This is a genomic window from Paenibacillus sp. F024, assembly GCF_057814255.1.
Genome location: NZ_JBVASZ010000006.1, coordinates 1 through 113860, shown reverse-complemented (window position 1 = coordinate 113860; position 113860 = coordinate 1). Strand labels below are relative to the sequence as shown.

127 protein-coding genes, 1 tRNA gene, 1 riboswitch and 1 other annotated feature (1 of these 130 cut by a window edge) are annotated in these 113860 nt (G+C 49.4%); of the genes, 11 read left to right on the top strand and 117 right to left on the bottom strand.

Features of this window, described 5'->3' with window-relative positions:
* From trpB to ACZYR9_RS08905, 21 genes are all read right to left on the bottom strand, one after another.
* Window positions 1-622, bottom strand: partial view of a tryptophan synthase subunit beta gene (gene trpB, locus ACZYR9_RS09005; RefSeq protein WP_488978139.1) — the 5' portion only. The gene continues 584 nt to the left of window position 1, outside the view; the window shows 622 of its 1206 coding nt (coding positions 1-622); the start codon lies at window positions 620-622; the stop codon falls past the left edge of the window.
* Window positions 615-1292: a phosphoribosylanthranilate isomerase gene (locus ACZYR9_RS09000; RefSeq protein ID WP_488978138.1), complete on the bottom strand. Its 678-nt coding sequence runs from the start codon at window positions 1290-1292 to the stop codon at window positions 615-617. The genes trpB and ACZYR9_RS09000 overlap by 8 nt, the downstream gene beginning before the upstream one ends.
* 8 nt (window positions 1293-1300) lie before the next feature.
* On the bottom strand, window positions 1301-2110 hold the full coding sequence (trpC, locus tag ACZYR9_RS08995; RefSeq protein ID WP_488978137.1) for an indole-3-glycerol phosphate synthase TrpC: 810 nt from the start codon (window positions 2108-2110) through the stop codon (window positions 1301-1303).
* The gene (trpD, locus tag ACZYR9_RS08990; RefSeq protein ID WP_488978136.1) at window positions 2100-3176 is read right to left on the bottom strand and encodes an anthranilate phosphoribosyltransferase; all 1077 of its coding nucleotides are present in this window, start codon (window positions 3174-3176) and stop codon (window positions 2100-2102) included. Before trpD ends, trpC begins: the two co-directional genes overlap by 11 nt.
* A gap of 5 nt (window positions 3177-3181) precedes the next feature.
* Window positions 3182-4723 carry an anthranilate synthase component I gene (gene trpE / locus ACZYR9_RS08985; RefSeq protein WP_488978135.1) on the bottom strand — a complete coding sequence of 514 codons (1542 nt, stop codon included), beginning with the start codon at window positions 4721-4723 and terminating at the stop codon, window positions 3182-3184.
* Window positions 4724-5036: 313 nt separating this feature from the next.
* Entirely contained in the window at window positions 5037-5414 is a 378-nt protein-coding gene (gene aroH / locus ACZYR9_RS08980; protein ID WP_488978134.1) for a chorismate mutase, read from the bottom strand.
* Window positions 5415-5417: 3 nt separating this feature from the next.
* On the bottom strand, window positions 5418-6515 hold the full coding sequence (gene aroB / locus ACZYR9_RS08975; protein ID WP_488978133.1) for a 3-dehydroquinate synthase: 1098 nt from the start codon (window positions 6513-6515) through the stop codon (window positions 5418-5420).
* Between the two features lie 15 nt (window positions 6516-6530).
* Window positions 6531-7694, bottom strand: coding sequence for a chorismate synthase (gene aroC, locus ACZYR9_RS08970; RefSeq protein WP_488978132.1), 1164 nt, complete (start codon window positions 7692-7694; stop codon window positions 6531-6533).
* A gap of 203 nt (window positions 7695-7897) precedes the next feature.
* On the bottom strand, window positions 7898-8062 hold the full coding sequence (locus ACZYR9_RS08965; protein ID WP_488978131.1) for a hypothetical protein: 165 nt from the start codon (window positions 8060-8062) through the stop codon (window positions 7898-7900).
* 92 nt (window positions 8063-8154) lie between these two features.
* A complete protein-coding gene (locus tag ACZYR9_RS08960; RefSeq protein ID WP_488978130.1) occupies window positions 8155-8934 on the bottom strand; it encodes a CheR family methyltransferase in 780 nt (259 codons plus the stop codon).
* 106 nt (window positions 8935-9040) lie between these two features.
* Window positions 9041-10015, bottom strand: coding sequence for a polyprenyl synthetase family protein (locus ACZYR9_RS08955; RefSeq protein WP_488978129.1), 975 nt, complete (start codon window positions 10013-10015; stop codon window positions 9041-9043).
* The gene (locus ACZYR9_RS08950) at window positions 10012-10875 is read right to left on the bottom strand and encodes a menaquinone biosynthesis protein (RefSeq protein WP_488978128.1); all 864 of its coding nucleotides are present in this window, start codon (window positions 10873-10875) and stop codon (window positions 10012-10014) included. The genes ACZYR9_RS08955 and ACZYR9_RS08950 overlap by 4 nt, the downstream gene beginning before the upstream one ends.
* The gene (locus ACZYR9_RS08945; RefSeq protein WP_488978127.1) at window positions 10872-11468 is read right to left on the bottom strand and encodes a UbiX family flavin prenyltransferase; all 597 of its coding nucleotides are present in this window, start codon (window positions 11466-11468) and stop codon (window positions 10872-10874) included. Before ACZYR9_RS08945 ends, ACZYR9_RS08950 begins: the two co-directional genes overlap by 4 nt.
* Entirely contained in the window at window positions 11465-12340 is an 876-nt protein-coding gene (locus tag ACZYR9_RS08940) for a UbiA-like polyprenyltransferase (protein WP_488978126.1), read from the bottom strand. The genes ACZYR9_RS08945 and ACZYR9_RS08940 overlap by 4 nt, the downstream gene beginning before the upstream one ends.
* A gap of 4 nt (window positions 12341-12344) precedes the next feature.
* Entirely contained in the window at window positions 12345-13079 is a 735-nt protein-coding gene (locus tag ACZYR9_RS08935; protein ID WP_488978125.1) for a demethylmenaquinone methyltransferase, read from the bottom strand.
* A 13-nt stretch (window positions 13080-13092) separates the two neighbouring features.
* Window positions 13093-13956, bottom strand: coding sequence for a heptaprenyl diphosphate synthase component 1 (locus ACZYR9_RS08930; protein ID WP_488978124.1), 864 nt, complete (start codon window positions 13954-13956; stop codon window positions 13093-13095).
* A gap of 88 nt (window positions 13957-14044) precedes the next feature.
* Window positions 14045-14566 (bottom strand): hypothetical protein, encoded by a 522-nt coding sequence (locus ACZYR9_RS08925; protein ID WP_488978123.1) that lies wholly within the window; start codon window positions 14564-14566, stop codon window positions 14045-14047.
* A gap of 107 nt (window positions 14567-14673) precedes the next feature.
* Window positions 14674-14895, bottom strand: a complete 222-nt coding sequence (gene mtrB / locus ACZYR9_RS08920) for a trp RNA-binding attenuation protein MtrB (protein ID WP_488978122.1) — start codon at window positions 14893-14895, stop codon at window positions 14674-14676.
* A 90-nt stretch (window positions 14896-14985) separates the two neighbouring features.
* Window positions 14986-15906: a phosphatase PAP2 family protein gene (locus tag ACZYR9_RS08915; RefSeq protein WP_488978121.1), complete on the bottom strand. Its 921-nt coding sequence runs from the start codon at window positions 15904-15906 to the stop codon at window positions 14986-14988.
* Between the two features lie 209 nt (window positions 15907-16115).
* Window positions 16116-16189: transfer RNA gene (locus ACZYR9_RS08910), tRNA-Pro, on the bottom strand.
* Window positions 16190-16534: 345 nt separating this feature from the next.
* Window positions 16535-17071: a stalk domain-containing protein gene (locus tag ACZYR9_RS08905; protein WP_488978120.1), complete on the bottom strand. Its 537-nt coding sequence runs from the start codon at window positions 17069-17071 to the stop codon at window positions 16535-16537.
* A gap of 410 nt (window positions 17072-17481) precedes the next feature.
* Between ACZYR9_RS08905 and ACZYR9_RS08900 the strand changes: the two genes are divergently transcribed.
* Window positions 17482-18042, top strand: coding sequence for a recombinase family protein (locus tag ACZYR9_RS08900; protein ID WP_488978119.1), 561 nt, complete (start codon window positions 17482-17484; stop codon window positions 18040-18042).
* Window positions 18043-18249: 207 nt separating this feature from the next.
* Here the strand turns inward: ACZYR9_RS08900 and ACZYR9_RS08895 are convergent, their stop codons facing one another.
* From ACZYR9_RS08895 to ACZYR9_RS08705, 39 genes are all read right to left on the bottom strand, one after another.
* Window positions 18250-18468 (bottom strand): hypothetical protein, encoded by a 219-nt coding sequence (locus ACZYR9_RS08895; RefSeq protein WP_488978118.1) that lies wholly within the window; start codon window positions 18466-18468, stop codon window positions 18250-18252.
* 275 nt (window positions 18469-18743) lie between these two features.
* Window positions 18744-19124 (bottom strand): hypothetical protein, encoded by a 381-nt coding sequence (locus ACZYR9_RS08890; protein ID WP_488978117.1) that lies wholly within the window; start codon window positions 19122-19124, stop codon window positions 18744-18746.
* A 364-nt stretch (window positions 19125-19488) separates the two neighbouring features.
* Window positions 19489-21012, bottom strand: a complete 1524-nt coding sequence (locus ACZYR9_RS08885) for an alpha-amylase family glycosyl hydrolase (RefSeq protein ID WP_488978116.1) — start codon at window positions 21010-21012, stop codon at window positions 19489-19491.
* A gap of 415 nt (window positions 21013-21427) precedes the next feature.
* Window positions 21428-22150 carry a gluconate 2-dehydrogenase subunit 3 family protein gene (locus ACZYR9_RS08880; RefSeq protein WP_488978115.1) on the bottom strand — a complete coding sequence of 241 codons (723 nt, stop codon included), beginning with the start codon at window positions 22148-22150 and terminating at the stop codon, window positions 21428-21430.
* Window positions 22151-22180: 30 nt separating this feature from the next.
* Complete coding sequence (locus ACZYR9_RS08875) at window positions 22181-23830, bottom strand: GMC family oxidoreductase (protein WP_488978114.1); 1650 nt, start codon at window positions 23828-23830, stop codon at window positions 22181-22183.
* Between the two features lie 113 nt (window positions 23831-23943).
* Window positions 23944-25809 carry a sigma-54-dependent Fis family transcriptional regulator gene (locus ACZYR9_RS08870; RefSeq protein ID WP_488978113.1) on the bottom strand — a complete coding sequence of 622 codons (1866 nt, stop codon included), beginning with the start codon at window positions 25807-25809 and terminating at the stop codon, window positions 23944-23946.
* 323 nt (window positions 25810-26132) lie between these two features.
* Window positions 26133-27113, bottom strand: coding sequence for an ABC transporter permease (locus tag ACZYR9_RS08865; protein WP_488978112.1), 981 nt, complete (start codon window positions 27111-27113; stop codon window positions 26133-26135).
* On the bottom strand, window positions 27094-28587 hold the full coding sequence (locus ACZYR9_RS08860) for a sugar ABC transporter ATP-binding protein (protein ID WP_488978111.1): 1494 nt from the start codon (window positions 28585-28587) through the stop codon (window positions 27094-27096). The genes ACZYR9_RS08865 and ACZYR9_RS08860 overlap by 20 nt, the downstream gene beginning before the upstream one ends.
* A gap of 68 nt (window positions 28588-28655) precedes the next feature.
* The gene (locus ACZYR9_RS08855; RefSeq protein ID WP_488978110.1) at window positions 28656-29873 is read right to left on the bottom strand and encodes a substrate-binding domain-containing protein; all 1218 of its coding nucleotides are present in this window, start codon (window positions 29871-29873) and stop codon (window positions 28656-28658) included.
* Between the two features lie 252 nt (window positions 29874-30125).
* Window positions 30126-31208, bottom strand: coding sequence for an LLM class flavin-dependent oxidoreductase (locus ACZYR9_RS08850; RefSeq protein ID WP_488978109.1), 1083 nt, complete (start codon window positions 31206-31208; stop codon window positions 30126-30128).
* Window positions 31209-31624: 416 nt separating this feature from the next.
* Entirely contained in the window at window positions 31625-32068 is a 444-nt protein-coding gene (locus ACZYR9_RS08845) for a DUF488 domain-containing protein (RefSeq protein ID WP_488978108.1), read from the bottom strand.
* 136 nt (window positions 32069-32204) lie between these two features.
* Window positions 32205-32981, bottom strand: coding sequence for an alpha/beta hydrolase (locus ACZYR9_RS08840; protein ID WP_488978107.1), 777 nt, complete (start codon window positions 32979-32981; stop codon window positions 32205-32207).
* Between the two features lie 107 nt (window positions 32982-33088).
* Window positions 33089-34042, bottom strand: a complete 954-nt coding sequence (locus ACZYR9_RS08835; protein ID WP_488978106.1) for a 3,4-dihydroxy-2-butanone-4-phosphate synthase — start codon at window positions 34040-34042, stop codon at window positions 33089-33091.
* Window positions 34043-34147: 105 nt separating this feature from the next.
* Window positions 34148-34624 (bottom strand): flavin reductase family protein, encoded by a 477-nt coding sequence (locus tag ACZYR9_RS08830; RefSeq protein ID WP_488978105.1) that lies wholly within the window; start codon window positions 34622-34624, stop codon window positions 34148-34150.
* Window positions 34625-34738: 114 nt separating this feature from the next.
* Window positions 34739-35809: an LLM class flavin-dependent oxidoreductase gene (locus ACZYR9_RS08825; protein ID WP_488978104.1), complete on the bottom strand. Its 1071-nt coding sequence runs from the start codon at window positions 35807-35809 to the stop codon at window positions 34739-34741.
* Between the two features lie 485 nt (window positions 35810-36294).
* Window positions 36295-36573, bottom strand: coding sequence for an HU family DNA-binding protein (locus ACZYR9_RS08820; RefSeq protein WP_488978103.1), 279 nt, complete (start codon window positions 36571-36573; stop codon window positions 36295-36297).
* A gap of 185 nt (window positions 36574-36758) precedes the next feature.
* Window positions 36759-38237: a stage IV sporulation protein A gene (gene spoIVA, locus ACZYR9_RS08815; protein WP_488978102.1), complete on the bottom strand. Its 1479-nt coding sequence runs from the start codon at window positions 38235-38237 to the stop codon at window positions 36759-36761.
* Window positions 38238-38496: 259 nt separating this feature from the next.
* Window positions 38497-39225, bottom strand: a complete 729-nt coding sequence (locus ACZYR9_RS08810; protein ID WP_488978101.1) for a DUF3939 domain-containing protein — start codon at window positions 39223-39225, stop codon at window positions 38497-38499.
* Window positions 39225-39575 carry a 2Fe-2S iron-sulfur cluster-binding protein gene (locus ACZYR9_RS08805; protein ID WP_488978100.1) on the bottom strand — a complete coding sequence of 117 codons (351 nt, stop codon included), beginning with the start codon at window positions 39573-39575 and terminating at the stop codon, window positions 39225-39227. The genes ACZYR9_RS08810 and ACZYR9_RS08805 overlap by 1 nt, the downstream gene beginning before the upstream one ends.
* A 30-nt stretch (window positions 39576-39605) precedes the next feature.
* Window positions 39606-40226, bottom strand: coding sequence for a nucleotidyltransferase domain-containing protein (locus ACZYR9_RS08800; RefSeq protein ID WP_488978099.1), 621 nt, complete (start codon window positions 40224-40226; stop codon window positions 39606-39608).
* A 16-nt stretch (window positions 40227-40242) separates the two neighbouring features.
* Window positions 40243-40422, bottom strand: a complete 180-nt coding sequence (locus tag ACZYR9_RS08795; protein ID WP_488978098.1) for a DUF2768 family protein — start codon at window positions 40420-40422, stop codon at window positions 40243-40245.
* A gap of 98 nt (window positions 40423-40520) precedes the next feature.
* Entirely contained in the window at window positions 40521-40844 is a 324-nt protein-coding gene (locus tag ACZYR9_RS08790; RefSeq protein WP_488978097.1) for a stage VI sporulation protein F, read from the bottom strand.
* Between the two features lie 68 nt (window positions 40845-40912).
* Complete coding sequence (locus tag ACZYR9_RS08785) at window positions 40913-41962, bottom strand: NAD(P)H-dependent glycerol-3-phosphate dehydrogenase (protein ID WP_488978096.1); 1050 nt, start codon at window positions 41960-41962, stop codon at window positions 40913-40915.
* A gap of 26 nt (window positions 41963-41988) precedes the next feature.
* A complete protein-coding gene (gene plsY, locus ACZYR9_RS08780; protein ID WP_488978217.1) occupies window positions 41989-42576 on the bottom strand; it encodes a glycerol-3-phosphate 1-O-acyltransferase PlsY in 588 nt (195 codons plus the stop codon).
* 23 nt (window positions 42577-42599) lie between these two features.
* The gene (der, locus tag ACZYR9_RS08775; protein WP_488978095.1) at window positions 42600-43922 is read right to left on the bottom strand and encodes a ribosome biogenesis GTPase Der; all 1323 of its coding nucleotides are present in this window, start codon (window positions 43920-43922) and stop codon (window positions 42600-42602) included.
* A gap of 223 nt (window positions 43923-44145) precedes the next feature.
* Window positions 44146-44337, bottom strand: coding sequence for a capping complex subunit for YIEGIA (locus ACZYR9_RS08770; RefSeq protein ID WP_488978094.1), 192 nt, complete (start codon window positions 44335-44337; stop codon window positions 44146-44148).
* Between the two features lie 36 nt (window positions 44338-44373).
* Complete coding sequence (locus tag ACZYR9_RS08765; protein WP_488978093.1) at window positions 44374-45258, bottom strand: YIEGIA family protein; 885 nt, start codon at window positions 45256-45258, stop codon at window positions 44374-44376.
* A 57-nt stretch (window positions 45259-45315) separates the two neighbouring features.
* A complete protein-coding gene (locus tag ACZYR9_RS08760) occupies window positions 45316-45942 on the bottom strand; it encodes a YphA family membrane protein (protein ID WP_488978092.1) in 627 nt (208 codons plus the stop codon).
* A 66-nt stretch (window positions 45943-46008) separates the two neighbouring features.
* Window positions 46009-47082, bottom strand: a complete 1074-nt coding sequence (gene fni / locus ACZYR9_RS08755; protein ID WP_488978091.1) for a type 2 isopentenyl-diphosphate Delta-isomerase — start codon at window positions 47080-47082, stop codon at window positions 46009-46011.
* 30 nt (window positions 47083-47112) lie between these two features.
* Window positions 47113-48315, bottom strand: a complete 1203-nt coding sequence (gene rpsA, locus ACZYR9_RS08750) for a 30S ribosomal protein S1 (protein WP_488978090.1) — start codon at window positions 48313-48315, stop codon at window positions 47113-47115.
* Between the two features lie 85 nt (window positions 48316-48400).
* Window positions 48401-48982: a lysophospholipid acyltransferase family protein gene (locus tag ACZYR9_RS08745; RefSeq protein WP_488978089.1), complete on the bottom strand. Its 582-nt coding sequence runs from the start codon at window positions 48980-48982 to the stop codon at window positions 48401-48403.
* 2 nt (window positions 48983-48984) lie between these two features.
* Complete coding sequence (gene cmk, locus ACZYR9_RS08740) at window positions 48985-49665, bottom strand: (d)CMP kinase (RefSeq protein WP_488978088.1); 681 nt, start codon at window positions 49663-49665, stop codon at window positions 48985-48987.
* A gap of 409 nt (window positions 49666-50074) precedes the next feature.
* A complete protein-coding gene (locus tag ACZYR9_RS08735; protein ID WP_488978087.1) occupies window positions 50075-50728 on the bottom strand; it encodes a flagellar brake protein in 654 nt (217 codons plus the stop codon).
* A 165-nt stretch (window positions 50729-50893) separates the two neighbouring features.
* A complete protein-coding gene (gene ypeB / locus ACZYR9_RS08730) occupies window positions 50894-52252 on the bottom strand; it encodes a germination protein YpeB (RefSeq protein WP_488978086.1) in 1359 nt (452 codons plus the stop codon).
* 109 nt (window positions 52253-52361) lie between these two features.
* Window positions 52362-52526, bottom strand: coding sequence for a hypothetical protein (locus ACZYR9_RS08725; protein WP_488978085.1), 165 nt, complete (start codon window positions 52524-52526; stop codon window positions 52362-52364).
* Between the two features lie 54 nt (window positions 52527-52580).
* Window positions 52581-53273 (bottom strand): glutamic-type intramembrane protease PrsW, encoded by a 693-nt coding sequence (gene prsW / locus ACZYR9_RS08720; RefSeq protein ID WP_488978084.1) that lies wholly within the window; start codon window positions 53271-53273, stop codon window positions 52581-52583.
* A 219-nt stretch (window positions 53274-53492) separates the two neighbouring features.
* Complete coding sequence (locus tag ACZYR9_RS08715) at window positions 53493-55001, bottom strand: DnaB-like helicase C-terminal domain-containing protein (RefSeq protein ID WP_488978083.1); 1509 nt, start codon at window positions 54999-55001, stop codon at window positions 53493-53495.
* Between the two features lie 90 nt (window positions 55002-55091).
* The gene (locus ACZYR9_RS08710) at window positions 55092-55691 is read right to left on the bottom strand and encodes a genetic competence negative regulator (RefSeq protein ID WP_488978082.1); all 600 of its coding nucleotides are present in this window, start codon (window positions 55689-55691) and stop codon (window positions 55092-55094) included.
* A gap of 231 nt (window positions 55692-55922) precedes the next feature.
* Window positions 55923-56291 (bottom strand): hypothetical protein, encoded by a 369-nt coding sequence (locus ACZYR9_RS08705; protein WP_488978081.1) that lies wholly within the window; start codon window positions 56289-56291, stop codon window positions 55923-55925.
* Between the two features lie 124 nt (window positions 56292-56415).
* Between ACZYR9_RS08705 and ACZYR9_RS08700 the strand changes: the two genes are divergently transcribed.
* Window positions 56416-57255 carry a polysaccharide deacetylase family protein gene (locus ACZYR9_RS08700; RefSeq protein ID WP_488978080.1) on the top strand — a complete coding sequence of 280 codons (840 nt, stop codon included), beginning with the start codon at window positions 56416-56418 and terminating at the stop codon, window positions 57253-57255.
* On the opposite strand, the gene ACZYR9_RS08695 is transcribed toward ACZYR9_RS08700, so the two are convergent.
* Together ACZYR9_RS08695 and ACZYR9_RS08690 are read right to left on the bottom strand one after the other, a co-directional pair.
* On the bottom strand, window positions 57245-57466 hold the full coding sequence (locus ACZYR9_RS08695) for a hypothetical protein (RefSeq protein WP_488978079.1): 222 nt from the start codon (window positions 57464-57466) through the stop codon (window positions 57245-57247). The genes ACZYR9_RS08700 and ACZYR9_RS08695 overlap by 11 nt on opposite strands.
* Complete coding sequence (locus ACZYR9_RS08690) at window positions 57463-58056, bottom strand: CPBP family intramembrane glutamic endopeptidase (RefSeq protein WP_488978216.1); 594 nt, start codon at window positions 58054-58056, stop codon at window positions 57463-57465. The genes ACZYR9_RS08695 and ACZYR9_RS08690 overlap by 4 nt, the downstream gene beginning before the upstream one ends.
* 67 nt (window positions 58057-58123) lie before the next feature.
* On the opposite strand from ACZYR9_RS08690, the gene ACZYR9_RS08685 reads away from it, so the two are divergent.
* Window positions 58124-59032 carry a hypothetical protein gene (locus ACZYR9_RS08685; RefSeq protein WP_488978078.1) on the top strand — a complete coding sequence of 303 codons (909 nt, stop codon included), beginning with the start codon at window positions 58124-58126 and terminating at the stop codon, window positions 59030-59032.
* Window positions 59033-59117: 85 nt separating this feature from the next.
* Here the strand turns inward: ACZYR9_RS08685 and ACZYR9_RS08680 are convergent, their stop codons facing one another.
* Window positions 59118-59447: a rhodanese-like domain-containing protein gene (locus ACZYR9_RS08680; RefSeq protein WP_488978077.1), complete on the bottom strand. Its 330-nt coding sequence runs from the start codon at window positions 59445-59447 to the stop codon at window positions 59118-59120.
* Window positions 59448-59632: 185 nt separating this feature from the next.
* Window positions 59633-59875: a binding site (T-box leader), on the top strand.
* A 76-nt stretch (window positions 59876-59951) separates the two neighbouring features.
* Between ACZYR9_RS08680 and serA the strand changes: the two genes are divergently transcribed.
* A complete protein-coding gene (serA, locus tag ACZYR9_RS08675; RefSeq protein WP_488978076.1) occupies window positions 59952-61535 on the top strand; it encodes a phosphoglycerate dehydrogenase in 1584 nt (527 codons plus the stop codon).
* 91 nt (window positions 61536-61626) lie between these two features.
* Here serA and ACZYR9_RS08670 read toward each other — a convergent pair whose 3' ends face one another.
* The 11 genes from ACZYR9_RS08670 to ACZYR9_RS08620 form a co-directional block, all read right to left on the bottom strand.
* Entirely contained in the window at window positions 61627-63474 is a 1848-nt protein-coding gene (locus tag ACZYR9_RS08670) for a sensor histidine kinase (protein ID WP_488978075.1), read from the bottom strand.
* 1 nt (window position 63475) lies between these two features.
* On the bottom strand, window positions 63476-64192 hold the full coding sequence (locus tag ACZYR9_RS08665; RefSeq protein WP_488978074.1) for a response regulator transcription factor: 717 nt from the start codon (window positions 64190-64192) through the stop codon (window positions 63476-63478).
* Window positions 64193-64234: 42 nt separating this feature from the next.
* Entirely contained in the window at window positions 64235-65482 is a 1248-nt protein-coding gene (gene ccsA / locus ACZYR9_RS08660; protein WP_488978073.1) for a cytochrome c biogenesis protein CcsA, read from the bottom strand.
* Window positions 65479-67155 (bottom strand): cytochrome c biogenesis protein ResB, encoded by a 1677-nt coding sequence (gene resB, locus ACZYR9_RS08655; RefSeq protein ID WP_488978072.1) that lies wholly within the window; start codon window positions 67153-67155, stop codon window positions 65479-65481. Before resB ends, ccsA begins: the two co-directional genes overlap by 4 nt.
* Before the next feature lie 36 nt (window positions 67156-67191).
* Window positions 67192-67710, bottom strand: a complete 519-nt coding sequence (locus tag ACZYR9_RS08650; RefSeq protein ID WP_488978071.1) for a redoxin domain-containing protein — start codon at window positions 67708-67710, stop codon at window positions 67192-67194.
* Window positions 67711-67778: 68 nt separating this feature from the next.
* Entirely contained in the window at window positions 67779-68540 is a 762-nt protein-coding gene (locus ACZYR9_RS08645; protein ID WP_488978070.1) for a pseudouridine synthase, read from the bottom strand.
* Window positions 68541-68559: 19 nt separating this feature from the next.
* Complete coding sequence (locus ACZYR9_RS08640; RefSeq protein WP_488978069.1) at window positions 68560-68901, bottom strand: hypothetical protein; 342 nt, start codon at window positions 68899-68901, stop codon at window positions 68560-68562.
* A gap of 79 nt (window positions 68902-68980) precedes the next feature.
* A complete protein-coding gene (locus ACZYR9_RS08635; protein ID WP_488978068.1) occupies window positions 68981-69514 on the bottom strand; it encodes a spore maturation protein in 534 nt (177 codons plus the stop codon).
* A 6-nt stretch (window positions 69515-69520) separates the two neighbouring features.
* Window positions 69521-70120, bottom strand: coding sequence for a nucleoside recognition domain-containing protein (locus ACZYR9_RS08630; RefSeq protein ID WP_488978067.1), 600 nt, complete (start codon window positions 70118-70120; stop codon window positions 69521-69523).
* 23 nt (window positions 70121-70143) lie between these two features.
* Entirely contained in the window at window positions 70144-71316 is a 1173-nt protein-coding gene (locus ACZYR9_RS08625; RefSeq protein WP_488978066.1) for a D-alanyl-D-alanine carboxypeptidase family protein, read from the bottom strand.
* 202 nt (window positions 71317-71518) lie between these two features.
* Window positions 71519-71815 (bottom strand): DUF6509 family protein, encoded by a 297-nt coding sequence (locus tag ACZYR9_RS08620; protein ID WP_488978065.1) that lies wholly within the window; start codon window positions 71813-71815, stop codon window positions 71519-71521.
* Window positions 71816-71980: 165 nt separating this feature from the next.
* Between ACZYR9_RS08620 and ACZYR9_RS08615 the strand changes: the two genes are divergently transcribed.
* On the top strand, window positions 71981-72154 hold the full coding sequence (locus ACZYR9_RS08615; protein ID WP_488978064.1) for a hypothetical protein: 174 nt from the start codon (window positions 71981-71983) through the stop codon (window positions 72152-72154).
* A 53-nt stretch (window positions 72155-72207) separates the two neighbouring features.
* Here the strand turns inward: ACZYR9_RS08615 and ACZYR9_RS08610 are convergent, their stop codons facing one another.
* From ACZYR9_RS08610 to ACZYR9_RS08540, 15 genes are all read right to left on the bottom strand, one after another.
* The gene (locus tag ACZYR9_RS08610; protein ID WP_488978063.1) at window positions 72208-73140 is read right to left on the bottom strand and encodes a manganese-dependent inorganic pyrophosphatase; all 933 of its coding nucleotides are present in this window, start codon (window positions 73138-73140) and stop codon (window positions 72208-72210) included.
* A gap of 167 nt (window positions 73141-73307) precedes the next feature.
* The gene (locus tag ACZYR9_RS08605) at window positions 73308-73760 is read right to left on the bottom strand and encodes a DUF441 domain-containing protein (RefSeq protein ID WP_488978062.1); all 453 of its coding nucleotides are present in this window, start codon (window positions 73758-73760) and stop codon (window positions 73308-73310) included.
* A 143-nt stretch (window positions 73761-73903) separates the two neighbouring features.
* Window positions 73904-74383: a GerW family sporulation protein gene (gene ytfJ, locus ACZYR9_RS08600; protein WP_488978061.1), complete on the bottom strand. Its 480-nt coding sequence runs from the start codon at window positions 74381-74383 to the stop codon at window positions 73904-73906.
* A gap of 75 nt (window positions 74384-74458) precedes the next feature.
* Entirely contained in the window at window positions 74459-75151 is a 693-nt protein-coding gene (locus tag ACZYR9_RS08595) for a DUF2953 domain-containing protein (RefSeq protein ID WP_488978060.1), read from the bottom strand.
* Between the two features lie 132 nt (window positions 75152-75283).
* Window positions 75284-75898 (bottom strand): SMC-Scp complex subunit ScpB, encoded by a 615-nt coding sequence (scpB, locus tag ACZYR9_RS08590; protein WP_488978059.1) that lies wholly within the window; start codon window positions 75896-75898, stop codon window positions 75284-75286.
* A complete protein-coding gene (locus ACZYR9_RS08585) occupies window positions 75867-76652 on the bottom strand; it encodes a segregation and condensation protein A (RefSeq protein WP_488978058.1) in 786 nt (261 codons plus the stop codon). The genes scpB and ACZYR9_RS08585 overlap by 32 nt, the downstream gene beginning before the upstream one ends.
* Before the next feature lie 37 nt (window positions 76653-76689).
* A complete protein-coding gene (gene ribH / locus ACZYR9_RS08580) occupies window positions 76690-77160 on the bottom strand; it encodes a 6,7-dimethyl-8-ribityllumazine synthase (RefSeq protein ID WP_488978057.1) in 471 nt (156 codons plus the stop codon).
* 29 nt (window positions 77161-77189) lie between these two features.
* Window positions 77190-78410, bottom strand: a complete 1221-nt coding sequence (locus tag ACZYR9_RS08575) for a bifunctional 3,4-dihydroxy-2-butanone-4-phosphate synthase/GTP cyclohydrolase II (protein ID WP_488978056.1) — start codon at window positions 78408-78410, stop codon at window positions 77190-77192.
* A gap of 44 nt (window positions 78411-78454) precedes the next feature.
* Entirely contained in the window at window positions 78455-79117 is a 663-nt protein-coding gene (gene ribE / locus ACZYR9_RS08570) for a riboflavin synthase (RefSeq protein WP_488978055.1), read from the bottom strand.
* 3 nt (window positions 79118-79120) lie between these two features.
* Complete coding sequence (ribD, locus tag ACZYR9_RS08565; RefSeq protein WP_488978054.1) at window positions 79121-80269, bottom strand: bifunctional diaminohydroxyphosphoribosylaminopyrimidine deaminase/5-amino-6-(5-phosphoribosylamino)uracil reductase RibD; 1149 nt, start codon at window positions 80267-80269, stop codon at window positions 79121-79123.
* A 269-nt stretch (window positions 80270-80538) separates the two neighbouring features.
* Window positions 80539-80718: riboswitch (FMN riboswitch) on the bottom strand.
* 66 nt (window positions 80719-80784) lie between these two features.
* A complete protein-coding gene (locus ACZYR9_RS08560; RefSeq protein WP_488978053.1) occupies window positions 80785-81216 on the bottom strand; it encodes a peptidylprolyl isomerase in 432 nt (143 codons plus the stop codon).
* A gap of 176 nt (window positions 81217-81392) precedes the next feature.
* Window positions 81393-82724, bottom strand: a complete 1332-nt coding sequence (gene lysA / locus ACZYR9_RS08555) for a diaminopimelate decarboxylase (RefSeq protein ID WP_488978052.1) — start codon at window positions 82722-82724, stop codon at window positions 81393-81395.
* A gap of 125 nt (window positions 82725-82849) precedes the next feature.
* Complete coding sequence (locus ACZYR9_RS08550; protein WP_488978051.1) at window positions 82850-84610, bottom strand: spore germination protein; 1761 nt, start codon at window positions 84608-84610, stop codon at window positions 82850-82852.
* Window positions 84611-84640: 30 nt separating this feature from the next.
* Window positions 84641-85069 (bottom strand): stage V sporulation protein AB, encoded by a 429-nt coding sequence (locus ACZYR9_RS08545; RefSeq protein ID WP_488978050.1) that lies wholly within the window; start codon window positions 85067-85069, stop codon window positions 84641-84643.
* Entirely contained in the window at window positions 85050-85706 is a 657-nt protein-coding gene (locus ACZYR9_RS08540; protein ID WP_488978049.1) for a stage V sporulation protein AA, read from the bottom strand. Before ACZYR9_RS08540 ends, ACZYR9_RS08545 begins: the two co-directional genes overlap by 20 nt.
* Window positions 85707-85895: 189 nt before the next feature.
* On the opposite strand from ACZYR9_RS08540, the gene ACZYR9_RS08535 reads away from it, so the two are divergent.
* Window positions 85896-86105: a DUF378 domain-containing protein gene (locus tag ACZYR9_RS08535; RefSeq protein ID WP_488978048.1), complete on the top strand. Its 210-nt coding sequence runs from the start codon at window positions 85896-85898 to the stop codon at window positions 86103-86105.
* Window positions 86106-86156: 51 nt separating this feature from the next.
* Here ACZYR9_RS08535 and sigF read toward each other — a convergent pair whose 3' ends face one another.
* The 8 genes from sigF to ACZYR9_RS08495 all read right to left on the bottom strand — a co-directional run bounded on the left by sigF (window position 86157) and on the right by ACZYR9_RS08495 (window position 92134).
* Entirely contained in the window at window positions 86157-86912 is a 756-nt protein-coding gene (gene sigF / locus ACZYR9_RS08530; protein ID WP_488978047.1) for an RNA polymerase sporulation sigma factor SigF, read from the bottom strand.
* A gap of 12 nt (window positions 86913-86924) precedes the next feature.
* A complete protein-coding gene (gene spoIIAB / locus ACZYR9_RS08525; RefSeq protein WP_488978046.1) occupies window positions 86925-87371 on the bottom strand; it encodes an anti-sigma F factor in 447 nt (148 codons plus the stop codon).
* Window positions 87368-87721: an anti-sigma F factor antagonist gene (gene spoIIAA, locus ACZYR9_RS08520; RefSeq protein WP_488978045.1), complete on the bottom strand. Its 354-nt coding sequence runs from the start codon at window positions 87719-87721 to the stop codon at window positions 87368-87370. Before spoIIAA ends, spoIIAB begins: the two co-directional genes overlap by 4 nt.
* Before the next feature lie 200 nt (window positions 87722-87921).
* Window positions 87922-89100, bottom strand: a complete 1179-nt coding sequence (locus ACZYR9_RS08515) for a D-alanyl-D-alanine carboxypeptidase family protein (protein ID WP_488978044.1) — start codon at window positions 89098-89100, stop codon at window positions 87922-87924.
* A gap of 238 nt (window positions 89101-89338) precedes the next feature.
* Window positions 89339-89827, bottom strand: a complete 489-nt coding sequence (locus ACZYR9_RS08510; RefSeq protein ID WP_488978043.1) for a YhcN/YlaJ family sporulation lipoprotein — start codon at window positions 89825-89827, stop codon at window positions 89339-89341.
* A 209-nt stretch (window positions 89828-90036) separates the two neighbouring features.
* On the bottom strand, window positions 90037-90237 hold the full coding sequence (locus ACZYR9_RS08505) for a hypothetical protein (protein WP_488978042.1): 201 nt from the start codon (window positions 90235-90237) through the stop codon (window positions 90037-90039).
* An 81-nt stretch (window positions 90238-90318) separates the two neighbouring features.
* Window positions 90319-91650, bottom strand: coding sequence for a pyrimidine-nucleoside phosphorylase (locus ACZYR9_RS08500; RefSeq protein WP_488978041.1), 1332 nt, complete (start codon window positions 91648-91650; stop codon window positions 90319-90321).
* Window positions 91651-91756: 106 nt separating this feature from the next.
* Window positions 91757-92134 carry a cupredoxin domain-containing protein gene (locus tag ACZYR9_RS08495; protein ID WP_488978040.1) on the bottom strand — a complete coding sequence of 126 codons (378 nt, stop codon included), beginning with the start codon at window positions 92132-92134 and terminating at the stop codon, window positions 91757-91759.
* Window positions 92135-92386: 252 nt separating this feature from the next.
* Here ACZYR9_RS08495 and ACZYR9_RS08490 point away from each other — a divergent pair, with 252 nt between their 5' ends.
* On the top strand, window positions 92387-92533 hold the full coding sequence (locus ACZYR9_RS08490) for a hypothetical protein (RefSeq protein WP_488978039.1): 147 nt from the start codon (window positions 92387-92389) through the stop codon (window positions 92531-92533).
* A gap of 637 nt (window positions 92534-93170) precedes the next feature.
* Here ACZYR9_RS08490 and ACZYR9_RS08485 read toward each other — a convergent pair.
* The 10 genes from ACZYR9_RS08485 to ACZYR9_RS08440 form a co-directional block, all read right to left on the bottom strand.
* Complete coding sequence (locus ACZYR9_RS08485) at window positions 93171-94022, bottom strand: purine-nucleoside phosphorylase (protein ID WP_488978038.1); 852 nt, start codon at window positions 94020-94022, stop codon at window positions 93171-93173.
* Between the two features lie 42 nt (window positions 94023-94064).
* A complete protein-coding gene (locus ACZYR9_RS08480; RefSeq protein WP_488978037.1) occupies window positions 94065-94892 on the bottom strand; it encodes a purine-nucleoside phosphorylase in 828 nt (275 codons plus the stop codon).
* Window positions 94893-94913: 21 nt separating this feature from the next.
* The gene (deoB, locus tag ACZYR9_RS08475) at window positions 94914-96089 is read right to left on the bottom strand and encodes a phosphopentomutase (RefSeq protein WP_488978036.1); all 1176 of its coding nucleotides are present in this window, start codon (window positions 96087-96089) and stop codon (window positions 94914-94916) included.
* 129 nt (window positions 96090-96218) lie between these two features.
* Window positions 96219-97115: a site-specific tyrosine recombinase XerD gene (gene xerD, locus ACZYR9_RS08470; protein WP_488978035.1), complete on the bottom strand. Its 897-nt coding sequence runs from the start codon at window positions 97113-97115 to the stop codon at window positions 96219-96221.
* A gap of 86 nt (window positions 97116-97201) precedes the next feature.
* Window positions 97202-97444: a DUF4227 family protein gene (locus ACZYR9_RS08465; RefSeq protein WP_488978034.1), complete on the bottom strand. Its 243-nt coding sequence runs from the start codon at window positions 97442-97444 to the stop codon at window positions 97202-97204.
* A gap of 73 nt (window positions 97445-97517) precedes the next feature.
* Window positions 97518-98642, bottom strand: a complete 1125-nt coding sequence (ald, locus tag ACZYR9_RS08460) for an alanine dehydrogenase (RefSeq protein WP_488978033.1) — start codon at window positions 98640-98642, stop codon at window positions 97518-97520.
* Between the two features lie 121 nt (window positions 98643-98763).
* Complete coding sequence (fur, locus tag ACZYR9_RS08455) at window positions 98764-99213, bottom strand: ferric iron uptake transcriptional regulator (protein WP_054817769.1); 450 nt, start codon at window positions 99211-99213, stop codon at window positions 98764-98766.
* Between the two features lie 241 nt (window positions 99214-99454).
* Window positions 99455-100102 carry a stage II sporulation protein M gene (gene spoIIM, locus ACZYR9_RS08450; protein ID WP_488978032.1) on the bottom strand — a complete coding sequence of 216 codons (648 nt, stop codon included), beginning with the start codon at window positions 100100-100102 and terminating at the stop codon, window positions 99455-99457.
* 61 nt (window positions 100103-100163) lie between these two features.
* Window positions 100164-101345: an endonuclease Q family protein gene (locus tag ACZYR9_RS08445; protein ID WP_488978031.1), complete on the bottom strand. Its 1182-nt coding sequence runs from the start codon at window positions 101343-101345 to the stop codon at window positions 100164-100166.
* Window position 101346: 1 nt separating this feature from the next.
* Window positions 101347-101910: an NUDIX hydrolase gene (locus tag ACZYR9_RS08440; protein ID WP_488978030.1), complete on the bottom strand. Its 564-nt coding sequence runs from the start codon at window positions 101908-101910 to the stop codon at window positions 101347-101349.
* A gap of 138 nt (window positions 101911-102048) precedes the next feature.
* On the opposite strand from ACZYR9_RS08440, the gene mciZ reads away from it, so the two are divergent.
* Window positions 102049-102306, top strand: a complete 258-nt coding sequence (mciZ, locus tag ACZYR9_RS08435; RefSeq protein ID WP_488978029.1) for a Z-ring formation inhibitor MciZ — start codon at window positions 102049-102051, stop codon at window positions 102304-102306.
* Here the strand turns inward: mciZ and ACZYR9_RS08430 are convergent.
* Window positions 102200-103342 carry a DUF3866 family protein gene (locus ACZYR9_RS08430; RefSeq protein ID WP_488978028.1) on the bottom strand — a complete coding sequence of 381 codons (1143 nt, stop codon included), beginning with the start codon at window positions 103340-103342 and terminating at the stop codon, window positions 102200-102202. The two genes, mciZ and ACZYR9_RS08430, sit on opposite strands and share 107 nt — an antisense overlap.
* Window positions 103343-103434: 92 nt before the next feature.
* Complete coding sequence (locus ACZYR9_RS08425) at window positions 103435-104574, bottom strand: M20/M25/M40 family metallo-hydrolase (protein ID WP_488978027.1); 1140 nt, start codon at window positions 104572-104574, stop codon at window positions 103435-103437.
* A 70-nt stretch (window positions 104575-104644) separates the two neighbouring features.
* Between ACZYR9_RS08425 and prli42 the strand changes: the two genes are divergently transcribed.
* The gene (gene prli42 / locus ACZYR9_RS08420; protein ID WP_149917076.1) at window positions 104645-104740 is read left to right on the top strand and encodes a stressosome-associated protein Prli42; all 96 of its coding nucleotides are present in this window, start codon (window positions 104645-104647) and stop codon (window positions 104738-104740) included.
* A 12-nt stretch (window positions 104741-104752) separates the two neighbouring features.
* Here prli42 and ACZYR9_RS08415 read toward each other — a convergent pair whose 3' ends face one another.
* From ACZYR9_RS08415 to lpdA, 4 genes are all read right to left on the bottom strand, one after another.
* The gene (locus ACZYR9_RS08415; protein ID WP_488978026.1) at window positions 104753-106108 is read right to left on the bottom strand and encodes a dihydrolipoamide acetyltransferase family protein; all 1356 of its coding nucleotides are present in this window, start codon (window positions 106106-106108) and stop codon (window positions 104753-104755) included.
* 75 nt (window positions 106109-106183) lie between these two features.
* Window positions 106184-107164: an alpha-ketoacid dehydrogenase subunit beta gene (locus ACZYR9_RS08410; protein WP_488978025.1), complete on the bottom strand. Its 981-nt coding sequence runs from the start codon at window positions 107162-107164 to the stop codon at window positions 106184-106186.
* Between the two features lie 3 nt (window positions 107165-107167).
* A complete protein-coding gene (locus ACZYR9_RS08405; RefSeq protein ID WP_488978024.1) occupies window positions 107168-108178 on the bottom strand; it encodes a thiamine pyrophosphate-dependent dehydrogenase E1 component subunit alpha in 1011 nt (336 codons plus the stop codon).
* 117 nt (window positions 108179-108295) lie between these two features.
* Window positions 108296-109717 (bottom strand): dihydrolipoyl dehydrogenase, encoded by a 1422-nt coding sequence (lpdA, locus tag ACZYR9_RS08400; RefSeq protein WP_488978023.1) that lies wholly within the window; start codon window positions 109715-109717, stop codon window positions 108296-108298.
* A 151-nt stretch (window positions 109718-109868) separates the two neighbouring features.
* Here lpdA and ACZYR9_RS08395 point away from each other — a divergent pair, with 151 nt between their 5' ends.
* Window positions 109869-110138, top strand: coding sequence for a DUF2627 domain-containing protein (locus tag ACZYR9_RS08395; protein ID WP_488978022.1), 270 nt, complete (start codon window positions 109869-109871; stop codon window positions 110136-110138).
* Between the two features lie 30 nt (window positions 110139-110168).
* On the opposite strand, the gene ACZYR9_RS08390 is transcribed toward ACZYR9_RS08395, so the two are convergent.
* The 4 genes from ACZYR9_RS08390 to ACZYR9_RS08375 are packed head-to-tail and all read right to left on the bottom strand — an operon-like array spanning window position 110169 to window position 113221.
* Window positions 110169-111032 carry a hypothetical protein gene (locus tag ACZYR9_RS08390; RefSeq protein WP_488978021.1) on the bottom strand — a complete coding sequence of 288 codons (864 nt, stop codon included), beginning with the start codon at window positions 111030-111032 and terminating at the stop codon, window positions 110169-110171.
* Window positions 111026-111730 carry a glycosyltransferase family 2 protein gene (locus ACZYR9_RS08385; protein ID WP_488978020.1) on the bottom strand — a complete coding sequence of 235 codons (705 nt, stop codon included), beginning with the start codon at window positions 111728-111730 and terminating at the stop codon, window positions 111026-111028. Before ACZYR9_RS08385 ends, ACZYR9_RS08390 begins: the two co-directional genes overlap by 7 nt.
* A gap of 23 nt (window positions 111731-111753) precedes the next feature.
* Entirely contained in the window at window positions 111754-112824 is a 1071-nt protein-coding gene (steA, locus tag ACZYR9_RS08380) for a putative cytokinetic ring protein SteA (RefSeq protein WP_488978019.1), read from the bottom strand.
* 40 nt (window positions 112825-112864) lie between these two features.
* The gene (locus ACZYR9_RS08375) at window positions 112865-113221 is read right to left on the bottom strand and encodes a carboxymuconolactone decarboxylase family protein (protein ID WP_488978018.1); all 357 of its coding nucleotides are present in this window, start codon (window positions 113219-113221) and stop codon (window positions 112865-112867) included.
* 294 nt (window positions 113222-113515) lie between these two features.
* Here ACZYR9_RS08375 and ACZYR9_RS08370 point away from each other — a divergent pair, with 294 nt between their 5' ends.
* Window positions 113516-113701, top strand: a complete 186-nt coding sequence (locus tag ACZYR9_RS08370; RefSeq protein WP_488978017.1) for a DUF2524 domain-containing protein — start codon at window positions 113516-113518, stop codon at window positions 113699-113701.
* Window positions 113702-113860 lie beyond the last annotated feature (159 nt).

Sequence of the window (113860 nt, the reverse complement as noted above, 5' to 3'; positions counted from 1 at the left end):
GGAAATCGCGGACCATCATCGGGTAAGGATGCGGCCCCGTTGCTGAACCAAGAATATAGAACGTATCGTCAACATGACTGACCCAATAGCGAAGCGTCTCATTGCACGCATCCTTCAAGGTTCTCGTACCCGACGTGACCGGAACGACTTCCGTTCCGAGCAGGTTCATCCGGAACACATTCAGCTGTTGGCGCTTCATGTCTTCTTCACCCATAAACACCTTACATTCGAATCCCATCAGGGCAGCGACCGTAGCTGTCGCGACGCCGTGCTGGCCTGCCCCGGTTTCGGCGATAATTTTGGTTTTGCCCATCCACTTGGCCAAAAGTCCCTGACCGAGAGCATTATTGATTTTGTGCGCACCGGTATGGTTTAAATCCTCCCGCTTCAGGTAAATCTTCGCACCACCCAAATACTCGGTCAAGCGCCCGGCATAATAAAGCGATGTGGGCCGTCCGGAATAGCGGTGCAGCCAATAATTCAGCTCTTCCTGGAATTTCCCGTCTTTGGCATACTTCTTAAAGGCTTCCTCCAGCTCGATCAATGCGTTCATCAGCGTTTCCGGCACATAACGCCCGCCGAATTTGCCGAATCGGCCATACTCATCCGGTCCGTTAAACAATTGATTTCACCCTTTCGACAAAAGTCGTAATTTTTCCGATATCTTTTACTCCGTCGGTTTCCACGCCGCTGGACACATCCACGCCGTCGGGAGCATAATCATCGATCAGCCCCTGTACATTGTCAGGCTGTAGACCTCCGGCTACCAGAAGAGGAATACCGGCTTCACGGCACCACTGCTGATAAGAAGGAATCGTTTCCCAAGCAAAGGTCTTGCCTGAACCTCCTCCATAAACCGGGTCGAATGTATCCAGAAGCATTCCGTCCACAAAACCACGGTAAGGCTCCAAGCTGCTGCGGACAGACTCCATTGCATTTTCCGATGTGACGGGCGCCGATATCGTAATCACTTTAAATACCTTGACGCCCGGAAATGCTTTTTTCACGGACAGGCAAAACTCCGGACTTTCCTGGCCATGAAGCTGAACAACGTCAAGCGCCGCTTCGCTAAGCACGGCTCCCAGCTCCTCCATGCTCGGGTTTACAAAAACTCCCGCGGTTTGCGGCCGGCGCTCCGCCTTTTGTATTCTGCGGAGCATCGCTGCGGCTTGGCCAGGAGTGACCTGACGTTTGCTTCTTGCGAATACAAAGCCGATATAATCAACGGGCAGATTGGCAACCTGCTCTGCCATTTCCTCCGTTTGCAATCCGCAAATTTTAACGCTGACCATTGGATATCTCACTCCTTGACCGCTTCTGTGCCTGCATAAGCTCCCATCAATTCGTGAACCGCCGCAGAAACATCCGGCTGACGCATAAAATGCTCGCCAACCAGCACGGCCCGCGATCCGACCGAAAGCAGCCAATCGATTTCCTCAGGCTTGGATATACCGCTCTCGCTGACGACAGTAACTCCTTTAGGTATATGCTTGACCAGCTCCTCCGTCGTTGCCAGATCGGTGACGAAGGTTTTGAGGTTGCGGTTGTTGATCCCGACCATCGTCGGATTCAGCTCCAGCACGCGTTCCAGCTCTTCTTGGTCATGAACCTCGATCAGAACATCCATTCCGATATCTTTGGCGATCTGATGGTATTCTTTCATCTGCTTCGTCGTGAGTATAGCGGCGATCAGCAGAATCGCATCGGCGCCAATGCATCGCGCTTCATAGATTTGATGTGGATCGATGGTAAAATCTTTACGCAATAACGGCACTCGTACCGCTTCACGCACCATGCTTAGATATTCGTTAGCGCCCTGAAAGTATTGAACGTCGGTTAAGACCGAGATACAGTCCGTCCCGGCCTGCTCATACGCCTTGGCCAGACGGACAGGCTCGAAGTCATCGCGAATCAAGCCTTTGGACGGGGAGGCTTTCTTTACCTCCGCAATCAGTCCCATGGAGCGCTTGCGGCCGGAGCCCAGCGCGCGCTCAAAGCCGAGACAATCGGGAAGCTCGGAAATCCGCTTCTCCATTGCCGCTATGGTGATGCTTTCTTTCAGCAGCTCAACTTCCTGTTTTTTGGTATTGACAATTCGATCAAGAAACATGGCTCACTTCTCCCGTACATTGAACTAATTGCTCCAGCTTTTCCTTGGCTTTGCCGGAGTCGATGACTTGAGCCGCCAGCTTTACGCCTTCCTTCAGCGTTTCACTGAAGCCAGTCACATAGAAGCATGCGCCGGCGTTGGCCAGCACAACATCTCTACACGCGCCCTGCGCGCCGGCAAAGATACTGCGGACGATCTCCGCATTCACCGCGGCGTCTCCGCCAACGACTTCGTTAAGGCTGTAAACCTTCAGCCCCAGTTCTTCCGGGGTAATCTCAAAAGTACGGATGTCGCCGTCCTTCAGTTCCGTGATCTGGGTCGCATCCGAAATGCTGATCTCATCCAGCCCGTCCAAGCTGGCCACCACTAAGGAACGCTTCACGCCCAAAGCCAGCATGACATGAGCGATGGTTTCCGTCTTGCCACGATCGAACACACCCAGCACCTGCCGGTCCGCGCCCGCTGGATTAGTGAGCGGTCCAAGCAGATTGAACACCGTACGGAAGCCGAGCTCTCTTCTGGATGCAGCCACGTGCTTCATCGATTGATGATACAGCTGCGCAAACATGAAGCAAATGCCGACCTCATCCAGACAACGGGCCGCTTGCTTCTCGTTTAATTGGATATTGACCCCGAGCGCTTCAAGCACGTCGGCACTGCCGCTTTTGCTCGACATGGCCCGGTTTCCGTGCTTTGCTACCCGAATGCCGCCCGCCGCGGCTACAATCGCCGCTGTCGTAGAGATGTTGAAGGTGTCGGCGCCGTCTCCTCCTGTCCCGCAAGTATCCAACAGATTGTCCTGCCTGGTTTGTACCCGGTTGGCCTTGGCACGCATGGTCTCGGCGAATCCTGTGATTTCCTCAATCGTTTCGCCCTTCATGCGAAGCCCGGTAAGCATCGCTCCAATCTGCGTCGGCGTGGCTCCTCCTTCCATGATGTGAGACATCACATTACGCGCCTCCGACCGTGTCAAATTCGACAGTCCGACAATCTTGTGAATCGCTTGCTGCACAGTCAATTGCTGTTGTTCCAATGTATTCGCCTCCCCATGATTCGTAATCCCCATTTGGCTTATTGATAATAATCGTGGTTGATCGGCACAGATTCGCTCGGTTTGGCTGTGAATGCCGCCTCGGCCATTCGGATCGACTTCAGCATCCCTTTGGCTTTATTCACCGTTTCCTCATACTCATTCACCGGAATGGAGTCCCACACGATGCCTGCTCCCGCCTGCACGTAAGCTTTTCCGTTTTTAAAGATGATCGTCCGAATCGTAATGCATGTGTCAAGATTTCCGGAAAAGCCAAGGTATCCGATCGCTCCCGCATAAGCGCCGCGCGCTTCGTTCTCGAGCTCGGCAATGATCTCCATGGCTCTGAGCTTTGGCGCTCCCGATACGGTGCCCGCCGGCAGGCAGGAAATGAAGGCATCGTAGAAATCCTTGTCCGCCGCCAGTTGGCCGGAAACATTAGAAACAATGTGCATGACGTGAGAGTAGCGTTCAATTTGCATGAACGTATCGCATTTGACTGTCCCGAATTCCGATACGCGGCCGATATCGTTGCGCCCCAAATCCACAAGCATCAAATGCTCCGCCCGCTCCTTCTCATCGGCCAGCAGCTCCTTCTCCAGCAGAAGATCCTCTTCCGGCGTCCGGCCGCGGGGACGGGTCCCGGCAATAGGACGTGTCTCCACCTTCTCATCCTCCACGCGAACAAGAAGCTCCGGAGAAGTGCCGACGATGACTTCGTCGTCCATTTTGAGACAATACATATACGGTGACGGATTCATCGTCCGCAGAATGCGGTAAACATGAAGCGGCGATACGTCCGTTTCAATCTCGAACCGCTGGGAAAGCACCACTTGAAAAATATCTCCGGCGCGAATGTACTCCTTCGCTTGGTTCACATTCGAAATAAACTGCTCTTTGGTCAAATTGGACTTCACCTCGCCCAATTCGACGTCCTCCGGTATCGGACGATGCGTCATGGACATGGCCGGCAGAGGACGCTTCAAGCGCTCGATGGTAGCGTCAATTTTGGCGCAGGTCTTCTCGTATGCCTGAACAATGTCACGATCTGTGCCATGCTGGGGAACATGGACATTGGCAATGATTTTAAGCTGCTGTTTAAAATGATCGAAGACGATGACTTGATCGCAGAACATGAACTGGATGTCGTTCATCTGCAAATCGTCTTTGCGATGCTTCGGCAGCTTTTCGTAGTATTGCAAAAGGTCATATCCGAAAAATCCGACGGCTCCTCCCGTGAAGCGCGGCAGATCCGGCAGCGACGGGCTCTTGTAATCTCGGAGATAGGCCTTTAATACATCCACCGGCTTCTCCGTTGACGTCTTCACACCCTCAGGCCCATCGATCTCTGTCACACCGTGCTTGGCCCGGATCATCATGAAAGGGTCCGTGCCGATGAAGGAGTACCGCGCCCATTTCACGCCGCCCTCGACGCTCTCCAGCAAAAACGCCCGATTCTCCTCGTAAAAATGCTGAAACACGCGAATCGGGGTCTCCGTGTCCGCAATCAGATTGCGCACTACGGGAATCAGGTTATAATCCTTCGCGAGCCGAATGACTTCCTTCACTTCCGGTGTGTACATGTTCATCTCTCCTCTTCTCATCCTTGAACCTGCTACGGATCTAAAAAACAAAAAAAGCCTCTACGTCAAGTAGAGGCGGTCATTCAGCGGATGATCGGTTAAGTCCAAAGAATACAGCTTCAAGGCAGCACGAAAAAAGCATATGAACAAATAATGCCCAAATCGAAACCGTACCGCTAAAGCGCTAATGCTTTCTTTGAACGAAAAACGCTCACTCATCTCATCTCAACTGAACTCAGCTAAACTCTACTCTGCTCTGCTCTCATACGAACACTTTCAACTTCCTATTCTAATACCAACTATACTACCTCTGTTATGATTTTGTCAATTTGGACAGATCCGGACGCAGCCTCATCGCTTCCTTCTGAAATACATGCTTGATTTCCGCTTGGCTTTTTTCCGTATTGACAGTCACCATCAACCTGACACATTTGGGAAGGCTGCCTTCAACCGGAATTTCCAGCGAGCACATCAGCGGAACCAGCTCCCAGCCTTCCATCTGCCGGATCGCCTTTGCAGGGAAGGTCGCCGTCAAATCTTGTGTTACCGTCACGAACACATGCGCGATCTCTTCCGGGATGATTCCGTTCTCTGCTATAATCTCGTTCAGAAGCTCCGTCGTAGCCGATAAAATATCATTTTCTTCATTATTTTCTACTGTAGTTGCGCCGCGTATTCCCCGTACAAACATAAGTCAGTCCTCCCGTTTCAACTGATCCACGATGTCTCTGACCCATTCCGCGGATACATTTTTATTGATCTCCACCTTACCGATTTCGGTAGGGACAATGAAGACCATCTTGCCTTCCTTGAACTTCTTATCATGCATCATGGCTTTCATAATTTCATCGGTGTCCAAATGCGCAGGGACGGCCACCGGCAAACCGAATTTCTTGAAGATCCGCTTTGTCGTCGTGTATACCTGCTCCGGGTTACCCAAACGAACGGAAAGTTTAGCGGCGCCCACCATTCCGATGGAGATCGCTTCCCCATGCAGCAGCTCGTTATAGCCCGCAACCGCCTCCAAAGCGTGTCCGATCGTATGTCCCAGATTGAGGATGGCTCTCAAATCATTCTCGCGTTCATCCTGAGACACGACGGAGGCCTTTACGCTGCAGCCCTTGTACAAACCGTATTGCAGCGCCTCCGGATCCAAGCCGATCAGCCGATCCGCGTTATCCTCACACCATGCCGTAAACTCCGCATCCCAAATCAGACCGTGCTTGATCATTTCGGACAAGCCCGCCCGCACGTCCCGGTCCGGCAGCGTTCGGAGTGTAGCCGTATCGTACAGCACCATCTCCGGTTGATGGAATGCTCCGATAATATTCTTCGCCAATGGGTGATTGACCGCCACTTTCCCCCCTACGCTGCTGTCATGCGCCAGAATCGTCGTTGGAATCTGGACGAAACGAATGCCGCGCATATAGCTGGCCGCGACAAAGCCGGCCAAATCGCCTACAACGCCGCCGCCCAGTGCAATGACCGTTGAATTGCGATCGAGTCCCGCTTCGAGGCAAGAGGTGATCACATCCTCCAAAACCGACAGCGACTTGGACTTCTCTCCGGAAGCCACGGTATGTGAAGCTGTTGTGTACCCGGCCTGTTCCAGCTTCAACGTGACGGGCTCCAGGTATTGCTTGGCCACATGCTCATCCGTTACAATCAGCAGCGGTGAGCGTTTGCCGATTCCATGCTTATCGAAATAGGAGGCAATATCCTCCAAAATCCCATCGCCGATATAAATCGGATAGGATCGTGTTCCCAAATCAACCGTAAGCTCTCTTATCATATCCGGTTCTCCCGATTAATAGCTTTTCGTTTGTTCCAAATAGCTTTCATAATTCCGGCGGATTTCTTCGATGGAATCCCCGCCGAATTTCTCCATGAACGCGCTGGCGACCTCCCAAGCGATCACGTTCTCCATAATAACGCTCGCCGCAGGCACGGCACACGTATCGGAGCGCTCTACCTGAGCGGTAAATGCTTCCTTCGTGTCGATATCAACGCTTTGCAGAGCCTTGTACAGCGTCGAGATCGGTTTCATCACCCCGCGCACTACAATCGGTTCGCCTGTCGTCATCCCGCCTTCAAAACCGCCGGCGCGGTTGCTGGCCCGATAGAAGCCGCGTTCTTCATTGTGCATGATCTCATCATGAACCAAAGAGCCTCTGCGCTTGGCCGCTTCAAAGCCGATCCCGAATTCCACGCCTTTGAACGCTTGAATCGACAATACGGCCTGCGCAATCCTGCCGTCCAGCTTGCGGTCCCACTGCACATGGCTGCCAAGACCGACCGGAACGCCTTCAATAATGCATTCCACAATGCCGCCGAGTGTATCGCCGTCCTCTTTAGCCGCATCGATCGCCGCAATCATCCGCGCTTCCGCATCTTTATCCGTCACCCGAACCTGGGATTCCTCGGTGATCCGGATCAGATCGTCAATCGGCATCTCTTCGCGCTGCACCTCGACATCGCCGATACGAATCACTTGACCGGCCACTTTGATGCCGAATTCCTTCAGCAGCTCTCTTGCCATGCCGCCGACGGCCACACGCATCGTCGTCTCTCTGGCGCTGGAGCGCTCCAAAATATTGCGAAGATCGCGCTGATTATATTTCAACCCGCCATTCAGGTCGGCATGTCCGGGGCGCGGACGATTGACCCTGCGCTTGGTTTCATCCGTACCTTCGATCGGCTCGATGTTCATGATCGATGTCCAGTGCTTCCAATCGTTGTTCTCTACGACAAGCGCGATCGGTGCTCCTGTTGTTTTGCCATGACGAACGCCCCCGACGATCGATGCGGTATCCTTCTCAATCTGCATTCTCCGCCCGCGGCCATAGCCTTTTTGCCGGCGAGCTAGCTCATGGTTAACCGCCTCGAAATCAACAGCCAGATTGCTTGGAAACCCTTCGATAATCGCCGTCAGCTGCGGTCCGTGCGTTTCTCCTGCTGTTAAATATCTCACTTATTAATCCCCTTTCATCCTATCCCATGAAAGCCAATCCATAGCGTACTTAGACGCTTTAGCGCTTTTATGTACTCCATTCCTGTGCTAATTATAGTATAGGAGTCTTCCTTTGACAAGAAAATGAGCTTACAAAAAAAGAAACGCTGCCCTTGGCCTCATGCCGTCAGACAGCGGATCTTTCTTGATTGTGCGCTTATACCCTAGCCGTTTGCGGGTTGTCTCTTGCGTACAGAAGAGCTGCCTGTATGCTCGGGTTCACCGACCAGCCCCAGAATTTGAACCGAATCAATTCCCAGGATTTGAGCACACTCCTGCATCGTAATAAATCCACGACGGTACGCGCTAATGACCTTTCGTTTATCCATGTCAGTCCTCCAGCACGCTTTACCAGCATTCACAGCTTTTAAAAGCATTTTATGCATAGTATGGCACGACATGGAAACGATTATTCATACAATTAAACCGTCTTCCGGTAAAAAAACGTATCGGCAGATTCCAGGCCATACTGACCCGGACTGAAAATTTGCTCGGTACTGCCTACAAACAGAAGTCCGCCGGGCTTCAAAGCATTCGCAAACTTCTGATAAAGCATATGCTTGGCTTCTTCCGTAAAATAAATCATCACATTACGGCAAACGATCAAGTCAAACTGTGTATCGAACGTATCGATGAGCAGATTTTGCTTTTGAAAACGGATCGCCTTTTTCAACGATTCTTCAATATGATAAGTCATTTGTTCCTGGCGATAATATTTACGCAAATATTTGTCCGGAACATCCTTCACCGAACGGTCGGAGTACACCGCCTTTTTCGCCTTTTCCAGCGCTCCTTCATCAATGTCCGTAGCCAGCACCAGGCTGTCAGGCAGCGCACCCAGCTCCGATAGGATCATGGCCAGCGTATATGGCTCTTCACCTGTGGAACAAGCGGCGCTCCAGCATTTAAGCTTTTTGGATTTGCGAAGCATCTCCGGCAGGAAGCGCTGTTCGAGCACCTCCCAGCGGTTGGCATTGCGCCAAAACTCGGATACATTAATCGTCATTCTATCCAAAAATTCACAGAATAAGGCCTTGTCCTTGCTCATTGCATCAAAGAACGACGCAAACGTGGAATATCCTTTCTTCATCCGGAGTGTGGTAAGACGCCGCTTCATCTGGGCTTCCTTGTACTGCGCCAGGTCTATGGACGTATAGTCCTTCACCTTCTTGATAAACAGCAAAAAATCTTTATCCTCCATGACGTCATCCCGTCCCGTCAAATCCACTTTTGAATTACTTTGTTATCACTGATCATTCTACTGCTCTGCTCTATTGCTCTAACCTTTTTCCCTATCCCATGATTCTCTAATAAGAACGATTTCCTACAAAATGCGCAATGCTGATCAGGTCTTTTTTGGCCTGCAGATCGGGGAGCCCCTCCAACGACCGGATGGCCTTGTCTATGTAATGGGAAGCCATCGCCTCCGCACAGGCAATCCCATCACTGCCCCGGATCATCTTCAGAAAACCGGAAACGTCCGTTTGCCCGTCGCAGTCTTCAATTCTCTTCAATTCACGAAGCAGCGCCGGACGAAGCTCAGAATTTTGCAAAGCGAAGATGACCGGAATCGTAATATTGCCCTGCCTGATATCGCTTCCGGGAGGCTTGCCGATTTCCTTCTCGGTACCGCAAATATCTAGTAAATCGTCGCGCACCTGGAAAGCCATGCCTACATAATAACCAAAATTGAACAGCTGCTTAGCCGTTTTCTCCGGAGCCTGCGCGGCGATGGCTCCCAATTGGCAGCTGATCGCCAAGAGAAGTGCGGTTTTTCGTTTGATCCGCAGCAAATAATCTCTGACGGTTTGTTCCGTATGAAAGAATAACCGGATTTGCTCCATTTCGCCGATACTCATTTCCACCAGAGCCTTAGACATGATCTGATGAATGGACGGTTCGGAAAGCTGAGTCACAATGGTCAGCGCCTTGGCGAAAATGTAATCCCCCGTATACATCGCGATTCGATTATCCCATTTGGAACGCACCGTTAATTGACCCCTTCGCGTGTCGGCATCGTCAATCACGTCATCATGCACAAGCGATGCCATATGAATCAGCTCCAGCGGCACCGCCACATGCTTGACCCGCTCCAAATCATAATTTCCGAACTTGGCCCCCAGCAGGACAAATACCGGACGAATCCGCTTCCCCCCTGCTTTAAGCAGATGCAAGGCCGCCTCGCGAAGCATCGGATGCTCTACGTCAATGCTTCGCTCCAGCTCCTTCTCGATATAGCTGATATCTTTTTTAAATTTTGCATAGATATCCAAAAGTCTCATTCCGTCACCCGTGCTACAGAAGTATCATTCCAAATGTTCAGCGACACCTCCCGATCCAAAAAACCGAGCTCTGCCGCGTATTGATAATATAATTTCAGTCCCTCCTGCTGCTTGGGACCAAACTCATAGCTAAGCGTGGAAAAATAACGCTGCCAATAAGCTTCCGTACCCCCGATTAAGGCCTGCGCGTCCTGTACAAGCCTAGTCATATCGGCCAGCGATTTGCGTTTGCTTTCCATAAAGGCGTCAAAAATGCGCTGTATCTGCCCAGGGTGCTGCTCTACCGTCTGTTTACGAATCGTACATACGGCAAAAGACATCCACTGCCCGGTCAGCCTGGTCCACTCCTCCCCCAGATCGGTAACAAGATAACCGCGGTCCTCCCAGCTGGCGCGAATCGCGTGATCTCCGATCAGCAGCGCAGCATCGGCTGTTCTCATCATCGGCTCCAGTTCAGGAGCTGCATAAATGTAATTCGGTTCAAGCCCATAAAATTTCATCAGAATGATCTTAAGCAGGTTCACCGACGTCGCCGAAGTCGTAGGAAGCGCAATGGTCGCTTTGCCCAGCTCCTCCAGAGGCTTGCGGTGAAACAGCAGGATGGAATTCACATGACGATATGCGCTGACGGACATATGGGGAAACAGCATGTAGTCCTCAAAATTTTGACCGTAAGCAAATGAAGATATTGGACCGATGTCGATTTCCCCTTTTGCCATCGCACGATTCAATTGCGTCGGAACCTGCTGAATAACCTCCAGCTCACTGCCGAAAGAGGAGAACGGAAAATAATAAAAGAGCGGCCATACATTGGTAAAGTCAATGCGTCCGATTCGGATTGCCCGATGTTTCTCTGTCATGACTGCATACCCCATCTTTTATACATTTGATGTTCGATTTCCATCGTATCCAATATTTTGCCTATAACAAAATCAATTAAGTCATCCACCGTTTGCGGACCTTGATAGAATGCCGGCATCGCAGGGATCATCCTCACGCCGAGCCGGGAAAGCTTCAGCATGTTTTCCAAGTGGATCGCATGCAAGGGAGTCTCCCGCGGCACCATAATCAGCTTGCGGCCTTCCTTCAGCATCACATCGGCCGTTCTTTCCAACAGGTTGTCCGATGCGCCATTGGCGATGCCGGAGAGCGTCCCCATGGAACAGGGAACAATAACCATCCCTTTGGTCAAGAACGATCCGCTCGCTGTCTTGGCGCCGATATCCTGGTTAGGCGCGTATTCATACAAGCCGGCGAGTCCGCCCAAATGCTGCTCCAGGCTTTCTCGTCTGCGGCCCGCATCCCAACCCAGCTCCTCTTTTAACACCCGCCAGCCGGCATCGGTAATCACGATATGCAAATGCTCGCCTTGTGACAGCAGAAAACGGCATAGCCGGACGCCGTATACCGCACCGCTGGCGCCCGTAATGCCGATTACCCATGGTTTACTCATCCCGAATGCACCACCAAATCGATCAGCGTAAATACAAAAAGAACAATGCTTAAAGTGCTGTTCATCGTAAAGAACGCCGTGTTCAGCCTTGTCATATCCTTAGGATTGACGATCAGATGCTCGTACATCAACAGGGCATAAGATATTAGTACCCCAACCAAATACACCCATGTTAATTCGGTTAAAAAAAACAGGCCGACGAAACCTGCCGCAGTGATGATATGAAACCAGCGTGCAATTTTCAGCGCTTTGGGTATTCCGAACCGGCTCGGAATAGAGTAAAGACCTTCCTCCCGGTCAAACTCTGCGTCTTGACAAGCATAAATGATATCGAATCCGGCCAGCCAAAATACAATCGCTACATAAAAAACCAAGGAGGTCAGCGTAATTTCACCGGTTATCGCCACCCATCCGCCCAAAGGAGCCAGCGCGACGGTCATGCCCAATACGAGATGGCACGCCCATGTAAACCGTTTTGTATAAGAATAAATGACAAGAAAGAATACAGCGATCGGCAGCAGCTTTAAAGCCAAAGGACTCAACTGCGAAGCCGCCCAAAACAATAAAATAAATGAAACGATAATGAATAAAATCGCTTCCTTTGAGGATATGAGCCCGGCCGGAATAGCTCTCATCGCCGTGCGCGGGTTTTTACCGTCAAATACTTTGTCGATTACCCGGTTAAGTCCCATGGCCGCGCTTCTTGCTCCTACCATGGCAAGAAGGATCCACCAGATCTGCCCCCATGTCGGAAGCTTATCCAGCATGACTACAGAACCGAGCAGCGCCCCCATGAAAGCAAATGGAAGCGCGAAAAGCGTATGCTCGATTTTTATCATTTCCATAAATATTTTGGTCTTTCTCAAAAGCATATGGTTATTCTCCCCCAGATCCGATCGCCGCTTGCGGCTTTTTTCCGATATGAAGGGCCGCAATGCCCCCGGTGAGAGGATATACCTCAACATCCGTTAATCCCGTTTGCCGGAAGATGTCTGCAAGCTGCTTATGGTCAGGAAAGTGAACCAGGGACTCCGGCAGCCATTTATACTGCTCATAACGCTTTACAATTAATTTACCGAGCAGCGGCAGGACCTTCTGAAAGTAAAAATAGTAGATCGATTTGAACGGCTGCCAAGTCGGTTTGGAAAGCTCCAGCGAAACGACCAGGCCACCGGGCTTGATTACCCGCTGCATTTCTTCAATCACCTTGACCAGATCCGGCACATTTCTTAACGCAAAGCCGATCGTCGCGTAATCGAACGTATTGTCTGCAAACGGAAGCTCCATCGCATTGCCGCGAATAAGCCGGATCTGCTTGTCCATACCTAAGCGGCGTATTTTTTCTCCACCCACATCGAGCATATTTTGGCTGAAATCGAGTCCGACCATCTCGCCCGTCCCGCTGGCTTCAGCCAAACTGATCGTCCAATCGCAGGTTCCGCAGCATAAATCAATCGCCGCACTCCCCGGCTTTACATTCATTTTTTTCATGGTGAAGCTTCTCCATGCTTTATGCCGGCGAAAGCTCAGTATGTCGTTCATCAAGTCATATTTGGGCGCGATGCTCTCAAATACGGAATGAACGAATTGTTCCTTTGATTTGCTTTGCATTTTGTTGGTCACCTCAAATTTCCTGCGTCGCCCGCGGACCTGTTAAGTAACTGCGAAAAGGCTCTCCAATAGAGAAGAGCTCCTTCCCAAGCTTCTCGGGCTCAATACTCTTGAGCTTTTCTTGCAATTCCAAGAAGCAGACATCAAGCATTTGGTATAGCTGGGAGGTTACTTTGTATTTTAGCCATATCGAGCGAAGCTTTGTTTGATCCGCTTCCTCATGCTCCAGCAGCTTCTTTTCTTCCTTCGTCCCCCATTGCAGCACATGCCAAAAGCCCCAGCTCTCCCTGTAATGCTGGGACGTTTGGGAACGGATAATTTCCTGCAGCAGCACTTCGCAGCGGGTAAATAATCGTAAAATCTCCGGCCAAATACTATTGAACCGCTCTTCAAGCAATGAAGAAAAGGATAAGAATAACTGCGACTTCACTTCAACCATTTGGCGAATGTATTCATCGGCGGTCAGCTTCAACTGCTTCTTCATTAAATACAAATTCAATTTTAACCGGTTTACTTCACAGATCCCCTTGGATAGCTTTCCGACCAAATCAATGTGCCCGGCGTGCGACAGCAAGTAATAAAACCGGCTGCTGAAATAATCGCCGGCAAGAACTTTAAGCTGTCTGGAACGGCTTTCCGCCTGCTCCTTCACCTGATTATTGATGCTGACCATATCATGTGTATCCATTCCGATTTGAACCAGTGAGGTAACAAGCGTATACAGTTCGCTTTGATTAGCCAACGCACTGTGTTTATCTAGAAAAGCATACAAAAGCTGGCTGCGAAAATCAGGGAATTGCGGCAGATCCGTATGCTTTTGAATCATGTCATGCTCCAAATATTTTGCAGCGATCTCCGGAATCCGATAAGAGTTCATATGTAAGCCTCCGAACGAACGAAAAATCTCAGTCTTTCTCCATCTAAATTAGTATAGCATAAAGTGATCATTTTCGCATGTTTCAAGCTCAGCTTTTTTCCATAAACCGATTTTCCCATTTTGGAGCATAGGTCACCTTATAATGCGCATCTAGATATTGCTGCAATTCATTCACGCTTTGCGGACGAAGCTTCGGTTCGTTCAATAGCCATTTTTCCCGTCTTGCATCTACAGCGACAAGCAGAGCGGAACTTCCGCTGCCTTCCTGTGAGCCGTCCAAAACCCGAATCAATACTTGATGAATATTGGTCGACGATCCGAACATGACCTTCGGGATTTCGTACAAATCTTCGAACATATCCGCTTTCTCAGTCGATTTGGCGGAAAGCAAGTCCATTGATACGATCGCATGGTTAAGTTCAACCCGCCGGATTCTTTGGTGCAGCTGCATTTTGGAAACCACATCTACAATGTTTGATTCAGAGACCGGTTGTGCTTGTACAGTACGGTACACGCTGACCGTTGAGTCCAGCCTGGATAAATAAGACAACCCGACGGCAACGGCAATCGATATCGCTGTCATGAGCAACAGACGAGGAATCCATTTCACGGTATGCTCTTCCTCCTTTAGACGGCAGCCTAAACCCCGTTCAAATACTTGTCTGTTATCATTGTACAACGAAAAAAAGCAGGCTATGCCTTCGCCTGCTCGAAAAATTATTCCTCCGTATCAATAATGCCGTACTTCGTCATTATCTTAGCCTTGCCGCGGATTTTGACCGCTGAAGTATGGTCTGTGAATTGGGCGATCATGACCTCGCCTTTATCCAGCTTCTCCGTATGATGAAACCGGGTATCCTGCCCTCTCGTAAGTCCAATGACCTGCACACCGTTATCCTTGGCTTGTACGATAAAATAATCATTCTGGTTGGTTTCCATCGGTCTTGTCCCCCCGTACTTATCTTAGATAACCTTTATCATGCAGAAAAAACTAGCCGCTGTCAACTTTAAGAAAAAAGCTGCCTTCATTCAGGCAGCCATCGTTTCCTTAGGATAGGTTTGTTTCTTTGCATAAAATCCTTTCAGACGGCTTGGAACCAGCTTGAACGCCAAGCGAATCAGCAGATCCGACAGCTTCACCACACCATATGCAAAGGCCATTCCTGCAATGACGTCAAGCACCCAGTGAATCTGCAGGTACATGGTAGAAAAAATGATCGCCGAGCAGTATGTAACCATCATATATTTGAATATGCGATCCTTCTCCCGAAGCGCCAGCAGAAGCATAGCGAACGAAATGGAGGTATGCATGCTTGGGAAACAGTTCATGACATTGACAAGCAGGTCATTTTGCGTTGCAAATTGACGGCCCAGCAGATCCGGCTGGCCTTTAACCCACCATACCTCCCGCAGCAAAATCAAGTTATAGAACGGCAGAATGAGGGGAAACTGCATTAAATGGCCGGAAAGTGCAAACGACAGCATTTTTTTTATACTTTTCGTCCAAAAGCTGCGAACAATGCAAATCCATAGAGAGAGGACAAATCCGTAATTATAAATCCACACCATCATTTGATCTGCAGCAGGGTGGTGGAAGTGCCTGGCCCAAGCGGCGTCGTTCAATGGAATGCTTTTCATGAAGTTATCCCAATTCCATGGATGACGGTTGTTCTCAAACATCCAGTTGGCGATCTTCCACCACAATCCGTTCCCCGATCCATAAAAATAATAGAAGATGCCAAGTAAAGGAATACCCAGAACAAAAAAACGCTTCCAATCGGTGTCGACTTGATCTTTTCGTACGCCCATTAAGCAAATGAGAAGAAGTACCCAGCAGCCTAAACTCCAATTACCGATGACCCCGATTCTCCACACCAAAAAAATCGAGACGAGAATGCCATACATGGTCCAATCTTGTGATTCCACCCAATGCTTCCACTTAGCTGACATATGACGGTCTTCCCCTCTTGCGTGTGCTATGAAATTGTTAGAATTTTAGTTGCAAATAAAGATGAAATCAGTATATCAGATCACTCGGGAGATTGTCTTCATGAATTTTCTACATTTACTCTCGAGTCACAGCTATTAGAAACGTCTATTTCCTGGAAAACAAAAAAATCGCCCCCCATTTCGTTTAGGAAGCGATCTTCTGGTCATAATCGGAGTAGCGGGATTCGAACCCACGGCCTCACCCACCCCAAGGGTGCGCGCTACCAGACTGCGCCATACCCCGATATCAACGCCAAATCATGCGTTCGCAAACGCTTGTCGGACGCGGTGTTCCGCAATTTCACGTTAACCCGCGCTTCATTCGGCGAGATTTATTATAGCACGCAGCCGCGCACACTTGCAATAATAATGCGCGCACACATGCGCATATAAAATTTCGCTTCTACTTATATACCGCTGTTATATCGTCACTCTTCGGTAATGGACGGGGAGAGCTATAAGACTTACGAATGGTATGCGGATCATAACGTTTTCTTTCAGGGGATAACGGAGCTCGGGTGTAAGGCGATGATATGTACGTATAAAAACGCCAGCCCACCCGTGAATTCGGCGCAAGCTGGCGTTCTTTTTAATACGAATAATCGACTTGGAATTTAATCGAAGTGTATCCGGTCAAATCGTCAAGCGTTATGAAAGTCACCGTTTTAGATTCGCCCGCCTTCGTATCAAGCAGCGTCCCGGTCGCTTTGCCTACGCGCTTGCCATCCGCCCCGTAAAACGTAGCCGTCAGAGACGCGGCTTTTATGTCCTTACCCACTCTGACCTCGGCCATTACGTCCCACCCGAATTGCCCGTTTTCCGCGGTTACATCCGTAATCACGAAGTCTCCGGCCGTGTACGTTCCTTCCGCGCTCGGGTCCTGCGCCTGTGCTCCGCCCGTTATCGAAATTGTCCGCGCATCGCCGTCCCACTTAACGTCGGCCCCGAGCGATTCCGATACGATGCGCAGCGGCACGTACGAGCTGCCGTCGATAATTTCGATTGGTGTTGCGACAGCCTTACCGTTAATGAACAGTTTGATATCGGACGCTGCGTTCACGCCGAACGCGAATGATGACGCGATAATGGCGACCAAACCCGTTGTAATTGCGATTTTCTTTTTCATATTACACGCTCCTTTAACGAATTGTTATCGATGTATAGATATTCGCCAAGGCGCAAGGTAAATACTACCAAATATTTGGTTTAAGTACATAATTTTTGAAAGTAAAATACACTGCGCCAATATTTCTGGCGACCGGAACGAGGCACTTATCTTTCGCTATCCCCCCGGGATCAAAATTTTGCCGGCTTATTGCGGGGCCCTGGCGAAAGCATTTGGAATCGGACACCCCCCGGGGGCCTTGCGCGGTCCGTTCCACAAACCATCGATTACGGTACGATGATGATAACATGTGACGTAGCAAGGTTTACCGCGGCTTTTTAGTGTCAAAAATCGTTCCAAAATCATAGTCGTATAAACGTACTTGATTATGGTACAATGACGATAACGAAACGTTAAAAGGAGCGGTAACGATGAGGATCGGATATGCGCGTGTGAGCACGGCAGACCAGTCGTTGGATATGCAGCTCGACGCACTGAAGGCGGACGGCTGTGAGCGGATCTTTACGGAGAAAGCTAGCGGAGCAAAGGACGATCGGGCGGAGCTGCAGCGCGCTATGGATACGCTAAGGCCTGGTGACGTGTTCATCGTTTATAAGCTCGATCGGCTGGCGAGATCCACGATAAAGCTGATATCAACGTTAGATGAGATTAAGCAACGGGGCGCCGAATTCGTCAGTCTTAACGACAGTATCGATACATCGACGGCAGCCGGTAAAACTTTCTTCGGCGTTATGGCGGTATTTGCGGAGTTTGAGCGGAATGTCATCGTAGAACGTACAAAAGCGGGCTTGGCCGCATCGAGAGCGAGAGGTCGTAACGGAGGCCGTCCGAAAACGGATAAGCGGAAAGTAGATAAGGCGTTGAAACTGTACGATTCCAAAACAATGTCAGTATCGGAGATTACGGAGGCAACCGGAGTAACGAAAGCAACGCTATATCGAGCGATAAAGGAACGGGAGGCGGCGAATTAGCCGTCTTTTTTCGTACCCCGTGAGTTTTCGGCGGCCTCGTCTCCCGAGCGTTCCAGCCGATGAAATCGGACATTTCGTTACCCTACGTTACCTTCCTCCGTTATTTCGATGATAAGAAAAAAAAACAAATAAAACATATGTGGTCACATTTTGAAACAAAAATAAGAGCCCAGGCGTAGTCGCCCGAGCTCCCTCCGCTCCTTCCCGTTACAAGAACGTATCCGTTCCGCAAACAGCGCCATATAGCGGTTGCTCATCGCCAGCTATACGGTATTGGTGCACATGATACGTAAACTTAACGTCGATTTCAAAATCGGCGAATAGTTTCTTAATCTGAGTTAATTGCGCAGCCTCGTCGAGATCATCGGTTTCAAGCGCACCCACACGTCGGCCAAGTTCCTGTAACTTTCCAACGATACCACTCATTAAACTCTCCCCACCCTTCTGCCGATTATTCTGCTTATTTCGGACGCAAAACGTTCAGCAGCGTCTCGGTCAACGTACTGAGCATTGATTACAACGAGCGGGCCGTTATTGCCCCCGCCACCGTAACCACCCGCAGCCGGATTATACCGTTTAGGTACGACGGCTTCTCCTTCGTGAATCATCGCTAATCCGTCTTTGGCGACATAGTTTGTACCAACATGCTTTGTCGTACCGTTTCATTGTCAACACGTCCCCTCGCCTGCTTTAATTTTATTTCACTTGAGGGGGTTTTTCGACTGCATTTTTATCGTAGCACTCCACATACGGGTATTCACGGTAACTGCAGAAAGGCCGACGGTTTTGTCCTTTTCCGCTTTATGGGCGTGTCCTTCCCATTTTCGTTTTGTACGCAGCATCCACGTTGTATAGTTCCGTAGCACTTCCGGAGTTACACTGTTGATTTCTCGCGGCGTGTCCGTCATTTCCAAGAACTCGCAGAAGAATCGATAATTCTCTTCGTATGATTCTAACGTTCTTGCCGAAACGCCCTCCGCAATTTTTGCGTTATAGAACGTCTCGTAAAGCTCGTCCATTGACGCATGTTTGGTACGTCCGCTGCGACTGTTTCTGTAACGTTTGCCTGTTCGCTTGTCCAAAAATAAACGCCTCCATCCGAAATATAGCCGAATGAAGGCGGGTTATTTGCGTATTTTATGAGGGCACACCTGTGTAAAATAGGCGCTCACCCTTGCGTGCGCAGAACGTGTCGTCGACGTGGTGAAAACGGCGTAATTACGGGATTCGCGAGTGAAAAAATAACGATACACCCCAAGGGTGCGCGCTACCAGACTGCGCCATACCCCGATATCAGCGCCCATAACCGAGGGGATAATTGTAAAATAAGCGGCATCGTCAAGCATTAGCTTAAAGACTTACTTTGCATCAGCATTGTCAATTATATAGCGCTCTCAATAAATTGTAAAGTGGTCGCAATCACTTCTTTCCTAATAACCGGAGCTCCTATTTCAGTATCACAGTGGTATATGGAGGCAGCGCGAGTTTATCTCCCTTGAAGGATATACCGTCTCTGGTGGTTGCCGCAATGTTATTGAATTCCTTTGCGGCCCGGCCTTCTTTGAGATCGATTACCTGTTCCTTTCCCGTAAGATTATGCAGTACCAGCATTTTGACCTTATCGGTGCAGCGCACAAATGCCAGAATGCCGCTTACATTAATACGGTAATCCTCAATAATTCCATCCCTCAACGCTGGCTCAACCTTACGCCACTGAATTAGCTTTTTGTAGAAATGAAGAAGTGAGTCTTTATCTTTGAGCTGCGCCTCTACAGATGGCGGCTGACTCTTATTGCAGCGTAAATCCTCCCAAGTGGTTTGGCCATTTCCCGTTATTCCTCCCTCGTTCCAAATCATCGGTTCTCGTATATATTCATCCGGCTTTACACCTCTCATGCCGATTTCTTCTCCGTAGTAGATGAACGGGTTGCCGGGCAGGGTAAGAAGAAGCGAAGCCGCCATCTTCGCGTGATTCATATTTCCTTTTAGCTCCGACATCACCCGATTCTGGTCGTGATTCGTTAGAAACGGTGCGTCAAGAAATTTGCCGTCGGAGCTCTTTGAGTACAAAGCATGAATCCTGCTTAAGTAAACCGCAATATTATCCGCCTTCTCCGTATCGGCGGCAGAAACCAGCTTCTTCGCCAATTCAAAATTAAACGCGGAGTCGAATTTATCCAAATAGGGAGCTATAACAACCGGATTATCCCAGACCTCTCCTACGATATACGCATCCTTATTGACTTCATTCATGCCTTCTCGAAATTCCTTCCACCAATCTTGGTTTTTCTTAATGATTTCCTGCGAGTATTGCGTTGATTTGAAATCACCATATATGTGCTTTGCAGCGTCAATCCGGAAACCGTCCATTCCCTTTTTGAGCCAAAACTGTCCGACATTAATGATTTCCTTACGTACATCAGGATGATCAAAATTTAGATCGGGCATCCCTTTCCAGAAGATTCCAAGATAATTCGCTCCATTCAACGGATGCCAGGGCTTTGACCCCGTCACCCCATCTCCAGGCAGCTTGGCAATTGACCCTTCTGCCCATATATACCAGTTCCGATAAGGGCTATTCGTTCCTTCAGCCGAAGAAATAAACCATGGATGCTTCCAACTCGTATGGTTCACAACCAGATCCATAATGACTTTAATGCGGCGTTTATGGGCCTCATCCAGCAGCTTCTTCAAATCATCCATCGTTCCATATTGCGGATTGACGTCATAATAATCGGTCACATCGTAACCGTGATAACTTGGAGACGGATGGATGGGCGTGAGCCAAATTCCGCCGACACCTAAATCCAATAAATAATCGAGCTTGGAAGTTACTCCGTTCAAATCGCCTATGCCGTCACCGTTGGAATCAGCAAAAGAACGGACAAAAATTTCGTAATACATCGTACTGCCCCGTTCCGCTTTTGAAAAATCAACTCCAAGCATAGTCAGCATATCCAATTCATTCAAACCTCCTATCCTCCGCACATTCCATCCGACCTTTACCGTTAATTTATTAATAAAACCCCCCTGTTTTTTATTTCAGTTCTGCGTGCTATGTTCGATCCTCTTTTGGCTAAATTATCGGTAATTTGTTGATTTGGATATATCCTTATGTTTTTAAATAGAAATGGAACATCATCCTTAATGAATAAGGATGATGTTCTTATTCGGTTTCCCAGTATGCAGGTGTGTTGTTTGGATATGGGGATAAGGTAGGTAGGGCATATCGTAAATGAGAAAGGATAAAGGGAGTATACTGCGGCCGTGTTAAAAAATCATAGCGCAAAGGTTTCTTTAGCCGGTCCGGGTGAGATGAACAGAGGCTAGGCATGCCAGGTATCGGTTTCACACGTGTATGGAACTACTCCTGTTCAAACGACCGCTACTCTGGACTGGATGTACCGTCTGGTATATTTTTAGAATACGGCCACTGCGTATCCATGTATAGGTAGGATTTCGTCGTGTACCGTCCATCCCGAGTCTCGGCAAGCGACTTGGGACCCGGGAAGCCGATGACTTTCCAACCGACATGATCTGCGTTGCCTCCATAAGCTGGATCGGAATAAAAGCCCATCCTGGTGTGAAAAATTAATGTACGGAAAAAATCATGTCCCTCATCCGAGACGGGCAGGTTCGATGAAGGGGCACCATCTGACGGGCCGGTGTCTTGCGTCTGCCCGCCGATAAGCACGCGCTGCGGCATAGGCTCTCCAGATAACGCGAGCAGCACCTCGTCTTGCTGTTCTTCCGTTAACGCTATAAACGCTTTGCCGAACTTCTCACGGCCAACCTCATCCAATTGATTGACTCCATCGGTGTACTTATTTCGCATCAGCTGAATCCGTTCGGTCCAGGCCTCTGAATCTTTACCCTCCATCTTTAGGAAACCACTACCGTCGGCACTCGCGTAAATATAGTCGATACCTGAAATGTAGCGGTCAATAAAACGCACCACCTTCGCCTCACGCGCGCCCGGATCTCTATCCGTAGGAATAATGCGTGCAGTAGCTGCCTCGATGGTAGCCCATTGATGCTCATCAAAGAACAAACGCCCGTCGCTGTCAGCAGAAACCGGTATGATTTTCCATTTGCTTTGGTCCGTCATAAGTTAAAACACATCCTTTCTTATCGTGCCTTAATGGCTGTTTCCACCCTTACTGTGCACCTCAGCGATATATTCCGAACATCGCCAAGCGTTAGCCATAATTGTAAGCGTAGGATTTACTCCTAAATTCGGTAAGAAGCTTCCGTCGAGTACGTACAGGTTATCGACGTCATGCGCTCGACACCATTTATTCAATACAGACTTCGCAGGATCATTACCCATCCGTGCCGTGCCTTGCTCGTGACAAGTGTTTCCGTTAACTCTTTCCATGTACACAGGGATGGTCTTGCTGGCACCGCCCGCCTGCAGAATCTCAATGCATTTATCGATTTGCCAATCCGCCTGGCGGAAATCATTAGGATGTGCGGTATGCGTCACCCGGGCAACGGGAAGCCCCCAAGCATCCTTGACCTCAGGATCCAAGTCGATTCTGTTCGTCTCCCGTGGCAAATCGTTTACGAGTACTCCGATCTTCATGCTGTGGTTAAAAAAGTCCCGGTCAGTATCCTTCGCGGCTAATCCCCAAGTCGGTCTTCCCGGGAAGTTCCAATTCACCGGATGTCCTATGCCTGAGGGAGAAATAATTGAACCTAAGATATGGCCCCGACTTTGATCCGTTTCATAAAACTCGAAGGAACAGCCATTGATGTAAGATCCTGCCCATCCTCTTATCGGATCGTGCACTTCTTTGTCAAACAGCCCAATGGCAAAGATGTATTCATGGAAGGTGACGTTTCGGCCTACTTGGCCGCTGCTATTTGCCAGCCCATCAGGGAATAAGTTCGATTTGGACATCAGCAGCAATCGTGCCGATTCAATACCTCCGCAGCAGGAGATGACAATGCTGGCTTCCTGCTCCACTTCGTCCCCGTTCTCGTCAATGTAGAGTACTCCCTTGGCGCGTCCGTCTTTGTGCAGCGTAATCTCACGGACGTACGATATGGTCCGAAGATCGTAGAGACCAGTCTGAATCGCTTCCGGTATAAATGTGGTCAAAACTGTTGATTTACTGGTCGTCGGATCGGCGAACTGCTGCACGAATCCGGAATGTACCGTAGGAGTTCTCCCCTTGTGAGGCTTGGTAATAAAAGCTTGGGGCATCGGGAAAGAATTGTAGCCTAACTTGGCCATAGCGTCGTGGAAAATTTTCCCGTAAGGGGAAAGCGGCATCGGCGGGCAAGGATAGTCACGGCTTCGCGGGGCCTCGTACTTATTCGCTCCACCGATTCCGGAGACGCCGAATTCCCATTCAATCTTGGTGTAATACGGTTCGAGTTCCTCGTAGGTGATAGGCCAATCGGCAAGGCTGGCCCCTTCAACGTCTCCATGAAGAGTATGCAGCATGAAATCTGATTTCGACGGACGAGGAAACCATCCGGCCATGTGTACGGTACCGCCGCCAACCAGGTTGGGTGTCGATGAAAACTGGCGAAGCTCAGCCTTCGTGTTCTCATCAGGCCGATAAGTCCTCGGCTTTAGCTTCTGGTCAGGCCACAGATAATTTCGGTTGATGAACTTCAATTCATCTCCTGAGAAATGCTCAGGCTTCAACCATGGACCACGCTCCAAACCTACGACCTTTAATCCGGCTTCGGCCAAGACCTTAGCGGCCGTCGCGCCGGATGCCCCGGCTCCTATAATACAAACATCGACTGGTTCAGGCTTATGGGCATAATTCATCTATATGACATCTCCCTTCATAATTAGCTGCCGGACGTTCAACCGGCTCTATCAGCCTTTACCGCTACAACCCGTATACGGTAGAACTGTGGGATCAGATAGTGAACACCAATTTAATGTTGATCAAGTTTAAACGTACGTAATCGGCGGTAAAACGTGCTTCTCGGCAGGTCCAATAGCTTCGCGGATTCGGATACGTTGCCTCCGGTCTGTTCCAACGCCCATATCATCTGATCTTTTTGAATACGCTTCTGATAGTTTAAAGTCACTGTTTCACTTGTCAACGGTTCTTCAAACGGCTGATTTTCCCTGCTCTCTATCGCATTGCCTAACAAAGAACGAATATCAAGGTCGCGAAGACTCACTCCCCTGGACAAGATGGACAGCCGCTCCAGAAAATTGACGAGTTCTCTGATGTTACCCGGCCAATGATATTGCATCAGTAGTTCTATCTGTTCGGCCGCTAACGGAATTAACCAATTGTTCTGCTGACAAACATATTTAATCAAATGAGGGATATCCTCCCTCCGGTCACGTAAAGGAGGTACCGTTATCGAATAAACAAATAGTCTAAAATACAGATCTTCTCGAAATATTTTCTTTCTAACTAATTCCCGGAGATCCTGGTGCGTCGCAGTAATCAATCTGAAATTTAACGGGATGACTTTATCACCGCCAACCGGCGTAACTTCCCTTTCCTGCAAAACACGTAATAGCGCAACCTGTAAGGCAGGTGAAATCTCTCCAATCTCATCCAGAAATAACGTTCCACCGTTGGCTTGCTCAAATTTCCCTTTGTGTCCCTTTCGGTTGGCCCCGGTAAACGCCCCTTCCACGTAACCGAAAAGCTCCGCTTCCATCAGCTGCGGCGCAATAGCGCCGCAGTTTACAGCAATGAACGGGGCATCCTTGCGTAGGCTGTTCTCGTGTATTGCACGAGCAATAATTTCCTTTCCTGTTCCCGTTTCACCATGCAGATATACTGTGGTATCTGTTGGCGCAACCAACTCGATTTCACGTAACGTACGCTGAAACGCTTTGCTTGTTCCGGACTCCCCCCGTAAGGTAAAGCCTGTTCTACGCTGGTTATAGGCCATGAACCTTTGATTACATAGCTCAAAATAGACGGAGTAACCAATCATTCTGCCATGGGTCGAGGAGTATATTGGAGTCCTGCACAGCTCCTTGTAGCCTTCCTGAAGAATATCGTCTACTTTTAGCTTGCTGTTAGGTAGAGATGAGAATGGATGAAGCATAGTGCTGGATAATACAATTTCTTGCTTATTCGTGCATACGGCGACTAACCCGCCGCTTAGAGTGCAGCTGATGGAATGTTGAAGCAGCTCGATATAATTGTTCTGTTCCAATATTCTCCACTGCTGTTCAATGCTATAAACCATCGATACTACGAGTCCAAAAGTATAGTGGTGAAATCGATGCGCGGGGCTTGTAACGTTCAGAATGCCGATTAATGTCCCCTCCCCATCATAAATGGGAGCAGCGGCACAGCCCCATTGGTGATAAGCACGCGCATAATGCTCCGAACCATTAACCAATAAAGCCTCTCCTGTACATAATGCGGTTGCAACGGCATTCGTGCCAACATCCTCCGTCCATCTCACTCCTCTAACGATGTTGGACTTTTTGGCCATTTGCAAGGTTTCCGGATCGCCTTCGATCTCAAGAACATATCCGCTGGAATCATTCAATAATACCATGGAGCCTGAGCCTTCCATGATGCTGCATAATTTATTTACATACGGCTTCGCAATGTCGATTAATGCCGCATTCTTTTCCTGCTGCTTGATCAGTAAATCCCCGGCAAGTATCGTCTTACACTCGGCTGTATACGGGTTAACACCTGCTTTTTGACAGCGAAACCACGATTCAGAGATGCGTTTGCTTATCCGAGACGTATCCATAACTCCTTCCCGGACAAAACGATCCCATAAACTTGTTGAGAGCTTTTCATTAATCATTGATACCATCCACCTATCTGGAATAGTAGACTTCCGGCAGAAGCCGTGATAAACATCGATTGCTTTGGGGAGCGCCCCTTGGGATTTACAGCAGTGATGGGCCCCGTACACATCACATTTGCATCCCCACCCCCCGAGGCAAATCAACTTGTGATTTTAGATACTTCCTACAATGCCTTGGCATACATAGTGTTTAGATCGATCGGGAAAAACCACAAATTATCCAGCTTTGCTAACATATCCAGTTGTATATGATGGAATCTGAAGATATCACCCCTTGTACCAGAGTATGGATTTTTTTAAAACCTCCTGTTAAGACCCGTTTAAGACGCTTTGGCTTTTTTCCCAAAAGCTACGGCCAAAATGATGATTGCACCACTAACGACCATTTGTTGGCTTACATCCAATCCCATTATAATAAGCCCGTTGTTGATCGTTCCAATGAGAAGCGAGCCTATGATCGTTCCGACGATCGAGCCCTTGCCCCCAAATAGACTGGTTCCCCCAAGAATGACTGCCGCAATAGCTAGCAGCTCATCACCCTGCCCAAAACTATAACGAGCGGTCTGCATGACTCCTGCATAAAGCATCCCTGAGATAGCTGCTGCAATACTGGTAAGCAGTAGAGCATAAAACTTGACTTTCCTCGTATTTACACCGGAATATTCAGCAGCGATCCGGTTACCGCCGGTTGCTAGAACTTGGCGTCCAAATGGCGTTTTCTTAAGGGTAAAGTGACCAAGAATTAAAATAATGACGGACCATATGAACAAAGAAGGAATTGGACCTATGTTCCCAGAACCGAACACATTATTAAACGTGTTATTGAGAATCGATATAGGATTCGTTTGCGTGATCCACATACCTACACCGCCCACCAATTGCATCATGCCGAGTGTAACCAGAAAGGAAGGTATGCCTACTTTTGTTGTCAGCACGCCGTTGATACATCCGATAATCAACCCTGCCAGCAGCCCGGCACTCACACCGCCTATAAATCCCATATTCGCCTGCATGGCCATAGCGGCCATTAAGGCCGAAAGAGCGGCTGTCGATCCCACGGACAAATCGATTTCACCTGACGCAATAACAAACGTCATTGCCGCAGCCATGATCGTGATCATCGTAGTCGACCGGACGATGTTAAATAAATTGGAGAAAGTCAAGAAACCTTGATCTCCAATGGTAATCCCAAAAAATATCAAAATCACCACAAAAGCAATGTAGACAACATAATTCCGCCAATCAAACGATGTACTAAAGCGGCGAATCAAAGGTAATGAATTAGTAGCCTTGGATAACATGATGGAGTACCTCCTCAGAGTCAATATCGCGTCTGTGTATTTGTTTGATAATCTCTCCGTTGTATAAAGCCAAGATCCGATCACTGACGGCAAGCAGCTCCGGCAGCTCCGAGGAAATGACCAAAACCGAAATTCCACGATCGGCCAACAAACGAATGATTTCAATGAGCTCTGATTTTGCACCAATGTCTACTCCGATCGTCGGCTCATCCAAAATAAGTACGCTTGGATTTCTTGCCAACCATTTTGCCAGTACAATTTTTTGCTGGTTGCCGCCGGAAAGCAATCTGGCCATTTTCTCCGGTCCGTCGGTTTTTATGTTTAATTTGGAGATGTACTCTTTGGCTACTTTCGTACCATCAACATGATTCACAAAGATTCCTTTTGTTAACTGCTTAATAATGGTCAACATGATGTTATCCCGAACCGAATGATCAAGGATAAGCCCTTGTTTACGTCGATCCTCAGGCACTAAGGCGATTCCTTGCTCTATAGCGTCCTGTATCGTCTTAATTTTTTTCCCGCGTACGTAAACTTCGCCGGATTTCGGGCGGCGGATTCCAAAAATCGATTCAACAATTTCCGTTCTCCCACTGCCCATTAGCCCGGCCAGACCGACAATTTCTCCCGCATATATTTCGAAATTTACATTATGAAGACGCTCACCGTAGGAAAGATTCCGCACCTCGAGAATTGGAGCTCCCGAAACGTCATAGTGTCTTTCGTGCCAAGAAAAAGATTTGCCGGTATCCGCACCAAGCATGTTTTCAATGACTTGCTCCATCGTGACATTTTCACATTCTTCCGTTAAAACATTCTGCCCATCTCTCAAAATCGTGATGCGGTCGCAAATTTCAGATATCTCATCCATACGGTGTGAAATGTAAATAATCGATATCCCTTTCGATTTGAGTTGACCCACAAGCTTGAATAGAGAAGTAGTCTCCGCCTCGGATAGAGAAGCTGTCGGCTCATCCATGATCAGAATTCTTGCATTTTTAGATATCGCCTTGGCGATTTCGACCATTTGCCAATAGCCGACGCCTAAAGAATCTACCGTTGCGTTAGGATTGATATCCACCTCCAAATCACGAAGAATTTCAGCGGATTTTCGTACACATTCACGTTCATTTATAAATAGCTTGCCTATCCGGCTTTCTCTCTTCAAATAAATGTTTTCCGCAACGGTTAACGTAGGGATCAGACTGAATTCCTGAAAGATCATGGCAATGCCATGTTCCTCGGCATCCAACGGAGTATCAAACCGTACGGATTTGCCGTCCAACAAAATATCGCCGTCATCCTTGGTGTACACTCCCGTCAAGATCTTCATCAAAGTAGATTTACCGGCACCGTTACCACCTACGAGAGCATGTATTTCCCCTTTTCTTAGAGAAAAATGAACTTTTTTCAGGATAGGAATTTTATTAAATGATTTCTCAATATTGATCATTTGAAGAACAATATCGTTCATGCTCTCACCCTCTTTAATGGTGTTCAGGTCGCCTTGACATCGTTTATAACCTAAGAGTACATTGTCGGTTATTTCTTCAGCTCGCTCAGGATATTTGAAGGCAAAGGCTTATGATGTACTTTTTGGAAGGTTTCTTCCAGATTTTTACGATTTACCCCTACGGAAGGTTCGGATATGAAAGGATATGTTTTGCTGCCGATCAATGATAGCGCTGTCATTTTTGCGATTCCAACACCGAAATCGTAGGGAACCTGTGCGCCTAGACCAACGATATATGATTTTTGCGCAATGCTAAGGGCTGCATCACTACCAAGGTCCTGCGTAACGATCTTAAAGTTGTCTGGAGTTTTACCAACGACTTTCGCTGCGGCTAAAGCCCCCAATGCCGGTCCATCCCAGGCCACCCACATGCCTTGAAGTGTCGGATGCTTAGTCAGAAGCGCAGAGGCAATACCCTGTGTTTTGTTTTCATCGTCAAATCCGGCCGTGGCGACGAGTTTAACGTCAGGATATTTCGCCTTTAAACGTGCAACAAAACCATTATAACGGAGGTTTGTCGTATTAAAGTCAGGAGCGTAATAAAGAGCGGCGACTTCTCCTTTACCATTCATCGATTTAGCCAGCTCGTCAGCGGCGGCCATCCCGTTACTAAAGTCGTCAGGCGCAATAACGGATACGTAATCTTGGCCGGGAACCAAATTATCGGCTGGCTGGTTCATAAACCCGAGTTTAATTCCTGCGGCAGCGACTTTCTTGTAGATGTTGGTTTGGGTTTTAGCGTTCACGGGAGCGCTTATTAAAATATCAGGCTTCTTTGCAATGATGGCCTCAATTTGTGAAATTTGTGTGGAATCAACAAAGTTAGCGCTAGTTGTACTAATGACCTTTATTCCTAACCTTTTGAATTCTGATTCTAGTCCGGCAAGCGCCAGCTGGGGCCAATCCCCCTGATTAAAATGCATTGCAATGGCTGCAGTATAATTTCCCGCTTGAATCTTTGCCACTTCATCACTGGTCATTTGAATTTGGCTGGCTGGAAAAGCTTCCTCACCATTGACACCACGAGTTAGAAGAACACCGGATATATTATCCTGCTGCGCTGCCTTTAATTGTTCAGTGGTAGGCTCTTTATACCATAGAGGATGAGCAGGACCCGAAGCAGCGCCGTCCTGTTTACCGCTGCTCGTGTTTGAAGACTGGACTCCACATCCGAGTAAAGATACCAAAAGAAAGGAAATCGTTGCCGATACAACCCACTTTTTCACCATAGTCCTGCTGCGTTTCATACCCAATGACCTCCAATTGCGTTATTTTAAAACACAATTCCGAGTACTATTCATTTTTCGGACAACTACTTATTCCAAAGATATTCCCTTATACATTAAAAATTCCTAAATTCAAACCCGCTTACCTAATGAATATCCGCCCTTTCATTTGCTGCTCGTTTGTAACCGTGTGCGTCTTAAAGATGAACTGAATGGGATATCGGTCTTTTAGACGCACATTCACACCAGGTTAACAACGGTTTCTAATCTCCATCAAGAATGTATCTTCACTTTGAAGCGCGGTAACACTTCTTCCATCAACAGCTGCATGGATTGCTTCCATTGTTCCGGCGCATCTAAGTAATCATAGGTGGTAACCAGGAGCGTTCCAAAGCCTCCGACAGTGTCGTAAAGCGCTTGCAATTTCTTGGCTACCGTCTCCGGCGAACCTACAAGCCAGCTGGTTTTCGCCATGTATTCAGGAGTCACCTCTTCATCTGCTACGGAGGAATCCTGCTTAAGAATATCTAAAGCACCCAGTTCCTTGAACGTCGGCAGCCAATATTCTTTATGCTGACGTCCCATCATTCCGCCAAGCGACCATTCCAATGCTTCTTCATCCGTCCTGGCAACAAATACATCCCTTGTAATCCGCCATTCCCCGCGGTTTGGCGTACGTCCTGTACGGGCGGCGCCCTCGACTACCGCATCCCAGTGACTTGCTATATATTCATTTTTAAAACCAAGACTCATCGGAATGTATCCCCGCTCGCCGCAAAGCTTCAATGTTGGTGAGCTTGGGCTTAGTCCCGTAATGCCGATCGGCATATGCGGCTGCTGATAAGGATACATGTGAAATTTCAGCAAATCTCCTCCGATGTGTGTGTTCACGTTCCAATATTGACCTTCAAATTTAAACGGCTCTTGTTCGGTCCAGAGCTTCAGCATGATATCAAAAGCTTCATACATCATTTTCCGGTTTTCTCCAGACGGTATGTCGACATCGAACAGCGTCCCGTCACCGAGCAATCCGCCTGCACCTACTCCTAACATGAGTCTTCCTTGCGCTAAATGGTCGAGGTAGGCAAGACGGTGCGCCAGTTCTACCGGATGATGGTATGGCAGCAAGTGGGCCCCCGGAGCCAGCTTAATCCGCTCCGTACACTGCAATGCCTGAGCTATAATGAGATCGGGAGAAGGCACGGGTTCCCACGGCGACGAGAAATGCTCCCCTATCCATACTTCAGAAAATCCAAATTGATCCGCCCACCGAATAACCTCTAAATCCCATTGGGTTGCATCGTACCGGTTTCTTTCCGGTGGATGGGAAGGCATTAGAAACAATCCGAAATTCATACAAAATTCCTCCTTAAGGGCTTGGGATGGTTGCGGTACGGGAAGGAAAATCGGTTCGATGCTGTTTGATTCCCGCTCACTTTATTTAATAAGCAAAATTCATGCCAATGTTTTCAGCCCGAAATCCTTCGGTTAAATCACCAACCAGAGGGTGAGCTTAGTGGCTTGTTGAGACAAAAAAGTCTCATCCGTCCCATTTTGTCTCAAATTGTACTCGTTTTGGAATTTGTACCATTGGAGATGACTGTTTTTTATAGGGACTATCCGGCTGTTCTACGAATCAAATGATAAAATCTTTAAAAAAAGCAAAAACCCCCATTTCCGGACGTAGGTACATCCTGGACATGAGGAGCTTCTCAGAACGATATATACAGTAAAAACCGAAGGTGGCCACTTAAACAAAAGCAGCTCTCCATTTAATGCAGATGAAGCACTTTTATTCCCGGATCAAACTGTTCAAGATACTCGACAAGTAACCGTCTATGACAATAATGCGGCTTATCCTCACTGCATAAAAAACAACAAACGCCCTGTCTCGTATACACCGCAGCGCGCTTTTCGATCTGCCGCTCGGCCAACAAACGAATGTAGGCAATTTCATAGTTTCCCCAGCTCATTCTTTTTTTCTTGTAATCATCGAGCAGCTGTACTGTCGGAGCCAGAGAAAGATCATGAGAATAATCAATTCCCACTAACTCCATAATGTACTTTAAATCTTCCTTTTTTGCAAATCCGGATAACTGGGAAGTATTATTAATCCTTGTGTCGATCAGATGAGTGACCTCTGCCTGTTTTAGAAGCTGCACAAATTGTCTTAGTGACTTTTTTGAAAAGCCGATCGTGGCCACATGGGTAGGCATGGCTTCCCCCTTACCATCCATTATTTTATCCCAGCTTGAATAAACAAGCTGTCCCTTGTTGAATCAAGAGACAGCTAATGGACCAACCATCGTATTCCTTGTAATCCTACCGCCAAGTATCCGGTAATAAAGCTTTTCACGGGGTGTCAAAGTTGTTCAGCCAATTTAGAATTACGGATTGTAGTTGTTGGATTTGGCCTGTAAACACATGATCGGCGTCCGGCAACACATGCAGTTCAATGCCGCTCCCGGATAAGCGTAACAGCGTCTCCGAGCCTGCAACAGGAACAGCAGCATCTGCTGCACCATGTGCAATCAAACACCGCCCCTGCAGACCAGGCTCTGTTGTGAGATCAGGCTGCTTAAGCAAGTCCAGTACGAAGCCTCCATCCAATGTAAAGCCTTTTCCGTAAAAATTAGCGATAGTATCTCCACGTAAGGCTTGTTCCCACAACTGCGGTCCAAGGATGGTTCGTTGGAAATTTTCAACCGGCTGGACAACAGGTGCCAAAGCAATTCTCCCGGCCACCGGCCCTTCTGAATCGTCATAGGAACACGCTAAATAGCCGCCTAAGCTGTGGCCTAGGAGATATAACTTCAGTCCTGCTAATTTCGACTGTTGTTTAACCCATGCGATAACACTGCGCAAATCCTCCTTCCACCCGGAGACCGTTGTATCGGAAGCAAACTGGCCCTCACTTTCTCCAGAGCCGGCAAAATCAAAGCGCACCACATGAATTCCTGCAGATTCCATTGCAAGTGCAAGCCGAAGGAGAAGCTGGTTCGAGCCGATTTTGTCTCCTGTAAAACCATGGCATACTATAACCAACAGGTCACCTGCGGTATGCTCGGGTGTATGAACGATCGCAGACAATCGCCTGTTACGACTTGAGATCCAATAATGTTCTTTCATAGACTTACTCCCCTTCATACCTTAGTCGCAATTTTCAGCGCCAACGGAAGCTCCTCTGTCGCCCGTGGACATACAAAAGCAGGATTGTTCGGTTTTAGGTCATGCTATTAACATTTTTGCAGTCCAAATCGTTCCTCTACAAATATCACATCTTTGGTTATTTGATTTACTAAATCATCGAGCGTGTAAAACGAACTCTCGGCTCTAACAAAAAACTTAACATCGACTAGTACAAATTGATCATAAATGGTTTTATTAAAATCAAGGATATAAATATTATAATTTGTGCCTACATTCATAACACCAACATATTTTACATTATTTATCAATACATGTACACCGTAAACGCCCTTCTCCAAATCTACTTCCGTGGAATCCGCTTTTATATTTGCCGTTGGAAATCCAATTTTTTTCCCGGATTGTTTGCCTTTGACGACACGTCCGGAAAAGGAGGAGATGGAATTCGTTCTTGTATGCTCGATAAGATCACTTAAGTTTAAGACAGAGATTCCGTTTTTTTCGGAAATGTTTTGAACTTCCAGTTTGTTGGCAACCTCTCCGGAGTCGTTTAATATTTCACACATGTAAGCAACGGGTTTATCTGACCCCATTTTGGCCAGATCACCCGCAGCTTCCACAATATTTACACGTTCTAACAATCCCTTTTCTTTACTTACAAGCGGAAAAATATGCCCCGGTGTCCTAAAATGCTCTAACTGCAGATTTTCATTGGTAAATGCATGAATGGTATCCGAACGTTCAAACGCGGAAATCCCTGTTGTTGTAGTCATATAATCTACAGAAACGGTGAAGGGCTTCATGTCTTTATCTGTATTGGCTGTAATCATCAAAGGGAGATTTAGCTTAGCAGCCATTTTCTCCGGGATACAAACATAAACTAATCCTTTGGCAATTTTTGTCATTAAGTTCACATTTTGAGGACTAACTCTTTCCGCTATTCCCACTAAACTGGCCATTTGTGTTTTCACATCATCAAATACAGTAACTAATTCCCCGTTTCTTAATGCACAAACTCCCTGCTCCACAGTAATAGCAGACATATAGATTCCCTCCCTGATACCATATATCAATTACCCGATCGCCGCGGAGACATTTGAGCTGGAATCGCCGAACTTTGTTGGTTCTGAGTTCCTCAGCAAACCTATCTATATTAACTTTTTGTAGGCACCCTTATAAAACAACAACGGATCCCCGTCATCGATTTGTATGGCTTTCACCTCACCGACAAACAAAGTATGGTCACCCCCGTCGTATGATCTCCATAACGTGCAGGCTAAGGAAGCTAAGCAGTTTCTAATCATAGGAATATCTTCATAAAAATCATATTGGATTTGCTTTTCTACGGAGTCATTATATTTTCCGGCAAAATGACCGGAGAGCTCCTGCTGACTTTCTCTCAGTATGTTGATACCAAACTTTTTATTCTTTTCTAGATAAGCATGCGTTTGCGCCTTCTTACCGACACTCACCAATACTAATGCCGGCTCCAACGATACAGACGTAAACGCATTAGCTGTCATTCCTTTAACCGTACATCCGTCCGATGTTGTTACAACAGTGACCCCTGTAGAAAACATCCCCAATGCCTTCCGAAATTCTTTACTGTCAAATTGTGTATTCATGGTATGCCTCCTTAGTTTTCATTTATAAAAACTTACAAATCGTGGTGTCTAAAAGACATACCGGAGGCGGTTATGGGTCTTTTAGACACCCAAGAGCACGATTTATTCAAATATTCATTTTTGGATGCGCGGTAACACTTCTTCCATCAACAGCTGCATGGATTGCTTCCATTGTTCCGGCGCATCTAAGTAATCATAGGTGGTAACCAGGAGCGTCCCAAAGCCTCCGACAGTGTCGTAAAGCGCTTGCAATTTCTTGGCTACCGTCTCCGGCGAACCTACAAGCCAGCTGGTTTTCGCCATGTATTCAGGAGTCACCTCTTCATCTGCTACGGAGGAATCCTGCTTAAGAATATCTAAAGCACCCAGTTCCTTGAACGTCGGCAGCCAATATTCTTTATGCTGACGTCCCATCATTCCGCCAAGCGACCATTCCAATGCTTCTTCATCCGTCCTGGCAACAAATACATCCCTTGTAATCCGCCATTCCCCGCGGTTTGGCGTACGTCCTGTACGGGCGGCGCCCTCGACTACCGCATCCCAGTGACTTGCTATATATTCATTTTTAAAACCAAGACTCATCGGAATGTATCCCCGCTCGCCGCAAAGCTTCAATGTTGGTGAGCTTGGGCTTAGTCCCGTAATGCCGATCGGCATATGCGGCTGCTGATAAGGATACATGTGAAATTTCAGCAAATCTCCTCCGATGTGTGTGTTCACGTTCCAATATTGACCTTCAAATTTAAACGGCTCTTGTTCGGTCCAGAGCTTCAGCATGATATCAAAAGCTTCATACATCATTTTCCGGTTTTCTCCAGACGGTATGTCGACATCGAACAGCGTCCCGTCACCGAGCAATCCGCCTGCACCTACTCCTAACATGAGTCTTCCTTGCGCTAAATGGTCGAGGTAGGCAAGACGGTGCGCCAGTTCTACCGGATGATGGTATGGCAGCAAGTGGGCCCCCGGAGCCAGCTTAATCCGCTCCGTACACTGCAATGCCTGAGCTATAATGAGATCGGGAGAAGGCACGGGTTCCCACGGCGACGAGAAATGCTCCCCTATCCATACTTCAGAAAATCCAAATTGATCCGCCCACCGAATAACCTCTAAATCCCATTGGGTTGCATCGTACCGGTTTCTTTCCGGTGGATGGGAAGGCATTAGAAACAATCCGAAATTCATACAAAATTCCTCCTTAAGGGCTTGGGATGGTTGCGGTACGGGAAGGAAAATCGGTTCGATGCTGTTTGATTCCCGCTCACTTTATTTAATAAGCAAAATTCATGCCAATGTTTTCAGCCCGAAATCCTTCGGTTAAATCACCAACCAGAGGGTGAGCTTAGTGGCTTGTTGAGACAAAAAAGTCTCATCCGTCCCATTTTGTCCTAAAATGTCCACATGAGGAAAACAACTTCAGGCTATAGAATCACAAAAAACTCCCGATGACCGTGGGTTGTTCATACCACAGATATCAGAAGCTTTTATAGTGACGATATTAAAAATCATATGCTGCTGTTGATCACATAGACACTGACCTTCTAAAAAACGTATATAAAAAATAAAAAAGAGCAACCAAGGCATAAAGCCCGTTACTCTTTTATTATAAGAAAACTCACTGTAATCATATAAACTTCGCCGTATGTACTGCACTTGACATTACTAAGATATTAGCTGTTTGTGCACAAGTCTTTCAAAGCTTTACCAGGCTTGAAGGCCGGGATTTTGCTGGAAGGAATTTCGATTTCTTCACCAGTCTGCGGGTTGCGTCCTTTGCGGGCGGAACGTTCACGAACTTCGAAGTTACCGAATCCGACCAATTGTACTTTATCCCCGTTCTGAAGCGCTTCAGAAATGGCTTCAAATACAGCTTCAACAGCCTTCGTTGCGTCTTTCTTGGACAACTCGCTGGTTTCAGCTACCTTATTGATCAAATCGGATTTATTCATGCGATTCACCTCCCCCCGAAATCATCGGTTATCCTGTTATTCTCTTTGTTAACCGTTTCATTGAAAAATATACGTTTACAGCAAGGAAATCAAGATTATATTAATACAGTACTAAAGTATTTTCAAGTAAAAAGACAAAAAATGCACCCTTTGGAGTGCATTTTGAGTGAAAATCGTCGAATTCGTTACAAAATGATGGCGATAAGTCCGCCCGAGCCCTCATTGATAATACGTCCAAGCGTTTCTTGAAGCTTGTATCGGGCATTATCCGGCATCATGGCAAGCTTGCCCTGGATGCCTTCACGAACGATGGAATGCAGAGAACGACCGAAGATGTCGGACTCCCAAATTTTCAGCGGGTTGTCTTCGAAATCCTGCATCAAATATCGTACAAGCTCCTCACTCTGCTTTTCTGTCCCTATGATCGGGGAAAATTCCGACTCCACATCTACACGGATCATATGAATCGACGGAGCGGTCGCCTTCAGTCTTACTCCGAAGCGTGCGCCTTGTCGAATCAGCTCGGGCTCGTCAAGCGCCATCTCCTGAAGCGTCGGTGGAGCAATGCCATAGCCGGTCGTTTTCACCATTTCCAGCGCTTCGGCAAAATGATCATACTCCCGCTTGGCATGAGTAAATTCCTGCATCAGCTGAAGAAGATGGTCCTTACCGCGGATTTCCACACCGACGATTTCCATCAGGATACGATCGTACAGTTCATCAGGAGCGTACAAATCGATTTCCGCCACGCCTTGCCCCATATTCATTCCAGCCAAAGCGGCTCTATCAATAAATTCGTATTCCTCAAAGCCTGCTACGACACGATCTACGTCACGCAGCCTGCGAATGTCCTGTACCGTTTCGCGAACAGAGCTCTCGAAGCTAGAGCGAAGCCAGTGATTTTCACCCAAAACCATGACCCAGCTCGGTAAATTGACATTCACTTCGTGTACCGGGAACTCATACAGCACTTCACGAAGTACGGACATCATATCGTCTTCATTCATATTGGCTACGCTCATGGCCACAACGGGCACGTCATGCTTTGCCTGCAGCTCGCTGCGCAGCTCGAGCACCGCATCGCTCTGCGGCTTGGTGGAATTGACAATGACAATGAACGGCTTTCCGACTTCCTTCAATTCATTGATGATACGCTCTTCCGCTTCCATATACGAAGCCCGGGGAATTTCGGCGATGGAACCGTCAGTGGTAATCACAACTCCAAGCGTTGCATGCTCTTGGATCACCTTGCGCGTCCCGATTTCCGCGGCTTCCTGGAACGGGATCGCTTCATCAAACCAAGGCGTGTTGATCATACGAGGTCCATTCTCGTCCTCATAGCCTTTTGCCCCCTCGACTACATACCCGACACAATCAACCAGACGAACATTGACATTCAGCCCTTCAGCAACATGCAGCTGCACAGCATTGTTTGGTACGAATTTCGGCTCCGTCGTCATGATGGTACGGCCCGCTGCGCTTTGCGGCAGCTCGTCGGTTGCCCGGGCACGGTCGGCCTCGTTTTGAATGTTCGGCAGCACGATCGACTCCATAAAGCGCTTGATGAACGTTGATTTTCCCGTACGGACCGCTCCAACGACCCCCAGGTAAATATCCCCGCCAGTACGCTCTGCAATGTCCTTAAAGATATCCACTTTTTCCAATGAGAATCCCTCCTACAGGTTGTTTAAGACGAAACTCGTACATGCTACGGACTAGTACAAATATATGTATGAAAGAGCAAAATATGATGGCAAGAGTACAAAATATTTTCATCACTCCTTGACCCGCCTTGTTTCTACGCAAGACGCCACAGCTTTCATCCTTGAAAAATATATGTGTGCAGGTAAGTCTTTATTCTATCTTTTTGGAAAAAGAAAAAACCTCTATTACCCTTTCAAAAAAGGTTCATAGAGGTGAAAGTCAAAAATGGTTAGCTGTGGGAACCGGACGACCGTCTTTCCATTGATAAGGTGCGGAACGGGCGGGTACGAAATAGGAATCCTGTACCAGCAGCGCCCGGAGATCCTGTTCACCGTCGACTTGGTTCTGCAGCTGTTTCTTGTCAATCAGACGCATAATTTCGGCAGAGTAGTCAATCCACACCTGCCCGGAATCCTGAATCATAAACGGCAGCTTGATCGCTGGAGAGTAGATACTCGGGATTTCTTCCGGCTTGCGGTTTAACATTTTGTAATCAATGGCATAAAAGCCCTCGGAGATCGCTTCTCCCAGCGGCAGCTTGCCGCCGGATTTGATCTTATATTCATCAACGGCCTTTTGAAGATCCAATGTTTTTTGAAATGAAGGGATATCCATCATTTTGACCGTAGGCTTGGTTTCCACATCGATGAGCACATATGTCGCTGTACCGCCGTTTTCGAATGCATTAACCGGGATCGAGCTGAGATAGGCACCCTGCAGCTTTCTAAAATCAACCGGATACTTCTCATAGATCGGAGTGGTTTCGGTGCTGTTCTTAATTGGCAGAACTCCCGTCTTCGCCTTGTATTGATCAATCGCGTTCTGGACAACCATGACGTATTCACCGCTGGCCATTTGGTTCTCCTTCCGCATTTCCTTCGGGTACATACAGCCGCTTAGCAAAACGAGAAGCAGCAGCAGCGTCCCTGAAAGACGCCAAAAATTCATTACCATTCCTCCTCCTGCTGTTTTTCCAGTTGACGGCGTATTGCGCTTTTCAGCGGATCCTCGGGTACCGAGACGGTTACAGGTCCCTGACCGCTTATTTTAGCCTGGCAGGCCAACCGATATCCTTCTTCATATAGACTGCCTAGTTTCAAACGCTCGTTGACGTTCATCATATGCAGCCCGGACTCGCCGCCATTGATGACTTTAACCTTGCACATGAGGCATGCGGCTTTGCCGCTGCATCGGGTGCGAATCTGAACACGCGCTTTCCGTGCCGCATCGAGAACCGTGGTGCCGGGCCTCGCTTGAACGGACTTGTTGTCAGGCATGAAAGTGATTTCCGATGCCATATCACGGCCTCCCTTATGGAACAATACCTGTCATTCTTTTTTTCCGGGATCATCCAACAGTTGATTTAAACACGAGACCAGCTCCGAACTAAACTGATTTCGTTCCGTAAGTTTTTTCAAAACCGTTCTATGGATTTCCTTTCCTGATTTACGGCAAATGTCCGCTATCGCAAGGTAACGGTCCGGTCGATTTCGAAGCACATTAAAAACCATTTCATGCATAAGCGGCATGAATGGAATATGAGTTCCATCGTTTAATGAGCCTTTCACCGCATGCTCTTCAGCTAAATATCCGGCTTCCACCCGATAGATACTGTCCATGGCCCGCACTTCAAATGCTCCTACCAACTCCACATGAATACCTGCGATCTCGTAATGGCTCAGGATTGAACGATAGATCGCCGTCTCGCTCTCGATCTGCTCATCGGTGGAGTATCGCGCCAATGCTTTATGCATGATGGGCGCCTGCTCGCGATCAATATACAAATCCAGATCACGAGGAGCGGCGGACAAGGCGGCACCCTGCAGCATCAACCCGGTGCTGCCCCCGACAAGCCATGTCACTTGGTTGTGACTAGTAGATGCGGCAAGCTCTTTGAGGGCTCGATGAAGCGGCTCCGGTGCTGACATGATGTTCCGGTCGTTTATCACAGCTTCGGTCTCTCCCCTACATTATGGATACAAACATGTAGAGCAGGATCGGGATAAACATCAAAAAGGCGATCAGCGATAAAATAAATCGGATCACACCCGTCGTTTTGTTTCTTGCATACGTGATCAGCAGTGAAGCGCCGATCATCAAGCCGATGGCAACAAAAGAAGCCCACATCTTGTCCAATGGTGACATATCAATTCCTCAACCCCCAAAAATGCTGCGTAGATAATTACATCATAACACAAAAAAAGCATAAGCGCCCTTATGCGGCGGCTTATGCCATAAAACTGTTACTTTTTCATGATGGTTTTCATGAGCTGCTCCATATTGTTGGCATCCATTTTGCTGCTTTTGATCGCTTGAATGATATCTTTTATCGTTTGCTCCGATACGGGGACATTCACCAAGCCGGCTACCTGTTTGATCAACTGCCTCAGTTGGGCTTCACTTTGCATGGTTGACGGCTTAACGCCGCTAGCGAGCTTATATATATCCTTTTCCGAAACAGTTTTACCGGTTTTCTTTTTAACGATATTAAGCACTTCTTTGGGTGTGTTCTTGTCAGCCAATGATTTCGACCTCCTCAGACAGTGAATGATCACCCTAGTCCGCATTGACGGACTAAAGTTTTCAGTCTGAGGTATTGTATGTATCTCTGATAAGGCCCGTGCGGGCGGCAGCCCTAACGCAGCCATCCGGTTTGCGACTGCCTCGCCACCTCTTCGATTTCATGCGTAGGTCCGCGGCCCATCAGATCCTCAACCGCGGTTCTAGGATCTTTTCCGTCAAATAAAACCTGATGCAGCTCCTCTGTAATCGGCATGGTAATCCCGTGCTTACGGGCTAACAAATAAGCGGCCTGAGTCGTTTTTACTCCTTCAACCACCATGCCCATCTGCACAAGGACCTCCTCGAGGGACAATCCCTTGGACAGCATCGAACCGGCCCGCCAGTTGCGGCTGTGCCGACTGGTGCATGTCACGACCAAATCTCCGATCCCGGCTAAACCCGCGAACGTCAACGGACTCCCGCCCATGGCCGTACCGAGTCTTGAAATCTCGGCCAGTCCCCGGGTAAGAAGCGCAGCCTTCGCATTATCGCCAAAGCCGAGACCGTCGGAAAGACCGGCACCCAACGCGATAATATTTTTGAGCGCGCCGCCGACTTCAACTCCAACGACATCCGGATTCGTATACACTCGAAAATAGGTATTAATGAGAATATCCTGGGCTTTTTCGGCCGCAGCTTTCTCATGGGACGCAACAACAACCGTGGTCGGACACCTCTCTATCACTTCCTCCGCATGGCTCGGCCCTGACAATACGACGATCCGGTCAGGATCATACGATGGCAGTTCATCCTTCAGGACCTCGCTCATCCGTTTCAAGGTGCCCGATTCAAAGCCTTTGGTTGCGTGAATCAGCAATGATTCTTCATGTAAATGGGATCGCAAAGAGGAGGCTATCTCCCTCATGGCCGACGATGGGGCCACGACGATCACCGCCTCCGTGCCGCTTACCGCTTCTTCCATCGAGGTCGTTGCCTTTATAAGGGGGGATAACGGCACCTCTTTTAAAAACCGGCGGTTGCGATGCTCTTTGTTGATCTCCTCCACCTGGTCCGCATTCCGGGACCAAAGAAAGACTTCCCGGCCGTTCTCCGCAAGTACAGAGGCAATCGCGGTTCCCCAGCTTCCTGCCACCAACACCGCGACTTTACCGGAATCAGGCATACTCAACCACCTTCTTTAGCATAGGATTAAGCTTGCTTTTTGGTTCCGAGCTTATTTTCATTCCCATTCAACAGCTTTACAATATTGCTCCGGTGTTTGAACCACGCGAAAACAAAGAGCAGAAGACTCAGCATTAAAATTTCATTAGACAAGCCCATAAACCAAATAAAAATCGGTAAAAGAGCAGTAAACAAGAGCGAGCCCAATGAAACATATCTGGTTAATACGATGGAAAGAATAGCGATGATCCCCGCAAATAGCGCAGGAAAAAAGGCCAGCGTCGCCATTACGCCAATCGTTGTCGCTATTCCTTTTCCCCCGCGGAAGCCGAAAAAGATCGGCCAGTTATGTCCGACGATAACACTAATACCCGCCAGCACCTCGATTAGGGAGCTGCCGCCGCTAAGAAGGCTGCCGATCCACACGGCGGCGGTTCCTTTGATTACATCCAGCAGCAGAACGGTAATTCCCGGGCCCTTCCCGAGAACTCGCATCGTATTGGTCGCTCCGGCATTCCCGCTCCCATGCTGCCGGATATCAATGCCTTTCAACAGCTTTCCGGCTAAATAGCTGAAGCTCACTGAGCCGAGCAAATACCCGATCACAAGTGACATTAAACTCATATCGACCCGCTCTCCTAACCTTCATCAGACTTGCGCCGCGTAAACATACGTACAGGCGTTCCTTCAAAGCCGAAAGCGCCGCGAATCTTATTTTCCAAATACCGCTGATAAGAGAAATGCATAAGCTCCGGATCATTGACAAAAAAGACGATCGTCGGAGGCTTAACCGCCACCTGGGTAGCGTAATTGATCTTCAGACGCTTTCCTTTATCCGTCGGAGGCGGGTTGATGGCAACGGCATCCGACACCACATCATTGAGGACATGGGTTTGAATCCGAAGGGTGTGCTGCTCCGCAACATGAGTAATCACCGGAAACAGCTTATGCAGCCTTTGCTTTGTTTTGGCCGAAAGGAATACGACGGGAGCATAGGTCATGAACAAGAAGTGATCGCGGATTTTCTGGGTAAACTGGTGCATCGTTTTGTCATCCTTGTCGACGATATCCCATTTATTCACCACGAAAATCGACGCTTTCCCCGCTTCGTGCGCATAGCCTGCGATATGCTTATCCTGCTCGATGATGCCCTCTTCACCATCGATCACTACCAGAACAACATCGGCGCGTTCGATGGCTTTCATAGCCCGCATCACGCTGTATTTCTCGGTTGTTTCGTATACCTTGCCCCGCTTGCGCATGCCCGCCGTATCGATGATGACATACTTTTGCCCGTCCTTCTCAAATGGCGTATCGATCGCATCCCGCGTTGTGCCGGCCACATCGCTGACAATAACCCGTTCTTCTCCAAGAATCGCATTGACCAGAGAAGACTTGCCGACATTCGGACGCCCAATCAGCGCTACACGGATGACGTCCTCTCCATACTCCTCTTCCGAGACTTCCGGGAAATGTTTGGATACTTCTTCCAATAAATCCCCGATACCCGTTCCATGGGAACCGGAAATGCCTACGATTTCACCGAATCCAAGACTATAAAACTCATAAATATCGTCCATGCGCTGTAAGTTGTCTACTTTATTAACGGCTACAACGACAGGCTTTTTCGCCCGAAACAACAGTTCTGCAACTTCGCTGTCGGCCGGGGTGATCCCGGCTTTTGCATCGACCATAAAAATAATGACGTCTGCTTCTTCAATCGCGAGTTCCGCTTGTACGCGAACAGAACGCATGATATGGTCTTCTCCATCAATTTCAATCCCGCCGGTATCGATAACACTAAACTCTTTGTCCAGCCATTCCCCCGTACCGTACAGACGGTCGCGGGTAACTCCCGGTTTATCCTCAACGATCGCCAGCTTATCGCCGATGATCCGATTGAAAATCGTCGATTTCCCTACATTAGGCCGCCCGACGATGGCCACGATTGGTCTTGCCATGCACTTCATTCCCTTCTTAAATAACAGCAGCTGTTTACTATACTTAGCAATTTATGTATTTGTTCGTGTATAGCTATGAAGCCCATAATATTCAATATCATTTATTCAATATCACGCGCTTTAGCGCATGTTTTGGCGCAATATCATAGCTTCCGAGCCGATCCCGCAAGCTATGATATTATATCAAAATAAAGTTGGCAAGTAAATGTAATGTGATGATGCATCAATCTTTTCGGTCTTTATGATCGACGATGATGAATGTCCCGTTCTGCAAATCGTGAGCGGAGGCATCCAAAATTTTCTCCAGCTTAAACGCTATTTTTTGTTGTTCATCCGGATGATCTGCAATAAAGATCGGAGCTCCTCCCCCCACCTTAGTTTTGTCCAGCGTTACAACGCCTACAATTTTACCCATCGTCCAAATTTCCGTCCTTTCCAGTCGTCTTTCTCATCATGCCTCACTTGGCATGCGAACAGCACTTTCGAGAATCGGGGAACGCATGGCTACCTGCCGCGCTTTCTCGGGATTCCGTTCTTGAGGAAGGAGAAGCACTGCGAGCCGGCCGTCGTTCATATCGAGCTTCGCCATAGGAACTAGAGACGGCTCTCCTTCATCCCGATATACACCCATAATGGTTGATACATCATGGAGCAGCGCCTGCCTTTGTCCCGGGTTAGCCAGCGTAACCCGCGCATTTTTGTCTTTGGGCATAAGAACGAGTCCGAGTGCTCTTTGGCGGATAACGGTTTGTGTTTCATTTAGTCCCACATTCATAATATATATATCGTCAACGAACAGGTTCGGACCGTCCAGGCGGACCTGCCCGATATTCACATGGGCAATATGGTTAATGTTCTTTCCGGTTTTAAAATAATTCGTCATTAGAATGGAGCTGATCCCCGCAGCGATCCCCCAATACCACGCCAGCACCACACTGAAAAATGCCGAAACGAATGCTGTAAAAATGACCAAGTAGTTGCGCCCCTCAAACACCATGGCAATCCCTTCGATATAGGTAGCGCCTCGAGGTACCAGCTCCAAGCTGTCGATCTTGCTCAAGGTCTGCCGTTCCATGTTCCTTACATCCCTAAACTGCTGCGCTGCCATAGCCAGAAAAGTAATGGCCGTATAGTTTTTCTCCAAAAGCGACGGCACGGCCACGGCTCCCAGCCCCGCCGCAATGACCCCCAGAGAAAGGTGTATGATTTTTCCATGAGGATAGGTGGGGTACTGCCGATAATCCGTCCTTAACATCGAAAGCCGGGCAAGAATCCCAAAGCATACGCCCAAGATAATCCCTACGGTATACTTTTGTTCTACGATCCAAGCCCACATGTCAACCGCTCCTTCCCCATTTTCGACCGGTCCGGTTTTAAAAGTGCAAAATTCTTTTTATTGCTTACGCTCCCGGATCGTATTCCAAACATAAAGACATGCTTTTTTGCATCCTGCCGCCGCTGACTCCAAAGCAAGCGAGCTCCCTCTTGCCGCATATAAGGTCAGCCACCACATATCCTGAAACCCGGCATGTCCTATCACCATATCCGTTTGTTCCCGATGGGTATAGGAGAACATCCCCTCACCGACAATTAGACCCAAAGACAATGCGGTGACTTGAAAAGCGGGCCAACGTAAAAGCGCAGCAACAAGCAGGCCATTGAATACAGCCATCGTCCATTCGGGGCTAAGAACAATAAACGCCGGCATAAGATGGACGGTTTCCTTCAGAAAGAAGAAAACAGAACCAATCAATAGTCCCACGGAGATGAGATGAAGCCTCAGCAGTACCCCCTTGGTTTGCAAAATCACGGTGAACGAAACCGCCAAAAGCAGCGGAACACAGCCAAACAGCCTCCATTGATCCAAGGTAAAGCTAAAGCGCAGCAAAATCAGCCAGGCAATAAAAAAAAGAAGTAGACTCAGATGAGTAATACCTCTTAATATAATGTCCTTCCAGCCACTGGCGAATAAAATCAGCGAAACAACAATTAGCAATAAGGACACATAACCCGCGTTCATTCGCATCACCCCAAGAGTAAAGACCCAGCTCTTTACCTTAGTATGGCTTCCCATATGTAATTTTAGTCAAACTTTTCGGTATCCCGTCCGTGCTGCATAAGAGCCTGTATTGATTCCGCGTGCAGCGCACCACTCGGCTGTTTCGCCCGTGATCACCACCGGCATCTGACGCAAACGTTCTATGCGGTCCGCCCCCATAGCCGTCATTAAGAGCCGAAGCTCCTCGTGGAGCGAAAGGATATGGGTGATCAACGCTTCAGTCCCTTGCTCCCGAAGTACCTTTAGGAGAGAGCCTGCCATACCAGCTGCAGATGCGCCAAGGGTCAATGCTTTACAAAGGTCCAGCGACCGGGAAATTCCCCCTGCAGCAATAATGGAAGCATCCTCTCGATACCGGTTCTTCGCTTCTAACACTTCAAGAAGAGCGATCGTCGTTTTGCAGCCCCAATCGTTCAGCCAATCCATAGGAACACTACGGCGCGCATTCTCAATCGCGGCAAAATTGGTTCCGCCTGCGCCCCCTACATCGATCATTCGAACTCCACAGTGAAACAATGCCTCCGCGCTTTCCTTAACCATGCCGAAGCCGACTTCCTTTACCATAACAGGCACACCAACCTGCTCGACAATCGTACGGATTCTTTCGAGCATTCCACTGAATTCACGATCGCCTTCGGGCATGATCAGTTCCTGCATCACGTTCAAATGAATCTGCAGCGCATCGGCCTGAAGCATATCCACGGCGCGTAAAGCTTGATCCAGCGTTGCTTCGCTCCCTAAATTGCCGAATACGATTCCTTTTGGATTCATCTTGCGGACAACCCGGTAGCTGGCTTCCACTTCCGGATTTTTGATCGCCGACATCTGAGAGCCTACGGCCATAGCAAGTCCTGTCTCTCTCGCTGCTACCGCCAGCTCCCTGTTTATTTCTTCCGTCTCATGAGCTCCTCCGGTCATCGCATTAATAACAATCGGCGAGCTCAAATTGAGTTCGCCGATTGAGGTTTGCAACGATATTTGATCCGAAGAAATGCCCGGGAGACAGTTATGGATCAGCTTGATGTCACGGAAGCCATGCTCACCGTTTTGACCAAGCTGCAGAGCATGATGTACATGCTCCATTTTCCTCGATACCCGCACCCGTCTTCCTCATTTCTTGAAATAAATGGCTTATTTGAATTTGCTTAATTTATCGCCAAATCGCTCGCCCAGCGTTAAATTCAAGCTTTGAAGCTCTTCATGAGATACCGACTCTCTTTTTGGAGCTCTTTCTCTCTCCGCTCTAGGCTCGCGTGCAGGAGCTTCTTCGGTTTCTTTGATGCTTAAGGAAATGCGTTTCTCATCGGCATTGATATCAAGCACTTTCGCCTGAACCTCTTGGCCTTCCTTCAGCACTTCAAACGGAGTAGCGATGTGCTTATGAGCGATCTGGGAAATATGAACCAACCCTTCAACGCCTGGAGCCACTTCGATGAATGCGCCGAACTGTACAAGACGCTTGACTATGCCCGTAACGATATCGCCGACTTTAAATTTATTTTGTACTTGCTGCCAAGGTCCCGGTTGAGTAGCTTTGATGCTCAGGGAAATGCGCTCATTCTCCGGATCAACCTTCAGCACTTGAACTTGAACCTGATCTCCTTCTTTCACCACTTCAGAAGGTGTCTCCACATGATGCCATGCCATTTCGGAAATATGAACAAGACCGTCTACTCCGCCGATATCGATAAATGCGCCGAATTGCGTCAAACGCTGCACCGTACCGGTCAATTCTTGACCGACGGAAATGTTAGAAAGAATATCCTTCTTCTTAGCTTCAAATTCTTCATCCAATACGTCTTTTTGAGAAAGAATGACTTTGTTTTTCTCGCGGTCCATTTCTTTGACGCGCAAACGCAATGTGCGTCCTTTATAGTCGCTAAAATCCTCAACAAATGTGCGTTCTACCATGGAAGCCGGTACGAAACCGCGAAGACCTACGTCAACGACCAAGCCGCCTTTTACCACTTCGGCTACTTTTGCCTCAAGGATCGTTTTATTATCCATGTCGGCCGCGAGCTTATCCCATGCTTTTTCATTATCGATTGCACGCTTGGAAAGCACCAGCTTTTCTTTGTTATCGTCAATAGTGAGGACCTTTAATTCCACTTCTTGACCAACTTCAACACCTTCAGCGGCATTATCTAATGAAACGGATGACAATTCACGTACAGGAATCACGCCGTCATATTTGTAGCCTACGTCGACGAATGCTTGATCGGAATCGACTTTGATGACTTTTCCTTTAACAATATCGCCTTTCTTAAGAACGACGACATTCGCCATGGATTCTTCTTGAGATACCTCTTGCTGTACATTTGTTTCTTCTGACATATCAATATACCTCCTTAACAACCTAACCACAGTAATGTATTTTAGAAAAAATTACATCATCATTTTTTAAGTATGCCACTGTTTCTCAATTCGATTCGTGCTGCTTTACCATTGCGCGAATAGTGGTCATAATTTTGTCGGTAGCCTGTTCTAACCCTTCCGGTCCGCTGTCCGCAAATTCACTAAGGTCAACCGGCGGTCCGTAGACAACCTTCATCCGGCTAAAAGGTGTATAGCTGCCGATGATAGCAGCAGGTATGACGGTCGCTCCCGACCTGATCGCCAGGCTGGCCGCACCTTTTTTTCCCATGCCTCCTGCATTGCTTCGTGTGCCTTCCGGGAATATGCCCAGCATATTGCCGTCTTTTAGCAGCTGCAATGAAAGACGGATCGATTCTTTACTGACACCGCCGCGCTTGACTGGAAACGCTCCGATTCGCGGAAGAACATAGCCTAAGACAGGAACTTGAAACAGTTCGGCTTTAGCCATATAATGCACCTTGCGATCGAGTGGTGAACCCAGAACCGGCGGATCCCAATTGCTTGTGTGATTGGCGCAGAGCACCACCGCACCTTCCTTGGGAATGTTTTCTTTTCCTTCAGCCTGCAATCGGAATAAAATTTGGAACATAAGACGGAAGATGCCGCGAAAAAACGTATAAAGCAATCTTAATTCACCCCACTTACACGGGTCTTGCAGAGCTCCAATATGCGTTCCACCACTTCAGGTATCGTCATTTCGGTGGTATCCATCCATATTGCATCCGGCGCTTTCACTAGCGGTGAAGCTTCTCGCTGTTCATCCATCCGGTCTCTTTCTGCAATTTCACGTTCCAGAAGCTCAAGCGTAACATCCGGCCTGTCGCCGCTGACTTCCTTGAACCGCCGCTGCGCCCGAACCCTGACGCTTGCGGTTAGGAAAATTTTCAATTCGGCATCCGGCAATACATGGCTGCCGATATCCCTGCCATCCATGACAATGCCTTTGCGTCTAGCCAGTTCCTTCTGCTTGGCAGTTAAAATACTTCTAATCCCGGCGATGGATGCAATTCGTGACACATTTCCCGTTACATCCGCGGAACGGATCATACCTGTAACGTCTTTACCGTCCACGTAAACCAGCTGTCCCTGATCTCCGGGGATCAAACGAATTTCCAAGCGTTCCGTCAGCGCAATCATTTCCGCCGTTTGTTCCAGTGGAAGGCCTTGCTGCAAAATACTCCAAGTAACGGCCCTGTACATGGCACCCGTATCAACATACACAAAACCAAGGGCATTTGCTACGAGACGAGCTATGGTGCTTTTGCCTGCTCCAGCCGGACCGTCGATGGCGATGTTAAACTTATCCAAGATGCGGCCTCCTTAATACAATAAGCGGACGAGCATGATGAAAAAAAAACAGGCCGAAGCCTTAATCAATCAAAATTATACCATAGATTTCCCTATGAAGCAAAACTCTAGTCCCCATATGAAAACCCTGCCGAAACGGCGTCTTGCGAATATCGGTTACCCTCAAGCCGTTCCACTCTCACCAGGAGATACCTGATTTGGGGATGCTGTAACAGCAATTGAGAAACGACTAAAGCAATCAAAAGTATAAAGAGCAATACGGTCAGGGCTTTTTCAGCCTGTCGCGTAAAACGCAAAAACAGGTCCTCGTATGGGCTCTCCGTTTCCCTATGATCCTTATGCTCCATTTACGCGCCACCCTCTGCTTTTTGGATGGTAGTATGCCCTGGAGAAAGGAAGTATATGCTTTTTAATTTTTACGAATTTCGAGCTGGCGTTCGAAGCAGAAGCGGATAATTTTTTGCCGTTCGCGGTCGCTGATTTCCGAGTAACGCAGCATCACCTGCTGCTTGCCCGTTTCCAGAGGCTTAACTCGCACGACTTCGGATTTAAACGGCACGTGCTCGATTTGCCCGTTCTTGTATTGAATCAGCAGCCAGCAGCTTGCCGTTTGACCGGCGGCAGCCGGTATGTAGCCGTCACACAAAAAGGAAATGCCGCCGCCGCTGACATCCTCGGTAAGCGTAACGAACTGCAGCTGCTCTGACATTTTTACGGCAATTTCCAGATCGGCTAGAACTCGCAAAAAAGTTCTTCTCTGTTCCTTGGTTATGGACTCGGGCTCCGGTTTTTTGATATGTACTAATTGGATGACATCATTTGAATGACCAATAACGGTTGTAATAAAATAATTCTTTACTCCATCTTCAGTGATGAAATGTACAGATAGCTCGTCCCCTTGATACAGCCTTTTGAAGCGGCCTGTTTTTTCCGATAACGGGATCTCCATACTGATATAGGATCCAGTGATATTGGCAATCCTTGATTTATACTCCTGCTTTGCTTCTTCCTCATCAATGGATTGAATTTGTATATACAAAGCTTGGTTGATTTTTGGAAGCAAAATCCGACCCCTCCCCAACTGCTTGCCGCCCAGTCCCATTGTACTATGCAGCTTATTGGATTATTATAGCATTCCCTATTCAGATGGGAAGGGGCAAAGCAAAAAAGCCCCCATAGGCTTAGGGCTTTTTCGTCTTTTTCGGCTGCTTCGGCTTTTTCACTTGGATTATGGATTTACAGCGGCTGCCTCTTGGGTTCCCAATTGGTCGATTTTTTCTTCAGCGCCTGAATCCGCATTGACATAAACTCGATAGACACCCCCATTGACATTGCCCACATATTGATAGCACAATACTTCCTCATCAATATCGTTTCGGATCAGCGCTTTATCTGTACTGGTCACTTTAAAGCTTGGACTTAACGTTTTGAGCGCTTCTTCATTCGTTAGCTTAGGCGCCGGGAGCTGCCGGTCTTTTTTATCGAACACATAATCGGTAGCCTCCATCCCGGTGACTTCCCCATTGTCCAAGGCCACTCTGACAGCCACCTTTTCCAAATAATTAATCACATCCTTGTTACGGGCGGCGAAGGTAAGGTTGGCCGTGTTATTATACTCGTCATAGCTTACAGCAGTCATATCCTTATAGTCGTGTTCATCCAAAAATTGCGCCGCAATATCTCTGGCTTGGCGCAAATCAAGCTTTTTTTCAGGAACATCGCGCTGAGCCGAAAACCATAGGAGCTGTCCTCCCTTGGTGGAGTAATCCATTTGAACTCCGTCCGGCGAGCCGTCTCTGGGCGCGCTTACGCTAAAGGAATGGTACTCGGTTCCCACCCCGTTTTCGACCACCTGCAGTCCGGATGCATCCTGAAGACCAAGGAATTGCGCCGCCTTTTGCTTCACATCCTCTGCCGTTACCTCCGGACCGGAGAGCATATTAATATCCCGTTTCTGGTACATGCTCATGACGGCAGGACTCCAATTAATTTCCGGATATTCACCCACCTTTTTGTCCATTGTGGAGAATCCGTCGATAATGGCGTTATCATGCTTATCTTTACTTGAAGCCAGAGCAAGCTCCACATCCATCCAGCGCAAATTATTTTGAAGAACCTTCGACTGTACGTCACGAAGATCTTTGGAAATTTCCGTCGAATGCTGATACAAAGCATTCATCGTTTTGAGTTCCTGCTCGTCCAGCGGGTGCTTGCTCAGGTCTCGGACGGCAGCGCGATAAGCGAAACTAGAGATTTTGGACAAAAAGTCTTCGGTCTTGCTAAATGGAAGCATGGTCAGCGGCAGCTGACTGATTTCACTCTGCGCCTGGCTGGTAATGCGCCAAACGTTAATCAAACCCTTCTTGTAAGCATCCTGAGAGGTGGAATTTACTGCAAGTGTGTTGCCAAGCTCCGTATGCAGCTTGTCCATATGGTACGACAAGTCGTGAAACGACCGTTGATACTGATTTTCCGCCTTCATCAAAACCGTGTTTTTTTCCTGATGCTCCAGGTACCCCCACACCCCGGTTCCGATGAGTGCCACCAATAGAAACGGAAACATGACCATGCTCAATCTTTTGTACATATTCGAGAATTCTCCCTTCATCAGCAAAACTTGGGCTTAGTTTGTGCTTGAGGGCGGATCCTTTATGCAAACATACGAAAAAGAGTCGGCTTCCGCCGACCCTAACGCTTCAAAAATCCGTAGTTTCGATATCAAAATCCATTTCATTATTGCAGACGCACTGCTTAAAGCCGGTATCAATCTTCCCTTTTTCCTTCCGGCCCTTCAGGACGAATTTCTCGCCGCACTTCTTGCAGCGGATCGTTACTTTCACGCGCGGGCTTGCTGCAGCCATGGCTTCCCTCCCGTTAGCACAAACATGATTGTACTCCCATTATGGGCAAACCTGCTATATTTTAATCCGTTCCTCACGCGTAATCATTCTAAGAGGCGACTTCGCATTCGCCCGATTCACTTTCCACAGGCTTCGACCCCACAGGAAGCACATCAGCGGCGCCATAAACCAAAACCAGTACGATTTGGTGACCAATAAAGTATAGTCGAACACTCCGTGCCAAAAAAACGGCAGTGCAAAAGCATAAAACAAATGCCTATGCATCCGTTCAGGAGTAAATTTGGCTTTGCCAAAATGAAACCCCATCATGACGCCGAACATCGCATGACCCGATACTGGCAAGAAGGCCCTCATCATCAGATCGCCAAAATTGAGGTTGCTCAAGAAAGCATACATGACATTCTCCAGCGTAGCAAAGCCGAGAGAAACGGCCACAGAATAAACGATGCCGTCGTACGGTTCGTCAAAGGAGGTATGCTTGAAAATGACAAAATAAATGATAAACCACTTAAAAAATTCTTCAGGAAACGAGGAGGCGATAAATGAAAAGACAAACGGACCTTCCCCAAGCCCCTGAAGCAGTGCATGCTGCAGCACCATGACAGGAAAAACAAGAAGCGTGCCGAACAAAAAAAGCTTTAACACCTGAGAAATCGGTTCAGGATCGTAACGATCCTTTAAATAAAAATACGACAGCAAAGCGACACCGGGCGCAATAGCCATCGTAAGGATAGATAAGACGCTCAAAGTGTCCCCTCCCATCTCTATACCCAGCCGCGTAAATCGCGCGGCCCCCGGATTTTTTATTGGACAACGAGCATATATACAGCCGGACGAATATCGACATTTCTCGTCATAAGAATATTATAGACATTTTCAACCCCTTTTTCCATCATTACTTGGAGACTGGTGTGCACTTCCTGTTCCCAATCGATCGTTATAGGGCATATAGCCCTTCCTGGTATTCTATGATTTTACGGCTGCGACAAACACTGCTTTCTGGTCATGAAATTGCAGCTGCATTGTCGTCAGAGATCCGTTTCGATGCTTCAGCAGATGGAGCGCTACGTTATGCCCATGGCCTTGTTCAACGACCGGCTGAGGCTTCATCAGCATGATAACGTCCGCAGAGGCCTCTACGCCTTGCGGCAGCGCTTCTTCCCCGATATCCGACGGAATCGCCGCCACAACAGGACCGCCCCACTCCCGGGACCACTGTTTGAGCGCATACGCCAGCATCGTTTGATGCTCGCTTGCCGATTTAGGAACCTGCTGGCCGGCGATAGGAATCCGGTTCAGATGATCAATGAACACGACAGGAGTTTTTCCTGCGATAGCACCGATACGCTCAATCGAAGCGATCACCCGGTCCATGGGCGTGTCTATGGAGCACTCGATCGTCCACAGCATTTTACTGATTTGAGTATACTGTTTGTTCGCTTCAATGACTTCCTCGGGGTGAATTTTACCGCTCAGCACCTTTTGCGGCTCCGTACCGATGATGCGGGCAATGCTTCGAGCCCAAAGCTCAAACGCCGTCATATCCCATGAAACATAGACGACAGGTGTTTGCTCGAAGGCGATATGGTCGGCCATTTGCTTCATAAGCATCGTTTTGCCGCAAGAGGCTCCCCCGGCAAGCAGATAAAGCCCGCTGCGCAGCCCGCCGAATAACGTTTCGTCGAGCTCTGCAAATCCCGTAGGAACACCCGATGATTGGCCGCGATGCCTTTTCATATATTCTTCCGTATAAATCGTTATATTTTTTATATCCGGAGCGATGGGAAGCATCAAGGTTTCTTCCATGGTTTCATTTAGCAATTTTATGAAGGTTTCCAGAGGGTTTTGTACGCGTACGAAAAAATCGTTCACATCTCTTATCGTTTCCGGCATTTGAACAATTAACGCCTGCTTCGCTGTCGTTTGCAGCATGCTTTTAATTCTGACGCTTTCGCGCCTGCCCAGTTCATCATTACCAAGGCATATAAACACTCTCTTCTCCTTGAGCTTCTCCGCGTGGCTTTCTTTGAAGGTCATCCAGACGGGTACGCATACGGCCGGAAGCCGGGCCTGTGCCAAGCTGAGCACGTCAAAGACACCGCTTGCAAGAATCACATCTTCGGTATCTTCCAAAATCTCTTCATTAAACAAAAAATCATCAACGCCGAGCAGCGATTTGTACTTGGGTTCGCGCTGATCAATCGAACGACCGATTAAATCCACGGTAACACCCTGCGCACTTGCAATGGGAATAATCACTCTGTTTTCAAAATAATCTCCTAATTTGTTCGAATTCACATAAAACCCGATTTTGCCCGGTTCGAAGCCGATGCGGAAATTTTCCACCGTCTCCTGATCGATTCCCCGCCGCTGCAAATATAAAAGCGCATCCTCGCGCAGCTGCTTCTGATAATGTACAACCAGCTCCTCCAGCTCGAAGGAGGTCTTGGCTGCGCTTCTATTGGTCCCCGACATCGTATCTATTCCCCCCGCAAAAAAAGCATTCAGCAAAAACGAACGTTTTTGTGAATGCTTTATGTTCTTAGTCTGATCGACTAGTATAAGTTAGAATTTAGCGCAGAGCACTTTTACGGCATCCGATTCAATCACCGTTTTGCCATATTCCTCAAGCATCGCCTGCGTTACGGAAGTCGCCTCTCCATACTCCGATAAAATCGCAATAATTAACTGCAGCTGCTTATCTTCCATATCGTCTGCGTCAATTAATAATACCCACTTGTTTTTGTATGAATATAGTGATCCACCATCCGTTAATAACGGGTTAATGACTTTGGCCATACGTAGCAGGTCTTCAAAATCATGAAAAGCATAGGTGACCTGGTCCGTTTCATCCATCGTCACTTCCAGCTCGTACACTTCCTCCAGGTCTTCGTCAATCGCATCTTCACCGTGGCTAAAATTCATCTTGCCCCGCGTTACGATCACCATCATGCCTTGTGCCGGCATAGCCAATACCTCAACGGCAAGCGGACCCGTTGCATCGAAGCCAAGCTCCATGTAGGCTTGGTCCATCATCTCACTAAACAGCTCGTGCACCTTAGGTATTTCTCTCCACATGTCATCCTTATGAATGCCGCGCTCCGTTAAGTCATCGAATGTGAGGAAAATCCGTATCTTGTCCTGACTTAAACGCTCCATTTTCATACTGGATTCCTCCCTTGCCGACTGTAATAATATCTTATGAAGTTTGGTTTACAAAGGTGAGCCATGGTGCTGCGATTCGGGTTATAAATAGCTTGTATTTTCATGATATGACTATTATATCACAATTCTGAAAGAAAAGAACGGCTGCTCCCCTAAAAATAACACATAAAAGAAAAAGACACAAACGCCGCTTTGAGAAGCGTCGCTGTGCCTCATGGTTAAGTTTGAAAATTAATGTGTTTGCTGTGCCTTTTCCCCGCTGCCGCCCAAGATATCGTCCACAGCGGCCTTTAGCCCCGGATCCCGGTTCACAATATCGCTAACCTTGTTCAATCCGTCTTCTTTAAATAGATTGTCATTCAGCACATTTGGCGATTTGTTCCCCGTTTCTTTGGATCCTGATTGAAAGGCATGAGATGCTGACGCGTTCGACTTGGAATTGGCGGGTTTATTTGACTGCTCTGTCGCCATGTTCATCCATTGGTTTGCCGAATCGCTGCTGCTGAGTGCGGCCCCGAACATGGATTTATTTCGATTAGACAAATAGACGACAGCCGCCGCTCCTACAAGTCCTCCGAGCAAAAAAGCACTTATTCTCATGGTCCATCCCTCCGCTTAGATTCGTCTTTCCTGAGTATTTTCCTCTATGTAGCCTGCGGACATGCATGATAAAATAAGGAAAGCTTCAAACCAACAACGATAACCAAAGAACAGGAGCTGCTTTATGAAAAACAAATGGCTTATCTTGTCCGCAGCGGCGCTGGTATTGACCTCTTGTGCCAATCCGAACTCCAATCCTCCGGCAGCAACACCCACGTCACCTCCCACAGCTCAGCCTGCGGCAGATCCCGGGAATGTAAAAAAAACCCCTCCAATGGAACAGAAAAAAGCGCCCGAGCCTTCCGGCGAGCAAAAAACGCCCCAACTCTATATGATGAATCCCAAAACGTATGATATCGTGCCGATCGACAAGACGTCTGCCCCGGACAAGGTTGTGCTTTTGACCTTTGATGACGGCCCAAAGGATCTGGAGACAAATAAGATGCTGCTCGATACGCTGGATAAGCATAAAGCCAAAGCGATCTTTTTCTTAAACGGCTATAGAATCAAACAAAATCCGGATATTGTCAAGCTTCTTGCCGACCGCGGGCAAACCATCGGGAATCATTCGTGGGACCATATCGATTTGAAGAAAGAAAGCAAAGAGAAAGTGGAGGAACAAATCGCCGGAGTTCAAAAGGCTGTGCAGGAGCTGACAGGCAAAGCCCCTGCCTTCTTCCGCCCGCCCTTCGGTTCGGGAAGCGATGATGTCCGTGCCAAAGTAAAAGAGGAGCATATGCTTTATATGACATGGTCCAACGGATCCAAGGATTGGGAGATGACCGTCAAAAAAAATAATCCGGACCAGGTGATTGCCAATGTTCTCGAGCAGCTTCGTCCAGGAAGCAATATCCTAATGCACGAGCTGCCCTGGACCGCGAAAGCGTTGGATACGCTGCTGACACGGCTGGAAGAACAGGGCTACGGTTTCGTAGATCCCGCAACGATCGAAATCAAGCATTAAACAGTGTAGACCAGCCCCAGATCAAAAGACCTACAACCAGGAGTACAAAAATCCATAGCAGCGTCCGATAAAAGATAAAAACCCACTTTTCTTTTTCGGTCGGGTGAACCGTATTACGCGGCGGCAGGTAGTGATCGTCCAGCTCTGCCACCGCCGTGTTATCCGGTTTATTATGTTCTTGCTGTGTCGTAGGTTGTCGTTTCCTGCTCAAGATTCCTCACTCCTGAATCGAAGTATACAGCCCATGATGAAATCAATGAGAAAATGAGCTGCAATCGGCGTCCACAGCGAGCCTGTTTGGATATAAATCCAGCCCAGACCGTAGCTGATGCAAAAAACAAGTCCCGTCATCAGCCAGTGCTGCAAATATCGGACATGAATGGCTGCAAACAGTATGCTTGTCCAATATGGACCCCAGGAAGCCTGGATTGCGCCGCGGAACAGCATTTCCTCGCAGATGGCGACAACCAGAGAAAGAAGAGCGATGTGCCATAGCGGCCTGTTTTTGAATATCTTTTCATTGATGCCACCGTCATCCGTTACTTCAGGCGAGACCCTGCTTGAAATCAAGAGATCAATCACAAGGACGGCCGCAGCAAAGCAAATGCTCCATACGAGAATGCGGTAACCCGGAGCAAAGGAAAACATTTCGCTTAGCTGCGGTTTTTGAAACAGCATGATCACTACGGCCGCAATCAGCACAATCAATTGCGTCACATAGAGGTTAATCAGCAGAAAACGGTCATCCACTTCATTCAGATTGACTTTTTGAAATTTAAAATGCTTTATGAATTTTTTCATCATGATTCCCTTTTTTGACATTTTAACCTATACTATCAGAATACAACAGAACTAGAGGTGCTCGCACATGGACAAACGGCTGACCCGAACGGACTACCTATTCGCAGTCACTTTCATCTTTATGCTTGTTGTAGCGCTAGGAGCCTTTTTCTTCGGCCTGAAGATGGGACAAGAACGATCCGCTGAAAAGTACGAAAAGATGCTGGCCGAGAAAACCGAAGCGGAAAATGGCTTTGCCGCTTATCATCAACAGTATCTGGTGTCTTTCTATCATACCATTTATCAACCATACAGGGAATTTCATAAAAAGTGGTTCGATAAAATGGAAGAGCTGCAAACCAACGGTTCGGCAGACGCTTCGCTGATCATGAAGGATCTCGCCAAGCTTGCGAAGGAAACCTACGACGGGCTGGGAACAAAGTCGATGCCCGATTCGTCACCTCTTCTCAAAGAGTCGCATATGAACTACATGAGAAGCTTAAAGCTGTTTAATGAAGCGCTGGCCGGTTATCAATCCAAAGCCAATGCGGTATCCGGTTCCGAGTTGATTTCCCAGCTGGCTCAAGACAATTACCTTGAGGAAGCAAAAAATTATGCGCTGCGGGCCGAAAAAGAATACTACGAATCGATCGTCAAATGGAATCAAACGGTAAATGAGAAATTTAAACCGATTGACGTGACCAAACCGATCTCCCTAAACGATTGGAAAACGCTTGGCTTGAATATGAAGAACGAATACATAGCCCAAATGATGATGACCTCCAAGTGGTTCAAACCCTTTACACCGCAGGATTTGACAGTCAGAATTGATGAAATGATCGCATCAGGACAAGCCAATACTCTGAACTTGCATGAAATTCAAAGCATCGTTGATGTTCTGATCGCAACCAACGCCGTCAGACCAGGCGATTTTCTTCGAGGCAAAAGCAGGTATACCAATGAAACGCTGCCCCAGCTTCCTTTTTTTACGAATTAGCCATCATCCTTGATAGGTCATACACAAAATAAGTACCCGCGAGGGTACTTATTTTGCTCATTTTCAGAGAAAAGAAGCGCTTGGTTTAATCATACTGAAAGCCGCACAGCTCAGCCAATGCAGCCATTCCTCCATCTACATTGACCACCCGTTCAAATCCCTGCTGCTTCAAATAATAGCTGACATTGGCGCTGCGTATCCCATGCGCGCACACGACATAGATAGCCTTGTCCCTGGGAAGCTCCCCAAGATTCTGCGGAATCGTATTCATCGGCATAAGAACCGGCTGCTCCCAGTGATAATACTCCCATTCGTACGTCTCCCTTACGTCAATAACAAGAGAATCAGCTAATTCTCCATTCTCCAGCATTCGCTTAAAATCATCGGGCTCCACCCGCTCAAATGGATAATCCATGAGTCCCTCCTTACGCTTTGCATATTTCAACCTATATCTTAGCATGTTTGGACGTTTGATCCAAACCATCCGAATTGAAATTTAAGGTTAGAAACATTCACAAAGATTTCGTATTTTAATTTCAGTTCGACACCTATTGACAAGGTTTAAACGGTCGTGTTACATTAATGAAAAATTTCACTTGCAATAAAACCATGACGGAGCCAAGCATATCACGAAACGTTCAGAGAGCCGGTGGTCGGTGCGAACCGGACGAATTTCAATATGCGGAGCACTCCTGAGTTGCTGCATCGAACTTTAAGTAGCTGCAGCCGGCCGGAAGCCGTTACCCTTCCGGGTCTGTTGAATCAACAGACCGCAAGAGGCTGTTCGCGCGAGCGCGCAGTGAATTAGGGTGGTACCACGAGAGCCAGCTCCTCGTCCCTTGTATACGCTAGGCGTGTCGGGGTGGGGGGCTTTTTTTGATGCTCCAACGTTATTTTTAAACCAATGGAGGGTTATGAAATGTTTAAAGTGTTAGTTATGGACGGAATCAGCGACATGGGGATTCAAATGCTGTACGATGCACCGGATGTCGAGGTAGAGAAAAAGAACGGCCTGTCCGAGGATGAACTCGCAGCGATCATCGGGAATTACGATGCTCTGATGGTTCGCAGTGCCACTAAGGTGACCGAGCGCATCATGGCTGCCGGAACCAAGCTTAAGGTCGTCGGCCGCGCAGGTGTAGGCGTGGATAACATTGATCTTGAAGGAGCCACCAAGCGCGGGATCGTAGTCATCAATGCCCCGGACGGCAACACCATCGCCACTTGTGAATTGACGTTTGCTATGATGATGTCCATTGCACGTTCCATTCCTCAAGCCTACAAGAAAACGGTTGGCGGAGAATGGGACCGCAAAACGTTTGTTGGTGTTGAGCTTCGCAACAAGGTCCTCGGCGTTCTCGGAATGGGTCGTATCGGCAGTGAGGTAGCCAAGCGTGCGAAGGCTTTCGGTATGCAGGTCCTCGGCTATGACCCGTTCCTGACAGAGGAACGTGCGGAGAAAATCGGAGTGAAGCTCGGAACAGTCAACGACATTTGCTCCCAAGCGGATTTCATTACGGTACATACTCCGCTTACCAATGAAACCCGCCATATGATCAGCCGCCCTCAGTTCGAACTGATGAAAAAAGGCGTTCGCATTATCAACTGCGCACGCGGCGGTATCATTGACGAGATGGCACTTGTCGAGGCGATTGATTCCGGTATCGTGGCCGGCGCCGCCTTTGACGTGTTCGAACAGGAGCCGCCTGCTGCGGATCATCCGTTCTTAAACCACCCAAAAGTCATCGTTACTCCGCATCTTGGCGCTTCAACCGTTGAGGCTCAAGAGAACGTAGCGATCGACGTATCTGAAGAAGTGCTGCATATTCTTCGCGAGCAGCCGTTCAAGAATGCAGTCAACATGCCGCCGGTACCGGCTAACGTTCTGAACGCACTGCAGCCTTACTTTAACTTGGGAGAAAAACTGGGCTTATTCCTCGGTCAAACCGTCGATGGTCCGGTCAGCGAGATTGTCGTGAACTACTCCGGCGATCTGGTTGACGTCGACACGTCCCCGCTCACGCGTCACATCGTCAAAGGCATATTGACGAATCAGCTTGAAGGGGTCAATATCGTTAATGCCATGCACTTGGCCAAAACGCGGGATGTCAACGTGGTCGTACAGCAATCCTCGGCTTCTCCGACATTTACAAACCTGGTCTCCGTGACGCTCAAGACCAAGCAGCAGCAGCACGTGCTTTCCGGCACATTGCTTGCAGGCTACGGTGAACGTATCGTTCAAATCGATCAATACCCTGTTGATATCGCGCCATCGGGCAACCTTCTGTTGATCTCCCATAATGACCGTCCGGGGATTATCGGTAAGGTAGGTACCCTTCTGGGCAGCAACGATGTCAATATCGCAACCATGCAGGTAGGCCGTAAAGTCATTGGCGGTCAGGCGATCATGGTGCTGACAACCGACAAGCAGACGCCTAAAGACGTGATTGTAGAGCTGTCTCAGCTTCCTGAACTTACTGACGTGATCGAGCTGTCCCTGTAATCGTATTGTTTCACGAACAACAAGAAAAAGTTGGAACTTTCAACAAAAACAATAAAGCCTCCGATGACGAATCGGAGGCTTTTGTTTGGTTTCACGTAGCTTTGCAGGGAAGTATGATAGAAAATGTCGTTCCCTGACCTGCTTGACTTTTCACTTGAACGGTTCCTTGATGAGCTTCGACGATATTTTTGACAATCGCAAGACCAAGTCCTGTTCCTCCGTTTGCTCCCCTTGTACGGGCTTTATCCGCTTTATAGAAACGCTCGAAGATATAAGGGATATCCTCCGCCGGTATGCCATAGCCTTGATCCGAGACCTCGATCAGAATGGCATGCTCTGCTTTATAGCGCTCTTCTGATGCCCTGATATCGATTTGAGCGCCTGAAGGCGTATGCCTAAGGGCATTATCCAGCAAATTGGTCAGAACCTGCTCCAGGCGATCCTCGTCCGCTTGACAAAGCATCAGCGGTTTGTCCGGCAGCGTACAGCTCATCGCGATGCCCCGCTCTTTGGATAGGCCCGCAAATTTGCGGTGGATCCGCTTAAGGAAAGCCGAGACGTCCAGCTCACGGAAATGCAGCTCTATATTTCCCGTTTCCATCTTGGCCAGATCGAGTAAATCCCGGACAAGTCTGCCCATTCGGAGGGATTCGTCATGAATGACCTGCGCCAATTCTTTCCGTTCCTCCGGCGTGCCTGCGATATCGTCGATGAGCGCCTCGCTGTATCCCTGCATCATGGAAAGCGGTGTCCGAAGCTCATGCGATACGTTCGCCACGAAATCCTTTCGCAGCTTATCCAGACGAAATTCTTCCGTTACGTCACGCACCACGGCAACGACACCGCGCACGATATCGTAGGAATACAGGGGTGCCATGACAACAGACCATACTTCACTTTGGACATGAAGCTTGGAGGTCAATTCTTTCGACTCTGATATGACGGATGTAAACAGCGGCTTGAGCGGCTCCGGAATGGTGCTCATCGAAGCATTTCGCGATGGACCTCCGTCCAAGACAGGCTCATCATCGGTCCACTGTATTTGATTCCAATCCTGAATAATTCTCTCCCCTTGGGGATTCGTTAGAATGACGCGCCCATCCGCATCAAACGTGATCACGGCGTCGGCCATGCTTCGCAGGACACTGGCCAAATGCTCCTTCTCATGATTGAGCGCTTTAATCGTATCGGAAAGCTGCGCTCCCATGTGGTTGAATGTCTGGGCCAGCTCTCCAATCTCGTCCGTAGAGGTAATCGGTACTCGAGTACCGTATTCGCCCATGGAGATCAAATGCGCCGCCTTCTTCAGCTGCTGAATCGGCTGCGTAATTCGGGTAAGAAGGAAAAAGGCGAAAAACGTAGTCATTAAAAACCCGGCAACGCCAACGACCACAAACAGCTTTTTCACATACGCCTGCGTCTCTTCCGAGGATTGGGTGATCTGATACAAAATCAGTGCCCCGGCCACCTGCGACTGAGTACTATCCATGAACGGCACGGCAACCGCCGTATATTGGTTCTCTAATAAAGTATTCGGCATACCGTTATTTCTAAAACGATTGTCCTTAATCTCGCCCGCAAATACTTTTTGCAAATCCGATTTCAGGAAAAAGTCATCATACCGTATCTCTCGGTCACTCGGTTGACCAACCGGAGCCTGGATCTGTCTAAAATCCGAAGTCACGATGATGACGCTCGTATCCTGAGCGCTTAAGAGCTCATTTACGACCTGTAAGTAACGCTGTTCCTCTTGATGCAGGGAAATTTCACTGGCAACCTTTAACGCCAATTTGCTCAGCGTCTCCGCCTGGTCCTGAGATTTAGGGAAGGAGGTTTCAATAAAACGGAATAAAAAAAGGCTGAGCGTAAGCAGCACGACAACGACCAGCCCGATAATTGTGATCCATAGCTTACCTACAACGGTTCTTAAAATAAACACGTTATTTTGGCACCTCTAGCTTATAGCCTACGCCCCATACGGTTGTAATCATAGAGGCCGCTTCAGGCGACACTTTATTCAGCTTCTCGCGCAGACGTTTGACATGCGTATCGACGGTCCGCAGATCACCGAAAAATTCGTAATTCCAAACATCCTTGAGAAGCTCTTCCCTAGAAAACACTTTGTCCGGAGATACAGCCAGGTAATGAAGCAGCTCATATTCCTTCGGCGTCAAAGCAACCTCCTGCCCTCCTGCCGTTACCCGGTGCGCATCATGCTCAATCACCAGATTAGGGAATACGATATTATTGCTGGAGTTTACTTCCTTGGATAAATATGCGGTAACCGATGAACGCCTTAATATAGCCTTCACGCGATAGATGACCTCGCGCGGGCTGAAGGGTTTTACAACATAATCGTCGGCACCGGATTCAAAGCCCTGTACGCGATTCGTCTCTTCCCCTTTGGCCGTAAGCATGATAATCGGTGTCGATTTGACTTGACGCAGCCTTGCGCATACCTCGTTGCCGTCAATGCCCGGCAGCATGACATCAAGCAATATCAGGTCGTAGTCCGTTTCAAGAGCTTTCCGAAGCGCCGACTCCCCGTCCTCCGCCTCTTCGATGCGGTAATTCTCTTTCTCCAGATACATCCGCAAGAGCCGGCGGATCCGTTCTTCATCATCCACAACCAAAATACTCATATTTGTGTCCGTCATGGATATCCCTCTTTTCTTCAGATCTAAAAGATATGAATTCGATTATGTACCGGAGTAGGAGTGCAGTCCGGCAATAACCAGATTGACGCCGATTAGCGTAAACATTACAACGAGAAAGCCGATGACAGATAGCCATGCCGACTTCTTGCCCTGCCAGCCGCGGGACAGCCGAAAATGCAGGTAAGCGGCATAAAATAGCCATACGATCAATGCCCATACTTCTTTAGGATCCCAGCCCCAGAAGCGCCCCCATGCCTTCTCCGCCCAAATCATGGCGAAAATCAATGCTCCCAGTGTAAAGATCGGGTAGCCGATGGCAATAGCGCGGTAGCCGATTTCGTCGATATCGTCCGGATCAACCCCTTTCATCAACGGCTGAAGCGCTTGACCAAGAGGCTTTCGTGCAATCAGCCGGAGCACAGCATACGCAATGGCGCCAAGCAAAACCGACCAGATCACCGTATTCAGCTTCCTGCCGGCATTCGCTCCTTCCATCCATGAAGGAGCCTCGAACAACGGCTGCGTCATCCCGAGAAACGGCTTCATCTCCACCTGCTCGCTCTGATAAGGCTTGACGATCGGAGGCAGTACATATTCGACCTGATTGGTCACAACCTGCTCCACGTTGTTATCGTCCAGAATCTTCTGCTGCTGCGTAAAGACCGCTTCGTATCCGGCAGCTTTAAAGCTGAATATAGAGGCGACGAAGGCCACAATCATAATCACGGTAAACAGCGTAAACTCTACACCGCGCTTCTCCCTTCGCTCACTGCGGCTCGTTCCTTCGAAGTTGACGCTTTGCAGCAGGTACATGATGCCGGCTGCAAAGCCTACGGCAAAGAAAGCTTCTCCCAAGGCGGCGGTCGTTACGTGAATTTTCAACCAGTAGCTCTGCAGAGCGGGAATCAAAGGTTGAATTTCCTGCGGAAATACCGAGGCATAGCCTATCATAATGATGGCTACGGGCAGTGAGAAAGCGCCGAGCGCCGGTGCCCGGTAAATCAAAAACACCACAATAAATGCAAGGACAATCATCATGCCCAGGAAGGTCATAAATTCAAACATGTTGCTGGTCGGAATGTGTCCTGCCTCCGCCCAACGGGTGAAGAAGAATGTCACATGGGATAAGAATCCGAGAATGGTGAGACCAAATCCGATCATACCCCAACGCCGGACATAGCTTTGCGGATCCGTAACCCGCACCGATTTTTGGCCCGTGATCCCGATGACAAACCCGATCATGGCTATACAATAGACGATGAACGCTATGAGCAAAAAAGAACCGCTCACTTTTGGACCTCCCTTCTTTCCAATGCTTTGGGATCGACATCGATCCCCGATTTTTGCAGGACCTGCGCTACCTCTTTACGGATCCCGTACCAATTCTTGTTGGTATGCGCTCCGAGCGAAAGACGCCCGTTATCAATGCGCAGCCACACACGGCGGTGGTGCCAATAAAAGCCCATGACCAGACCGATCATGGAGATCGCAGCTCCAACCCATATGAACGGCATGGCGCGATCCACTCTGATATTTAAGAAGCTGATATACTCCGATATCTCTACATCGTTCATGGATCCTACGGAGAGCTCCAGCTTATCCGCTAATGCGCCGTTAATCTCATCCTGACGGAAGTTGACCTTATCGATCTGACGCGGGAAGTACATGTAAGGCTCGCCTTCAGGCTTCAACCCGGGTCCCTTGATCTCAAAAACGAATGCCGGCATTTTCGGATCGTTGGATTTGGTCAGAGGCATGCCCTTGTTATCCATTCCGAAATCCGGAAAATAGGCTTTTAATTTCAGGTCGTAAGGGCCTGCCTTATAGATCTCTGCAGGCTTTTTCATCGATATATCGAAGCTGCCGTACGTTTCGCCCGTTTGCTTGTTTTTGAGCGATGGCTTGACGGACAGAAGCATAGGAGACATTTTGAAGTCGAATTGGAAGGCCATTAGACCTTCATACATCAGAGGCTCATTGACAAGAATGTTATGCCGGTGCACCTCCGTAAGAATCGGCTCCTTCACCGGATCGTCGCAATCCTCGGTACATTTGTACAAAACCGCTTGCGTTTCGTAAACCTTAGGCACAATCTGGCCTTTATCACGGAAGCCTTCCGACATTTCTTCTTCACTGTATAATTCCAGTGTAAACTTCTCGTTTTTTAAATAATAGGGAGAATCCGGTATTTTGATAATCTGCCCTTCAGGAAACGCCAGATGCTGGTCCATGTGCCATCCGGGAATACTCCGCATAAGTACGGCCGCCAGAAAAATAATGAGACCGATGTGATTGATATAAGGTCCCCAACGACTGAAGCGGTTTTTTTCCGCGAGCAGCGCCGTGCCGTCGGTATGTACACGATACCGCTGCTTGCGCAGCAGTCCTGCGGCCTTCTCCGTCCATTCCAGCGACGCTTTTTCTCCGGGATCCCCTCCCGGTAGCTCCCCTACGTACGATACCTTCTGTCTAGTAATAAAGCTGATGTGCTTGCGGATCTGCTGCTTGCTGAGCGCACGGTAAAGCGGCAAAACCCTGTCAAGACTGCATACGACAAGGGATGTGCCGATCATGAACAACAGGGTGATAAACCACCACGACTCAAAGGTGTGCGTCAGTCCCAGCAAATAGTAAATATGTCCGAGCGTACCGTAATTCTCTTTGTAATACACCGACGGATCAATATTCAGAAATGTGTTTTCCTGCGGATATATCGTGCCCAGCGAGGAGCCGACCAACGTGATGATAATCAGATAAATCGCGACTTTGACCGAGGAAAAAAAGTTCCATACCCGGTCAAGCACACTGGGATTAGTGCGCTGAGAACGCCTGGCCACCCCGTCATATCGCATCTCAAGCGGCTCACTGCCGCCCTCGTCCGTCAAAGGCTTGCCGCAGGATTCGCACAGAACCGTGCCGACATGATTCTGATGTCCGCATTCGCATTTTGTATTATGAATCATGTGACCTCCTTGGCTGATCGATCTTTGATCTCAAAGTTACTTCAATATGGACGCCACCGTTTGTTCGATATAGGCTTCGTCCATCCCGCCAATCCGGATCTGGCTGATCGTTCCGTCAGGCTTCACAAAGAATGTCGTCGGATATTGAGACACCCCGTAGCGCTTTCGCGTTTCTTCGTTTTTGTCCATCAGGATAGGAAACGTTACTTTATATTGATGGATGAAATTTTCCACCGTGACCTTGGGTTCGTCCAAATTGAGTCCAAGCACGACAAGCTTGTCTCCCCACCGGGCATGCTGCCTTTCCAATGCAGGCATCTCTTCGCGGCAGGGCTCGCAGAATGTTCCCCAGAAATTAACGACCACGGCTTTCCCCTTAAAATCCGATAGCTCATATGTTTTCCCATCAAGCCCAAGCAGCTTGAAATCGGGAGCGGAGGCCCCCTGAACCGGCTTTTTGTCGCCGGAAAACAGCTGGCTAGTGAGCGTCAATGCGCCGATCGCCACGATCACGGCAAAAATGGCCATCTGGATCCATCGTCTATGCTTTCCCATGATCTCTCACCTTCATACCACTTGGATGTAAATCCTATTTTCATTATAGCGAAAAATGTCACAAACGATTATTCGCCTTTTTGAATTTTATGTGTCTTGACGTCGCCTGCAAGAAGCGCTTCATTCCTCAGCTCTTCGACTTCCTGTGGGGTCAAGTAACGGAATTTGCCCCTGGGCAAGCCGGAAAGCTGAAGGGGACCGAACTGAACCCGCTTCAGCTTCACGACAGGATGATGAATGGCGTCGAACATACGCCGTACCTGACGGTTACGCCCTTCATAGATAGTGATTTTGATGACCGCTTGCTTCTTCTCCATATCCACATCCTGATATTCCACCTCAGCCGGCGAGGTCATGCCGTCGTCCAGCTCGATTCCGCTTCTCAGCTTGTCCAATTGCGTTCCGTGCGGAACTCCTTTGACCGTAGCCAGATAGGTACGAGGCACGTGATGCTTCGGATGCGTAAGCAGATGGGCAAACTCTCCGTCATTGGTCAGCAAGAGCAAGCCCTCGGTATCATAATCGAGCCTTCCGATCGGATATATGCGCTCTTTAATGGTTTTGAAAAATTCCGTAACCGTTTTGCGGCCTTCCGGATCCTGAGCGCTGGTAATGACACCCTTCGGCTTGTTAAAAATCACATACACTTTGGATTGGCGCCGGATCGGACGCCCGTCCACTTTAATAAAATCCTGGGACGGATCCACCTTGACGCCCAGGGTAGTTACTACCTGATCATTGACTTCCACACGTCCTGCGGTAATCAATTCCTCGCATTTTCGACGGGAGGCCACACCCGCTTCGGCCAATACTTTTTGCAAACGTTCCATCTTGTCGATTCACCTCAAGCTAATGATACCTATCCTCAGGCGAAATCACAAGCTGAGACCATGGAAAAAAGCGTCCCGGACACAAATTCGTATGCGGAAATATGTCAGACGGGTGAAACTTATACAGATCGGAGAGCCTTAGAGTCAGTTTATTCAGCAAAAACAGCTGTTCTTTTTCTGTTGCGCCGTACAGCGCAGTGGGTTTGGAAAAATCGCCTTCGAGGCAAATGTGAATGTAAAGAGGATCGGTTTGTTCGGAAGAAGGGATGATGACGCCGCTTTTGGCGATAAAAAAATCATACCCTTTTCCGTTTATGGCGGAACAGACGGAATGATGAATGATAATTCCGTAAAACTGCACGCAGCTCACCTCTTCCGGGTTAACTGCTTGCAGTATATGTGCGGATTGCGGGGAGGGTTCCATACGCGGCAGATAGAGATCAAACGAATACGAGGTAACAGATGACGACAGAAGCAATAAACCCGACGGCATCGGAGATCAAGCCTACCTTCAAGGCATAGCTGGCCTTGCGGATACCGATCGCCCCAAAATAGACGGTAATCACATACAGAGTTGTATCGGTACTGCCCTGAATGGTGGATGCGATGCGACCAACCATCGAGTCCGGTCCGAACTGCGAGATCAAATCCGTGGTAAATGCGAGTGAACCGGCGCCTGTAATCGGTCTTAGAAAGGCAAGCGGCACGACTTCCGTAGGCAGTCCGATCGCTTCGCAGATCGGCTTCATCCATCCGATAAACAGATCCATGGCCCCGGATGCGCGAAATACGCTGATCGCGACCATCATCCCGACCAGATGCGGGATAATGCGGATGGCTGTCTCAAATCCGTCCTTGGCCCCGTCTACGAACGACTCGTAGACGGGCACTTTTCGATAAGCCGCATACAGCGGAATAAAGACGATAATGACGGGGATGGCCCAAGAGGAAATCAAATTGACCAAATCATACATTTGCCATCATCCTTTCCCCGACCCGAGCGGCGGGCTCTTGCTCCGGTACCATCGGTCAACCATAATGGCTGCCATGGTAGAGATGAAAGTAGCCATCAATGTCGTTCCGACGATTTCCGCCGGGTTCGCCGAATTATAGCTCATGCGGATAGCGATCAGCGTCGTTGGAATCAATGTAATGCTGGCGGTATTCAGGGCAAGCAGCGTGCACATGGCCGGACTCGCGATATCCTTGTTCGGATTGAGCTTCTGCAGCTCCTGCATCGCCTTGATTCCCATCGGTGTGGCGGCATTACCCAAACCAAAGATGTTCGCGCTCATATTCGACATGATATACCCGAGCGCCGGATGGTTCCTGGGGACCCCCGGAAATAAAAAACGGACCAGGGGGCTCAGCATTCTCGCCATCTTCTGCAGCAGTCCCGCATCCTCGGCAATCCGCATCATGCCAAGCCAAAAGACCATGATGCTGATCAGTCCGAAGCATACGGTTACGCCGCTCTTGGCACCGTCGAAAACCGCTTCCGTCACCAAATCGATTCTTCCTTGAAACGCCGCTACAACAAACCCGGCCACAATAAAAAACAACCAGATGTAATTGACCATGAAACGATCGCGCTCCTTCCCGTTTAATCGGCTTGACCGGTAAAGAGCACACGGGTTAACGCCTGAAGAATATACAGCCATTCGTTCGCGCGCGCTTCATTCACCCATTCCGTTTCCGTGAAGGAAAAGGAAGAACGGTCATTCCTATGAAGACGGGGACTGTCCTTAGCATACAGCGGGACGGAACCAATCGGTTTACCGTTGAGCAGGAACTGCAAGCGGCCCGCTTCACCAAGCCTGTATGCCATCGATCCGGCTTCATTCATCACCATTTGCCGTGTAAACCTGCTCTGTTCCGCTTCTTCCGCAGGATAGCTGAATGATCCGCCGGCCGCAAAGTCCGTACCTAACACAGACTCGCCTGAACGGATAAGCGGGATAAGAGGGTAATGCTGAAAGCCGTAGTCCAGAAGCCTGGCATGGTCGATCCAATCGTTCGGATCATTCAGCGTCACCACGGCGAGCTGCTGCCCTCCCCTGGTCGCTGAGGAGACAAGACACCGTTTGGCAAGCTTGGTGTATCCGGTTTTGACCCCGTCAGCGCCTTCATACAGAGACAGCATTTTGTTCTTGTTGATCCAGGAATAATCCCAAGCTTCATTGGGATTAGGCACTTTTTTCACTTTGGTTTTGACGATTTCCTGGAAGACCGGATGCTTGAGCGCGTAGGCCGTCAGCTTGGCCATATCATTCGCCGTGGAATAATGTCCTTCCGTATCCAGCCCCGACGGATTTTTGAAGCTGGAATTCGTCATACCGATCATCCCCGCCTTCTCATTCATCAAATAGGCGAAGCCCTCCACGCTACCGCCGACATGCTCGGCAATCGTCATCGCCGCGTCGTTTCCGGATCTCAGCATCAAACCGTACAAAAGATCCTTCAGACTCATCTCCTCATCCAGCTTTAAATAAATGGAAGATCCTTCGGTTCCAGCCGCATTCCTGCTAACCTTCGCCATATCGCTCAATTTTCCGTGCTCAATCGCCACAATGGCCGTCATAATCTTGGTAAGACTCGCGATCCTCATTCTCTTGTCCCCCTGGATGCTGTACAGAAGCCTCCCTGAAGTGACATCAATAAGAGCCGCGCTCTCCGCACTGACGGATACGCCGGGCGCCGCCTGGACCCGTGCAGGCAGCAAGGCTCCCGTCCAGACGAGCAGTACAGCAAGTAGCAGCAGACATCCTTTTCTCATCGTCATCCTCCCGCAAGCCATCCTTTGTAAACGGAACCTCCAGCGCCTATGTGCAAGCAAGCTCCTTTTCATCTTGTACATGTATATGCTCTCAGGACAAGGTTATGAATGGCTTGACCGAATCCGGCTGGCCGCGCTGAATCCGATTGCGGACAAAAAAAGAGCAAATCCGGACCGGATTCACTCTTCATAGGATACGGGCTTATTTTACGTCGCCGGGCAGGTGCTCTTTACAATAAGCTTCCACCCTCTGTTCTTCTTCCTCTTCCAGATCGAACCCCAGATACTGCTCTGTCGACTTCTCGAAAATGTCATATTTCACGATGCTTGTTTTATTGTCATCCACACTGTAGATGACCCTGACATATAAACCGTTCTCCGAGTAAAGCTCGTCATCCTCAGGAACCTCAATATCAAGTAAAAACTCATACCTGTCTCCGGTCAAGATACCGAAGGGGTCTTTGATCAATTCCACTTTATGGCCGGTAATCGTAAACATGCTATCATCCTTTCTAAACCTGTGAACCTTATTATACAACAATACAAATGGAAAGAAAGGACAAACGATGGAGAGGATTTTAAAAGGCCTTTTCCAATGCAGTGCATTTGCTGCAGGACTTTATGATATAATTCACTGATACCAAGTGATGACGGGGGGCTGAACATGAAAATTTATGTAGTGATTTCATTATCCGGGGAAGAAATGGATAATGTATTTGTCAGCACGGATGAAGAAAAGGCATTGTCCTTAACGACAGCTGATTTTGATGAGTGCGACGCGCTGTTCGTGGAAGTATGGGAGGACGGCTCAAAAATCGACGATTACCGGCTTCAATAAGCGGACAAAGGCTGCCGGACCCATCGGTCCGGCAGCCTTCTTAAACGGGAAATTTAGTTTTTGTTAAAGATGTCCGTCAACACAGGCACAATTTGCGATTTACGCGATACAACGCCTTTAAGAACGGCTTTGTTATCCACCAGCTGCACATTGTATGCTTGCTCAACAGCATTCGCTTTTTGGCCGAGTGCCAATGCAATGGAATCGTTGTTTAAAATATCCGTTACCACGAAAACGAACAGGTCCAAGCCCTTTTCGGCGATGATGTTGGAAAGTGCGGCTTCCAATTCCGCCTGGCGTGCAAGCACATCGTTCGTATCGACTGCGTTGACTTGAGCAATTTCAACCTTGGATCCGCCCATTTGGAATTCCTTGGAGTCCAGGGAGATCAGCTGGCTGATCGTTTTGTCGCTCAAATCAGCACCGGCTTTCAGCATTTCCAATCCGTAGCTTTCCGGATTGACGCCGGCAATTTCGGCCAATTCACGGGCAGCCGCTACATCTTCTTCCGTGCAAGTCGGCGATTTGAAAAGAAGAGAATCCGAAATAATAGCGGACAGCATCAAACCGGCAATAGGCTTATCAATGGAAATCCCATTTTCTTTGTACATTTTTTTGAGGATCGTTGCCGTGCAGCCGACAGGTTCAGCACGGTAATACAAAGGGCCGCTGGTTTCAAAATTTGCGATACGATGGTGGTCAATTACCTCTGCCACACGGACTTGATCGATGTCTGCCGCACTTTGCTGGCGTTCATTATGATCGACCAAAATGACGCTTTTCACTTCATTTGCAACGGTTTCAACCAAACGAGGAGCTTCAGCGTTGAATTGGTTCAACGCATATTGCGTTTCTCCGTTAATCTCGCCCAAACGGACAGCCTCAACATTCAGGCCCAATTTGGTTTTCAAATCAGCATACGCAATAGCAGAACAAATGGAATCCGTATCAGGATTTTTATGCCCGAAGATAAGTACTTTTTCCATGATCTTACTCCCTTATTCTTTTTTTATTAGCGAGAAAAGTATACCTTAGAACGACATTCACAATCAAGATCGATTATATCATAATATCACTCTAATTCCTATTATTTTAATAGGAATACTTCAATCTTGCAACATCAAAAAAGGATATCACTCATCCGGCTGCGGCTCTACATTCTCCCGATCACAAGGGACAGGATGCCTGCGGCGATCAGCGGCCCTACCGGAACCCCTTTAAACAACGCCACACCAAGGATTGTTCCTATAAGCAAGCCCATAGTGACCGTAGGCTGGTTCAGCATAAGGGCAGCCCCGCGACCTCCCAAATAAGCAACGATGACACCGATCCCGACGGCAATGAGCGACTTCCAATTCAAGAATGACTGAACGACTGTTTGAACGGTCAGCTTTCCGCTGGCAATCGGAGTCATGATACCGATCGTCAAAATAATAATCCCCAAAGAAAGCCCGTGCTTTTCCAACAAGGGAAAAGCCTGGTGCAGATTAAGCACTCTTAAGAGAAGCAAAACAACCATGGCGATCGTAATGGAGGCATTGCTGCTTATGATGCCAAGTGCTGCAAAAAGAAGCAGAATCAACGATGGCATGTCAAACTGATGCATCCTAAGCATCTCCCTTCTTCCATAAAGCGATTTTGAAATAGACTCCTAAGTTAATATAGAGAAAACTTCAATAAAGAGCAAATGCATTTAAGTAAATAGCAAAGCTGCCCCGTTCACAGGAGCAGCTTCTTATCAGGAGAAGTTTACACGATGAAATTTTGATTGTCGAGATGGGACAGCGAAGATGTGCCGGACGCTTCCCCCGCTCCTGTCTTTCCAGCGGATTTCATCATCGACTGCAGCCGGTCTACAACCTGTGGAGCGGAGTCGATCAGACGCTCCAGAATATGCGTTTGGTTATCCAACGGCACCACTTTAACGCCATTTTTCCCTACAACCAAGAAAGCGATAGGCGTAATGGACACCCCGCCGCCGCTTCCGCCGCCAAAAGGCAGCGAGACCTTGGCATTCATGGCATCATTGCGGTTGGCTCCGCCGATGGGCTCTTCGCTTACAAATTCACTTCCTCCAGCCGCGAAGCCGAAACCAACTTTACTGATCGGCATAATTACGCTGCCATCGGGGGTTTCAACAGGATCGCCTACAATCGTATTGACGTCGACCATTTCTTTAATATTTTCCATTGCGGTCTTCATCAGACCCTGAATGGGATGCTCACTCATAAAATCAACCTCCTAGAAAAATGGGATCACATGACTCGACTTAAACACTTATATCGTGTCCCTTAAGAGGTATGATTATGTAGATCCTGTACCGCCTGCAGGCAGAAGTGTGCTGCGCCATGCACGAAGTCCGCCTTTAACTTTAAGTATTCGCGTCAGCAGACGGATGACGGCACTAATGACAAAAGCCAAACGTATTTGCAGCGTGCATACGCCTTCGATGGCGAACTGGTTTTGGTTAAAAGCCGGCATGACCTGCAGCTGGGGCTGGACGTCCAAATGAATAAAACGGAAAAGGTATCCCAAAAGCGAGGCCTTAATTCCCCAGATCGTACCTACAAGAAACGCCGTCTCGGGGGCATCTCCGATACCGACAGTGGTCTTCCAGTTGAGCTGCGTACAGTGAATACGACGTAACGTGGTGAACAACCATTCGTAGAATTGAGAGCAATGCTGAAGCAGGGTCTGTACCTTTTCGTAGACTTGCTTTATTTTCTCCAGATTAATCTTCTGCTTCTGGTCTTTGATTAAGCTGTCGGCTTTCACATTAACTTGCTCTGTCTGCAGCTCCAAGCCTTCGGTCCAGTTTTTGAAGCGAAGGGCAGGGATATTGTAATTGAATCGAACAAGGCCGAAGAAAGCACGGATATTCAATAAAATTTCATCATTATGGCCTTGATGGGTTATCGTTATCCGGATCCGAACCCGGCTTAGCGCCAAGAGAACGACCAGCACACCGATTAACCCGGCGGTCCAAGCCCAAAACATCTCAAGCAACCCCTTCCTAAAAGGCTAACCCATGTCTCCCAAAAAATGAAAAAACCTCTGAAAACCAAGAAGCTTTCCGCTTCTTTTCCTCAGAAGTTAGTATAGCCCTGTTTAGGCGAATCATGCGTTTTTTTAGACTTGATCCGGATCGTCTATCTCATCGATTGTGATTTGCTTTCCGTCCAGCTTCTCGAACAGAAGCCTCGTTTCTTCTTCCAGATTATCTTCATTCTCGAACATCGTCGTTTCCGGGAGATCTGCGATTGAAGCCAAGGCAAAATAATCCAGAAACGATTTGGTCGTACCATATAAGATAGGTCTTCCCGGAGCATCCGCACGGTCCACTTCCTGAATCAAATCCTTGGCGACCAGTGTTTGAAGCGCCCGGTCTGACTTCACACCGCGAATCTCCTCAATATCGATACGGGTAATCGGCTGTCTGTACGCCACGATAGCAAGGGTTTCCAGTGCAGCTTGCGATAATGACGTTCGGGAAGGCGAGTAAGCCAGACGTTCAAAATAAGGAGCATGATCGGGGAGCGTCGCCAACTGGTACGTACCGGCAAGCTCAACGATTTGAAGACCTCTATTCTGACTTTTCATGTCCGACTGTAAATCCGATATCAGCTCACGGATAAAATCGGCGTCCTGCTCCAGCACTTCGGACAGCTGTTTGGCATCCAGTCCTTCATCTCCCGCCACAAACAGCAAGCCCTCAATAACTGATTTCATCTGTCCAAAGTCCATTCGCCGTTCCATCCTCTCTTGCCTGTATCACAATATCGTCGAAGAGCTGGTGCTGAAAGCAAATAATGCGTTTGACCTTCATCAGCTCAAGCAATGCCAAAAACGTAACCACAACCGCTTCCTTTGCCGCATCCTCCTGCAAGAGCCTGGAGAAAAGCACTTTGCCTCCCAGCTTCTCAAGCGCTTCGATCACCTCAAACATCCGATCCTTGACAGAAATTTCGTCTTTACGGATTTTGGCGATGGCATTGCGGCTGTGCATACGGCGCAGCGCTTTGCGGAACGCATGAACCAAATCGGCCACGTGAAGCCCTTTGACTGGATTTTCAACAACGGTGGAAACATAGGGAGTTAAATCCTCCGGCTCCCGGGTAAAAATCAAGCTGCGCTCCACTTCCTTATCCCGCAAATGATCGGCTATCGCTTTATATTTACGGTATTCGATCAGCTTCGCAACCAGCTCTGCCCTTGGATCGTAATCCTCCTCCATCATATAGTCGTCGAATTCCAGGTCGATCACGGGCGGCTTTGGAAGCAGCATTTTGCTTTTAATCGACAACAAGGTAGCCGCCATGACAAGGAACTCGCTCGTTACCTCGAGCTCGAGCTCCTGCATGGCGTCCAAATATTCCATATATTGATCCGTTATCTCTTTGATCGGAATGTCGTAAATATCGACTTCCGCCTTATCAATCAAGTGGAGCAGTAAATCAAGGGGGCCCTCAAAGGTTTCCAGCTTTACTGTGACTTTCACTTTCCGTTCGTTCCCCCTTAAATCATGCCTTCATCGTTTATTTAGAAAATTGCTTGGTCAGGTTAGCCATTTCGATCGCGCTTGCCGCCGATTCCCAGCCTTTGTTTCCGGCTTTCGTTCCGGCACGCTCCACAGCCTGCTCGATCGAATCTGTCGTCAGAACGCCGAAGATGGTAGGCACTCCGGTTTTGAGTGCGATCGCCGCAACCCCTTTCGCCGCTTCGTTGCAGACATAATCAAAATGAGGAGTTGATCCGCGAATAACCGCGCCCAACGTGATAACGGCGTCGTAGCGTCCGCTTTCAGCCATTTTTTGCGCGATCAAAGGAATTTCAAAGGCTCCCGGAACCCAAGCGATTTCGATTTCATCCTCTTGTACGCCGTGGCGCTTCAACGCGTCCAGAGCGCCGCCCAGCAGCTTGTTCGTAATAAATTCATTGAAACGACCCACTACAATACCGTATTTTAATCCCTGAGATACCAAATGTCCTTCGTATACTTTCGCCATAACTCCCTAACTTCCCTTCATTTTAGAAATTATTTTTTTGCGCTAAAATCCAGCAGATGGCCAAGCTTGGCCTGTTTCGTATGCAAATAGTTCGTATTGTCTTCGTTTTCTTCCATTTGAATCGGCAGGCGTTCGATGACCTCCAGGCCATAGCCTTCCAGTCCGCGAATTTTACGCGGGTTGTTCGTAAGCAGCCGGATTTGTCTCACGCCAAGATCCTTCAGGATTTGCGCGCCGATGCCGTAGTCCCTTAAATCAGGCGCAAAGCCCAGCTTCAGGTTCGCGTCTACCGTATCGAGCCCCTGCTCCTGCAGCTTGTATGCCTTCAGCTTGTTGATGAGCCCGATTCCCCGTCCCTCTTGGCGCATATAGAGCAGCACTCCGGCGCCCGCTTCGTTGATTTGCTTCAAGGCCGCAGCAAGCTGCGGTCCGCAGTCGCAGCGGTGGGAGTGGAACACATCGCCGGTCAAGCACTCGGAATGGACGCGCACCAGGGTAGGGCGGTCGCCGTCAATCTTGCCTTTGACCAAAGCCACATGCTCCTTTTGATCCACAACATTCGTATAGGCGATGGCGTTGAATACGCCGAAATCGGTAGGCATCCTGACTTCGACTTCACGCTGTACAAGCTTTTCCTTATGATTCCGGTATTTGATCAAATCTTGAATCGTGATGATTTTGATGTCGTGCTTCCGGCTGATTTCCATCAGCTCAGGCACCCTCGCCATTTCACCGTCTTCCTTAATGATCTCGCAGATGACGGCTGCCGGGTAAGATCCGCACATGCGAGCCAGGTCAACCGAAGCCTCGGTATGGCCGGTACGGCGCAGCACGCCGCCTTTCTTGGCAACCAAAGGGAAAATATGACCCGGTCTGCGGAAGCTATGCGGCTTGGTATGCTCATCAATTAGCGACATCACCGTGCGCGACCGCTCCGATGCCGAGATGCCCGTCGTCGTTTCAATGTGGTCGACGGACACTGTAAACGCGGTCCCGTGGTAATCCGTATTTTGCGTCACCATCGGCGGAAGATCAAGCTCCTGAGCCCGTTCCTCGGTAATCGGTACGCAAACCAGACCGCGGCCTTCTTTGATCATAAAATTGATGACCTCGGGCGTCGCCTTCTCGGCCAGAGCGACGAAGTCGCCTTCATTCTCGCGGTCTTCATCATCTACGACAATAATGACTTTTCCGAGCATCAAATCGTAAATCGCTTCTTCAATCGTATGAAAACGGATTGCTTGTTCCATTGTTCTCACTCCTTTATGCTGCTGTATCTTCGAGACGCTTCAATTTACATGAAACCATTCTCCGTAAGAAAAGCTTCGGTCAGCCTTGTCTTCTGCGAACTCACCGTACCGCCGCTGCGGAATGTCATGAGCCTCTCCAGATACTTGCCCAGCACATCGCCTTCCAGATTGACCTCGTCTCCCTGCTTCTTGTACTGAAGCACCGTCTCGGCGAGCGTATGCGGTATGATCGATACGGTAAACGAATTCTCCGTCACCTCGACGACGGTAAGGCTGATGCCGTCGATCGTAATGGAGCCGTGAGGAATGATATATTTTAAGATACCCGGATCACGCGGCTCCACACGGAAAACGACCGCATTCTCTTCCGGGGTTCTGCCCGTAATGACTCCGGTTGTATCCACGTGTCCCTGGACGATATGACCGCCGAAGCGTCCGTTGGCCGGCATGGCGCGTTCCAGGTTGACCGGAGCCCCGGTTGCCAGCCGGGACAAATTGGTTCGACGGTACGTTTCGGGCATCACATCCACCGTAAAGGCAGACTCGTCGAAAGTAACGACCGTGAGACATACCCCGTTCACCGAAATACTGTCCCCAAGCTTGACGTCGGAAAGAATCCGATGAGCACCGATCGTCAGCACCATAGCCTGCCCTTGCTTAGCCATGCGCCGCAGTGTGCCGATTTCTTCAATGATGCCTGTGAACATCCGTTACACCCCGCTTTCACTTTCAGTATCACTCTCTGCTTCATACCGGGGATAACCGGTAATGCAGATATCGTTATCAAAACGTTGAACCTCCATGCGCTCCAGCGCAATCGCATCCCTCATCCGTTCCATGCCGGGAAAATCGAAATTGCCCGGGGCCGCCCCTCCACCGCCGATAATCTTGGGTGCGTAGAAGAGCACCAATTTGTCCACAAGGCGCGCATGGAGCAGCGAGCCGCTCAGCTTGCCGCCGCCTTCGACCAGCAGCGAGCCGATCTCGCGCTCGCCGAGCCGCTCCATGGCGGCGCGGAGGTCGACTGCCGGCCCCGGGCCGCAGTCGATGATTTCGACGCCGAGCGCTTCGAGCTCGCGGCGGCGCGCTTGAGGCGCCCGTTCGGTCGTCAGCACGACCGTAGGCGCCTCCCCGTCCCGCACGACCCGTGCGTCGTGCGGAATTCGCAGCGTCGAGTCGACGACGATGCGTACGGGATTCAGACCCGGGACCGGAAGCCGGGTCGTTAAAGCCGGATCATCGGCCAGCACCGTGCCGATGCCGACCATAATCGCCTGATGACGATGGCGCAGCGTGTGGACGTACGAACGGGAAGCGCCGCCCGTTATCCACTTGCTGTCGCCTGTTTCGGCGGCGATTTTGCCGTCCAGCGTGCTGGCGCTCTTGACGGTGACGAAGGGTCGGCGGGTAACAATGTACCTGTTGAACGCTTCGTTCAGCTCGATGGCCTCCCGCTCAAGCACGCCAACCGTCACCTCAATGCCGCTTTCGCGCAGCCTGGCGATACCGCTCCCCGCAACCAGCGGGTTGGGGTCCGTCGCTGCGACGACGACCCGTTTTACGCCTTCACGAATGAGCCGGTCACTGCAAGGAGGCGTCTTGCCGTAATGACTGCAGGGCTCCAGCGTAACGTACGCCGTACTGCCCTGCGCTTGACTGCCGGCCATCTGCAGCGCATGAATTTCGGCATGCGCCTCTCCCCGTTTCAAATGAGCGCCCATGCCGACCACTCGGCCTTCCTTGACCAGTACGCAGCCGACAACCGGATTAATGCCGGTTTGCCCGGAGGCGGAAGCGGCCAGCTGCAGGGCAAGCCGCATATAAAACTCATCGTTGATCTCGTCCAACGGCATCGTCATGGTCCGCCCCCCATTCTCATAGATGATATCGCCGGTCAGACACCTGAAACCGACGCGAAAAGCCCCTTTTCGGATAGCAAAAAGGGGCTTGGGATCTAACGTATGGGAATGCCGTGAAATTGCACAAGAAACAGGGCGCCGGCCGACACGGTTAATGCCCATAACAAGTCATTCTATAGACTTGTCAGACATCAACAAATAGACGGATGCGCAGCTTCATTTGTGAAAATACGTACATACGCAACGTACAAGATTTATTCTTGTTTCGCTCTTCCCTTCTCCCATCCAGACTATACTGTCGGTCTCGGAATTTCACCGAGTCCACCGGCAGCGGACGCTCGTCTCATAAGAAGAGAACTGCCGCCGCACGGGTCACGGACTGAGTCAAGCCGCTTACGCTGCTTGACATCACCGCCGGTTGGGAATTTCACCCTGCCCCGAAGGTTCCAGCTATGCTATTTTTAAAAAACAGTATACCGCTTGGAGTAAGCTTTGTCTATACCGGTTCGGTTAAATTACACTTCCGAGACTTGAACAGACTCCATTTTGTCACGGCCTTTGAACACATCGACATGCTCCATGCCTTTAATCACTTTGCCGAACACCGTGTGCTGTCCGTCCAGATGCGGCTGAGGCTGGTAGCAAATATAGAACTGGCTTCCACCGGTATTACGGCCTGCATGCGCCATAGCCAGCGTGCCGCGCTCATGTTTGTTCGGGTTGATTTCGCAGTTGATGGTGTACCCGGGACCGCCGGTTCCCGTACCGTGAGGGCAGCCGCCTTGAGCTACAAATCCGGGAATGACGCGGTGGAATACAACGCCGTTATAGAAACCGGAGTTGGCCAGCTTCTCAAAGTTAGCTACCGTGTTTGGAGCATCCTTGTCGAACAGTTCCAATACGATTTCGTTGCCGTCAGCCATTTTGATGGTCGCTTGCTTTGCCATAGTATATACATCTCCTTATTTTCTTCGTATATGTAACCGGAAATTATGCTTTAGCAGATCTCCCAGCTTGTCCTCACTTATTTTACTATGAAAATCAGTTCCGCACAAATGGTAAGTGACCGCCCAGAAAAAAAAGACGTGAAAAACGCTCAGCCACCGGCTGAGCGTCTCCTTCATTATCTTGTTTTCGATACCTGCTTCATCCGTTCAGGCACAACGTCGTTGCCCACAAGATCCTCGAATGTCTCACGTTTGACCACCACGTCGGCTTGCCCGTCTTTCACAAAGACGACCGCCGGACGACGTATGCGGTTATAATTGCTTGCCATCGCATAGTTGTATGCGCCGGTGCAGGCTACGGCCAGCAAGTCCCCTGTCTGCACCTTCGGCAGATTTACATCCCAGATCAGCATATCTCCGCTTTCGCAGCATTTGCCTGCAATGGAAACGAGCTCCTCATTCTCAGCCTGTGCGCGATTGGCCAGCATCGCTTCATACTGTGCTCCGTACAGTGCCGGACGCGGATTATCCGTCATCCCTCCGTCCACAGCTACATACTTGCGGACGCCCGGGATGTCCTTATACGTGCCGACGGTATACAGCGTCGTTCCCGCATCGCCCACAATGCTGCGACCCGGCTCCGTCCAAATTTCCGGAAGCGGATATTCATGCTTGCCGAAATTGCTGCGGACCGCTTCAGTGATCGCTTTGACATATTCTGCTACAGGCAAGGGCGTATCTCCCTCTACATAACGGATGCCGAAACCGCCGCCCAGATTGATCACGCTAAACGTGACATCAAGCTCCTGGCGTGCCTTCAAGGCAAAATCCGTTACTTTGTCCACCGCCAAACGGAATCCGCCGACTTCGAAAATCTGTGAACCGATATGCGAATGCACGCCGAGCAGATTCAAATGAGACAGGCCTGAAGCTTCCTTGACCGCCTGCATGGCGGAGCCGTTCTCCAAATCGAATCCGAATTTCGAATCCGTTTGGCCCGTTGAAATATATTCATGCGTATGCGCATCCACTCCCGGAGTAATGCGCAGCAGAATGTTCACCTTTTGCTTTTTCTCGGCTGCAATGGCGTTTAGCATTTGCAGCTCCACGAAATTATCGACAACGAAGCAGCCGATATTCGCATCGACGGCCATCTCCAGTTCGAACGGCGTTTTATTGTTCCCGTGGAAATGAATCCGTTCCGCCGGAAAGCCCGCCTGCAGCGCGGTAAACAGCTCGCCGTCGGACACCACGTCCAGCGACATGCCTTCTTCTTCCACGATGCGGCACATCGCCATGACGCTAAACGCCTTGCTGGCGTATGCCACCTGGAAGCGTAGGCCTGATTGGCGGAAAGCTTCCACAAATTCGCGGCACCGCTGACGGATCAGCGCTTCGTCCACGACGTAAAGCGGAGTTCCGAATTGACTTGCCAGTTCTACTGTATCGCAGCCGCCAATTTCAAGGTGGCCGTTAACATTGATTTTACTTGTGCCGTGTAGATACATCGTGTGTTATTCCCTCTTCCCTTACAAGACATTACTTCTAAAGTAACACAGATGGACTCGGACTGACAACAAGCAAAAGCTTTCCTATAAACTATAAAATCCTTAAGGTTGTCCGGGCGATGCGATTAAGGCTGCGGCTGCCTCGTTCTGTCTGTCGTTTTGGTGATGCTCAGCCGCGTCTTCATTGACATAAACGGACGTCTGATCAAGATATCCGCCATCGCTTTGGCGTTAAACGGGATAAACGGCCATAAATACGGCGTATTGTAGGATCTCTGAAGCGCAAGCATAAGCACCAGCAAGGTAGAGCCGATGATAAGACCGGGAACCTTGAATGCCGCCGTAGCGAGCAGCAGTCCCACACGGGCCAAACGATTCGCCAGGCTCAGCTCGTAGCTTGGCGTGGCAAAGGTGCCGACGGCGGCCACGGCGAGATACAAAATCACCTCGTTGACAAATAATCCGGTTTTCACCGCCACGTCGCCGATCAATATCGCCGCAACCAAACCCATGGCCGTCGCCAGCGGTGTCGGAGTATGAACGGCTGCCATCCGCATCAGATCAAGACCGAGCTCCGAAATCATAAACTGGCCGAGTATGGGAATTTTTGTCGCCTTTTGCGGACCGATGAACTCCAGCCCCGCAGGCTTCAGCTCCGGGGATGTGACCATCAGCATCCAAAGCGGCAGCAGGAAGAGCGACGCGGCGATACCGAGAAACCGGACCCAACGTAAGTATGATCCGACAAGCGGCGTTTGCCTGTATTCTTCCGCATGCTGGACATGGTGAAAGAACGTTGTCGGCAGAATCATGACGGAAGGCGATGTGTCTACAAACACGATCAGGTGCCCTTCCAGCAAATGCGCGGAGACGACATCGGGGCGTTCAGAGAACCGAACCATAGGGTAAGGGTTCCACCCTTTGCCGATAATCGCTTCCTCCAGCTGCTTTTCCGCCAGTGGCATCCCGTCCACTTCAACCTGCTTAATCTTGTCACGAACCGCTTCAATTAAATTTTTGTCGCAGATGTCTTGAATGTACCCGATACATATATCCGTCTGAGTCCGTCTGCCGGCTTGAGTAATCTCCAGCTTCAAACGGGGGTCGCGGATTCGACGGCGCACTAGGGTTACGTTGGTCAGCAGTGTCTCAACAAAGCCGTCCCGCGATCCGCGCACCACCCGCTCCAGTTCAGGCTCCTCCGTAGAGCGCACAGGGAAGCTTTTGGCGTCCACCAGCACCGCTTCGTCATGTCCCTCGAAGAAAAAAGCCGTTCCTCCCATAGCCACATCTTTAATCGCATCCTCAAGCTTTTTTGTCTTTTTTACTTGAATATGAGGAATCAGTGCTTGATCGAAAAGCGTGATCACATCGAGCTTTCCCCCGTCTCGTCCACCTTCAGCGGCTCCGCGGCCGTCCTCCCGGTATCCTTGATCCGCATAGGAGAGGCGCATCAGAATATCGGTCAGCACCGTATCCTTGGCGAAGCCGTTATAGTAGAAAATCCCGGTATTCTGACCTCCAAACACCATTTCCCGGAATACAACATCGAAGCTTTTGTTCAAGCCCACCTGCTCTTCCAGCTGTCTTTTCAAGCGCCCGAAATCTTTGGAAATGGAAGCATCCTCCATCAGCTCCCGCTCATCTTCTGTCAAAGACCATTCCTTATGAAAAGAGCTCGGCTCTTGCTTGGGGCTGCCGCCGGACGGGGCGTCGGATTCATCGGTATGCTGCGGCAGCTCCGATCCGGTACCGGGGTTATCCACAATGTTTCCTTCGCTGTCTATAATCAGCTTTTCCTCCGATAGCTCGTGTTCCCTATCTTCTCTCTCATTGCCCGATCCCGCCCTGCCCCTTAATAGCCTAGCTTTTTTAAACGGCTTCATCCGTTTTAACCTCCTTGGTTCGAATACGGATCATTTCAGCACATCCAGCCAATCCATCAGAGAACCGATGACTTTGCCGAAAATCATCGCCATCAGCAGCCAAATCATGAAGGATTCCATTCGGATCCGCTTGGCTAAAATCGGCAGCACATTGATAACTTCCGTCAGCGCGGCCGCAAGCATTCCCACAAAACTGCCGGCAAAAAGACCGAACAATGCCGCAGACATAGGAAAAAGAAAGTACGTCCACTCAAAAAAATCCGTCAGCGTAAAAAATGTCGAGCCAAGAATAACGGCTGTTTCATACCAGCGGATATGGTTATAGGATCGGGTTACTTGAGCTAACCGGGGAATCACATCCAGCACCACTAAGAACGCTACCATCCCGCTGCCGATCGCCAGCCCTCCGCCGATCCCGACGAATATCTGGAGCAGCCCGTTAAGGATCCCGATGAGCATTCGCCTCCTCCCTGCGTTGCTTTTCCTGCAATTTTACATATTCCTCCGTAATCATGTAATGATTTACGTTCTCTTGATACATAAACATCTCCACTTCAAGCGGGCTCGGTTCTTCATTGAATTTTTTCTTGAACAAATGGTTGAAAAACGTCATCATCCCGATGCCGATCCCGATCGAATAAGGAATTTGCAGAAGCAGCGGATGCTCCGTCTCCTCCCCGGTGAGGAGCTTATAAATATGCCGATGCACCTCGGCCATGCTTACATCCGCGTGAAAGTTCATAATAGCTAACCCCGACCCTATAAACAGCAGCAGCCAGACAAGCGCGATCAGCAGCAGGCTCGGAGGCTTCGTGCGGCCTTGGATCTCAATCAGCGCATGAGGTTCTCCGAAATGCTCGATTTGCATGGAAGGGTAGAGCTCCTTCACCTTGCGAACAATCAGCATCATATCGACCAGCACCAGGCTCCCGTCCTGCACATGAGGACGGTACAGCTCCAGCATCTGCAGCTTTTGCTCATATTCCGGCTCCGCCAGCAACTGTGCAATTTGTCCCAGATATACCGGTTCGCCGCGGCGCACTTTTATTTTTTTGCGCAAACGTATATACAGGGATGGAACAGAGGCACGCTGCATGTTGCGGTTCCTCCCTTTTGACGGAGTTCGTCTTGTGTGCCTTAGTATGAATAAAAAACCAATAGCATAAACCCGTTAAAGCTTGGAAAAAATTAACTTTCCATTGGCAGCATAATTAGAGATCTTTTCACAGAACTTAAGCTGTAAGAAGACGAATACACACTCACACACAAGGAAGGTGTCATAGACATGACCAAAACAGCCCTAACGCTCGTGATCATCGGGGCACTGAACTGGCTGCTTGTGGGCTTATTTGAATGGGATTTGGTAGCGGCGCTGCTTGGAGGAGCTGTCCACCGCGAATCTTCCGGCCTTAGCCGTATCGTCTATACGTTGGTCGGACTTTCAGGCCTATACTGCATCGGACTGCTGTTTCGCGACGACGCAAGAGCCAGATAAATGTTCGGGAATAAACGAAAAGAGGTCGAGCCCCGGCTCGTCCTCTTTACTTCACTGCGCGATTTGGTTTTTAATGGATTGCAGTATTTTTTTCTCCAGCCGGGATACCTGAACTTGGGATATACCCAGACGGGCTGCGACTTCGGATTGGGTCTGATCTCGGAAATACCGCAGATAAACGATCAAACGCTCCCGCTCGCTTAGTGATCCGATCGCTTCGTTGAGCGCAAGCTTGTCAAACCACTTTTCCTGAGCTTCGTCAGCAATTTGATCCATCAGCGTGATCGGATCTCCGTCATTCTCAAAGACGGTCTCGTGAATGGAGGACAGCGGCTTGTTTGCCTCTTGAGCGAAAACGACATCCTCAGGGGAAATATCGAGCTCATCGGCCACTTCCTTCACCGTAGGCAGCCTGCCGTTCCGTTTGGAAAGCTCGTCCTTGGTTTTGCGGATTTTATTGGCCAGCTCCTTGAGAGAACGGCTGACCTTCAACGTACCGTCGTCCCTAAGGAAACGCTGAATTTCCCCAATAATCATAGGGACGGCATAAGTCGAAAACTTCACATCATACGAAAGATCAAACTTGTCCACCGACTTTAACAGACCGATACAGCCGATCTGAAACAAATCCTCTGCTTCATAGCCGCGGTTTAGAAACCGCTGTACAACCGACCATACCAGACGGATATTGCAGTTCACCAGTGTTTCCCTGGCAAGCGTATCCCCTGATTGGCTTAACGCGATCAAGCGTTTGACTTCGGCATCGTCCAAATAACTATGGGAGGCGTTCTTCAAATCCACATCCATATGATCAGACCCCTAATTGAATAAAGCTTTTTTCGATTCGATTCGCTTCTTCATTCTGATGGTGGTGCCTGTTCCAAGCGCGGTAGTGACCTCGATTTCATCCATGAAATTTTCCATGATCGTAAAGCCCATGCCCGAGCGTTCCAGCTCCGGTTTGGAAGTATACAGCGGCTGCTTCGCCAGATCCAGGTCCTCGATGCCCGCCCCCTGATCTTCCACCGTAATCGTCACGATATCTCCTTCGATTTGTGCGTTAATGATTACCACACCATCCGGACGGTTATCGTATCCGTGGATAATGCAATTGGTCACGGCCTCCGAAACAACGGTTTTGATATCCGTCAATTCATTCAAGGTCGGGTCGAGTTGAGACACGAAAGCGGCAACAGTGACGCGTGCGAACGATTCATTTTCAGAGCGGCTTGCAAACTGAAGACTCATAAAGTTGCGTTCACTCATGATACGACCTCCAGACTTTGGATCGCTTTTCTTTCGTTATCCTGGATCGATAAGATTTTGAACAGGCCTGACATTTCCAGAAGACGGTATACGGACGGATTCACGTCACATACCACCATCTTTCCGCCTCTGGCCGTAATCAGCTTATAGCGTCCAAGAATCACTCCAAGTCCCGAGCTATCCATGAATGTCAATTCCTTCAAGCTCAAAATGATGTGGCTGCTGTCGCCCCTGAGAATCGCTTCTTCCATTTTCGTCTTTACAGTGTCCGCCGTATGATGGTCAAGCTCGCCACGAAGCCTTACAATCAGCATTTTACGATAATGTTCAAGTTCGATTTGCAAACTCAAACTGCTCACTCCTTCCCGTCTATGCCCTCTCATTTCTACGCAGGAGAAACCATTTCCTGCCCCCCCGACAAAACTAGAAGAAAAGCGCCAGAACTAGAAGAATTGCGACACAATGCGCAAGGAAAGCCAAAATCCCCGCTCGTTGCCAGTCTCTACGGGGATTCTTGGTGTCATTGGATGCTTGGCATCGTATTCCGTCATCAATCAAGGAAAAGCATGCGTTTGGCTGTCCGTTTCGTCAGCGTCCACAAGCCGGCTTTTTTCACTTCTACCGGTGACTCCAGCGCAAACTCGGTGAGCACCTGATCGTTTTTATAAACGACCAGCTTGCCAATCGGCTGACCCGCCGCGACCGGCGCCTTCAAATCAGGCATTAACTGCAGCTCGTGACGAATGCCGCTTCCCGCTTCGCCCTTCTTGAGCAGGACGCTGTACGGATGCTTGGCCGTCAGAGGCACGGCCGTGACCTCGCCCTTGCTTACTTTCATTTCTCCCATCGTATCGCCGGTTTTGTAAATAGGGAGGTTCGTAAACTGGGAGAAGGCGTAGTCAAAAAGTTTGGTGACCTCCGCATTGCGGGTCTTGGTATCGGGTTCGCCCATGACAACGGAAATGACACGGAGATTGTCCCTCTTGGCTGTTGCGGACAAACAAAATTTCGCCTCACTGGTATAACCGGTTTTCAACCCGTCAGCTCCGCTATAGAAACGAACCAATTTATTCGTATTCACCAACCAGAACGGCTTAGGCGTGTCTTTTCTCAAGTAATCCTGATACAGGCCTGTAAATTTCGTGATTTCTTCATGCTTCAGCAGCTCTTTGGACATCAGTGCAATATCATACGCCGAAGAATAGTGATTCTCCGCAGGAAGCCCGTTCGGATTAACAAAACGGGTATTTTTCATGCCCAGCTGCAATGCTCGCTCGTTCATCATACGCACGAACGCCTCCTCCGAGCCTGCAATTTTCTCGGCCATAGCCACAGAAGCATCATTACCTGAAGCCATGGCTATGCCTTTGAGCATGTCTTCGACCGTCATTTCCTCTCCCGGCTCCAAGAAAATTTGGGAGCCGCCCATGGAAGCGGCATATTCGCTGGTGCGCACCTTTTCATCCATTTTAATTTTCCCTTGGTCCAACGCTTCCATCACCAGCAGCATGGTCATGATCTTCGTGATGCTGGCCGGAGGCAGCTTGGCATCTTTATTTTTTTCGAATATCACGGTCCCGGAATCTGCATCGACGACAACGGCAGACGTTGAATTGGGTGTCAGGTCAATCGGCTGGGCGGCTTTGCCTTCCTCTGCCATGACGGTTGGAAGCATGAATAGAAGCAAAAGCTGGATGGATAAACCTATTTTTATCATTTTGCTGATCATTACCTGTTCTACCCCTCCTGACTGAAGCTCAAGTTTAAAGTGTTGGTATTCATTGTTGACCGATATCCAATAAATTATTCCAGCACGGCAAGAATCAAAGCACGATCAAGCCAAGTTTGAGGGGCCCGCTTCCTTCTCGACTTCGTCTTGCAGACTTTTCGTCCGCACAAAAGCCAGAGCGATCCAATGGATTCTCTGGCTTCGACGGGCAAGCCTCCCGCTGATTTATGATGCCTGCCTATTTTGCGTTCGGGAATACTCTTCGCACCATCTCGGCAAATTCCTGCACGAAGCCCGTTATCGGTCTGCCCGCCTGCACATCGTCGACATAACGGTTTACCCGGCTGACAAAATCAGGGTTAACCGAAACATAAACATTTTGAATATTCGCACCGGAGGCTCTTACCTTCTCCGCAATCTGAGCTTCGACATCCTGTGTCAATTGAGCTTGACTATCCTTTAGCACAGCGGCGACATAGGCATTGCGGCGGGCCACGAGAACGTTGGCCGATTTGACGCTGGGCACCTCGGAAACAATTTTGGCTGCAGCTTGATTGGCCACTTCAACTCTTTCTTGTGTTTCACTCAGGGGACGCGCGGTTTGCCCGGGGGCAGCTTGCGGCCGGTAGTTTTGTGCTTGCGGCCGGCTCGTACAACCGGCGGCTAACATCACCAGGCAGCAAAGAACGATCCCGAAAGTACTGAACAGCCTATAGCGAGTTTTCATTGAACTAGCCTCCCTTGGATAGACTCGCTATGTAGTATGCTTTATCCGTGACCAAGACATGCATACAAATAAAATGGTTAGACGCCAAACCAATCTTTGCACAAGGCTGTGTGTTAATTTAAATGTAAAGTTGGGCACAAAAGTAAAACCGCCTTCATGAAGGCGGTTAGGCGGTTGTTTTTAAAAATAACATATCCAATAGTTCATTCTTAGTGCCGTTTAATTGACCACGTAGCAGCATATTTTTTACGATATTTAATATCGTCCTCGGATTCAATCAGTTGAAAAGCGATCTGTTTCAGTTCTTCATCTTTTAATTCGTCGTACATTTTCTTTAAGCCCACAATGATATCATACCGAATTAATGTACCATTCTTCTCATCCGAGCATTTTTGAAAGCGATCCTCCAAATGAGCTATCACCATATTTTTTTGTTCTGAACCGGATAAAAAAACTCAAGCTTTTGAGGGCTCGAGTCGAATTGTTGTGTCTTATAGATACTTCACCCCACTTCGGGTCACAACGGCATAAATCAGCTTCAATCTCGACGCCGGGGCTTCCGTAATGGTAAATGCAGCAGCTGTCCGCTCACACAGACGGGCCGTATCCTCCGGCTCATTCCTGTTCAAGAAAAGCTCAGCAAGGGGCTCCCCGGCCTCAATGGTATCGCCGACTCGTTTGAACAGCTTGATACCGACAGCCAAATCAATGGAGTCCTCCTTCGTCGCGCGTCCTGCGCCGAGCAGCATAGCCGTAATTCCCAACGCCTCCGCATCAATCGCAGCTACGCTGCCTCCGGCACGAGAGAGGACAAATGCCCTGTACGGGGCTTCTGGCAGCCGTTCAGGCTCATCTGCAACAACCGCATCTCCTCCCTGAGCCGTGATAAATCGTTTCAGCTTCTGCAGCGCCTCACCATTGTTCAGCAGCTTGGAAACCAGCTGCTTCGCTTCTGTTTCGTCCTGCGCTTTGCCGCCCAAGAGGACCATGTGGGCGGCAAGCTCCAGGCAAAGCTCCGTCAGTTCAGCCGGACCTTGTCCTTTTAGTGTCTCTATCGCCTCGCGTACCTCCAGCGCGTTGCCGATGGACGGCCCGAGCGGTTCATCCATATTGGTGATCACCGCAACCGTCTCGCGGCCCACCTCCGTGCCAATATCCACCATGGCCTGAGCTAATCGGATAGAGTCCTCCAAAGATTTCATAAAGGCACCCCTGCCGCTTTTTACATCGAGCACAATTGCATCCGCCCCGGAAGCGATTTTCTTGCTCATAATCGAGCTTGCAATCAGCGGAATGGACTCGACGGTCGCCGTTACATCCCGCAGCGCGTACAGCTTTTTGTCCGCCGGAGTCATATTGCCGGATTGCCCCACTACGGCAAGTCCGATTTCCTTGACTTGATTTAGGAATTGCTCCTTGGAACGCTCCACCTCAAAGCCCGGAATCGCCTCCAGCTTATCGATGGTCCCCCCGGTATGTCCGAGCCCTCTTCCCGACATTTTGGCTACCGGAATTCCCGCTGCCGCCGCCAACGGCGCAAGGATCAAGGTTGTTGTATCTCCGACGCCGCCGGTGCTGTGCTTATCGACTTTAACGCCGGGAATTGAACTCAAATCCACTTGATCGCCCGAACGGGCCATCGCCATCGTAAGATCTGCCGTCTCCCGCGCCGTCATTCCATTGAAGTACACCGCCATGGCCCATGCGGACATTTGATAATCCGGAATATCTCCCCTGGTGTACCCTTCGATCAAGAAATCGAGTTCTTCCTTTGTCAGCTCGCCGCCATCTCTTTTTTTATGTATGATATCGACTGTTCTCACGCCATCCGCACCTCGCATTCCGCAATATTACAAGTATTATATGCGCCGCGGGACAAAAAGAAAAGGAAGCCGGGGTAAAAAACCCTCAAGCTTCCTGGTGCAGTCGTTATTGAACGATCAGCTTCGTTTTCATCTCCGCATGGCCTGGACCGCATGGCAGCGTACAATGAACTTCATACTCGCCCGGTTTGTCGAATGTGACTTCCATGGACTTCGTGTTGTTGTCAAGCTTCACAGGAGTGCCAACGATTTCCATCGCGTGCAGACCTTCCTTGTTTTGCAAGGAAACCGTCACTTTCTCACCGGCTTTCACGGTATATGTCGCTTCACCGAAATGATAGTTCGAAGCTACGAACTTCAATGTAGGCCCGGCTGCCGCTTCCTGTGCCATCTCCGCCTGACGAGCCGAGATATTCTGGAACAGCACTCCTGATCCGAGGAGACAAGCGATGATGAATAGTGAAAACATTGCCCATTTTTGCATAGGTAATTCCCCCCTTACTGTTAGCCGTTAAGACGTATACTCTTATTGTACAAAATACACGTCCTTTTACACATATCCTTTGATGACGAACAGGTGAAAAATTTGTGACAAATTCGGGCAATAAAACATCTTAAGCTATTATGCCCCAAGCTATTTTAGCATAAAACCTCATCTGCAACAAAAAATGCTGAAGAAAGAAATCCGTGTCGTTCAGACTGCGTTTTGGGAGTTTGAATCTTAAGAGAGCTGCTTGTGGATTTGAAAGCCGCTTCCTCGTTCAAGAAGCTTGGCCTCCTGTTCCTTCATCTTGTTAATATCCGAAACAAGACGAATACGGCAGGAAGCGCACAAGTGATGCTGGCGTATCGGCGCGCGGCAGCTATTGCAGGGATATGTTAAATTTGGATAAATACTTACTGGCAGTCTGTTGCTCTTTATAAACGAAGTGATCTCGGCAAGAGTGACTCCGGTAACTTCAAGAAGCTCATCCGTCGTGGCTCTCGGATGGTTTCGGAGAAATCCGTCGCAAAGATCATAATCGTGATCTAACAAACTCAGACAATCATTGCACATGTTCCTAACATTTTTTTGAAATACTTTGCCGCATTTCGGACAGTTGGCAACCTTTAGCATGGTCATGCTATGCCACACCCTTCTATTGATCTATATCCTGTATACCGAATAGGTATATATACTTAGTTCCTTATTCCCAATACTAGCACATGCGACCTAAATCGAATAGCCCTGATTATATAAAGTTTTCTTAACCTGAGGAGACTTTCATGAATCGCATAACCAGGCTAAAGAAAGCAATACTATAAGAGCTCAAGTACGACTTCTTGCAGGGGGAGGTGTACCGGATGTGCGCCAAACAACAAGGACATGCCAATCAAAATACAACGACAAGAACTAGCGATAAGGGTGCAAAAAAATCGAAATAAACTAAAAAAGGTATTCCCCCATCTTCTCGGGGGAATACCTTTTTTTGATGCCATGTGATCGTGAGATATCCATCACATCTTCAACGAACCTAAGATTACACGAGAACTTCCCGTACAAACCGCTTTACAAGCTCAATGAACACCGGCTTCGTCCGGTTCGCTACGTCGACCACCTGCTCGTGGGTGAGCGGCTCCAGCTCTTCTCCGATCGCCATATCGGTAATACATGAGATACCGAGCACCTTCAGGCCGGCATGACTGGCCGCAATGACCTCGCCGACAGTAGACATACCCACGGCGTCTCCTCCGAGCCGGGCCAGCATCGATAGTTCCGCAGGAGGCAAATAGTTCGGGCCGCTGATCCCGGCATAGACGCCTTCCTGCAGTCGCAAGGGCTCATTGCGCTCCTGTCCCATTTGTTCTGAAATACGTTTAGCGAGTACACGGAATTCCCGGTTGTAAGCATTGGACATATCCGGAAAACGAAGCCCTAATTCCGGATGGTTGATTCCGATTAACGGATTGTCTCCGGTCAAATTCAAATGATCGGAGATCAGCATTAAATCTCCGGCTTGAAAATGGCGGTTCATTCCTCCAGCCGCATTGGTGATCACTAACGAACGAACCCCCAGCTGCTTCATGACATAGATCGGAAACACGACTTTTTTCATCGAGTAGCCTTCATAATAGTGAAAGCGCCCCTGCATGACGATAACCGATTTGCCCTCCAGCTTGCCGATAACAAACTGACCTGCATGACCTTCTACGGTAGAAACCGGAAAATGAGGGATGCGGTCATAAGGAATCGTGACGGCATCTTCAACCTGAGCGGCCATGTCGCCAAGACCGGAGCCAAGAACAAGACCGATATCCAGCGAACGTCGATCGATCCGGTCGCTGATCCATTGAGCGGACTCCTGGATGTGCTGTACATAATTAGGTTCCATTGCTTTCACCTCTCCTTTCGATTGTCAGACGCAGATCGAACGCTAAAGGCGCGGAATAATACCTACAATAAGCTTCAAAAAGGTTTGCTTTACCCGTTCTGTCGTCTCCATTACTTCCTGGTGGGACAAGGGCTGATCCAGAATGCCTGCCGCCATATTGCTGATGCAGGAGAAGCCAAGCACCTCAATGCCTGCATGGCGGGCGACCAGCACTTCGGCGACCGTAGACATGCCCACAGCGTCAGCGCCGAGCGTACGCATCATCCGGATTTCAGCAGGTGTTTCATAGGATGGTCCCAACAGACCGATATACACGCCTTCTTGAAGCTTCTGTCCTTGTTCAGCGGCCACCGTCTTGGCTATTTCGCGCAAACGGCGGCTGTATGCTTCGGACATATCCGGAAAACGGACACCAAGCTCGCTAGGATTGGGACCAATCAGCGGATTGCGGAACGTAAAGTTGATATGATCCTTAATCAGCATTAAATCCCCCACCTCATAGGTGGTGTTTATTCCTCCGGCCGCATTGGTAACGAGCAGTATTTTAACGCCCAGCGCCTTCATGACCCGTACGGGAAATGATACCGTCTCGACACCATAGCCTTCATACATGTGAAAGCGGCCTTTCATCAATAGGACATGGCGTCCGTCAACCGTACCCAGCAGCAGTTCGCCGGCATGTCCTTCCACAGTAGACACAGGAAAATGGGGAATTTCCTCATAAGGAATGACTACGGCATCCTCCACGAGATCGGCAAGCACACCCAGTCCGGAGCCGAGCACCAAGCCAATTTCAGGCTCAACCGGATATTTGCCGCGGATAAATGCGGCAGCCTCTTGAATATTTTGCAGTAACGGGTATTGCTCCATGAACCACCAGCTCCTTGTCGTTTATTGTAGCTCTCCTAGAAAGCTTGTCCCATTTTTCACTGCGGCCAGGTCAAAGTTATCGGCAACCGTTGCGGCGATATCTGCAAACGTATGACGGACGCCAAGTGATCCTGTCATTTGAAAAGCCGGGTTGTACACCAGCAGCGGAACATATTCCCGGGTATGATCTGTTCCGTGATGAACCGGATCGTTCCCGTGGTCCGCGGTCAAAATAAGCAAATCATCCTGTCCAATCCGCTCCATCAGCTTCGGCAGCCATAGGTCGAATTCGTTCAAGGCCCTTGCATATCCTTCCGGATCTCTCCGGTGCCCGTACAGGGAGTCAAAATCGACCAGATTTGTAAACAGGAGGCCTTCAAAGGGATGGGACAGCTTGTCTATCGTCTTGTGAATACCATCCAGATTGCTCTTGGTGGGATTCGATTCCGTAACCCCTTCCCCGGAAAAAATATCGTTAATTTTGCCTACGGAGATCGAGTTATATCCCGCATCCTTGAGCAGATTCATAACGGTTGGCGCAGGAGGCTTGACGGCATAATCATGCCGGTTCGGCGTCCGCGTGAAGGCGCCGGGCTTCCCAATGTATGGACGAGCGATGATACGGCCTACGGCGTAGGGCTCATCCAGCGTCAGGCGCCTGGCAATTTCACACCCGCGATACAGCTCCGCAAGCGGTATAACTTCTTCATGCGCCGCAAGCTGCAGCACACTGTCCGCCGAAGTGTAAAGGATCCATGCTCCGGTCTCCATCTGTTGGGCACCAAGCTCCTCCAGAATCTCCGTGCCGGAGGCCGCTTTGTTGCCGATGACCTTGCGGCCGGTTTCTTTCTCAAAACGTTCGATCAGCTCTGCCGGAAAACCGTCAGGAAACACATTGAACGGGGTCTCCACCTTTAATCCCATGATTTCCCAATGACCGGTCATGGTATCTTTACCAACCGATACTTCGGCCATCTTTCCATAATATCCCTGCGGCTTTTCTATCGGCGGAATTCCTTGCAAAGGCGCAATATTTCCCAGCCCCAACCGCTGCATGTGGGGCAATCTTAGCGTTGGCACCCGCTCCGCGATATGCCCTAGGGTATGAGAACCGATATCTCCAAAACGCGCCGCATCGGGAAGCTCGCCGATGCCTACGCTATCCAGTACAATGACTGCTATACGTTTGTATTTCAAACCATACCCCGCCTCTCTGCTTCAGATGACAAGCTTATGGATATTATCGCAAACCGGATTGGCTTTTGCAAAAGCCTCCGAATGAAACAACCCGTCTTCCGTTCACACGAAAGGCGGGCGAATCAGCCGTTATTTGATTCCGGCTCTAGGATGGGTGCGATTGTAGACATCTTTCATTTTGCCGCGGCCCACCTGGGTGTAAATTTGCGTAGTGGAAATATCGGCATGGCCGAGCATTTCTTGAACAGAACGCAGGTCAGCCCCGTTCTCCAGCAGATGTGCGGCGAACGAATGACGAAGCGTATGCGGTGTGATTTCCATCCGGATATCCGATTCCACAGCATAACGTTTAATGATTTTCCAAAATCCCTGCCTCGTCATGCGCGTTCCCAAATGATTGATAAACAGCGCTTCTTCAGCCTTTGACTTTTTCAGCAGTTTTGGTCGCATGGTTTCGATATATTCATGTACATATTGAGAAGCGATGCCCCCCAACGGAACGACTCTTTCCTTATTCTTGCCCACACAGCGAATAAAACCGACCGTCAGGTTGACGCTGTCCACATCAAGCGAGATAAGCTCCGATACCCGGATTCCCGTAGCGTACAGCACCTCCAGCATCGCTTTATCGCGCATCCCGTTGGGCGCTGACGTCAACGGCGATTCCAGCAGCCTCTCCATCTCGGAGACGGTAAGCACCTTGGGTACCCTCTTCTCCAGCTTGGGCGTCTCCATATGCATGGAAGGATCATGCTCCATCCTCCGCTCTTTTACCATGTACTGATAAAACGCACGGATCGATACCATATTCCGGGAAAGCGTTGCCGCAGCCCGCCCGAGCTGTTTTAGCTTAAGCAGGTAAGCCGAGATGCTCACCTTCCCGCTGTCCCGAAGTGAATGAATGCCCGATTGCTCCAAAAATTCGATGTATTGCGACAAATCGCGCTCATAGGAGTCCAATGTATTTTGGGCTAAGCCTCGTTCTTCAGATAAAAATCGGATAAACGATTTCAAATCGTTTTTCATGAGAGCCTGATCCCCTTTTGTATTGTACAGCGGCAGTCTTAACTACATTCAACAAAAAGGGTTGATTTCCTGCTCGTGCCGGCAATTTATTCACCGATCCAATAAAAAAGTTTCAGCCTTTCTCCCATAGGAATAGACGGAGATATCGACACATGCTCGTTCTGAAATACTTTCACCGCCCCGCCGACCGGCTCTTTGTATTTGGGCATGGGCTCAATAAAACGGGTTACCATCATCAGCAAATGATACATCGCAAAGGTAAACGTCAGAAACAACAGCATAAATCGCATTCGTCCCATCCACTTGCGGATACGAATATGAAAGATCATAGCCTGTACTCTCCCCTTTCTTCTAAAAGACTATGATCCTTCGGACGTGTTTATGTGCGGGTCGTGCAGTTCCTCAGCTGATGGGCAAAAGTGTATCCAGACCGGTATACGGCAGTCCAACGGCCTCCGCGACGGCGCTGTGGGTTACATGGCCCCGATACGTATTCACACCGTGCTTTAATGGCGGGTTACCGTACAGCGCCCGGGTGACTCCCTTGCCGGCAAGCTCCAGAGCATACGTGATCGTCACATTGGTTAAAGCAAGTGTAGAGGTTCGGGGCACAGCCCCGGGCATATTCGCTACGGCGTAATGAATAACACCGTGCTTCTCGTATGTAGGCTGGCCGTGCGTTGTCACCCGGTCCACCGTGGCAATCGAACCCCCTTGATCGACGGCCACATCGACAATGACGGCTCCCGGTTTCATCTGTTTGACCATCTCTTCTGTGACCAGCTTCGGCGCTTTCGCCCCCGGGATCAGCACCGCGCCGATCAACAGATCCGCTTTCTGTACCGCATTGGCAATATTGTACGGATTGGACATCAGTGTACGGATCCTTCCAAGGAACACATCGTCAAGATAACGAAGCCTGTCGGCGCTTCTTTCGATCACAACGACATTGGCGCCAAGTCCCAGCGCCATTTTGGCCGCGTTGGTTCCGACGATTCCGCCGCCCAGTATAATCACGTCCGCAGGGGGTACCCCCGGAACACCTCCCAGAAGAATGCCGCGACCTCCGTAAAATTGCTCCAGGAATTGAGCCCCGACCTGAACCGACATCCGTCCGGCCACTTCGCTCATAGGTGTCAGAAGCGGAAGACTGCCGTTGGGTATTTGAATGGTTTCATAAGCGATCGCCGTCATCTTACTGCGCACCAACGCTTCGGTCAGCAGCTGTTCGGCTGCCAAGTGCAGATACGTAAAGAGCGTTAACCCTTCTCGAAAATAAGCGAATTCCTGAGGCAGCGGTTCCTTCACCTTCATGATCATTTCCGACTTGGCCCATACTTCAGCCGCTTGTGAGATCAAAACGGCGCCTTCTTTGGCATAGTCCTCATCGGTAAAGCCGCTGCCGGCCCCCGCTCCCGTCTCAACAAGCACCGTATGACCTGCCGCCTTCAGCATCGCGGCCCCGCCGGGAGTCAAAGCCACCCGATTTTCATTGCTCTTGATTTCCTTAGGTATTCCTATGATCATGGGTCATTCTCCTCCCTCATCAAGAAACGTATATATAGGATTTGTCATATTGATGTGAATATGTAAAGTATGCAAAAAACCTTCAGCTTGAAATCGATACAAGCCGAAGGTTTTAGGTTTTTTAGGTTTTGTTCTTATCCCGGCAGCGGTGACAAATGCCTTGGAAATCAAGACGATGGTCGAGGACTTGAAACCGGAACTCCCGCTCCAGCCGCTCCTCCAGCATGCCAAGCCAATCTTCCATGATTTCGTCCACGGCTCCGCACTGCACGCATATTAAATGATGATGATGATGATGAGTACTGTCGTTGCGCAAATCGTACCGAGCTACGCCGTCGCCGAAATTCATTTTCTCGAGCACATGCAGCTCGCTTAACAGCTCCAGTGTTCTGTAAACGGTGGCCAAGCCAATCTCGGGCGCTTTATCCTTTACGAGCATGAAGACGTCTTCCGCACTGAGATGGTCTTCCTCGTTCTCAAGCAGAACCCGGACGGTCGCTTCGCGCTGCGGCGTCAGCTTGTAGCCCTGAGACTGAAGCTGCTGCTTTATTTTTTCGATGCGAGATTCCATGCTTTTCCCCCTAAGGGTTTTGCACAGCAAAACCTTCCTTGTAAGCAATAACGTTGGGCTTTGCACAGCAAAACCTTCCTGTAAGCCGTGACTTTGAGTTTTGCACAGCAAAACCTTTATCTTATGCAGATGCTGTAGGCTTTGTGCTGCAAAACCTTCTTCGTAAGCATTCACTGCAGGCTGCTTATTCTTACATTATAGGAGGTCAAATGCAGGAAAGTCAAACCTTTTAGCCTCCCGGCTAAGAGGGCGGCATCGTAATAAGCATCGGTGTTACCCATTTCATCATCACCGGAGAAACGCGAGCTTCAAACACCGCTACTCCGATCATCATGATGCCGGTAGCGAGAATCGTACCGGAAAGCCGCATAAAAGGCTCGTAAAGCGGTCCTTTTCGGCTGATAAATCGGTTCTTTACGAGGTGAATGGAAAATGATATGGCGGACACACTGCAAATAATCAACAGCGGAATGACGACCAAATTCTGCGGAACGACCGAAACGAGTGCAAACAAAAGTCCTTTCCACGAAAGCGTGCCCACCATATAACCGACCGTAAATCCAATCAGCACACCTTTAAGAAAGTCAAGAATAAGGATAAGCGGCAGCCCGATCACGGATAATCCGAGAAGCCAGATAATCAGCACCCACTTGATGTGCATGCCGAATGACTCCTTTATGGATGCTGAAGTCTCCGTCACCAAACCTCCTTGATTGACAGAGGCGAAAAAATTTCCGAGATACCTTGTAATCTCCTGTTTCTGCTCCAGCGATAGGGCGTTCACCATGACGGCACCAAAGACGACTCCGGTTACGAATATGACACCTACAAAAATATACAGCGACAGATGCTCCTTCATATACTGCTCAAGCGTTCGGTTGCGCAACATGCTGCCATGCCCCCCTTGTCCGATTACTAAAGCTTATGAAGAAGCGCCTTAGGTTATGACTTCAGACCTTCACCTTCCCGTATTTGCCGCCTCCGCCCGTGGTAAGCTGCAGCCTTCCTTCACGTGCAGCCGTCAAATAGCTGGCGATGGTCTCCCCAGCGGCTTCCGCAAGCTCGTCATATGACGACCGGTGCAGCATGTTCATTTCGGTGCCGAAACGGGAGAGCAGCCGAGCCAGCATCTTTGGGCCAAGACCGGGAATATATTCAAGCGGAATCTGGTAATGATACGGCGGCCGATCGGCGGGAATGACGGGCTCGACCCGATCGGCGATATCCATAATACGGTCCATGACTCCGTTCACAAGCTTCATACTACCGCAGTATAGACAGCGCTCTGTGGCAGTAGCATGTTGTTCATCCAATATATGGTTGCAGCTGCCGCAGTAAGTTCGATGGTATTTGCCAAGCCGTGGATTCAAACCGTAGTTCGCGAGCACCTTACGTCCAGCTACCCTAAATAGCGCTTTTCGCAGCTCATCGAAGGTTGGACGCTCCAACGCCAGCTTGTTATATTCACGGCCGATCTTGGGCAAAGAATGCGCATCGGAGTTGGTCAGGAACGTGTAACGGTCCAGCTCGGTGATATACCCGGCCATCACCGAGTCCGCGCTTAACCCCAGCTCTACGGCTGCGACACCGTCCAGATCAAGCAGGTGCTCCATTCGGGTGGAGCAGCTTCCGAATACACTCTTATGGGGCGTGAAAATGTGGGCGGGTACCATCATTCCTCCGCGTTCGATGACCTCCCTTTGCAGTTCACGGGCGGTGACATAAATACGCTGGGAGCTGAGATTAATGTTTTTCATATATTGGCTAAGCCAGTCCGTAAATCGCCGCATGTCGGAAAGCTTAGGCAAATATGCGATGAGGTGAGCCGTTCCCATTCCCGGATCCCGCACCTCGATTTCACAGCCTAAGATGATGGTTGTATGATGATACCGGATGCCTCCGCCGCTTAGCTCCTCCATGTCTCCACGATCCAAATAATACTCCATCTCACGCTGCACTCCGGGAGAATGACAATCAATGATGCCAACAATATCAATGCCTTTGCGCTCTGAGGCTTCCCGCGCAATGTTATAAAACGTCAGGTTTTTCGCTGCGCTGATTTTGACCGCTTCTCCCGCTTCCGTTCGTCCGATATGGATATGAAGATCAGCATAGTAATCCTGAAGCGGCATGTCAGAACTTCCCTGTCAGCTTATAGACCTGCCAGGCATACATCGCCATGATCGTCTTTGCATCGCTGATCCGTCCTTCAGCCGCATACTGCTGCGCTTGCTCCAGCGTTATCGCTTCAACTTCAAGGAACTCGTCCTCGTCAGGTTGAGCCTCCCCTTTCGTCAGGTCCTGAGCTACATACAGGTGAATGATCTCATCGGCAAAGCCTGGCGACGTATAGACTGAGCTCAGAAGGTGAAGCGAACCGCTGGTGTATCCGGTTTCTTCCAGGAGCTCCCGCCGGGCGCAGTGTTCCGGCTTCTCTCCCGGATCTAATTTACCTGCAGGAATTTCAATTTGACTTTTCTCAAGCGGCTTGCGGTATTGCTCCACGACCAGCATCCGATCGTCAGGGGTGATCGCCAGAACCGCCACGGCTCCCGGGTGCTTTATAATTTCGCGGGTCGCCTCGGATCCATTCGGCAGTTTAACGGTATCCACCTGAAGAGAAATAATTTTCCCTTGGAATATAGGCTGAGTAGAGATCGTGACTTCTTCGAATTTTTTATGGGGAATTGAATTCATTATACGTTTCCTTTCTTTACCATTTGGGTATTTTAATAGTAAGACATATGTTTATTATATCATGAAATCAAGACATACTCGCTCTCTCTTGCGCATAAGGTGAACTATATCATCCTATCGAAGCTTGGGGGGAACACTATGAAAACCTATATTAGCCAAGGCCAGCTGCGTCTGGTCGGCAAGGCATGGGAAGTAAGACAATATTTGAAAACGACGTTGGGAGTATTATCGGCCGACCAGCCTTTAACATCATTTTTGAACGTAAACGACTCGGACTTAAAGTACAAGCTTAGCTGTCCTGTACATATAAATATTGCCGATACGCATCCGAGACGGCTCCGCAGACTCCAGCAAAAAACGAAGGGTCTTCAGGTAAACTCCTTCCCATCGAAGTGATCGGTCTTCCGTAGGGCTCAAGCGCTGCCTCCATTTCGTTCATATCGGGAGGCTCCATCCAGCGGACGAGGTGCAGCCGGTCGAGCTCCTGCTGCAGCACCTGCCGTTTCAGCAGCAGGAGCTCTTTGGGTTCCCGAATCAGCGGAAGCGTTAGGCAGCATGGCGCCAGAGCGGCATCGGTTAATGCCGTCAGCGTATGGCGGCTGATACCTATGTGCCTCTCCCTGGGATCCGCAAAGCTGATCCGTGGAATGATAACGGGCTTGCCTTTGAGGGCATGCACCGCATTGATCAACTCGCCGACCTCAATACCGCTGTAGCCGTAAACCGTATTTGTCCCAACGATGCCGGGGCCCATGATGACGATAGCGATGTCGGCCATCAAAACATGTCTTGCCGCAAGCAGCGCCGTAAATTTATTTACGGCTTCAAGATCTCCACCATAGGCATGACCGTACGTAATCGTTCCGGTAAGCCAGCCCAGCTCGCCCAGTCTGGCGGCATGCCGGCTAATGGAGAGCGGCAGCGCTCCGCCGTCGGTCATGATATACGCGATCCTCAACTCCCTGGTCCCCGTTTGCGCTTGGCCGGCAAGGTGTCGCAGCCAGCATACTGCTGCAGGCAGCATGCTATGCAGTTCACCTAACAGTACAGGCATGCCCTCCAGTGTCCTGCGTCCGGCCATTTTCTCATGATGCGGACTATCCGGCTCTTCAACCGCCAGCACTGCCCGCTGCAGCGATGTGTAGCGCAATTTCATAATATGGCCCGGTCCCGTCACTGCAGCTTCCATGAATGGCTTGAGCACCGAATGAACCAAATGATATCCTCCTGTGCCTAATTGAAGGACCTCTGCCGTCGTATTTAACAGCACCGTATCCCCTAGAGACAGCTTGGGAAAGACGGATACATCGTGAATAGCCCTGGCCGTTACCCCATTGGACTGCCGCACCTCCACCAGTTGGACTTGAGCGTTTGATAATGCTCCAAGACCATCTACTGCCGTAACCACACCCTCCATCATGATCAAGCCCATTCGATCACCCCCTACCATACAGCTTACGTGCAAGCATACAAAAAAAAACCACCCGGCATGTTTATGGCATGCGAGTGGCTTTAACGGGAGTTTTATGCTCCTTTAGCGACTTCCTGAATAATGTTTACTACCACTTCGGAAGTTTTCACTAAATCTTTAACGGCAATGCGTTCTTTGGTGGTGTGAATGTCCAGATATCCGATCGCCAGGTTCACGGTCGGGATTCCCATGCCGTTAAACATGTTGGCATCGCTGCCGCCTCCGGAATGGAAGGTGCGCGGGGTGCAGCCGCAGTTGGCGAGCGCCTGCATCGCCAGCTTTACGACCGGCGCTGTTTCGTCATACATATAGGCGGGGTAAATCACTTCGCTTTGGAAATCGAGCTTGGCTCCCATCTCCGCAGCCGCCTGCTCGCACGCTTGGCGCATTTTGTCAACCTGGGCAAGCATTTTTTCCTGAGTAATGCTGCGAGCCTCGGCTTCCAACCGAACCCGCTCCACTACAATATTGGTTGCTCCATCCACACCGCCTTCAAAGCGCCCGATGTTGGCCGTGGTCTCTTTATCGATACGGCCCAGCGGCATTCGGGAGATCGCTTTGCTGGCCACCGTAATGGCACTCACACCGTCCTCAGGATTAACTCCAGCGTGTGCGGAACGGCCCCAAAAGGTGATATTCACCTTGGCCTGCGTAGGAGCGGCAACGGCAATGGCCCCGATGTCGCCGTTGGAATCCAGGGCATAGCCGAAATCCGCATCCATCCATTTGGCATCCATAGCGCGTGAGCCCAGCAAGCCTGATTCTTCCCCGGCCGTAATGACAAATTGAATTTGGCCGTGTTCGATTTGGTTTTCCTTCAGTACACGGATCGCTTCCAGCATTGCAGCCAAGCCCGCTTTATCATCGCTGCCAAGAATGGTCGTCCCGTCGCTGCGTATGTACCCGTCCTCGCCGATGTGCGGTTTAATGCCTTTGCCCGGAGTGACCGTATCCATATGCGAGGTGAAGAAAAGCTTGGCCGCAGCGGACTTGCCCGGCGATGCCGGCAGTGTGCAAATCAGATTGCCCGATCCATGGCCCGTCTTAGCTGCCGTATCGTCCTCTTCCACCTTAAGACCAAGAGCGGAAAATTTCTCTTTTAGCACCCGGCTGATTTCCTGCTCATGGCGCGTTTCACTGTCTACCTGGACAAGCTCAATAAATTCAGCGACCAGTCGGTCCTGCTTTATCATTTGCTTTCCTCCAATCTGCACATGAGTTACAATATTATTATAGTATTCCCTTGAATAGGAGTTGAAACTTGTGCAAAACAAACTTATCTTCAAAATTATCGTTTATGTGATGATCATATCCATGCTATTGTCCACCCTGCTCTTTACAGTAGGGATGCTGCTATAGCTAAAGCAGGCTTTAATACAGCTTGGTATCCTGATTATAAGCCTCCAAATTTTCTTTGACACGCTGCAGGAAGCGTCCGCAGATCACCCCGTCAAGGATTCGGTGATCAAGGGACAAGCATAGATTAACCATGGAACGCACCGCGATCATGTCTTGGATGACAACCGGTTTCTTTACGATGGATTCGAAGGTCAGGATCGCAGCCTGGGGGTAGTTGATGATCGGATAGGAAAGAATCGACCCGAAAGAACCGGTATTATTGACCGTAAACGTACCGCCTTCAAAATCGCTGAGCTCCAGTTTGCCGGCTCTTCCTTTCCTGGTCAAAGCGTCGATTTCCAGGGCAAGGCCGGCAATGTTTTTTTGATCGGCCTTCTTAATAACCGGTGTTACCACAAAATCCTCCGTACCCACGGCAAGGGAAATGTTAATATCCCGTTTGACAATAATTTTATCGACGGCCCAAACCGAGTTCATGATCGGATAATCTTTTATCGCATTGACAACGGCTTTCAGCAGGAAGGCCAAATAAGTCAAATTGATGCCTTCCTTTTTCATGAATTCATCCTTGAGCTTGTTGCGCAGCAAAACCAGATTCGTAACATCCACCTCGATCATTGTCCAGGCATGCGGAATTTCCGTGACGCTTTGACGCATACGGCTCGCTATCGTATTGCGGATCGGGGTCACGTCGATTAAATATTCCCCGCGGCCGCCCACAGATTCTCCTTCCACCTGAATCTTCGGTAAAGGCGGATTCTCCGACAAATGAATACCGGTTGAACGGACAGGCACCTTGGGAGGCTCGGGAACAAATACTCCGGCGGCGGCGGCAGCTGCCCTTGCCTCTCTATTCACCTCATCGGCCGGCAAGGATGACCTTGAGCCGACCGCACGTCCGGAAGCGACCAAGGCCTCGACATCCTTGCGGGTAATACGTCCTCCCAAGCCGGTTCCTTTTACATCGGCAAGGGATATTCCGTGTTCCGCCGCCAGCTTCAGCACGGCAGGAGAATATCGCCCGCTCATCCCCGCATCCTTGTCCTGCGCTGCCGGACGCGACGTGCCGCCCGGCTGTGCCGGTTCATTTCCCGCGACGCTTCCGGCATTTTTTTGCGGCTCCTCAATGATGCAAATCGCTTCTCCAACAGCAGCCGTTGCCCCGTCTTCCACCAAAAGCCGAACAAGCCTGCCTTCGATAGGCGAAGGCATCTCTACCGTTACCTTGTCCGTAATAAGCTCGCAAAGCACATCGTACTGCTCTATGTAATCCCCAGGCTGCTTAAGCCATTTGCCGATCGTTGCCGACACCAGACTTTCAGCCAAATGGGGAACCGTAACCTCTGTCCCTTTCATATTCTCCTTCATGCTGCATAACCTCCTATGAAAACGCCGGCCTGAAGGCCGGCTAAATTCGCCAGCTTCAAAGGACACGCGTCCTGCCTAGAACAAAGCCAGCTTCCGCATGGCCTCCATGATTTTATCCGTGTTCAGGAGGAAGAACTTTTCCATCGGCGGATTCATCCCTACAGCCGGCACATCGGGTGCGCACAACCGAACGATCGGCGCATCAAGCTCAAACAGAAGCTCTTCAGCAATGATCGCGGATACCTCCGCACCGACCCCGCCGGTTTTATTGTCTTCATGAATAATTAACACCTTACCGGTCTTGCTTGCTGCATTCAGAATCGCTTCTTTATCAAGCGGCTGAAGGGTTCGCAGATCCAGTATATGCGCACTGATGCCTTCTTTGGCCAGTTCTTCCGCTGCTCTTAGCGCATATTGCACGGTTAGTCCGTAGGAAATCACCGTGATATCCGTGCCTTCCCTTTTCACATCGGCTTTGCCGATCGGTACGATATAATCGTCTTCCGGCACTTCCCCTGTGACTCCCAAATAGCATTTTTTATGCTCGAAATAGAGGACCGGGTCGGCGTCACGGATTGCCGCTTTGAGCAGGCCTTTGGCGTCATATGGATTTGACGGTGCGACGATCTTCAAGCCGGGAATGCCAAAAAACACCGATTCCGGACATTGAGAATGGTAAAGGGCGCCGCCCCCTGTCGCTCCGTATGGTGCACGTATGACGATCGGACAATTCCAATCATTGTTAGACCGGTAGCGAATCAGGGCCGCTTCACTGATAATCTGGTTTGTGGCAGGGAACATAAAGTCTGCATATTGCATCTCGGCTACAGGCTTCATGCCGTACATCGCCGCACCGATCGCTACTCCAGCAATGGATGATTCCGCAAGCGGCGTATCCATCACGCGTTCTTCGCCGAACTGGTCGCGCAATCCTTTGGTCGCATTCATGACGCCGCCCTTGCCGACATCCTCGCCGAGAACAAATACGTCCTCATCCCGTTCCATTTCTTCCTTCATTGCCGTACGAATCGCTTCCAAATACGTAATGACAGCCACGATTTATTCCTCCCCTGGTTCGGCATAAACATGCCGCAGCGTATCTTCCGGTTTGGGAAACGGCGCTTGCTCGGCATAATTCGTCGCCTCGATCAGCTCCGCTTTGATTTGCTCCGCCAGCTCTGCCTCCTGAGCTTCACTCCATACGCCGCATTCGATCAAATATTTCCGGAATCCAAGGAGACCGTCTTTAACACGATTTTCTTCCACTTCCTCCTTGGTCCGGTAAAGCAAATCGTTATCGGAGGTTGAATGCGGCGGGATGCGGTACATGTCCGCTTCAATCAATGTCGGCCCTTCACCGCGCAGTGCGCGCTCACGCGCTTCCTTGACCACGCGGTACACCTCCAACGGATCACGGCCGTCCACTTTGATACCGGGAAATCCGTAGCCGATGGCCCTTTCCGCTATGCTTCCGGCTGTCTGCTTGTGAAGCGGGGTTGAAATGGCATATTGATTGTTCTCGCACATGAAAATGACAGGCAGCTTATGTACCCCTGCAAAATTGCAGCCTTCATGGAAATCTCCCTGGTTGCTGGAGCCGTCGCCGAAAGTGACGAACGAGACGAAGTTCTGACGCTTCATCTTTGAGGCCAATGCAAAGCCTACCGCATGCGGTACCTGTGTCGTTACCGGACTGGACCCCGTTACGATATTCAGCTTCTTATGGCTGAAATGTCCCGGCATTTGCCGCCCGCCGCTGTTCGGATCCTCCGCCTTTGCGAAGACCGACAGCATCAGCTCCCTGAGCGTCATTCCGATGGTCAGGACGAACCCGTAATCGCGATAGTACGGGAGGAAATAGTCTTTTTGCTTTTGCAGCGCGAAAGCCGCAGCCACCTGGGCCGTCTCCTGGCCGATGCCGGATACGTGGAACGCGATTTTCCCGGAGCGCTGCAAAACAAACCCTCTCTCGTCGAACATTCGGGCCTTCAGCATATATGTGTACATCTCAATGACTTGATCGTCGGTTAAACCAAGCTGTCGATGTCTGGTTAATTGTCCGATGGACATGGGGCGGACGCCTCCTTAACATTTATCACCTTATTTTATTACCAGGTGCTAGTACTTGACACTATATATATTATAAACCGTTTGGATTATGAACACAATTTCTATCATCGAATTTCATTAAACAACAATAGCCTTCCCGTCTACTGCCAGCATCGCATCACCCAAAATTTCGGACAACGTCGGATGCGGATGAATGGTCTGCCCCACTTCCCAAGGCGTTGCTTCGAGAAGCTGAGCCAACGCCGCCTCAGAGATCAGGTCGGTTACATGAGGGCCAATCATGTGAACACCCAGTATATCATTGGTTGCAGAATCGGCAATCACCTTTACAAAGCCGTCGCTTTCTCCGTAGACAAGCGCTTTTCCGAGAGCCTTAAAGTGTACCTTGGAGGTCTTGATTTGATGACCGCGTTCCTTCGCCTGCTGCTCGGTCAGTCCGACGCTTGCCGTTTCAGGACGTGAATAGACACAGCGCGCAACCTGGTGCGGAGCATAATGATGCACGGATTGTCCGCAAATATGCTCAGCGGCGGCAATCCCTTCGTGACCTGCCGCATGAGCCAGCTGCAGACCGCCGATGCAGTCACCCACCGCATAGATGTGCAGCTCCGACGTCTGCATCCTATCGTTGACTCGAATATAACCGCCTTCTACTTTCACATCGGTATTGTCCAGGCCGATGCCTTCGACGTTGGCCTGACGGCCGACGCAAACAAGCGCGATCTCCGCTTCCAGCACATGCTGAGCATCCTTATGCTCAACGGCAAGCTGTACGCCCGAATCGCCCTTCTTCAGTGTATCGACGAGAACTTTAGCCCCGGTTCTGACGGTTACTCCCCGTTTCTTAAGCAGACGCTCGAGCTCGCGCGATACCTCCTCATCTTCTCCAGGGAGAAGCCTTGGCGCGTATTCCACAACCGTTACCTGAACGCCGAAATCACAGAGCATCGACGCCCATTCCACACCGATGACTCCTCCGCCGATAATCAATGCCGATGCCGGAAGCTTCTCCAGGCGGAGCGCATCGTCACTATTCAGCACACGAACCCCATCGGTCTCCAAACCAGGGAGGCTTCGCGGGCGCGAGCCTGTAGCGATGATCAGCTTCTCCGGTACAAGTGTAAGGATTTCCCCGTCCTCCTGCTCCACCGACACACTGCCGCTCCGCGGCGAAAAAATAGATGGGCCTATGATTCTCCCCATTCCGGAAAATACGGTAATTTTATTTTTTTTCATTAAATACTGAAGTCCGTTATGCAGCTGTTCTACGATGGCATTCTTGCGTGATGCTACTTTACCGAAATCGACCCGGACGTCATCCGTCTCAATTCCGAATCGCTCACTTTCCTTGATCATAGCGTAGACTTCCGCGCTCCTCAGAAGCGCCTTGCTCGGGATGCAGCCACGGTGAAGACAGGTTCCACCAAGTTTCTCACGTTCGACGATGGCCACACTCTTTCCAAGCTGGGCAGCGCGAATCGCTGCCGAATAACCGCCAATGCCTCCGCCGAGGACCACAATATCAAAAGCATGCGTCATTTGATTTCCCTCCGAAACTATGATTCTTCTATTTTAACCATATTCGGCTGAAGAAATATAGTCCAAATTGTGAAAAGGAATGAATTGTTGTTCAAATTGTGGTAACGTTATTTAGTAGAAGAGTTTTGCTGGAAAAAAGAAGGAGCCGCACATGAAAGTCACCTTATTCCGATTTATTGCCATGCTGATGTTGGTCATTCCGGGCCTGATGGCTACCTATGGATTTCTTGCCATGAAGGATGCTTGGTTCGCTCAATTCGATCAAACGGCTGCCGACCCGGGAATTCTCTGGGGTAAGATGATTCTCGGGCTGATTTTGTTCGGAACGGGAGTCGCCTTTATCGGAGGATGGATTTTTTTCCGTGATCGAAAGCATAATTACGTCGCCCCGCGATTCCGGGAAAAACGTAAAAAGGGATAACCTTACGAGGCTATCCCTTTTGTGTTGCTGTTATACCCGTCCCCGACCGGCGCCGTCGAGCCAGCGCAGAAAGCGATTTGCCTCAATCAAGGCGCTTAGGGAGCGGCGCCAAGTCAATATATGCAATGCGATCAGCACACCAAGAGCCGCTAATTGAAACCGCTCCGGCGTTAGCCTTACCATGCCGATGCCAAGCGCAAAGCCGAGCAGATTGGCCCCGGTATCTCCAAGCATAACCTGTCCCCTCAAATCCAGCGGAGCCAGCAGCAGCGCACCGACAAGAACCGGTGTCAGACTATGCCACAGCTGCTCCCACGCCCCCGCCGCAGCAGCGGCTGCCGTGAAAAAACCGCTCCACCCGATTATTCCCATCGCAAAGAAAAACATTTTCAATGCTCTGCCCGGGCGGACATCAAATAAATTTACAGCGTTCGTTGCAAGCAGCACAAGCAGGAGCTGATGCGGCAGGCTCCACAAGCTGATTGGGTTCGGAAGCAAAAGCATGAGACCTGCCAGAAATGCTGCTGCGGCCTTCAAGATGCCGGTCGTGATGCTGCGCTTTTGCTTCCACTCCATCCAATGGCCTCTAATGCCTTTGATATGCTTATCTCCCTTCACATCATCCAGAAAACCGGCAAAGCATATCACACTTAAAGAGATGACCCATACCGCATCTGGATACCTGGAGCCGATTAAGCGGCATATGACAGAATAGACGAGAAGAAGAAGCCAGATGAATAATCCCCCTGACGTAGGAATCGTGTGCCCTTTATAGCTGCGCTCGGTAATTCCGTGCTCCTGCAGAAACCGTAAACTGATGGGCAAAAGCCAACGCCCAAAAATAAACAAGAGCGCACCGGACAGAATCCATTCCAAATTCGAAAGGGTCAGCATAGCGGTTTCCTCCAGCATTGCCATAACGTCAGACTGACGGCAATGAATTGTTTGCCCCTGTGCATAAAGCCGTTCCAATCTCTTCCTGTCTCCCTGTGGCGAAAAGGCACTGCGGGCTCCATGACACGATAACCGAGCTTGACGGCATCCACCAGCATACCTACCTCCACCCCAAAGCCCTTGTAGCTCCGACCGCTGCGCTTCAAGACTTCCGCCCTTACCGCACGCTGACCCGAAAGCGGAGCTCGCGATGAATAGCCGCTTAATGCTTTCACGCCGCGCGCTGCAAGCTCTTTCACCAATCCGAAGCCTGCCGGTTTCTTGATCTGCGGAAGATGGGCAACCGTCAAATCCGCCTGATCCTGGAGTAACGGCTCCAGCAAAAGCGGAAAGCAGGCTGCGGTTTCGCCCAGATCGGCATCCAAAAAAACCAAAATTTCTCCTTCAGCCGCACGGAATCCTGCTGATATCGCAGCCGCCTTTCCCCGGTTTACGGGGAATCCGATCACCAGGTCCGCCCAAACACAAGCGGCCGCACTGCTGTTATCATCGCTTCCGTCATCAATAACAATGAGCTGAAACTTCAGCCGGGACCCCGCCCCCTCTATCATAGTTATGGCCTGTTTCACCGCCTTCAACGTTGCAGGAAGATACTCCGCTTCGTTCCAAACGGGAATAATGACGGATACCAGTGTCATCACATGGGCCCCTTCCTTGTGGTCTAAAGCAAAGATCGGACAAAAGCATGCCAAGCCCGTCTGATTTTAAACGGTTTTATCGTCTCATTCGCCGGGTAAAGCCGGCTGAATCCCCTCGCATCAATCAGCCTGCTGCCGACCTTCATACGCACGAGCCAAGTACTTGCCATACCTTTACGGCCTTTCTCAAGAAAATCCTGCATATGGCTGTGCAGCCCGACGGTTACGATTTGCTCACAGCCCCCGTCGTAGGCCAGAAGCAGGGCAGCATCCTCACTGGTTCCGCCGCTCGGCAAAAGCGTTCCGGACAATTGAAGCCTATGTAATCGTTCCAAGCCCGGAGCTGCTCCGTTGATGTAGCTATGTACAATGAGCTCGGCTCCAGAGCATAAAGCCCGGTCTGTTACGCTGTCCATATCCCCTATAATCAGCTGAGGAACGTATCCGAAATCAAGCAAGGCATCAGCACCGCCATCCACACCGATGAGCACCGGGTCCTCACGCTGGATATAGGCTTGCAAAGCGGCCAAGTCCTCCTTGTATCCGCTTCCCCTAACGACAATAAGCACAGGCTTGCCTTCCAGCTTTGTTCGGATCGGCGGGCGGGCGAGCGGGCTGATCAGCCATTCCTTTTCTTGATTCGCATACCGGAGCGTATTGTCAATAAATTCACGGAGCTGAAAGGACTCTGTCTTCCGGGCGGCACGATATGCCTCCAACCATATGTGTCTGGTGAAGCTTTGACAAGGAATGCGGATATGGCCGAGATCGATGCCGTACTCGGTTATGATGACCTCAGAGCTTCCGCTTAACAGCTCAAACCAAGCCGGAGCCGTTTCAAAAAGCGGCAGCCCTTCGTCCAAAAGCAGTAATGCCGCCCGGTTGGCAAAGGTACCGGTAACGGTCTTGCCCGCATTTATCACCGCTTTAACATTTGCGGCCAATAACCCCCGTACAGCCAACTCGTCCAAATCGTCGTGCGCGATAACGGCTATGCTCCCTGGACGAATTCTCTGCAGCAGCTGTTTCGTGCTTCGGTCCGCTTCCACCTTGCCTTTGATGGGCCAACGTTCCGTTGTACGATTCCATCTCATTTTTACCATCACCCGTATCCAGTCTGAATTATTAAAAGGATTATTGCCTTCCATGAAGGAGCGATTGTAACGCCTGCTGCACCCGGGTCGCTCCTTGGGATAGCGCATGACCGCTTCCCACCGCAGCCGCCACAGCCGTAGTTTCCGCAATCTCCTGTTCGGATGCCCCCAACGAGAGCGCTTCTTGAACATGATATAAGGTACATACTTCATTATTGGCAAACAAGCTGATTCCAAGCGCAACTAATTGCTTCTGCTTGGCATCTAGAGCTCCGGGACTGAAGCACTCTCCGGTAAAATGATGATATGCATCCACCATCGAAGGCATCTTTTCCTGCATGTGACCCAAACCTAATTTATAAGAATCCACCTTGCTGTGGATTTCCGTTTGCTGCATAGCATGAAGCCTCCTTCATCATTTCCTTTAAAGTTCCCTATACAGCTTTCAAGTATGCATAAAAAACACTCTTTTCAAAAAAATTATCGGCTACGCTGAAATCCGAATTCCATTTTTATACAAAAATCAAGGAATGTCTTATGCTATAATGAGTTTCATCCCAATGAATCCACATTAAAGTTTTGTCAGAATCCAAGATTCTTATCCTGTAATTTCCTTATCCCTGACATCATACTTGTCTGCAGGCCCCCCCATACTAACAAAGAACTCATTTGAATGATGGAGGTGTTCTTTGTGGACGATAATCTGGAGAGCCGTTATGATTGCTCCAATTCCGGACAAGACCTGTATGAGCTGCAAAATGACCTTGATGCCTTGTTATCTTCGCTGGACCCCGCAATAAAGGAGACGGAAGAACGAATTCACCGACTGGAAAACCAAATTCACTTTATCAAAAACAAATGCGGAATCCGTCCATAAAGCATAAAAAAATAAGGGCCATCATCGGCCCTTCAGATCGTTGAGAAAAGTGGTTTTTTTTGCTTCTGAATTCAAAAGATACGTGACGAGAGGACGTATTTAAATATTCTTTCGTCCTCTGAAACATCAATCGCCCTCTACTTTGCCTTCTTGGCCAGG

Excerpts from the sequence above, each read along its gene's own strand:
- ACZYR9_RS09000 (WP_488978138.1), bottom strand. The coding sequence starts at position 1,292 with ATGGTCAGCGTTAAAATTTGCGGATTGCAAACGGAGGAAATGGCAGAG.
- trpC (WP_488978137.1), bottom strand. The coding sequence starts at position 2,110 with ATGTTTCTTGATCGAATTGTCAATACCAAAAAACAGGAAGTTGAGCTG.
- trpD (WP_488978136.1), bottom strand. The coding sequence starts at position 3,176 with ATGGGGATTACGAATCATGGGGAGGCGAATACATTGGAACAACAGCAA.
- trpE (WP_488978135.1), bottom strand. The coding sequence starts at position 4,723 with ATGTACACACCGGAAGTGAAGGAAGTCATTCGGCTCGCGAAGGATTAT.
- aroH (WP_488978134.1), bottom strand. The coding sequence starts at position 5,414 with ATGTTTGTACGGGGAATACGCGGCGCAACTACAGTAGAAAATAATGAA.
- aroB (WP_488978133.1), bottom strand. The coding sequence starts at position 6,515 with ATGATAAGAGAGCTTACGGTTGATTTGGGAACACGATCCTATCCGATT.
- ACZYR9_RS08965 (WP_488978131.1), bottom strand. The coding sequence starts at position 8,062 with ATGGATAAACGAAAGGTCATTAGCGCGTACCGTCGTGGATTTATTACG.
- ACZYR9_RS08960 (WP_488978130.1), bottom strand. The coding sequence starts at position 8,934 with ATGGAGGATAAAGATTTTTTGCTGTTTATCAAGAAGGTGAAGGACTAT.
- ACZYR9_RS08955 (WP_488978129.1), bottom strand. The coding sequence starts at position 10,015 with ATGAGACTTTTGGATATCTATGCAAAATTTAAAAAAGATATCAGCTAT.
- ACZYR9_RS08950 (WP_488978128.1), bottom strand. The coding sequence starts at position 10,875 with ATGACAGAGAAACATCGGGCAATCCGAATCGGACGCATTGACTTTACC.
- ACZYR9_RS08945 (WP_488978127.1), bottom strand. The coding sequence starts at position 11,468 with ATGAGTAAACCATGGGTAATCGGCATTACGGGCGCCAGCGGTGCGGTA.
- ACZYR9_RS08940 (WP_488978126.1), bottom strand. The coding sequence starts at position 12,340 with ATGCTTTTGAGAAAGACCAAAATATTTATGGAAATGATAAAAATCGAG.
- ACZYR9_RS08935 (WP_488978125.1), bottom strand. The coding sequence starts at position 13,079 with ATGCAAAGCAAATCAAAGGAACAATTCGTTCATTCCGTATTTGAGAGC.
- ACZYR9_RS08930 (WP_488978124.1), bottom strand. The coding sequence starts at position 13,956 with ATGAACTCTTATCGGATTCCGGAGATCGCTGCAAAATATTTGGAGCAT.
- mtrB (WP_488978122.1), bottom strand. The coding sequence starts at position 14,895 with ATGGAAACCAACCAGAATGATTATTTTATCGTACAAGCCAAGGATAAC.
- ACZYR9_RS08915 (WP_488978121.1), bottom strand. The coding sequence starts at position 15,906 with ATGTCAGCTAAGTGGAAGCATTGGGTGGAATCACAAGATTGGACCATG.
- ACZYR9_RS08905 (WP_488978120.1), bottom strand. The coding sequence starts at position 17,071 with ATGAAAAAGAAAATCGCAATTACAACGGGTTTGGTCGCCATTATCGCG.
- ACZYR9_RS08900 (WP_488978119.1), top strand. The coding sequence starts at position 17,482 with ATGAGGATCGGATATGCGCGTGTGAGCACGGCAGACCAGTCGTTGGAT.
- ACZYR9_RS08895 (WP_488978118.1), bottom strand. The coding sequence starts at position 18,468 with ATGAGTGGTATCGTTGGAAAGTTACAGGAACTTGGCCGACGTGTGGGT.
- ACZYR9_RS08880 (WP_488978115.1), bottom strand. The coding sequence starts at position 22,150 with ATGACGGACCAAAGCAAATGGAAAATCATACCGGTTTCTGCTGACAGC.
- ACZYR9_RS08875 (WP_488978114.1), bottom strand. The coding sequence starts at position 23,830 with ATGAATTATGCCCATAAGCCTGAACCAGTCGATGTTTGTATTATAGGA.
- ACZYR9_RS08870 (WP_488978113.1), bottom strand. The coding sequence starts at position 25,809 with ATGATTAATGAAAAGCTCTCAACAAGTTTATGGGATCGTTTTGTCCGG.
- ACZYR9_RS08865 (WP_488978112.1), bottom strand. The coding sequence starts at position 27,113 with ATGTTATCCAAGGCTACTAATTCATTACCTTTGATTCGCCGCTTTAGT.
- ACZYR9_RS08860 (WP_488978111.1), bottom strand. The coding sequence starts at position 28,587 with ATGAACGATATTGTTCTTCAAATGATCAATATTGAGAAATCATTTAAT.
- ACZYR9_RS08855 (WP_488978110.1), bottom strand. The coding sequence starts at position 29,873 with ATGAAACGCAGCAGGACTATGGTGAAAAAGTGGGTTGTATCGGCAACG.
- ACZYR9_RS08850 (WP_488978109.1), bottom strand. The coding sequence starts at position 31,208 with ATGAATTTCGGATTGTTTCTAATGCCTTCCCATCCACCGGAAAGAAAC.
- ACZYR9_RS08845 (WP_488978108.1), bottom strand. The coding sequence starts at position 32,068 with ATGCCTACCCATGTGGCCACGATCGGCTTTTCAAAAAAGTCACTAAGA.
- ACZYR9_RS08840 (WP_488978107.1), bottom strand. The coding sequence starts at position 32,981 with ATGAAAGAACATTATTGGATCTCAAGTCGTAACAGGCGATTGTCTGCG.
- ACZYR9_RS08835 (WP_488978106.1), bottom strand. The coding sequence starts at position 34,042 with ATGTCTGCTATTACTGTGGAGCAGGGAGTTTGTGCATTAAGAAACGGG.
- ACZYR9_RS08830 (WP_488978105.1), bottom strand. The coding sequence starts at position 34,624 with ATGAATACACAATTTGACAGTAAAGAATTTCGGAAGGCATTGGGGATG.
- ACZYR9_RS08825 (WP_488978104.1), bottom strand. The coding sequence starts at position 35,809 with ATGAATTTCGGATTGTTTCTAATGCCTTCCCATCCACCGGAAAGAAAC.
- ACZYR9_RS08820 (WP_488978103.1), bottom strand. The coding sequence starts at position 36,573 with ATGAATAAATCCGATTTGATCAATAAGGTAGCTGAAACCAGCGAGTTG.
- ACZYR9_RS08810 (WP_488978101.1), bottom strand. The coding sequence starts at position 39,225 with ATGAATTTTTGGCGTCTTTCAGGGACGCTGCTGCTGCTTCTCGTTTTG.
- ACZYR9_RS08805 (WP_488978100.1), bottom strand. The coding sequence starts at position 39,575 with ATGGCATCGGAAATCACTTTCATGCCTGACAACAAGTCCGTTCAAGCG.
- ACZYR9_RS08795 (WP_488978098.1), bottom strand. The coding sequence starts at position 40,422 with ATGTCACCATTGGACAAGATGTGGGCTTCTTTTGTTGCCATCGGCTTG.
- ACZYR9_RS08790 (WP_488978097.1), bottom strand. The coding sequence starts at position 40,844 with ATGCGGACTAGGGTGATCATTCACTGTCTGAGGAGGTCGAAATCATTG.
- ACZYR9_RS08785 (WP_488978096.1), bottom strand. The coding sequence starts at position 41,962 with ATGCCTGATTCCGGTAAAGTCGCGGTGTTGGTGGCAGGAAGCTGGGGA.
- plsY (WP_488978217.1), bottom strand. The coding sequence starts at position 42,576 with ATGTCACTTGTGATCGGGTATTTGCTCGGCTCAGTGAGCTTCAGCTAT.
- der (WP_488978095.1), bottom strand. The coding sequence starts at position 43,922 with ATGGCAAGACCAATCGTGGCCATCGTCGGGCGGCCTAATGTAGGGAAA.
- ACZYR9_RS08770 (WP_488978094.1), bottom strand. The coding sequence starts at position 44,337 with ATGGGTAAAATTGTAGGCGTTGTAACGCTGGACAAAACTAAGGTGGGG.
- ACZYR9_RS08765 (WP_488978093.1), bottom strand. The coding sequence starts at position 45,258 with ATGTGGGCTTGGATCGTAGAACAAAAGTATACCGTAGGGATTATCTTG.
- ACZYR9_RS08760 (WP_488978092.1), bottom strand. The coding sequence starts at position 45,942 with ATGAACGCGGGTTATGTGTCCTTATTGCTAATTGTTGTTTCGCTGATT.
- rpsA (WP_488978090.1), bottom strand. The coding sequence starts at position 48,315 with ATGTCAGAAGAAACAAATGTACAGCAAGAGGTATCTCAAGAAGAATCC.
- ypeB (WP_488978086.1), bottom strand. The coding sequence starts at position 52,252 with ATGTACAAAAGATTGAGCATGGTCATGTTTCCGTTTCTATTGGTGGCA.
- ACZYR9_RS08725 (WP_488978085.1), bottom strand. The coding sequence starts at position 52,526 with ATGGCTGCAGCAAGCCCGCGCGTGAAAGTAACGATCCGCTGCAAGAAG.
- ACZYR9_RS08715 (WP_488978083.1), bottom strand. The coding sequence starts at position 55,001 with ATGTCGGGGACCAATAGAAGCGCAGCCAAGACCTCCTTCGAGCTGGAG.
- ACZYR9_RS08710 (WP_488978082.1), bottom strand. The coding sequence starts at position 55,691 with ATGAAAATGGAGCGTTTAAGTCAGGACAAGATACGGATTTTCCTCACA.
- ACZYR9_RS08705 (WP_488978081.1), bottom strand. The coding sequence starts at position 56,291 with ATGAGAATAAGTGCTTTTTTGCTCGGAGGACTTGTAGGAGCGGCGGCT.
- ACZYR9_RS08700 (WP_488978080.1), top strand. The coding sequence starts at position 56,416 with ATGAAAAACAAATGGCTTATCTTGTCCGCAGCGGCGCTGGTATTGACC.
- ACZYR9_RS08690 (WP_488978216.1), bottom strand. The coding sequence starts at position 58,056 with ATGAAAAAATTCATAAAGCATTTTAAATTTCAAAAAGTCAATCTGAAT.
- ACZYR9_RS08685 (WP_488978078.1), top strand. The coding sequence starts at position 58,124 with ATGGACAAACGGCTGACCCGAACGGACTACCTATTCGCAGTCACTTTC.
- ACZYR9_RS08680 (WP_488978077.1), bottom strand. The coding sequence starts at position 59,447 with ATGGATTATCCATTTGAGCGGGTGGAGCCCGATGATTTTAAGCGAATG.
- serA (WP_488978076.1), top strand. The coding sequence starts at position 59,952 with ATGTTTAAAGTGTTAGTTATGGACGGAATCAGCGACATGGGGATTCAA.
- ACZYR9_RS08665 (WP_488978074.1), bottom strand. The coding sequence starts at position 64,192 with ATGACGGACACAAATATGAGTATTTTGGTTGTGGATGATGAAGAACGG.
- resB (WP_488978072.1), bottom strand. The coding sequence starts at position 67,155 with ATGATTCATAATACAAAATGCGAATGCGGACATCAGAATCATGTCGGC.
- ACZYR9_RS08650 (WP_488978071.1), bottom strand. The coding sequence starts at position 67,710 with ATGGGAAAGCATAGACGATGGATCCAGATGGCCATTTTTGCCGTGATC.
- ACZYR9_RS08645 (WP_488978070.1), bottom strand. The coding sequence starts at position 68,540 with ATGGAACGTTTGCAAAAAGTATTGGCCGAAGCGGGTGTGGCCTCCCGT.
- ACZYR9_RS08635 (WP_488978068.1), bottom strand. The coding sequence starts at position 69,514 with ATGTATGATTTGGTCAATTTGATTTCCTCTTGGGCCATCCCCGTCATT.
- ACZYR9_RS08630 (WP_488978067.1), bottom strand. The coding sequence starts at position 70,120 with ATGGTCAATTACATCTGGTTGTTTTTTATTGTGGCCGGGTTTGTTGTA.
- ACZYR9_RS08625 (WP_488978066.1), bottom strand. The coding sequence starts at position 71,316 with ATGAGAAAAGGATGTCTGCTGCTACTTGCTGTACTGCTCGTCTGGACG.
- ACZYR9_RS08620 (WP_488978065.1), bottom strand. The coding sequence starts at position 71,815 with ATGTTTACGATTACCGGCCATAAAGTGGAATTGATCAAAGACCCCTTC.
- ACZYR9_RS08615 (WP_488978064.1), top strand. The coding sequence starts at position 71,981 with ATGAAAATTTATGTAGTGATTTCATTATCCGGGGAAGAAATGGATAAT.
- ACZYR9_RS08610 (WP_488978063.1), bottom strand. The coding sequence starts at position 73,140 with ATGGAAAAAGTACTTATCTTCGGGCATAAAAATCCTGATACGGATTCC.
- ACZYR9_RS08605 (WP_488978062.1), bottom strand. The coding sequence starts at position 73,760 with ATGCATCAGTTTGACATGCCATCGTTGATTCTGCTTCTTTTTGCAGCA.
- ytfJ (WP_488978061.1), bottom strand. The coding sequence starts at position 74,383 with ATGAGTGAGCATCCCATTCAGGGTCTGATGAAGACCGCAATGGAAAAT.
- ACZYR9_RS08595 (WP_488978060.1), bottom strand. The coding sequence starts at position 75,151 with ATGTTTTGGGCTTGGACCGCCGGGTTAATCGGTGTGCTGGTCGTTCTC.
- scpB (WP_488978059.1), bottom strand. The coding sequence starts at position 75,898 with ATGGACTTTGGACAGATGAAATCAGTTATTGAGGGCTTGCTGTTTGTG.
- ribH (WP_488978057.1), bottom strand. The coding sequence starts at position 77,160 with ATGGCGAAAGTATACGAAGGACATTTGGTATCTCAGGGATTAAAATAC.
- ACZYR9_RS08575 (WP_488978056.1), bottom strand. The coding sequence starts at position 78,410 with ATGGAACAAGCAATCCGTTTTCATACGATTGAAGAAGCGATTTACGAT.
- ribE (WP_488978055.1), bottom strand. The coding sequence starts at position 79,117 with ATGTTCACAGGCATCATTGAAGAAATCGGCACACTGCGGCGCATGGCT.
- ribD (WP_488978054.1), bottom strand. The coding sequence starts at position 80,269 with ATGACGATGCCGTTGGACGAGATCAACGATGAGTTTTATATGCGGCTT.
- ACZYR9_RS08560 (WP_488978053.1), bottom strand. The coding sequence starts at position 81,216 with ATGGCAAAGCAAGCGACCATCAAAATGGCTGACGGCAACGAAATCGTA.
- lysA (WP_488978052.1), bottom strand. The coding sequence starts at position 82,724 with ATGTATCTACACGGCACAAGTAAAATCAATGTTAACGGCCACCTTGAA.
- ACZYR9_RS08550 (WP_488978051.1), bottom strand. The coding sequence starts at position 84,610 with ATGAAGCCGTTTAAAAAAGCTAGGCTATTAAGGGGCAGGGCGGGATCG.
- ACZYR9_RS08545 (WP_488978050.1), bottom strand. The coding sequence starts at position 85,069 with ATGCTCATCGGGATCCTTAACGGGCTGCTCCAGATATTCGTCGGGATC.
- ACZYR9_RS08540 (WP_488978049.1), bottom strand. The coding sequence starts at position 85,706 with ATGCAGCGTGCCTCTGTTCCATCCCTGTATATACGTTTGCGCAAAAAA.
- ACZYR9_RS08535 (WP_488978048.1), top strand. The coding sequence starts at position 85,896 with ATGACCAAAACAGCCCTAACGCTCGTGATCATCGGGGCACTGAACTGG.
- sigF (WP_488978047.1), bottom strand. The coding sequence starts at position 86,912 with ATGGATGTGGATTTGAAGAACGCCTCCCATAGTTATTTGGACGATGCC.
- spoIIAB (WP_488978046.1), bottom strand. The coding sequence starts at position 87,371 with ATGAGTGAACGCAACTTTATGAGTCTTCAGTTTGCAAGCCGCTCTGAA.
- ACZYR9_RS08515 (WP_488978044.1), bottom strand. The coding sequence starts at position 89,100 with ATGATCAGCAAAATGATAAAAATAGGTTTATCCATCCAGCTTTTGCTT.
- ACZYR9_RS08510 (WP_488978043.1), bottom strand. The coding sequence starts at position 89,827 with ATGAAAACTCGCTATAGGCTGTTCAGTACTTTCGGGATCGTTCTTTGC.
- ACZYR9_RS08495 (WP_488978040.1), bottom strand. The coding sequence starts at position 92,134 with ATGCAAAAATGGGCAATGTTTTCACTATTCATCATCGCTTGTCTCCTC.
- ACZYR9_RS08485 (WP_488978038.1), bottom strand. The coding sequence starts at position 94,022 with ATGGAACCTAATTATGTACAGCACATCCAGGAGTCCGCTCAATGGATC.
- ACZYR9_RS08480 (WP_488978037.1), bottom strand. The coding sequence starts at position 94,892 with ATGGAGCAATACCCGTTACTGCAAAATATTCAAGAGGCTGCCGCATTT.
- xerD (WP_488978035.1), bottom strand. The coding sequence starts at position 97,115 with ATGAAAAACGATTTGAAATCGTTTATCCGATTTTTATCTGAAGAACGA.
- ACZYR9_RS08465 (WP_488978034.1), bottom strand. The coding sequence starts at position 97,444 with ATGATCTTTCATATTCGTATCCGCAAGTGGATGGGACGAATGCGATTT.
- ald (WP_488978033.1), bottom strand. The coding sequence starts at position 98,642 with ATGATCATAGGAATACCTAAGGAAATCAAGAGCAATGAAAATCGGGTG.
- fur (WP_054817769.1), bottom strand. The coding sequence starts at position 99,213 with ATGGAATCTCGCATCGAAAAAATAAAGCAGCAGCTTCAGTCTCAGGGC.
- spoIIM (WP_488978032.1), bottom strand. The coding sequence starts at position 100,102 with ATGTTGCGCAACCGAACGCTTGAGCAGTATATGAAGGAGCATCTGTCG.
- ACZYR9_RS08445 (WP_488978031.1), bottom strand. The coding sequence starts at position 101,345 with ATGCCGCTTCAGGATTACTATGCTGATCTTCATATCCATATCGGACGA.
- ACZYR9_RS08440 (WP_488978030.1), bottom strand. The coding sequence starts at position 101,910 with ATGAATTCAATTCCCCATAAAAAATTCGAAGAAGTCACGATCTCTACT.
- mciZ (WP_488978029.1), top strand. The coding sequence starts at position 102,049 with ATGAAAACCTATATTAGCCAAGGCCAGCTGCGTCTGGTCGGCAAGGCA.
- ACZYR9_RS08430 (WP_488978028.1), bottom strand. The coding sequence starts at position 103,342 with ATGGGCTTGATCATGATGGAGGGTGTGGTTACGGCAGTAGATGGTCTT.
- ACZYR9_RS08425 (WP_488978027.1), bottom strand. The coding sequence starts at position 104,574 with ATGATAAAGCAGGACCGACTGGTCGCTGAATTTATTGAGCTTGTCCAG.
- ACZYR9_RS08415 (WP_488978026.1), bottom strand. The coding sequence starts at position 106,108 with ATGAAGGAGAATATGAAAGGGACAGAGGTTACGGTTCCCCATTTGGCT.
- ACZYR9_RS08405 (WP_488978024.1), bottom strand. The coding sequence starts at position 108,178 with ATGTCCATCGGACAATTAACCAGACATCGACAGCTTGGTTTAACCGAC.
- lpdA (WP_488978023.1), bottom strand. The coding sequence starts at position 109,717 with ATGACGCATGCTTTTGATATTGTGGTCCTCGGCGGAGGCATTGGCGGT.
- ACZYR9_RS08395 (WP_488978022.1), top strand. The coding sequence starts at position 109,869 with ATGAAAGTCACCTTATTCCGATTTATTGCCATGCTGATGTTGGTCATT.
- ACZYR9_RS08390 (WP_488978021.1), bottom strand. The coding sequence starts at position 111,032 with ATGCTGACCCTTTCGAATTTGGAATGGATTCTGTCCGGTGCGCTCTTG.
- ACZYR9_RS08385 (WP_488978020.1), bottom strand. The coding sequence starts at position 111,730 with ATGACACTGGTATCCGTCATTATTCCCGTTTGGAACGAAGCGGAGTAT.
- steA (WP_488978019.1), bottom strand. The coding sequence starts at position 112,824 with ATGAGATGGAATCGTACAACGGAACGTTGGCCCATCAAAGGCAAGGTG.
- ACZYR9_RS08375 (WP_488978018.1), bottom strand. The coding sequence starts at position 113,221 with ATGCAGCAAACGGAAATCCACAGCAAGGTGGATTCTTATAAATTAGGT.